The sequence below is a fragment of the Achromobacter sp. GW823-FHT04E03 genome, assembly GCF_058796095.1.
This window is the reverse complement of sequence record NZ_JBXAIJ010000002.1, coordinates 1525898-1637701: the sequence shown is the minus strand read 5'-3', so window position 1 is coordinate 1637701 and position 111804 is coordinate 1525898. Positions and strand designations below refer to the sequence as shown.

The following is a 111804-nucleotide window of genomic DNA, read 5'->3' as shown; positions in this document are numbered from 1 at the left end:
GTCCAGGTCCACCTTCACGCCCACTTCCTTCTGCCGGGCCGTGTAGGGCTTGAACACCTGGCCGGCGTTGGAGGCGGTGGCCGGCGCCACGTCGCCCTTGCTCAGGCCTTCGATGTAGTTGGCATACAGCGAGACATTGCTCCAGGGCTTGATGACGATGCCCGCCAGCGGCGTGGTCGCGCTTTCGTCATAGCTGACGGTGCGCGCGCCGGTCGTGGCATTGAAATTGCGGGATTGGATGCGCTGCTGGCGCACGCCCAGCGTAAGCTGCGCGCGCTCGTCCAGGATGCTGAGCGTATCGGCCAGCGCCAGGCCGGAAAGATCGGACGAGGAAATCTTGGGCACGTTGGCCGGCGCCGGGATATCTTGCTGCGGCCGCGTGATCGGATGGTAGATGTTCGACGTGAGCGGCGTACCCGTCACGCTGGCCTGCGAATTCCGGTCGCTGTACAGGCTGCCCATGAAGCTGATGGCATGGCGCACCGGGCCTGTGTCCAGCTTGGCGCGCAGGCCTGCGTTGTAGGTGCTGCGGTTGACTTCGAACCTGAAGTTGTTCGGCGTGACCACCGTGTCGCCGGCCTCGTTGACAATGGTGGGCGTCTGGTCCGACAGACGCGACACATTGGTGTCCGAGCCGCCCGCGTCGGCGAACACCGTCAGGCGGTCGCTGATGTCGTACTCGATCCGCAGCAGCGCCGATTGCCCATCGGACTTCCACCAGCCCCAGGGCTGGGTGGCGTTGCGCCGTCCATCTGCCGCATGCGGCACGTCGATGCCGGCGGCCACCAGGAACGGCCGCGTGGGCGCGTCGATCTTTTCATTCTGCGTCAGCAGGTCCAGCGAAGCGCGCAGCCGCTCGCCCTGGTAGTCCAGCGACAGGGCGCCGATGTCGGTGCGCGAATACAGATTGTCCAGCGGCGTATCGCCCTGGCGGTGCATGCCGTTGACGCGCACGCCCCATTCCCCGTCCTTGCCGAAGCGACGGCTCAGGTCCGCGCGCGCGCCCAATTGCGAGTCGCCCACATAGTCGGCGGACACGCGGCTCAGGTCCTGCGGCAGCGCCCGCTTGGGCACCATGTTGATCACGCCGCCCACGCCGCTGTTGGGCGACATGCCGTACAGCAGCGCGGCCGGCCCTTTCAGCACTTCGACCCGCTCGATGTAGTCGGTGAAGACGTGATAGTTGGGCGCCACGCCATAAACCCCGTCAAAGGCGATTTCGCCCAGGTTGCCTTCGCCGATGGGAAAGCCCCGGATGTAGAACGAGTCGGTCACGCCGCCGATCTGTCCGGTGAAACGCACCGAGGGTTCAACGTTCAGCGCGTCGGCCAGCGTGACCGCCTGACGGTTCGCCAACAGGTCCGAGGTGTAGTTGGTGACGTTGAACGGCGTATCCATCACGTCGCGGTTGCCCAGCAGGCCCAGGCGTCCGCCCCTGGCCACCTGGCCGCCCTCGTACTCCGCCGGCAGCGCGAAGGGGGCCGCAGCGGCGCCGGCGACGGTGACCGCGGGCAGCACGATGGCCGACTCGTCGGACCCCGACGGCAGCTTGCGCAGCGAATAGGCGCCGCCGCCCTGCTCCGACAAGCCATAGCCCGACCCCGACAGCAAACGGGAAAAGCCTTCCTTCACGGTGTAGTCGCCGTCCAGTCCGTTGCTGTGCAGTCCCGCCACCATGGCCGGATCGAACGACAGCGGCACGCCCGCGACGGCGGCGAACCGGGCCAGCGCATCGCCCAGCGGGCCTGCCGGGATCGCGTAGGACTTGCGCGCCGCCGCGCTGACGGCGTCGGCGGCCAGCGCTGGCGGCGTGGTCCCCGCCCCAGCCAGCAGGGCCAAGCCCATGCCGGCGGCCCGCAGCAGCGCCGCCAGCGGCGGCAGGACAGCTGTTCCACGGGCCGGGCATGGCGGACGGGAGATTCGGGAAACCATGAAGCTATCCTTCGTAAGGGTCTGGGTGGCGCGCGATACGCGGCGGTTCACCCGGTACACCGGACGAAGCGGAAAAAAGGTTCAGCCCGACTGAGATTAATTTGTAACGCCGGCGCGGGCGGCAACCGTGGTCCAGTACGGCGTGATCCGGCTCACTCTCACGGGCAGGGTCTTTTCCAGCAACCGCAAGCTGGCATCGGTGTCGTTCAAGGGAAATGCCCCCGATACCCGCAGCCCTGCCACCGCCGGATCACAGCGCAACACGCCGCGGCGATACCGGCCCAGCTCATCCACCAGGTCCGCCAGGCGCCAGTCGCGCACGGCGAGCATGCCCTGCTCCCATGAGGCGGCCGTGGCGTCCACCGCCGCCTGGGGTCGCACCTCGCGCCCATTGAAGACGGTCTGCTGCCCGGCCGGCAGCACCGTGGCGCCGGCCCCCGCCGACTTGGGCCGGATCTCCACTGCGCCCTCGAACACCGCCACGCGCACGGCGTCGCCTTCGTCGCGCACCAGGAACCGCGTGCCCAGCGCGCGTATCGCGCCTTGCGCGGTCTGGACGACAAAGGGCCGCTGCAGCTGTGGCGAGTCGCGGCCCGTGGTCAACAGGATTTCGCCCGCCCGTAGCCACAACGTGCGCTGCCTGGCGGTGTATTCGATATCGACCGCGCTGGCCGTGTTGAGCACCAGCTGCGTGCCGTCGGTCAGGTTCATGCGGCGTTGTTCGCCCGTCGCAGTGCGCGCATCCGCGCTCCATTCGCGCCAGGGCAGCTCGCGTCCGGCCAGCCAGGCCGCCGGTCCCAGCACCAGCAGGCCAGCCAGCGCCCGCAGCGCCTGCCGGCGTCGCGGGCGATCCAGCCGCCGCAAGGTATCGGCGGCGACACGCGGCGGCACCTGGCCGAATCCGCGCAGCATTTCTTCCGCACGCTGCCAGGCCGCGGCGTGCGCGGCGCTACGGCCGCGCCAGCGGTCGAAGGACTCGCAGTCCGCCGGCGACAAGGTCTCGGATTGGAAGCGCACCAGCCAGCCGGCCGCTTCCTTCAGGATGGCGGGATCGATCACGCGTCGGCCTGGCTTGCGATCAGGCATGCGGCCAGCGCCGCCTGCACATGGCGCTTGACCGTGGACAGCGACACGCCCAGGCTTTGCGCGATCGCGTCGTAGCCCATGCCGTCGAACTGCGACATCAGGAAGATCTCGCGCGTTTTGGCGGACAGCGTCCGCAACGCCGTATCGATGGCGCGCAAGGTTTCCAAAATCAGGGCGCGCGCTTCGGGCGAAGGCGCCTGCTGCTCGGGCAATTGCGCCAGCGCGGCCAGAAAGGCCTCTTCCAGCGCCCGCCGGCGCCAGTGGTCCACCACCAAGCCCTTCGCAATGTGGGTCAGCAACGCGCGCGGCTCGGCGCCCACGTCCGTCCTGCGCCGCCCGGCCATCAGCCGCACGAAGGTATCGTGGGCCAGATCCGCCGCGTCGAAAGAATTGCCCAGCTTCCTGCGCAACCAGACCGACAGCCAGCCGTGGTGGTCACGATAGAGTTGCGCGACGGGATCGGCGGGCGGCGAGTCGGACGTAGGCAAGGCGCACCTGGCTATAGAATCTAAATAGGAACTATTTATATTCTAGCGTATCCCCCCGCCCGCCATGGACGCGCCCGCGGCTACAGCGGCATGCCAGGCGCCGCACGGGTAATGCTTGGTAGCGGACAGGCCTGCCTATTCCGTCAGTAATCCATGGGAACGTGGCTTTGCGCCTCTCGCAGTTCCTGGATGTGGCGCTCGGCTTCCTGTCTTTCGACGGCTGGCGGCAAAGGGCGCCAGCTCACCATGTTGCCGGGCGTTTTCACCGGCATCCAACCCAGCACGCTGTACAGCGTGATGGCCGTGCATCCTGTGTCGTATCGCGTTTCGTAGTACCCCTGCCGGTCCGGCTTGGTATCGCCGGACGTCCAATCCAACTGAGACATCCACGTCTCCTCTTTCTGAAGCTTGTAGTCCCGCCACCGGGCGAACGACGCTTGATCGTATAGCGTCCCCGTGTGCCTGTGCTGCCACCTTGCGCCCGCTTTGCAATTCTTGATAGAGGGGAATCCCTGACATTCTGTTAGGCGTCGATTGCTAAACCTGGAAAAGCGGGGCTAGGATGTAGCAAAATATTCTTACAAACACGGGAGCGGGGTCTTCGCTTGCACGGACTATTGGGCGAACCGCCATGCCGAAACTGGCCCTGATGCGTTATCCAAAAGATCGGCTGGCTGCGCTGGCGGGCGCGAGCGCGCTGCGCGCCATACGCGAGGGCCTGCTCTGGACCCTGCCGTGCCTGCTGGTCACGGCGCTGTTCCTGGTGCTGTCCGTCGTCGCCCGGCAACTGGGCCTGCCAGCCACCGTCGTGGAACTGCTGACCGCCGTCCACGACAAGCTGACGAACCTCATGCCTATCCTGGCCGGCACATCCATCGGCTACATGCTGTCGTTCCGCCACCGGGTGCCGCATCTGCCCACCGCGTTCCTGTGCCTGTCCTACGTGATGATCGCCGACGGCCTGATGGCGCCCTACCCCCAGGCCGCCGCCACCCTGGTTCTGTTCATCGCCATCGTTTCGCCCTTGTTGACCGTGCCATTGATGGCGTGGCTGCACCGCCGCCGCTGGACCCAGCTGGCGCCCGACGGCGTTATCAGCGAAAACGTCCGCGACACGCTGAACATGGTCGTGCCGGGCCTGCTGACGGCCACCCTGGTCGTGCTGGCGTTGTCCGCCGCGCTGCAGATTCCCGCCGTGGCGAAATTCAACATCCCCTTGAGCCTGGCCTCGCTGGACAGCCCCTTCACCTCGGGCGCGCTGGTCGCCGGCCTGAATTCCCTGCTGTGGTTCTTCGGCATACACGGCTACCACGCGCTGGCTCCCCTGATGAGCGTCATGGACCAGGCGGTCATGCTGAATGCCGCCACCCAGTCCGCCGGCTACGAAGGCATGTATGCCTTGAACAGCACCCTTCTGGGCGCTTTCGTCTTCATCGGCGGATCGGGCGCGACGCTGTCGCTGGCGGTGGCCATGCTGGTGTTTGCGCGCGGCGAATCGCTGCGCCTGCTGGCGCTGGCCAGCCTGCCCGTGGCGCTGCTGAACGTGAATGAAATCCTGCTGTTCGGGCTGCCCCTGATCCTGAATCCGCGCCTGCTGGCGCCGTTCATCCTGGCGCCGGTGACCAACGCCATCCTCGCTTTGGCCGTCGTGCAGCTGGGCTGGCTGCCTTCCGCGACGACGACCCTGCCGCTGACCTCACCGGTGCTGTTCAACGCCTACATCGCGGCCGGCGGCAGCCTGGGCGGCGTGGCGCTGCAGCTGGTGCTGGTGGCGCTGGGCGCGTGTTTGTACGCGCCCTTTGTCGTCGCGCTGGAGCGACAGCGCCAGGAAAGCGCCACCGTCTACTTCAAATCGCTGGACACGACCTTCACCCGGTTGCAAGAAGAATCGCTGCTGTACGCGCACGATCCCGTGGTGCAGACCTATGCCGACCGCGCGCGCCGCAACGCCGAAAACACCCGCATCCGCGCCATCAGCCAATACGACTTCCATCTGGAGTTCCAGCCGCAGGTGTCATTGCGCAGTGGCCTGTGCACGGGCTGCGAAGCGCTGCTGCGCGCCACCGGCCCCGACGGCGCGCGGCAAACGCCGGTGGAATTCCTGCGCTGGCTGGCGCAGGCCGACCTGATGCGAGAGGTGGACCTGTGGGTGGCCAGGCAGGCCGTGCAGCAATGCCTGCAATGGCGCAAGCGCGACTTCGCCTTGCCGATGACCATCAACGTCACGGCCGGCACGCTGACGTCCGGCGACTACCTGGAGAAACTGATCAAGGTGCTGGCGCAGGCTGGCGGCCAGGTCTCGGTCGAGCTGACCGAGGACGCGCTGGTGGAGGACACGCAGGCGCTGCACACCGCCTTCGACCGCCTGCACGCGATAGGCGCCCGTATCTACATCGATGATTTCGGCACCGGCTATTCCGCCCTGAGCTATCTGCACCAGTTCGAAATCGACGCGGTCAAGATCGACCGCAGCTTCGTCGTGGCGCAAGACAGCGCCCGCGGCGCGCTGGTCCTGAACGGCCTGCTGCGCTTTTGCGAAGCGCTGAACCTGCAGATCGTGGTGGAAGGCGTGGAAACGGACCAGCAGCTGATGGCGCTGGAATCCCCCGCCGAGATCGTCGTGCAGGGGTGGTACTACAGCAAGGCATTGTCGGGCGACAGCCTCATGGACTACGCGCGGCAGCGTCAGGCTGCACCGCCGCTGCGGGCGCAGCCTGCGCCCGCGGCGCCTACTTGATGCCGATGAACGGCAGGGCCGCGTTCGGCACCTGCGTGGTCGGCAGCACGCCGTCCCACTTCTCCACCGCGTTCAAGCTCACAAGATTGGTGTTGGCGGCCAGGGCCTCGGCCTTGGCGCGGATCGCGGCCGCTTCGGCGTCGCCGCGCATGCGGATGCCGTCGGCCTCGGCCGTGAACTGCTGGCGGCGCGCGTCGGCTTCCGCCTTGGCCTTCACCACCTGGATTTCGGCGTTGATCATCGCCGTTTCCTTCTGCTGGCGGGTCGTCTCGATCTGCACCTGCGCCAGCATGCGCTGTTCGATCGAATGCTCATAGGCCTGCGAGAAGCCGACTTCCTCGATCTGCACGCCCACCACCTGCACCGGCGCGCCTTCCATCGTCTTGAGCACGGCAGTGTTCACGTCCTGGCCCAGCTTCTGGCGTTCCTGGATGGCGCGCACCGCGGTGTACTGGCCGAACACGTTCTTCACCGAATCCGGCGTCTTGCGCTCCAGCACGCGCATCTGCAGATTGCTGATGGTGCCGTACTCCGAGTACAGCTCGGCCACGTGCTCGGGCGGCACGCGATAGGTCACCGACACGCGTAGCGTGGCCGGCTGTTGGTCATAGCTGTAGGCTTCCAGCTTTTCAAACACGAACGTGTGGTCGCGCACCGACACCGTCATCACGTTGTCGATGAACGGCGTCTTGAAGTCCAGGCCCGGCTCCGACACGCGCACCAGCTTGCCGTTGCGCAGCACCACGCCGCGCTCGCCCTGATCGACCTGGAACCAGGAATCGAAAGCCAGGAACAGGATCAGCAAAAACAACACCGCCGTGATCAACGCGATCTTGAAACTACGCGGCTTTACGGCACCAATCGTCTTGACCATCTGGATATCTGTCGGCTTCACTTCGAATCCCTTTCTGATTTTGAACGTTTACGGTCCGAGAGCACGGCGGCGATGCCGCGCGCCAGCAAATAAGCGACCACGGCCGCCCCAACCAAGATCAGGAAATACCTCATCGTGCGTCCCCCCCCCGGAAAATAAGCAGGGGATTCTATCGCGAGTGGAACATCAAACGAATTGTGGCGATTGTTGCGATGGCGACGGCAACAGACAGTGGCGCGAGTCCAACGACAGCGCTACGCTAGGCACCTCTACACTGCAGGAGCCGCAACCATGCACCGCACACCCTCAATGATCATTGCCATCCTTGCCTGTGCCGCCGCGCTCGGCGCGCCAGCCCAGGCCGCGCCGCCCGAGGGCAAAGGCAAGCCGGATCACGCGGGCCAAGGCAACGGCAACGGTAACGGCAATGGCAATGGCAAGAACAAGGGCCAGCAGAGCCAGGACGGCGGCGTCAGCGTCACGCTCAGCACCGCGGGCATCACCGTTTCCACCGCGCGCGGCTATGCCGTGCAGGCCGGGGCGACGGGCTATGGCTCGCTGCCGCCGGGCATACGCAAGAACCTGGCGCGCGGCAAGCCCCTGCCTCCGGGCATCGCCAAGAAGATGGTGCCCGGCCCCATGCTGGCGCGCCTGCCCGTGCACCCGGGCTACGAATGGCGCGTCGCGGGCAGCGACCTGATCCTCGTGGCCATCGCCACCGCCGTCGTCGCGGACGTCCTCACGGGCGTGTTCAACTAGGCGCCGCGCGTCATGGACGCCGCCACGCGGCGTCCATAGTTCCTAGCATCAGGCCGCACACTGTTACGTCCCTGCCGCGGATCTATCTGCTACCGTTGAATCGCCTCGCGCCGCGGCCCTGGCCCGGCGCCCACGACGGAGACCGCGCATGCCACGTCCTTCCGAGTCCGCGCCGCTGATCGGCGTGATCCCCCCCTACATGCTCGATCGCCTGGCGCAACACGCCGACGCGCGGGTCAGCATGCCCGCGGTCAAGACGCTGATCATCGACCAGCAGCAGCGCAGCCTGCGCGAGATGGCGGTGCAGCCGCCGCGCGCCAAGCCAGCCCGCCCCAAGAAGGCGGCGCCCGCCGGCACACCCCAGCGCGCCGTGCACGACGCCGCCAACACCACCACGCTGCCTGGCAAGCTGGTGCGCGCCGAAGGCGCCCCCGCCAGCGGCGACGTGGCAGTGGACGAAGCCTATGAACATCTGGGCTCGACCTACAAACTGTTCTGGGATGTCTACAAGCGCCACTCCATCGACGGCCTGGGCCTGCCGCTGGTGGGCACCGTGCATTACGGCGAAGACTACGACAACGCCTTCTGGAACGGCGCGCAGATGGTGTTCGGCGATGGCGACGGCGAAGTGTTCAACCGCTTCACGGTGGCGGTGGACATCATCGGCCACGAGCTCACGCATGGCGTGATCGACGCCGAGGCCGCCCTGCTCTACCAGGGCCAGTCCGGCGCCCTGAACGAATCCCTGTGCGACGTCTTCGGCGCGCTGGTCAAGCAGCACACGCTGGGCCAGGACGCGCGCGACGCCGATTGGCTGGTGGGCGCCGGGCTGTTCAAGCCCAGGATCCGCGCTCGCGCGCTGCGCTCCATGGCGGAGCCCGGCAGCGCCTACGACGATCCCCTGCTGGGCAAGGATCCGCAGCCCGCGCACATGCGCGACTACGTGGACACGCCAAACGACAACGGCGGCGTGCACATCAATTCCGGCATTCCCAACCGCGCCTTCTATCTGGCGGCCACAGCGCTGCAAGGCCCCGCGTGGGCCGGCGCGGGCCGCGTCTGGTACGACGCGCTGTGCGACAAGCGCCTGCGCCACGACGCCGACTTCGTGCAGTTCGCGAAACTGACACTGGCCGTCGCGGCGGAACGCCATGAGGCCGCCGTGCGCGACGCCGTCGCCCGGGCGTGGGCCGGCGTGGGAGTCCAGACATGATCGAGCTGCCGTCCCTGGACCTTGCCATGCTGGTGCGCCTGACCCGCGAAGGCGGGCTGGCCTATGTGCCCGCATTGGCGCAGCCTCGCAGCATCGACCTCGTCACCTGCCCGCCGGACCTGCGGCAGGAGGTCTGCGACGCCCTGCAACGCGCCGCGCCGGTGGCCGTTCCGCGCTGCGCACCGGCGGGCGGCGACCAGCGCTACTTCCACGTCGAGGTCGTGTACGAAGGCGACGGCGTCGCGGACGTCAGCTTCGACGTGCCGGAGACCGACGCGCCCGAGCCGCTGGTGCGCTTGTGGAAAAGCCGGGCCGGACAGCCTTGAGCGCGGCGTCCCGGTATTGCCCGATCTGGATGGCGCGGCCCGCGTAAAGACCGGTAGCCGCCATCGCCAGGCACAAGACCGCGCACAGGGCCAGCGCCAGGCTCCAGTCTCCCTGCGTGTCATGCAGCGTGCCCGCCAGCGCAGGGCCGCTTGCCGCGAACAGATAGCCCACGCATTGCGCCATGCCCGACAGCGCCGCTGCCTGCTGCGCATGGCTGGCGCGCAGGCCCACGAATGCAAGGCCGAGGATGATGCCGCCGCCCGTGCCCAGGCCCATCAGGACGATCCACAGCGTCGCCCAGCCAGGCGCGACGATCAGGCCGGCAAACGCGACAAACGAGGCCGCGGCCGAGCAGAACGCCGCGCCGCGCTGGTCCTTCAGGCGCCGCACCACCGGAGCCAGGAACAGGGCCGGGACGGCCGACATGAGCTGCAGCAGGCCATGCAGCGCGCCGGCGCGTTCCGCCGTGTAGCCGGCATCGCGCAAAATGGCCGGCAGCCAGCTTACGCCCACATAGAACACGAAGGAATTGATGCCCAGGAACAGCGTCACCTGCCAGGCCAGCGCAGAACGCCACAAGCGGGGGCCGTGCGGCGCATGCGCCGTGGATGCCGCAGGCGCGGTGTGGTTGGCCAGTTGCGGCAGCCATAGCAAGGCGCTGAGCACGGGCACCACCAGCAGGCAGCCCGAGGAAAAGCGCCAGGTCGCGTCGGACAGGCCGGCCAGCGGGATGGCGATGGCGGACGCCAGCCCCGCGGCCAGGCTCATGGTCAGCACGTAGGCCGAGGTCAGGCCCGCGACCTGCTGCGGGAAATCGCGCTTCAAGAGGCTGGGCAACAGCACGTTGCCGATGGCGATGCCGGCGCCGATGACCACGGTGCCCAGGAACAGGCTCCAGGCCGGCCCCAGCGTGCGCACGACGATGCCCGCCGCGACCAGCAGCATGGCGGCAAACAAGCTGCGCTCCAGCCCGTGGCGGCGCGCCAGGCCCGCGGCGAACAGCGACACCACGGCAAAGGCCAGCAGGGGCAAGGTGATCAGCATGCCCGCGGCGGTGGCGCTCAGCCCCAGCTGCTCGCGGATCATGCCGGTCAGCGGCGGCACGCCGGTAATGGGCGCGCGCAGCGCCATGGACATGCAAAGAATGCCGGCGATCAGCAACACGGGATGGCCGGCGGGACGTTTGGAAGTAAGGGGATGCGAATTCATGCCATCAGCTTAAGCATCGCCGCCTTCGCCGAATTTCGACATAATGACAAATTATCCCTAAATTCGGTCAAGGTGATATTCAATGCACCGCCTGGACGATCCCGCCCCGTTCTTCAACCCCGATATCGACTCGCAATGGACCTATGCCATGCGCGTGCACGCGGACGAGAACGATCAGGAATCCCCGCCGCACCGGCACGCAATGGGACAGCTGGTGCTGTCCTTGCAGGGCGGGGTGACCTGCTCCGTGCCGCAAGGCCTGTGGATGGTGCCGCCGCAATGCGGCGTCTGGATTCCTGGCGGCGTGCCGCACAGCAACCGCGTCACGCAGAACGGCCGGGTGTGTTTCCTGTTCGTACCGCCAGACGCCGCGGGCCTGCCTGGACAGTGCTGCACGTTGGCGATCTCGCCGCTGGTGCGCGAACTGGTCGCTTATCTGGCCGACCTGGCTCCGCAGGACACCGCCACGCCTTCCAACCGGAAGCTGGCTGAAGTGCTGGTCGAGCAGTTGGCGCGCATGCCGGCCGAACAACTGCACCTGCCCATTTCGGAACACCCGCGCCTGCGTGAAATCGCCGATGCCCTGCACGCCGATCCCGCCGACCGCAGCACGGTGGCGCAATGGGGCAGGCGCGTCGCCATGAGCGAACGCACGCTGGCGCGCCTGGTGCAGCAGGAGCTCGGCATGAGCTTCGGCCGCTGGCGCCAGCAGATGCACATCATCCAGGCCTTGCAGCGTCTGTCCGCGGGCATCTCGGTGCAGCGCACGGCGGAAGACCTGGGCTACGAGTCCGTCAGCGCCTTCATCACCATGTTCCGCAAGACGCTGGGCAAGACGCCTGCCCGCTACTTCGCGGACAAGGCCGACGGTATCAATTGACGGCGGGCGGATAGTCCAGTTCGCCCGATTTCATCTGGCCGCGCAGGCGCGCCTCGCGCAGTTCCGCGACCGTCTGGTCCCGGGTCTTGTCCGATTGCGACGGCAGCGCGGGCGGATAATCCTGTTCGCCATACGTGACCAGGCCGGCCGCGCGCGCGGCGTCGAGTTCTTCGCGCACCTGCTGGCGGGTCTTGGTGCTGACATGAGGCAGATCCACCGGGTATTGCTGTTCGCCGTAAGTCACCAGGCCGGCGGCCTTGGCTTCCATCAGTTCTGCGCGCACCTGTTCACGGGTCTTGCCTTCGGCATGCGCGGCGGCGCCGACGAGCGCCATGCTCAGCGCCAGGACGGAGAGTCGAAATGTATTCATGAAATCCTCTGCGGTTAACGAGTGCTGCAATATTCGTTCGCCTGCCCGCCGGGATAAATCCCGCGCGGCGCAATCGAAGGTTGCCCGCCGCGCAAGCCTCGCCGCACACCCGCGCAGCACCCCGCGCACCCTTGCGTCGGGCGCAAGGGTGGGTTGATCCAGGAATGGTTTTTCCGCCCCCCGCATCTACCTAGACTGAATAGCTCCTGTTATCCAAGGACGCTATTCCATGTTGTCTTCCTCATCTCCGGGCAGGGGCGGCCCACGATCATGACGGCCGCCGCTCCCCCCACCCCGCCCGCCGCGGCGGCCTTCGGCTGGCGCATCCTGACCGGATTGCTCGGCGTGCTGCTGGCAGTGATCCTCGCCGGGCTCAACGAAAACGTGACCAAGATGGCGCTGCCCGACATCCGCGGCGCGCTGGGCATCAGCTACGACCAGGGCACCTGGTTCGTCGCCGTCTACGCCGCGGCGTCGGTATGCGCCATGGCGTTCGCGCCCTGGTGCTCGGTCACGTTTTCATTGCGCCGCTTCACGGTCACGGCGCTGGCCGCCTTCGCGCTGTTCGGCGCGCTCTGCCCGTTTGCGCCCAACCTGCCCGTGCTGCTGTTCCTGCGCACGCTGCAAGGCCTCGCGGGCGGCGCGCTGCCGCCCATGCTCATGACGGTGGCGCTGCGCTTCCTGCCGCCAGGCATCAAGCTCTACGGCTTGGGCGGCTACGCCCTCACGGCCACCTTCGCGCCCAGCCTGGGCATACCGCTGGCGGCCTTCTGCACCGAGGTGCTGGGTTGGCGCTGGGCCTTCTGGCTGATCGTCGCTCCCGCGGCGCTCGCCGCATGGGCCGTCTGGCGCGGACTGCCCCAGGATCCGCTCAAGCTCGAGCGCTTGCGCTTGTTCGACTGGCGCGGCCTGCTGCTGGGCGCCCCGGCGCTGTCCATGCTGGTCATCGGCCTGTTGCAGGGCGACCGGCTGGACTGGCTCAACTCGCCGCTGATCTCCGTGCTGCTGGGCGGCGGCGGCGTGCTGATGGTGCTGTTCATGGTCAACGAATGGTCGCATCCCCTGCCGTTCTTCAAGATCCAGCTCCTGCGCCACCGCAATCTCAGCCATGCCTTGCTGACGCTGGGCGGCGTGCTGATCGTGCTGCTGGGCGTGATCCTGATTCCCTCGTCGTTCCTAGCGCAATTGCGCGGCTACCGGCCGCTGGAAACGGCGCCGGTGCTGCTCACCATGGGCCTGCCGCAGCTGATCGCGCTGCCGCTGGTCGCGGCGCTGTGCAACCTGCGCCAGGTGGATTGCCGCTGGGTGCTGGCCTCGGGCCTCGGGCTGCTGGCCGTGTCCTGCCTGCTGGGGTCGCAACTGACGCCCGTCTGGTCGCGCGAGCAGTTCTATCTGCTCGAAGCCGTGCAGATCTTCGCCCAGCCCATGGCCGTGATCCCGCTGCTGATGCTGGCCACGGGCGGCCTGGCGCCGCAGGACGGCCCCTGGGCCTCATCGTGGTTCAACACCATCAAGGGTTTTGCCGCGGTGGCCGCCACCGGCCTGCTGGACGCGCTGACCACCTCGCGCCGCAATTACCACTCCAGCATGCTGGCCGACCAGCTGGGCAACTTTCCGCTGAGCACGGCCGGCGAAAACGCTGCGGCGCTGTCCCGCCGCATCCAGGAGCAGGCCGCCGTGCTGACCTCCGCCGACCTCTATCTGTGCATGGCCGGCGTGGCCGTGCTCCTCATCCTGCTCATCCCCTTCGTCGCGACCCGGATCTACCCTCCGCGCGCCGCGGCCTGAAATCGAGTCCATATCATGCCATTCCCTCTTTTGACTTCTCCCCTTCCCCGCGCCGGCGCCCTCGGCGCCCTGGTCCTCCTGGCCTATGCGGGCTGGTCATGGTCCGCCACCGGCGCCGCTGAATCCACCGACGACGCCACCATCGTCGCCGATCACACCATCGTCGCGCCGCAGGTGTCCGGCTTCATCGACGCCGTGCTGGTCGAAGACAACCAGGCCGTCAAGCAGGGCCAACTGCTTGCCCGCATCGACGACCGCGACCATCAGGCCGCGCTGGCGGCCGCAAGCGCCGAGCTCGCGGTGGCGGCGGCGCGCCTCTCGGACGCGGCCGCCACCCTGGAACGCCAGCAGGCCGTGATCGAGCAGGCCGTCGCCGTCACGCGCGCCGACCTGGCGGACATCCGCTATGCCGAAAGCGAGGCCCAACGCCACCGCAGGCTGGCCAGCGAGGGCGCGGGCACCCAGCAAGCCTATGAACAGGCGCGCAGCCGGCTGGACATGGCGCAGGCTCGGCAAGCCGAACACACAGCCACCTTGCAAGCCGCTCGCAAGCAACGCGACGTGCTGGAAGCCAACCGCGAGGCGGCACAGGCCGGGCTGCTGCGCGCGCAGGCCCTGAAGGACCGCGCGGAACTCAATCTGTCGCATACCCAGGTCGTCTCCCCTATCGATGGCATCGTCGGCCGGCGCTCGCTGCGCGTGGGCGCCTACGTCAGCCCGGGCACGCCCATCCTCGCAGTGGTGCCGCTGCAGCAAGCCTATGTGGTGGCCAACTTCCGCGAAAAGCAGTTGACCCGCATGCGTCCGGGCCAGCTCGCGACCATCACGGTCGACGCCTATCCGGATACGCCGCTGCGCGGCCGCGTCCAGAGCATCGCGCCAGCCACGGGCCTGAGCTTTTCACCGGTAGTCCCCAGCAATGCCACCGGTAACTTCACCAAGGTCGCGCAGCGCCTGCCCGTCAAGATCGTGCTGGATGCGCCGGCCGAAGGCGCGCCGCCGCTGCGCGCCGGCATGTCCGTCGAAGCCGTGGTCGATACCGGCGCCGCGGCAGAGGAGTCCACGCAATGATCCCGCGCCGCTTGCTCAATGCCATGCTGGCCTGCACACTTTCCGCCTTGGCAGGCTGCGCCGTGGGCCCCGACTTTCAGGCTCCCCAGGCGCAATTGCCCGCGCAGTGGCGAGTACCCGACGCCTCCGCCGCGGACAGCGTCCCCGTGCCGCAAGATGTGAACACGTCCTGGTGGGACAGCTTCGGCGATCCCACCCTGAGCGCCTTGATCGCCGAAGCGACCGAGGCCAACCTGGACATACGTATCGCCCACGAACGCCTGCTGCAAAGCCGCGCGGCCTTGCGCGTGACCGAAGCCGACGGCCTGCCCGCCGTCGGTGCGGGCGCAAGCTACAAGCGCGGCCAGAACAGCGAGGTCGGCCTGGCCGACCCTTCGGGCCACGGCGGCAAGTCCTCATTCAACCTGTGGCAAGCGGGCGTGGACGCCAGCTGGGAACTGGACCTGTGGGGCCGCGTGCGGCGCGAAGTCGAACAGGCCGGCGCCCAATCCCAGGCGGCGCTGGAGGCGCAGCGCGGCGTGGTCCTGGCCATCCGCGCCGAAACGGCGCGCAACTACATCCTGCTGCGCGGCACGCAGAACCAGCTGGACGTGCTGCGCCAAACGCTCGCCAATGCCGAACGCAACCTGGCGCTGACCCGCCTGCGCCAGCGCGAAGGCGTCGCCACCGAACTGGACGTTTCACAAGCCGATGCGCAGGCCGCCTCCATCGAAGCCGGCGTGCCGCCGCTCGTGCTGCGCATCGAACAGCTGATGAATGCGCTGGCGCTGCTGCTGGAGCAACCGCCCGGCGCGCTGCAACCGCGCCTGGCGGCGGTGGGCCCGATACCGGGCGGTCCCCTGCAAGTCCCCGTCGGGCTGCCGAGCGAACTGGCCGAACGCAGGCCCGACATCCGCCGCGCCCAGGCCAATCTGCATGCGGCCGTCGCAGCCATCGGCGTGGCCGAGGGCGATTTCTATCCGCGCATCACGCTATCGGGCAACCTCGGCCTGCAAGCCCTGCAGTTGCGAGACCTGGACTCCGACAATGCCGGCGTCTTCGGCGTCGGCCCCGCGTTGCAGATTCCCATTTTCCAGGGCGGCCGGCTGCGAGGCCGGCTGCGGCTGCGCGAATCGCAAGCTCAGGAAGCCGCGCTGCTGTACCAGAAGACCGTGTTGAATGCCTGGCATGAAGTCGACAACGCCATGACCGCCTACCAGGCGCAGCAACTGACCCGGGTGAGTCTGGAGCGCGCCTCCGAGAGCGCCCGCCAGGCGTTGCTCAACGCGCAACGCCAATATGCCGCGGGCGCGTCGGACTTCGTGAACGTGCTCAGCGCGCAGAACGCGGTGCTGGCCAGCGACCAGGCCCGCGTGTCGACCCAGGCCGCGGTGTCGCTGGTGCTGGTGGATCTGTACCGCTCGCTGGGCGGCGGCTGGGAACCGCCCGCTGCGGGTCTCAGCCCTGCTTCGGCCCCGCGATGATGAACAGCCGCGGGAACGGCAGCAGCACCGTGCCGTCGGCCAGCGCCGGATAGGCCTCTTCGATCAGCGACTGGTAGCGGGCCAGGAAACTGGCCTGCCCGGCAGCGTCCAACCGGTCCAGGTAGGGCCGCAACGCCGTGCCCTTGAACCACTCCACGACCGCCGCCGCGCCTGCCAGCGGGTGATGGTAGGTCGTTCGCCACACGTCCAGCAGGCCGCAATGCGGCTTGAGCAGTTCGTAGTACCAGCCCGCGCTGTGCCGCGGCGGATGCTTGAATCCGCCGATGGCGGCGGCCCAGGGCGCTTCGCCTGCCACCTGGCGCGCCAGGCGGTGGGCCGGCTCTTCCAGGTTATCCGGCGTCTGCACCGCCAGGCTGCCGCCCGGGGCCAGCTTGCCGACCAGGCGCGGATACAGCGTCGCGTGGTCCGGCACCCATTGCAGCGCGGCGTTCGCCAGGATCACGTCGTAGGTCTCGGGCGGATTCCACGTGGCGATGTCGGCCAGTTCAAATTGCAGCCCCGGCAGGCGCTTTCGCGCCGACTGCAGCATGTCCTCCGAGCTGTCCATGCCGCTGATTTCGGCGTCGGGGTAGCGGCTGGCGAGCACTTCGGTAGAGTTGCCGGGGCCGCAGCCCAGGTCCACGGCGCGCTTCACGTCCTGGTTGGGCAAGGCGGCGACCAGATCCCGCACCGGACGGGTGCGTTCGTTTTCAAAGGCGGAATACTGTTTGGCGGACCAGCTGGTCATGACGGCTCCTTGCGGCTTTTGGACTGTCCAGCACTCTACGCCCGCCGCACAGGCGCGACAAATCCCAAAAAATGCGCCCGCCATATCCGTTGGATATGGCGGGCGCTTTGCCTCTGGTCGCGGGATTATTCAGCCGCGAGTTCCTGCTTGGAGGCGTCCGAGCGGGTTTTCCACAGCGAGAACAACACGCCGCCAGCAATCAGGCCGAAGGTCACCGACAGGGACAAGGCAGCTGGCACCTTGCCGATGAAGCCGACCAGGAAGATCTTGCCACCAATGAAGACCAGGACCAGAGCCAGGGCGTACTTCAGGTAATGGAAGCGGTGGATCATCGCAGCCAGCGCAAAGTACAGCGCACGCAGGCCCAGGATGGCGAAGATGTTGCTGGTGTAGACGATGAACGGGTCAGTGGTGATGGCGAAGATCGCCGGCACGGAGTCCACCGCGAACAACAGGTCCACAAACTCGATCAACACCAGCGCCAGCAACAGCGGCGTAGCCCAACGCACCTTCTTCGACGTGGCGGGATCGGTCTCCATCACCCAGAACGCGTTGCCGCGCAGCCCTTCCGTGACGCGCATGCGGCGCTTCAGGAACTTCAGGATCGGATTGGACGCAATATCCGGCGTCTGGTCCGCAATCATCCACATCTTGATGCCGGTGAACACCAGGAAGGCGCCGAACAGATACAGCAGCCAGCCAAAGTTGCTGACCAGCGCCGCGCCCAGGCCTATCATGATGGCGCGCAGCACGATCACGCCGAGGATGCCCCAGAACAGCACGCGGTGCTGGTACTGGCGCGGAATCGCGAAGAAACTGAAGATCAGCGCGATCACGAAGACGTTGTCCATCGACAGCGACTTCTCGATCATGAAGCCCGTGTAGTAGGCCATGCCGCTGGCGGAACCCATCTGCCACCAGACCCAGGCGCCGAACAGCAGCGCCGCGGTGATGTAGCCAGCCGAAAGCAACAGGCTCTCGCGCACGCCGATCTCACGGTCTTCCTTGTGCAGCACGCCCAGGTCAAAGGCCAGCAAGGCGACCACGATACCGATGAATAGCAGCCAGCTCCAGGCCGGGGTGCCGAAGAAATCGGCGGAGAGTAAGGTGAGCAAGGTGTCCATGATGTTCCCGCTTGTGTTCGAAGGGGCTCATGATCCGGATCCGGGGCCGATGGAGAAATCAGCCTGAAAGTGAGTTAAGGTTCGAAAAAACCGAAGTGATTCCTGCCATGCTCAATTATCGACACCTGTATTACTTCTGGATGGTTGCCAAGGAAGGCGGCTTTTCCCGCGCCGCCGAAAGGCTGGACATGGCCATCCAGACCATCAGCGCGCAAGTGCGCGAACTGGAAAAAAACCTGGGCCACCAGCTGCTCAAGCCGGCCGGACGCGGCGTGGCGCTGACCGACGCGGGCGAGGCCGCCTTCGCCCGCGCCGAAGAGATCTTCCAGATCGGCCAGATGCTGCCCCAGGAAGTCCGCGCCGCCGCCACCAAGCCCGCCATACGGCTGTCGGTGGGCCTGTCGGACGGCATTTCCAAGCTGGCCGCGCAGGCCCTGCTGGGCCCGGTGCTGCACACGCCGGACCTGCGCCTGACGTGCCACGAAGGCGAGGTCGAGGAACTGCTGGGCGAACTTGCCCAGCATCACCTGGACCTGGTGCTGGCCGGCCAGGGCGCGCCCGCCAACCCCAACCTGCGCCTCACCAGCGACCGCCTGGTCTCGTCGCCAGTGGACTGGTACGGTCCCGCCAAGCTGGTGCGCAAGGCCGACACCCTGGACTTTCCACGCTGCCTGGAACGCCTGCCGGTGCTGCTGCCCACCGGCCATTCCGTGCTGCGCCAGACGCTGGACCGCTGGTTTTCCGAACAAGGCATCTATCCCAACGTGGTCGGTGAATTCGAGGACAGCGCCCTGATGTCGGTATTCGCGGCCCGCGGCCTGGGCGTGTTTCCGCTCAGCCGCCTGGGCGGCGGCGATATCGGCGTGCTGCGGGGCTTGCGTCCCCTTGCCCGCTGCGACGACGTGCACGAGGAAATCCACGCCATCCGCAACCGCCGGGGGCAGCACCATCCGCTGGTCCAGATCGTGCTCGCCAAGGCAAAAACTTCGGTTTTTTCTTAACGTTTGTCACAACCACGCTGGTTTTTCAGAAATAGAATCCGCCTTATCGTGGACCCTCTTTTGAAACATCGGAGTACCACCTCAATGAAAAAGATCATCTGGCTCGCCTTCGCCGTGCTTGCAGCACTCTGGACCGGGCTGGTTGCGCTGACGCTGCAGCTGACCAACTGGGTCCTGTCGACCATCGCCACGACCCAGGTTCCCGGCACGGCGCTGGATACCTCGCAATGGGTTCCGCCCGCCTGGGCGGCGGCCTGGGTCGACCCCGCCTGGCTGCAGACGCTGCAGGGCGGCCTGGTCTGGGCCGCACAGGGCCTGAACCAGATGCTGCCCTTCGCCGGCAGCCTCGGCACGCTGATCTCCGTACTGGCCTGGATCTTCTGGGGCTTCATCATCGTCGGCCTGCTGGTGCTGGCGCTGATCCTCCACTGGCTGGCCGGCAAGCGCGAGCAAGCCGCGGCGCCCGGCCGCCAAGTGGTGTAATAGGGCAGGCAACGCGGCAACCCGGCGCGCTGCCCCTTACAAGAGGAGCGTGCCGTGCCCACCGTTCATTCCCCTGCCCCGAAGCTGTTGCTGGCGGCCCTGCTGGCCATGGCCGCCACGGCGGCGCAGGCGCACCCCGTGCGCTCCGCCTACGGCGTCGAGGTCTGCACGGTCACGGGCACTTCCGGGGAATACAGCGTGCGCGTGCGCAACACCGGCACGGCGCCCCTGGCCCGCGCCGAAGTCAACGGCGTCAGCCTGGATTCCAGCGGCCACGCGGCCGGTCCTCTCACCGTCAATCTGACCGACATCCCTGCCGGCAAGTACAAGACTGCCGTGCTGGGACGTCCCGGCAATGGCGCCGCGCTGGTCAGCATCGCCACTTATGTCACCGCCAATGGCGCGGAAACCCACCAGCAGGATCTGTTCGCCGGCAAGGTGGCGCACGTTTCGCCGGGCTCAGCCCTGCAATACACCCTGGCTCCGCTGGCCGTACGCGGCTGGACAGTGGCCTATGGCACCAAACAGGATCCCAAGCTGGAAGCCGGGAGCGCCGTGCTGCTGATCTACCCCGTCACCCTGGGCAAGAAGCGCGACGCGACGCGCCCGGATGCCGGCCGCACGCCGGCCGACGTGGTGCCGCTGGCGCCCTGCGGCGCGGCCGCCGGAGCAAAGAAATCCTGAACGCGTTCAGGTGCCGCTGAGCAGGTCGCGCTCGTTCAAGAGCGCATAGACGATCTCGGGCCGGTTATCGAAACCGCGGCGGATGGCGGCGGGAATCGCCGTGCGCGTCTTGCGGCACAACCCCAGCTGGTCCTCCAGCTGGATCGCAATGCCGCGCGAGGTGCGCACCTCGTTCTCGCTGGGCGTGATGTGAATCACGATGCCCAATTGCGCATGGATGCGTCCCTGCATGGCGCGCAGGTCCTCCAGGCTGGAGATGTTCTCCAACCGCGCCACAAGGCGCTTTTCCTCTTCCTTGGTCAGCCGCAACACGCGGACGTCGGCAGACGGATCGGCCAGCAGCCGGTCACGGTCACACATACAGGCGCCCGGCGGACATTCTTGGCGGATGGGAAACGGAAAATTCATGGCGGGCGGAGCGCGTCGCGGCAATCTTGCGTATCTTGGAATTCTACCCAGGATCCTGCGCCGCCCGCCGGGCGGCAAGTCCTGGTTTCCCCGCAAGCCGCTGCGGCATAATGCCTCACCGAGTTCACGGCGCGGAGGGCGCCCGCATGAAAGGATTCCTGTCGCTGGCGGCACTGGCCGCGCTCTTCATGCCCGGCCAGGATGCCGCCGCGCGCGACTACTCGTACGCTGTCCGGCCCGGCCTGCCTGCCGTGGTGACCATTACCGAGCTGCCGCAACAGCGCCTGAGCGTACGCGTGGGGGACGGGTCCGCTCAGCAAATCGCGGACATCTCCGGCGACGAGGAGGTGGACCAGTTCCAGGACGTGGACGTCGACCATGACGGCTACCTCGACTTCGTCATCGGGCAGACTGGCGGCAGTACGCAAGCGATTTCGCGCATCTTCCTGTACCGCCCCCAGGACGGGCGCTACCAGGAGATCCCGTATCCCGATGCAGTGGCCAGCCCATGCCGCGGCTTCGTCAATCCCGAATTCGACGCGGCCAAGCCCATTATTTCCGTGGCGTGCCGCTACAGCGCCGACACCTATGGCTTCGAGCAGTACCGGGTGTGCCCGGACGGCTCGGCGCGGATCATTTCCTGGACCCGGCGCGTAGGCGAATCGGAGCGCAAGATTCCGCATCCCGGCGCCAAGGGCGCCACATGCGCCGCGCGGACTGGCCGCTAAGGCGCCAATCCCCCCGAAAATCCCCCCCTGCGCAATGGCGCCGCAAACGCCGCGGCCGCTATAGTTGCGCTTCCGCCCACCAGGCTCTACGTCCGAGGACACCCCCGCCGTGCTGATTTTCCACAACCCTGTCCACGAAAAACACGCTGGCCGACAGGAAATGTTCCGCGGCAAGCTGGTGCCCTGTCACGAAACCCCGGCGCGCCTGGAGTACGTGCTGCAAGCGCTGAACCAGCGCGGCATCGGCGCATTGCGCACGCCATCGGCGGCGGACCTGGGCTTGGTCAAGCGCGTGCACGCCCCGCGCTACGTGGACTTCCTGGAAACGGCCTGGCGCGACTGGGTGGCGCTGGATCCGGCCAATGCCGGCCTCGACATCCTGCCTTCGGTCTGGCCCGTGCGCGGATTCCGCCACGACATCGAACCGACCAACTTCGCCGCGCGGGTCGGCCTGTTCTCGTTCGACAGCGGCTGCCCGCTGACCGCGGGCACCTGGGAGGCCGCCACCGCAGGCGCCGCCTGCGCCATCGACGCCGCGCGCGCCGTTTCCGCGGCAGGCGGCCCTCGCGTCGCCATGGCGCTCACGCGCCCGCCCGGCCACCACGCGGGCTCCGACTTCTTTGGCGGCTACTGCTTCCTTAACAACGCGGCGCTGGCCGCGCAAGCGCTGCGGGAAGCCGGCGCCCAACGCGTTGCCATCGTGGACGTGGACTACCACCACGGCAACGGCACGCAGAGCATCTTCTATGAACGCGCCGACGTGCTGACCGTATCGGTGCACGGCGACCCGACCACCGAGTACCCCTTCTACCTGGGCTACGCCGATGAGCGCGGCGCAGGCGCTGGCCTGGACGCCAACCTGAACCTGCCGCTGCCCGCCGGCACCGGTTTCGCCGCCTGGACGCGGGCATTGGAACAAGGGCTGTCCGCCGTGCGCGCCTTCAAGGCTGACGCAGTGGTGATCGCGCTGGGCGTGGACACCTACGAAGGCGATCCCATCTCCAAGTTCCAGCTCAAGAGCGCCGACTACCTGCACGTGGGCCGCCTGCTGGCAGGTCTGGGCCTGCCGGCGGTGTTCACGATGGAAGGTGGCTACGCCGTGGCGGACGTGGGCGTCAACGTCGCCAACGTGCTGGAAGGCTACGCAGGCTGAACGGCAGACGCTTTCAGTCGCGCGTTTCGAGCACCTTGTTGATACGCAGCGCCAGCAGCGTGCAGGCAGCCCCCGACAACAGGTAGACGCTGACCGCCACCAGCCCGAAACGCGCGGACAGGCCCAACGCGACCAGCGGCGCAAATGCTGCGCCGATCAGCCATGCCATGTCGGAGGTCAGCGCAGCGCCGGTATAGCGGAAGCGCCGCGTGAAGTTCGCGGTGACAGTGCCCGAAGCCTGGCCATAGGACAGCCCCAGCAGCACGAAGCCCACCAGGATGAACGCATCCTGCGCCTTGGGCCCGCCGCCCAGCAGCCAGGGCGTGAACAGCGCGAACACGGCAATCAGCAGGGCCAGCAGGCCCAGCGTGGTGCGCCGTCCGATGCGGTCGGCCAGCCAGCCCGAGGCGATGGTGCCCAGTATGCCCAGCACCGCGCCGACGATCTGCACGATCAACACGTCCTGGATCTGCTGGGTGGCGCTGACCGCGATCCAGGACAGGGGAAACACCGTGACCAGATGGAACAAGGCATAACTGGCCAGCGCCGCGAATGCGCCGATGAACAGGTTGTAGCCTTGCTCGCGCACCATCTGCGCAACGCTGATCGGTTCGAGTTCGCCCTCTTCCAGCAGCTGCGTGTATTCCTCGGTGACGACCAGGCGCAGCCGCGCGAACAGCGCCACCACATTGATGGCGAACGCCACGAAGAAGGGATAGCGCCAGCCCCATTCCAGGAAATCGGCTTCGGTCAGCGTCACGTGCAGGAACAGGAACAGCGCGCTGGCCACCATGAAGCCCACGGGCGCGCCAAGCTGCCCCAGCATGGCATACCAGCCGCGGCGGTTGGGCGGCGCATTCAGCGCCAGCAGCGACGGCAAGCCGTCCCATGACCCGCCCAGCGCCAGCCCTTGCAGGCAGCGGAACACCGCCAGCAGCGTGATCGCATGCGCGCCGATGACGTTGTAGCCCGGCAGGAAGGCCATGCCCACCGTAGCCGTTCCCAGCAGGAACAGGGCGATGGTGAGCTTGGTCGCACGCCCCCAGCGCCGCTGCGCCGCCATCGAGAGCGCCGTGCCGATGGGCCGCATGATGAAGGCGAACGAGAAGATGACAAAGGACCAGAGCGTGCCTTCCAGCCGCGGTTCGAAGGGGAAGAAGACCTGCGGAAAAACCAGCACGCAGGCGATGCCGAAGACGAAGAAATCGAAGTATTCGGAAGCGCGCCCCACCACCACGCCCACCGCGATTTCCCCTGGCGCCACCTTGGCGTGGCTACCGCCGCCGGCCGCGGGGAGTGAGGGAGCATGACCGGGATATTGCGTGGTGGTCGCCATGTGAATGCTCGCTGAAAGGAGGTTCGGAACAGATCCTGAAACACACCCGCGCGCCTGCAGCCCATATCGCGCAGAGCCGCTCCGTCATTGGGATGCAGCCCTGGTCTGCGCGCGTCGCCCTGCACATTTTTGTTCTTTTTACCCTAGATTTTTCGCGGCTTCCAGCGTAGTGTTGCGTTTACTTCCCACGGTTACGTTTCGGGGTATGGTCATGCCGTCCTTCCCAAGGTTCCGCGGATTGGTCCTGGTTGCCGCGCTGCCATTGCTCGCCGGATGCAATGCAGTCCTGCTCTCGCCCTCGGGCGACATCGCCTTGCAGCAGCGCAACCTGATCATCATTTCCACCGGCTTGATGCTGTTGATCATCGTGCCGGTGATCCTCCTGACTTTCGTGTTCGCGTGGCGCTACCGGGCCAGCAACAAGGAAGCGCACTATGACCCTGACTGGAATCACTCCACCATGCTGGAGCTCCTGATCTGGGCCGCGCCGCTGCTGATCATCATCGCGCTGGGCGCGCTCACCTGGGTCAGCACGCACCAATTGGATCCTTACCGCCCGCTTGTGCGCCTGTCCGAGGGCCGCGAAGTGCCCGCCGGCACCAAACCGCTGGTGGTGGAGGTCGTGGCGCTGGACTGGAAGTGGCTGTTCATCTATCCCGAACAGGGCATCGCCGCGGTGAACGAAATGGCGGCCCCGGTGGACCGTCCCATCCAGTTCAAGATCACTTCGTCCACCGTGATGAATTCCTTTTTCGTGCCCGCGCTCGCGGGCCAGATCTACGCCATGCCGGGCATGCAGACCACCCTGCACGCGGTGATCAACCATCCCGGCGAATACGAAGGCCTGTCCGCCAACTACAGCGGCTCGGGCTTTTCCGGCATGCGCTTCAAGTTCCACGGCGTGGATCAGCAGGGCTTTGACAAATGGGTGGCTGACGCCCGCGCCTCCAACACCACGCTCAGCCGCGAAACCTACCTGAAGCTGGAGCAACCCAGCGAACGCAACCCGGTGCAACGCTATGCGTCCAGCGCGCCCGGCCTGTTCGAGGCGATCGTCAACCGCTGCGTGGAACCCAACCGCATGTGCATGCGCGACGCGATGGCGATCGACGCGCAAGGCGGCATGGGCATACCCGGCGCGCTCAATGTCACCACGCTGGACGCCGGAACGCGCGAGCGCCTGGGCCTGACCGGCGCGCCGCGCAAGTATGTGGGCGCGATGTGCACCGCCACCGAAGGACTGGTCCTGTAGCGGATCGCTGGCGCACGGGGCTTCGTGAAATTGCGGTCTTTTTGCTGGAATCGAGATGCCTGATCAACCAGACCTCACCAAGCTGATCTTCGGTAAGTTGACCTGGGAAGCCATTCCCTACCACGAACCGATCCTGCTCTTCACCTTCATCGCGGTCGCCATCGGCGGCATCGCGGTGGTGGGCGCCATCACCTACTTCGGCAAATGGGGCTACCTGTGGCGCGAGTGGTTCACCAGCATCGACCACAAGAAGATCGGCATCATGTACGTCATCCTGGGCATCGTGATGCTGCTGCGCGGCTTCGCCGACGCCATCATGATGCGCCTGCAACAGGCGGTGGCGTTCGGCGATTCCATGGGCTACCTGCCGCCGCACCACTACGACCAGATCTTCACCGCGCACGGCGTGATCATGATCTTCTTCGTGGCCATGCCGCTGGTCACGGGCCTGATGAACTACATCGTGCCCTTGCAGATCGGCGCGCGCGACGTGGCCTTTCCGTTCCTGAACAACTTCAGCTTCTGGATGACCACGGGCGGCGTCATCCTGGTCATGATGTCGCTGTTCGTCGGTGAATTCGCGCGTACCGGCTGGCTGGCGTATCCGCCGTTATCGGGGATCCTCCAGAGCCCCGACGTGGGCGTCGATTACTACATATGGGCCCTGCAGATAGCGGGGGTAGGCACACTGCTTTCCGGCGTCAACCTGCTGGTCACCATCGTCAAGATGCGCGCGCCGGGCATGACCATGATGCGCATGCCCATCTTCACCTGGACCGCGCTGTGCACCAATGTGCTGATCGTGGCGGCTTTCCCGGTGCTGACGGCGGTGCTGGCGCTGCTCTCCATGGACCGCTACGTGGGCACCAACTTCTTCACGGCGGACTTCGGCGGCAACGCCATGATGTACGTGAACCTGATCTGGATCTGGGGCCATCCCGAGGTCTACATCCTGATCCTGCCGGCCTTCGGCATCTTCTCCGAAGTGGTTTCCACCTTCTGCCGCAAGCGCCTCTTCGGCTATGCGTCCATGGTGTACGCCACGGTCGTGATCACGGTGCTGTCGTACCTGGTGTGGCTGCACCACTTCTTCACCATGGGATCAGGGGCAAGCGTGAACTCGTTCTTCGGGATCACCACCATGATCATCTCGATCCCCACGGGCGCCAAGATCTTCAACTGGCTGTTCACCATGTACCACGGCCGCATCCGCTTCGAGGTCCCCATGCTGTGGACCCTGGGGTTCATGGTGACCTTCGTTATCGGCGGCATGACGGGCGTGCTGCTGGCCGTGCCGCCCGCCGACTTCGTCCTGCACAACAGCCTGTTCCTGATCGCGCACTTCCACAACGTGATCATCGGCGGCGTGCTGTTCGGGCTGATGGCCGGCATCACGTACTGGTTTCCCAAGGCCTTTGGCTACAAGCTCGATCCGTTCTGGGGAAAATGCTCGTTCTGGTTCTGGCTGGTGGGCTTCTACGTCGCCTTCATGCCGCTGTATGTGCTGGGACTGATGGGCGTGACGCGGCGCGTGAATCACTTCGAGGACATGTCCCTGCAGATCTGGTTCCAGGTGGCGGCCTTCGGCGCGCTGCTGATAGCCTGCGGCATCGCCAGCTTCCTGATCCAGCTGGTGGTCAGCTATCGCCGCCGCGAGTCGCTGCGCGACGACACCGGCGACCCCTGGGACGGCCGCACGCTGGAATGGTCGACCTCGTCGCCGCCGCCCAACTACAACTTCGCCTTCACGCCGCGCGTGCATGACCAGGACGCCTGGTGGCAGATGAAGCAGCACGGCTACCTGCGGCCGCAGCAGGGCTTCATTCCCATCCACATGCCCAAGAACACCTGGGCGGGCATCGTCCTGGCGGGTATCAGCGTGGTGATGGGTTTCGCCTTGATCTGGCATATGTGGCCGCTGGCCGTGCTGTCGTTCGCGGCGCTGATCCTGGTGTCCATCATTCACACCTTCAACTACAAGCGCGACTACTACGTGCCGGCCGAAGAGGTCGTGCGCGCCGAAGACGCCCGCACAAGGTTGCTAGCGAAAAATGTCTGATACCCTGGCCCCCAACCTGCCCGGCGGCGCCGCGCCGCCCGCGGAGCCCATGTTCCACGTCCCGGGCGAACACCACCCCAAGAACGGCACCCTGCTCGGGTTCTGGGTCTACCTGATGAGCGATTGCCTCATCTTCGCCTGCCTGTTCGCCACCTATGGCGTGCTGGGACGCAACTATGCGGCTGGCCCTTCCGGCGCGGACCTGTTCGACCTGCCGCTGGTAGCGGTGAATACCGCGCTGCTGCTGCTGTCTTCCATCACCTACGGTTTCGCGATGCTGGAAATGCGGCGCAACCGCGTCGGCGCCACCCAGCTATGGCTGGCAGTGACCGGCATCCTGGGGCTGGGGTTTCTGTCGCTGGAACTGTACGAATTCGCGCACCTGATCCACCAGGGCGCCGGCCCGCAGCGCAGCGCCTTCCTGTCGTCCTTCTTCACCCTGGTCGGCACCCACGGGCTGCACGTCACCTTCGGCATCGTGTGGCTGGTGACGATGATGATCCAGGTCCAGATGCACGGCTTGATCCCCGAAAACCGCCGCCGCCTGATGTGCCTGTCCATGTTCTGGCACTTCCTGGACCTGATCTGGGTGGGCGTCTTCACCTTCGTGTACCTGATGGGAGTGCTGCCATGACCGCGCACCTGGATCATCCGGCCGATCACGGCCACGGCGGCCACGACCACCACGACGACGATGACGGCGCCGCCCATGGCACCTTCAAAAGCTACATGACCGGCTTCGTGCTGGCGGCCATCCTGACCGCCATCCCGTTCTGGCTGGTCATGAACCAGGTCTTCTCTCAGTCCCGGACCACCGCGCTGGTGATCCTGGCGTTCGCCGCGGTGCAGATCGTGGTCCACATCATCTACTTCCTGCACATGGACACCAAGTCCGAAAGCGGCTGGAACATGTTGGCGTTAATATTCACGCTGGTGCTGGTCGTAATCACGCTCAGCGGATCCATCTGGATCATGTACCACCTCGACTCCAATATGATGCCCATGTCCACACACGACATGCGGAAAATGCCCTGATGGCCGCAGTAAACGACTCCACTTCCCGCGACACCTCCTCCCGTAATCCGCGCAGCAAAGTTACCCTGGTCATCCTGGGGGTGCTTGCTGTTGCCATTTTTGCGGGCCTCTGCGCCCTGGGCACCTGGCAGGTGCACCGGCTGGCCTGGAAACGCACCCTGATCGCGCAGGTCGAACAACGCGCCCATGCGGCGCCCACGCCGGCGCCGGCCCAGGCCGAATGGCCCGCGCTGACTTCCGACAACGCCGAATACCGCCGCGTCACCGCCAAGGGCACCTACCTGTACGACCGCCAGACCCTGGTGCAGGCCGCGACCGAGCTGGGCAGCGGCTACTGGGTCATGACTCCGCTGCAGTTGCCCGAAGGCGGCACGGTGCTGGTCAACCGCGGCTTCGTGCTGCCCGAATGGCGCAAAAGCAAGTCGGCCATACAACAAACGCCCGAAGAAGCCAGCGTCACCGGCCTGCTGCGCATGGGCGAGCCGGCTCATGGTTTCCTGCGCAACAACGATCCGGCGACCAACCTCTGGTACTCGCGCGATCTGCCCGCCATCGCCGCGGCGCGCGGCCTGACCGACGTGGCCCCCTACTTCATCGACGCCGATGCGACGGGCAAGGACGGCAGCGGGCGCACCGCTCCCGTCGGCGGCCTGACGGTGCTGAACTTCCCCAACAATCACCTGAGCTACGCCATCACCTGGTACGCCCTGGCAGCCATGGTGCTGGTCGGCGTTTTCATCTTCGTGCGCGAGGAAAAGCGCGCGCGCCGCAAGGGCTGAATCCGCCGGCTGCGGCCGGTGTCCTACAATGAGGGCTGGGAACAGCGCTGAGCTACATGCTCGCGTGCTGTTCCCTTTTGTTTTTTCCACCCCTCAACCAGGAGTCCCCAAGGATGAAAAAGACGCTGCTCGCCGCCGCAATGTTCACGACTTTTGCAGGCGTTGCTCAGGCAGAATCGTCGGTAACTCTCTATGGTGTCATCGACACCGGCATCGGCTACAACAAGATCAAAGGCGATGGATACGACGGTAGCAAGATAGGCATGATCAACGGCATCCAGGCCGGCTCGCGCTGGGGCCTGCGCGGCGCCGAAGATCTGGGCGACGGCCTGCGCGCCACGTTCAAGCTGGAAAGCGGATTCGACTCGGCCAACGGCCAGCGCGGACAGTCCGGCCGCCTGTTCGGCCGCCAGGCCACCATCGGCCTGGCCAACGACGCCTGGGGCTCGCTGGAGTTCGGCCGCCAGGCCACGGTGGGCTCGAACTACCTTGCCGACATCGACCCCTTCTACACCAGCTACACCCAGTCCAACATGGGCCTGGGTTTCAGCGCCGCCAACACCATGCGCTGGGACAACATGGTGATGTACAAGACGCCTTCGGTGAACGGCTTCGAACTTGGCATCGGCTACTCGTTCAATGCGGACGACACGACCGCCGACCAGACGGGTTTTCGCACCGCCGACAATACCCGCGGCATCACCGCCGGCCTGCGCTACGTGCAAGGTCCGCTGAACGTCGCGCTGACCTACGACCAGCTCAACGGCTCCAACCGCGGCTCCATCGACCATGACGCCACGCCGCGCCAGTACGCGCTGGGCGTGTCCTACGACCTGGAGGTCGTGAAGCTCGCCGCCGCCTACGGCCGCACCACCGACGGCTGGTTCGTCGGCCAGGACCTGCCGGCAGGCACGCCCTTCAGCGATGAATTCGGCACCAACCGCTTCGTGGACGGCTTCAAGGCCAACTCCTACATGCTGGGCGCCACTCTGCCCCTGGGCAGCGCAAGCAGCCTGTTCGCGTCGTGGCAACACGTGTCGCCGAACAACGACAAGCTGACCGGCGGCGACACCAACATGAACGTCTGGAGCGTGGGCTACACCTACGACCTGTCCAAGCGCACCAACCTGTACGCCTATGGTTCGTACGGCAAGGACTATGCCTTCATCGACGGCCTGAAGAGCACGGCCGCCGGCGTCGGCGTGCGCCACACGTTCTAAGCAAGTCAGCGGAGCGGCTGCGGGGCCGCTTCCGCTGTCGGCGAATCCGTCCGATTCGAAGCCCCCTGGTATCGGGCTTCTTTAATATCGCCCGAGAGCCTGACGTCATCCGCATGTACGTCCAGGAGGCTCTCATGCACAAACCGCTCCCCCATACTTCTGCTTTCCCCGCCGCGGGTACGCTCGCGGTATACGCCGCGCTGGCGCCGGATCACCGGCAACTGGTCAAGGACACCATGACCCAGGATCTCGATGCGCTGGAGCAAGCCGCCGAGAAACCCGACGCCCTTGCCACCGCCCAGATGCTGCACCGCATACAGGGCGCGCTGCTGGCCCTGCAGATGCGCGCGCCAGCCTCGCACTTCGAGGCGCTGGAAGAAGAACTGGCAGAAGGCCTGTCCGCCGCCGCAGCCGCCAGAATCCGCCGTCAGGCCACCGTCGTGCGCGGCCTGATGGACAGGCTGCATGCGTGGCAACCCGTTCCGGTGCAATCTGCAGGAAACACGCGTCCCTCATGATCGGCTATCTTTGAAACCAGATCCTGAAACGGACCATGCCCTCTACCTCTCTTCCCGCGCGTCGCGCTTTTCCCGCCCGCCGGCAACGTTTGTTGCATGCGTTGGCCGCGGCTTTGCTGCCGCTGGCCCTCGCAGCCTGCAACGGCGGCGGCGACGACCATGACGACGAACCCGTCACCGTCGCGCCGCCTCCCGTCGAAGAAACGCCCCCCGCAGAATCCCAGCCGCCGCGCAATACGGCCTATCTGCAGGCCAAGCCGGGCGACGTCATCCAGGTCCGCATCGAGGAACTGCATCCCACCCAGGCCGCCATCGGCTACGACCAGATCTACTACAAGCTCGGCCGCTGGCAAGGGGACTTCGAACGCCCGACCTGGGCGGACAAGCCGGCACTGCAGCTGGACTACCTGAACCGCACGGTCGGCAAGAAGTTCGACGACTACTGCGAAGACATGGGCGGCGCCGAGCGCGCGCAGGAATTCCAGAGCATCGCCGAGGCGCGCGCCGCCCGCCTGGACCAGCCGGCCACCTATGCCTGCAAGAACGCCCCGGGCACCAACGCGGCCAACCTCAAGACGGTGGTGGTCGGCTGGGACGGCAACCTGTATCTGACCGACGGCCACCATACCTTCTCGTCGCTGCGCGAAATCGCCGATGGCGGCCCCAAGCTGCCGGTCTGGGTCAAGGTCGACGCCAACTACAGCACCCTGCCCAATGCGGCGGCGTTCTGGCAGCGCATGGTCGACGAACGCCGCGCCTGGCTGCGCGACGGCCAGAACCAACCCATCACCGTGGACCAGTTGCCCGCCCGCCTGGGGCTGGCCAGCGCCCAGGAAGCCGGCGGCATGCAAGAGGACCGCTACCGCTCGCTGGTGTACTTCACCCGCGACATCGCCTACAGCAATGGCAACCTGCCGGAGTTCGCGGAGTTCCTGTGGGGCGACTGGCTGCGCCGCCAGGCCGCGGGCGGCCAGCTGCCGGGCCTGGACCAGTACAAGATGATGGCGCCCGCCGCGCCGGCGCAGATCCTCGCTGTCAGCACGCTCGACAAGAGCCTGGCGCCTGCCGGCTCCAATGACAGCTATGCCGCCGCGGTGCGCGACGCCTCCCTGAAGATGAGCGCATTGAAGGACGCCGACATCGTCTTCGATGACCGCGACGCTGCCGGCCTGGGACGTATCGCGCTGTCGCCCGACGCCGCCAGCGGCTCGCCCACCAAGAAGGCGCGCGACACCCTGGAAGAACTGCCGCGCAACGACGCCAAGAACGATGGCAGTCCGCGGGGCGCAGGCAAGCTGTGGTTCGCCGTGAACTACCGCAACTGCGGCAAGCCCGCGACGGGCACCTGCTGGGGCTGGTAAGCCGCGGCGCCCGCCCACGCGCGCTAAGCGTCGATCTGCATGGCGGGCCGGGCCTGGACCCGGTCCATCCATGCCCGCACATGCGGATGCGACGCCACTCTGGCGCCCAGATAGGCGCTGTAGCCGACCACCGAACCGACCACCAGGTCGGCCAATGAGTAGGCCGCGCCCAACATCCAGGGCTGCCGCGACAGATGGCCGTCCAGCACGGCCAGCAACGCGTCCACGTCATCCAATACGCGTTCCGCCTCGACGCCGCCGGGCGCGTCAGCGCCCTGCGTGGCGAGATACAGGCGCATCACCGCCGCGCCGTAGCTGACATAGGACCAGGCGCACCACGACATCGCCAGCAGGCGTTCGGGCGTGCCGGCGGCGGGCCACAGGCCGCGCTCCACGCCGTAGCGCTCTCCCAGCCATAGCTGTATCGCCAAGGTTTCGAACAAGGGAGCGCCGTCCACTGTCAGCGTGGGGACCTTCCCGTTGGGATTGAGCGCCAGGAATTCGGGGCGATGCTGTTCCCCCGTCCTGATGTCCACCTTGATGCGTTCATGCGGCACTTGCAGTTCAGCGAGCGCGCTGGCAACCGGGGTTGCGCTGGACATGGGGTGCCAATAGAAGACGATAGACATGGGCAAATCTCCAATTCGATCAAGGGATGTGCGTCGCGGCCCCTGCCGCTGACTACGGGGGCCACTGTAGAATCCATTGAGGACAGATTCCGCCCTCGATACGCGCTATCGTGCCGCCATGCTTACTTCCAGCAACCGCCTCCTGCGCCTGCTGTCGCTGCTGCAGACCCGCCGCCATTGGGCCGGGACCGAACTGGCCGCGACGCTGGCGATCCACCCCCGCACCCTGCGGCGCGACATCGACAAGCTGCGCGAACTGGGCTACCCCGTCCATGCCAGCAGCGGCGTGGCCGGCGGCTACGCCTTTCGCGCGGGAAAGGCGCTGCCACCCCTGTTGTTGGACGACGATGAAGCGCTGGCCGTGGCGCTCACGCTGCGCACGGCGGCCACGGGCACGGTGGGCGGCATCGAGGAAACCGCGCTGCGGGCGCTGGTGAAGCTGGAGCAGGTCATGCCGCAGCGCCTGCGCCACCGGGTCGACGCGCTGCGATCGGCCATCGTGCCGATCCCGCGCGACGGCGCGGCGGTCGACGCCACCCTGCTGGCCACGCTGGCAGCCGCCTGCCGCGACCAGTTGCGGGTCGGCTTCGACTATGCGGACGGCAAGGGCCGGGCAAGCACCCGGCTGGTGGAGCCGCAAGGCTTGGCGCATACCGGATACCGCTGGTACCTGGTGGCCTGGGATCCCGCGCGCGAGGACTGGCGCACCTTCCGTATCGACCGCATCGCGGGCGCCCCGGAAGTCGGCGCGCATTTCGCGCCGCGCCCTCCGCCCGAAGGCGGCGATCTGCGCGCCTATGTCTCGCGGTCGGTCAACATGGCGCCGCATCCGGAGCCCGCGCGCGTGATCCTGCACGCGCCGCGCGCCGTCATGGCCACGCGCATCCCGCCGGGCGCCGGCCAGGTCGAAGCGCTGGACGAAGCACGTTGCGTACTGCAATGCGCCGTGCCCAGCCTGGACGCGCTGGTGTACTGGCTGATGGCGCTGGACGTCGAATTCGAGGTGCTGGCGCCTGCGGCGCTGCAGGACCGCCTGCGTCTGGCCAGCGAACGGCTGGGGCGCAGCCTGGAAAAAATGGCAGTTCCCAAAGCGCGCGGATAGCGGTCGGATTTGGCTGTTTTTCGGCCTATCCCATTCTGTGTATTTCGCCCGCGATTCGAGTATCTTGGCTGCTTTCCAAACATTTCCAGAAATCACGCCATGAGCAACGTTCCCGACGCCGACGCCTTCCTGCAATTCCTCGTCAACCTGGTGAACAACGGCAGCCAGATCGAGAGCATCGGCGTCACCCTGCAGATGGGCGGCATGCTGGTGTCGGGTTCCATCGTGTCCGGGGCAGAGTACTTCGACAGCTTCGCCGCCAGCTTCACGGGATCCCTGGACAAGGTGGACGACGCCACTCGCAAGGCCGTGCATGCCTCGCTGACGGAACTGGGCGACGTCTTCCGCGTGCCCCAACCCGCTGACCCGCTGCCGAACTACATCCATCTCGCCGACGCCCTGTTCTTCACTGCCGACGGCACCCCCATCGCCGGACAGCCCACGCTGTGGCGCGGCCGCACCAGCGCGGTCGACGGCTTCGTGCTGGGCCGCCTGCAGGAAGAAGCGGCCGGCTGAGGCCGCCGATATCCCTATTGCGCATAGGTCCCCGCCCCGGTTCTCGGGCGCGGGGCGCGCCGCTACGCAAAAACCACTACGCTATGGGTTTGCCTCCGCCCCCAACCCTGAGTCCGCCCGCCTTCTCTCCACTTGAAGCAAGGGCTCGCTTGAAGTCACTCCCCCGCATGGAAAGACTCCGCATCGTCCTGGTCGACGACCATCCCCTGGTCTTGATGGGGATGCGCGACCTGCTGGAAAAGGACCTCAACTTCGAGGTCACGGCCACCCTGCCCGGGCCGACCGCGCTGATCCAGCACCTGCAACGCGATATGCCGCACGTGGTCATCACCGACTACTCCATGCCCGGCGACGACACCTATGGCGACGGCATCCGCCTGGTCAAATACCTGACGCGGCATTATCCGGACGTCCAGATCGTGGTGCTGACCATGGTGTCGAATTCCATGATCATCTCGGCGCTCTACGACGCCGGGGTGGCCGCCGTGGTGCTCAAGCGCGACAACCTCACCGAAATCATGACCGCGCTGGAAACGCTGCATGCCGGCCGCAAGTACTATCCGCCCGGCTTCCAGCGCGACGGCGCGGCCGATGAGCGCAGCAAGTTCATCGGCGAACGCATCAACAGCCTGTCGCCCAAGGAATTCGAAGTGCTGCGCCACTTCATCCGCGGCGAATCCATGATGCAGGTGGCCGAGGCCTTGAAGCGCAGCGTCAAGACGGTCAGCGGCCAGAAGATCTCGGCCATGCGCAAGCTCAACGTCCGCACCGACCAGGAACTGATCGCCTTCTGCGTCGAAAGCGAAATCTTCCAGTAGGCTGTCCGTTTTCCGGGAATTCAGGCAGGAACGCGCAGCATGACGCAAAAAGCAATCGAGACGGTGGCGGGCCAGGAAGTGGACCGCAAGCTGATGCAGGGCTTGATCGAACAGTCGGCCGGCCGTCCGCTGTCGTTCCATGACTGCGACTTCCAGGACGCGGATTTTTCGCGCCTGGATCTGCGCGGCGCGCAATTGACCGCGTGCGCGATCGCTGGCGCTTCCTTTCAGGGCGCCACGCTGGCGGACTCCGTCTGGCTGCGCTGCCGCGGCGGCCAGGTGGATTTCGCCTCATGCGACGCCAGCGATGCCGTCTTTGAAAACTGCGACCTCAACAATGCCAACTGGCGCCGCGCCCGGCTGGCCGCCGCCCGTTTCCAGGGCTGCAAGCTCACCGGCAGCGACTTCGACGGCATCGCCTGCCTGGGTTGGTCGCTGGAGGAATGCCTGCTGGTCGGCGCGCTGCTGCGCGGCGTGTCGTTTCGCAAGACCGACGTGCGGCACCTGGACTTCTCCGATGCCGACCTGACCGGCAGCGATTTCCGCGACACCGTGTTCCATGGCGGCAGCCTGCGCAACGCCATCCTGAAGAATGTCCGCTTCGAAGGCGCCGACCTGCGCGAAGCCGACCTGGGCGGCCTGGACCTGAATTCGGCCGCGCGCCTGGCAGGCGCCACCATATCCAAGACTCAGGCGGCAGCCCTACTGGCCGAATTGCGCATCAGCGTGATCTGAAGCGCGCCGGCTGCGGCGGACAAAGCGCTGCTCGACCACCACGCTGCCCCACTGCCGGCCTTCGGACTCCTCGGCCAGCGTGAAGCCGGCAGCCTCGTAGAGATGCCTGGCTGCATCCAGCCCCTTGAAGGTCCACAAGTACGTCTCGTCGTAGTGGGCGTCGACAAACGCCATGGCCCGCTCCAGCAGGACGCGGCCCACGCCCATGCCGCGCAGCGACTCGTCGACGATGAACCAGCGCAGGTGCGCTTCACGGGCGGCAAGATCGCCATCGATGACGATGGAAGCCAGCGTCCTGCCGTTGTCCACGTACAGCCAGATGTTCTTGCCGGTGGCGGGCAGGCCTTCTGCGAACTCGGCCAGCTCGCTCGCGACCTTGCGTTCGAAGTACACGCCGAATCCCGAGGCCTGCGCGTAATAGCGCGCATGCAGGCTGGCCACGTCGCCGATGCAGCCGGGCAGGTAGCCCGCGTGGATCTGCTCTGCGATGCCGCCCGTGACGGCGGGCGCGGTGTTGGGGTTCTCGTGCGACAGGGCGTCGGCGTAAAGGGAAAGAAAGCGGATCAGCGACTGCTGGTCCTCTGGCGCCAGTTGGCGCAATGCCCGCGAAACCTGGTCGGTGGCGAACTGGTCTATCTGCGTACGCAGCCGGGTGCCGGCTTCGCTCAGGTACAGCCGCGACGAGCGCGCATCGTCACTGTCGGCCTCGCGCGTCAGCAGCCCGGCTGACTCCAGCTTGGCGACCTGACGGCTGGTATTGGACTTGTCCAACCTGAGGATGGCCGCCAGATCGCGCGCCTGGATGCCCGGCTGCAGGCCGATCTCGATGATGGCGTGGACGGCGGACGGGGCCAGCTCGCTGCCGGCCAGCGAGCTGCGCATGAAGCCTAGCTCGCGCACCAGTTTGCGTGAGAACTCCCGCAAATCCCGGATCGTCTGATCGCGGGACTGGATGGGGGTATCGATCAGATCCATGGCGCGCCCTTAAAGTTGCGATTCGCAACCAATATACTTGCGGATCGCAACCAATTCAACATTTTTCGCGCCAGCCGCTGCCGCGGCCTATTTCGGCCGCTTGAACCCCGCGCGCGCGGCCTCGACCGTCTGGCGGCAGACGCAGCCGCTCATGTGATCGTTGACCATGCCCACGGCCTGCATGAAGGCGTACATGGTTGTCGGGCCCACGAAGGTCCAGCCGCGCTTCTTCAGGTCACGCGACAGCGCCGCCGACGCCGGCGAGGTCGGATTGCCATTCCAGTAGTCCAGGTCCACGGTCGCGGGACGGTCCTGGGCCGGCGGCTCATGGCTCCAGAGCCAGGCCGACAATGAACCCGTCTCGTCGGCCAGGGCGCGTGCACGCCTGGCATTGTTGATGGCGGACACGATCTTGCTACGGTTGCGCACGATGCCCGCGTCGCCCATCAGGCGCTCGACGTCGCGCTCCGTGTAGCGCGCCACCCGCTCGAAGTCGAAGTCATCGAAGGCCGCGCGGAACGCCTCGCGCTTGCGCAGGATCGTGATCCAGGCCATGCCGGCCTGAAAACCCTCCAGGCAGATCTTCTCGTACAGGCGGCGGTCATCCGCCACCGGCCTGCCCCACTCATGGTCGTGATAGTCGGGCATGGACGGCTGCCAGAAGCAGCGCGCCACGCCCTGCTCGTCCGTGATCAGGCCCGGATCGTTCTTGTTCATCTCATCGGTCTTCATGCGGCGACTTACTGCTTGCCCGGCACCGGGCAGCTCAGGTCGCCTTCCTCGCACTTCAGGTAGCCCTGCAGTTCCTTGGTGCGCGCCTGCGTCAGTTTGTCCAGGCACAGGCTCAGCGTCATGGGATAGGCGCTGCCGCCGGACGTGCTGCTGGACGCGAAGGCGCACTCCGCATCGCGAAAGAACAGCCAGGCCTTCTGGGCGGCATGCAGCTGGGTCGTCGCGTCCCGGTCGTTCTTCAGGCGCGCGGTCACTTCCTTGTAGGCGGCGTTCAAGGCGGCGTCGGACTTGCGGTACGCCTGGTCGGCGCACAGGCTCATGTCCGTCTGCGTGGCCGCGTTGCCGCAATCCAGCGGCTGCGCCTGCGCGCTTGCGGCCAGCGCAAGCGCGGCAGCGGCGGTCATGATGGCGATACGCATGGAATTCCTCCTGTGTGGCTGGTGAACCAGGAAAGTGTCGCACGGAACAATGGCCTCCCGCAGCGGCGGCTGCGCCCCCAGTGGCCTAAGATGGCGGCTATGAAGATCCAATTGCTCTCCGACCTGCATCTTGAAACCGACCCGGATTTCCTGGCCCGGCCCGCGCCCGGCGCCGATCTGCTCGTGCTGGCCGGGGACATAGGCTCATACCGCCGCGGTTCGCTCATGACCGGCGACGACTTCGGCCTGGGCAACTATGCGCCGAACAAGGGCTGGCCCACGCCCGTGGTGTATGTCCCCGGCAACCACGAATACGACAACGTCGATTTCGACGAGACCCACGCACGGCTGCGCCAGCTTTGCGGCGAACTCGGCATCCACTGGCTGGAACGCGAGACGCTGGTCATCGATGGCGTGCGCTTTGTCGGCACCACGCTGTGGACGGATTTCGACGCGCTGGCCGCGCCCGGCGACACCGTCGGCGCGGCCCTGAAAAAGCGCGAAAAAGCGTTTCGCGCGGCGGACTTCTATCTGGAAAAGGCCGAAATGCGCCGCAACGGCGCGCCCTTCATGGCCGAGCAGATGCGCGAGCAGGGGCTGCTATGCCAGCAATGGCTGCAAGACGCCCTGCGCGCGCCCCACGACGGGCCGACCGTGGCCATCACCCACTTCGCCCCCACCTTGGCGAGCGCGGATCCGCGTTACGGCGTCACCCCCGGCACAGCAGGGTTCTGCAATGCGCTGGACGCCCTGCTGCCCCTGGCCGACGTCTGGATGCACGGCCATCTGCACTGTCCGCAGGACTATGTGAAGAATGGCTGCCGCATCGTGGCCAATCCGCTGGGCTACGCCAAGAAGGGCGAACAGCAGGACTTTGCGCCTGACCGCCTGTGGGACGTGACGGCGTCTAGAACTTGAGGCTGGCGCTCAAGGCGTAGGTGCGCGGGTCGCCCGCCTTCACGTAGTCCGGCGACTGGTATAGCCAGTAACGCTTGTCGGCCAGATTGTTGATGCCCGCGCGGAACGTGGTTTCGTAGCCGTAGATGCGCGTGTCGTAGGTGGCGCCGATATTGACGATGGCGTAGTCGGACACCTGGACCGCATTCGAAGCGCCCAGCATGGTGCTGCCGGTGTACTTCACGTCGGCCCTGAGCTTCAGGCCCGGCAGTTGCGGAACCGAATACGCGACCTGGGCCGCGGCGACGAACTTGGGCGCGCCCGCCACCCGGTTCCCGGTGAAGCTGGAACCCTTCTTGTATTCCGAATCCAGGAACATCAGGCTGCCGCCCACGTTCCAGTTCGTCGCAATGCGCGTGGAGGCTCCCAGCTCCAGCCCTTGGTAGATCGACTTGCCGTCCTGCACCAGCTCATTGGCGGCGTTGGTGTATTCCGCCTTCTTCTCGATGCGGAACAGCGCCGCCGTGGCAGCCCAGCCGTCCTGGTTGGTCTTGATGCCCAGTTCGTACTGCTTGCTCTTGAGCGGGTCCAGCAGCGCGCCGAAGTTGGCGTAGGTATTGCCCACCGACGACCCCGGCTCCAGCGACTCGATGTAGCTGGCATAGGCCATGGTCTGCGGCGTGATGTTGTACATCAGCGCCACCGTCGGCGTCAGCACGCCGTTCTTGTCGTAGCGCGAATTGCGCACGCCCGCCGCGTCGAAACCGACCTGTTCGTAGTCGGTATAGCGCAGGCCGCCCAGCACGGACCAGCCGCCGGTCAGGTCGATGGTGTCGCTTGCGAACAGCGCCTTCTGCGTGATCTCCGCGGCGCGGTACAGGTCCAGGCTGCCCTCGCTGTAATAGGTGTTGGTGTTCTGCGTGCGCAGATTGCCCGTGCCTTGCAGCTGGTACACGCCGTTGGCGCTGTAGTCGTTCTTCTGCTTTTGCCAGGACGCGCCCGCCACCACCTGGTGTTTCAGCGGGCCGGTGCTGAACCTGCCTTCGAGCATGCCCTGCCATTGGTTGTAGGCATAGGCCTCACCGTAATCCGAGCGATAGTCCTGGTAGTCGCCCGCCTGGTTCTGCAGGAACAGCACCGATTCATTGCGACGGGTGCGAGTGGAGCTGTAGCTGTAGTCGGCGCGCACTGACCAATCGGACGACAGCTGGTACTTCAGCCCGGTCGAATAGAAGCGGAATTTATTGTCGGCATACGGGCCCTGGCCCACCAGCCTGCCGTTGTCGTTGCGCACCGGCGACGGCAGCTCCGAGCCCGCCATCTGGCCAGCGTAGATGGTCGGCTCCTGCCCGATCGCCTTGCGGTTCTGGTAGATGGACTGGAAGTCCCAGGTCAGCTTGTCGGTCAGGCGCGCGTCCAGCGCCAGCGACACCGAATCCCGATACAGCGAGCCGCCGTTATAGGTATTGCCCTCTTCATGCGTGGCGTTCAGGCGATAGCCGAAGCGGCCGTCGCCGCCCACGCGCCCGCCCAGATCGACGTGTTCACGCAGGAGGCCCTTGGACACATAGCCCAGCTCGATGCTGCGCACCGGCTCGTCGGTCGGCTTCTTGGTGACATAGTTGATCAGTCCGCCCGGCGAACCGAAGCCGTACATGAAACCGGATGCGCCCTTGAGCAGGTCGATCTGTTCGAAGTGCTCGTAAGGCAAGGTGGTGACGTAGCTAAGGAAGGGCTTGCCGTCGATGCGGTAGGAATTCTGCCAATCCAGCGGCAGGCCGCGCACGCTCAGATAACTGGCCCAGGCGCCGTAGGAGGCGCTGTTGTCGGTGACGGATGCGTCCAGGGCGAACACGTCGCCCAGCTTGCGGACCTGCCGCTCCTCGATATCCGCGGCGGTGACCACGGCCGTGGAAAACGGCGTCTCCAGCTGGCTGCGGTTGCCCAGCGCCCCGCTGTTCACCGGCGCGGACAGATGCTCCAGCGTGTCGTCCAGCGAGGTCGCGTTGACGGTCACTGCCGGCAACTGGGCCACGCCTTGCGCATCCCCCCCGACCGTCGGCGGCGGCGTGCCGGCGGCCTGGGCCTGGACGCCCCCGGAATGAACGATGCCCAGGGTCAGGGCTAGGGCATAGGGTGCAACGGCATGCCGCGCGTGCTTGCGCGCGCGGCACTTCCTGGCGGAAGCGGGACGGACCACGTTGAATTCTCCAGAGCGGGAGGGGAAGAAATGTCGACTTCTTATAAATAAGACTGATTCGCAATTATATTAATAACTGCGAACTTCCCCATGCCGCTCTGGCCCTGCGGTCACTGCTTGGACGCTTTCTCCAACTGATCGCGCAGCCGCTCCTCCTGGGCGCGCAGCTCCGCCGTGAACTCCTCGCCGAAGTCGTCGGCCTCGTACAGCGGGCGGATCTCGATGTCTGACGGGCCGGGCATCGGATTCGGACAGCGCTTGACCCATTCGATCGCCTCCTGCAGCGAGGCGCACTCCCAGAGCCAGTAGCCGGCGATCAGCTCCTTGGTTTCCGCAAAGGGGCCGTCTATCACCTGCCGGCTGCTGCCGGAAAAGTGCACCCGTGCGCCCTTGGAGCTGGGTTTCAGGCCGTCGCCCGCCAGCATCACGCCCGCCTTGACCAGTTCCTCGTTGAACCGCCCCATGTCGGCCAGCAGTTGCTGGGTGGGCATCACCCCTGCTTCGCTATCGGCGGTGGCCCTGACTTGAACCATGAATCGCATCTCGGTCTCCTTGTGTGGATGGTGGAACTTGCATGCTCCATCCACACGACGAACCGCGCCAGTCGAAATCGACAGCCGCCAGGAAAAAAAGTGTATCCGTGGCCGGGTCGGCGTCCTCCATGAAAAAACCCATGACGCCCGGAAAGCGTCATGGGTTCTTGCCGCCATGGCTGACGGGGCGATCAGCGCATCACGGCGCCGGATTCGGCTGGCGGGCGTGGATCTTGTCGATCGCCTCCAGCACCTCGGCCGACAGGGTCACGTCCACGCTGTCGATGTTCTCCTTCAGCTGTTCCAGCGTGGTCGCGCCGATCAGGTTGCTGGTGACGAAGGGGCGCTGGTTGACCCAGGCCAGGGCCAGGTGGGTGGGCGAAATGCCGTGCGTGCGCGCCAGTTCGACGTAGGCGCGGGTGGCGGCCTCGGCCTGCTCATTGCTGTAGCGGGTGAAGCGCGTGTAGAGCGTCAGGCGGGCGCCGGCCGGGCGCGCGCCGTCCAGGTACTTGCCGCAAAGCATGCCCATCGCCAGCGGCGAATAGGCCAACAGGCCCACGCCTTCGTGGTGCGAGTACTCAGACAGGCCGATCTCGTAGACGCGGTTCAGCAGGCTGTAGGCGTTCTGGATGGTTGCGATGCGCGGCAAGCCCTTGTTCTCGGCATGCCGCAGGAACTGGCCGACACCCCAGGGCGTTTCATTGGACACGCCGATGTGGCGCACCTTGCCGGCGCGCACGAAGCCCTGCAGCACCTCCAGCGTTTCCTCGATCGGCACGGTGTACTCGTCCTGGACCCAGGGATAGGACAGCTTGCCGAAGGTGGCCGTCGTGCGGTCGGGCCAATGCAGCTGATACAGGTCCAGGTAGTCCGTTTGCAGGCGCTTCAGGCTGGCATCCAGGGCCGCAGTCAGATTCTTGCGGTCCAGGTGGGTCTTGCCATCGCGGATGTGGCCCGGACGCTTCGCGTCGCGCACGGGACCCGCCGCCTTGCTGGCCAGCACGATATCCTGGCGGTGCTTGCTGCGCGCCAGCCAGGTGCCGATATAGGTCTCGGTGAGGCCCTGGGTTTCGGGCTTGGGCGGCACCGGATACATTTCGGCGACGTCAACCAGATTGATGCCACGTTCCAGGGCGTAGTCCAGCTGCTGGTGCGCCTCGGCTTCGGTGTTCTGCTCGCCCCAGGTCATGGTGCCCAGTCCGATCAGGCTGACATCCAGGTCGGTACGGCCGAGTTTGCGGTATTTCAATTTCTGCTCCGTGCGGTGTCGCTTACTAGGGAAGCGACACCTTACTCCAAGAAGCTTTTCAAATACCTGGCAACGATCCGCGGCTGCGGGTTATTCGCCCCTTGCCCGCCGCGCCGCACTCGGCATACGCTCTATCCCCAAATAACCACCGGAAATCAACGTGCTGCGCGAAATTGATGAAACCTACGTGTTTTTCATCTGCGTAATCGCTTGCCTGGCCATCATCGAGCTGGGCTTCCGGTTGGGGCGCAGGCACCGCCGCGCTTCCGACGACGCCGCCAAGACCCATATCGGCGCGCTCCAGACCGCCTTGCTGGGCCTGCTGGCGCTGCTGCTGGGCTTTACCTTCGCGATGTCGGTGACGCGTTTCGAAACGCGCAAGAACCTGGTGCTGGAAGAGGCCAACGCCATCGGCAACGCCTATTGGCGCTCGCAGCTGCTGCCTCCCGCGGCCCGCGATCCCATCGCGAAGCTCTTGCTGGAATACACGACGACGGCGCTGGAGTTCAGCGACGCCGACAACGACAAGGAGCGCCTGGCCGCGGCCAGCGTGACGTCGCGGCGCATCGAGCGCCAGATCCGGAGCACGGCTGCGAGCGTCCTGGAGAACCCGCCGTCGATATCCACGGTCATGTTCATCCAGGCCATCAACGAAATGGCCCAGGTCAATGAAAAGCGCCGCGTCGCGCTGGAAAACCACGTACCCGAGCCCGTCTTCTATCTGCTCTTCATCGTCACCGGCGGCGCAATGGGCTTCATCGCCTACGGCACCGGGCTGCACAAGCGCAGGCGGCTGATCTCGACCGGCCTGTTCGCCACGCTTATTTCCCTGGTGCTGACCTTCATCCTGGACATCGACCAGCCAGCCAGCGGCGTCATCATGGTCAGCCAGGAGAGCATGGTGCGGATGAAGGCGACGCTGGAGCAGGAGCGCTAGGCGCGCGGCGCCTGCGCCCCCCGTCCTGGCACGCGTCAGTACTGGTAGCGCATCGTCAGCATGGCGCTGCGTCCCGCCCCCCACGCGCCCTGGCTGTAGAACCCGATCTGGCTGTAGTACTTGCGATCGAACAGGTTGTTCACATTGAGCTGGGCGCTCAGGTTGCGATTGAAGCGGTAGCGAGCCATCAGATTGGTGATCGCATAGCTGCCCTGACCGACTCGCTCTTCTCCGTTCGGGCCGCTTGCCATCGTGTACACATGGCTTTGCCAGTTGACGCCGCCGCCCACCGTCAGACGGTTCCAATCGCCAGGCAGCGTATAAGTCGTGAACACGCGCACCAGGCTGCGCGGCTGGTCGGTCTGTATGGCATTGCCATCGCCGTCGCGCGCAGTCCAGTGCGACCAGCCCGCGGCAAGGTTCCATCCCGGCATCACTTCACCCGAAACCTCCAGGTCAAAACCGCGGCTGCGCGTGCCCTGCGCAGCGGTGTAGGCCTGGTTGATGGTGCCCGGCACCATGTAGCCCGGATCGACCTGGGCCACATTGTCCTGCTCGATCTGGAACACCGCGGCGCTGGCGTTCAGCTTGCCGTCCAGGAACTCGCCCTTGATCCCCGCTTCGTAAGACTTGCCCTCGAGCGGATCGAGCCAGTTGCCGCTGCGGTCCTGATAGCTCTGCGGATTGAAGATGCCGGTGTAGCTGACGTAGGCCGTGTAGGTCTCGTTGATGTCGTAGAGCAGGCCGGCATAGGGCGTGAATTCGTTCTTCTTGAAAGACTGGCGGCTGCCGCCGCCAAAGCCGACCGAATCCGTTTCCCACGTGCTGTAGCGGCCGCCCACGATGAGCTTGAGCGGATCGGCAAGATTGAAGCGCAAGGCGCCGTACCAGCCCGTTTGCTTGGTGGTGTACCGATTGGCGGTGACCGAATCGCTGCTCCATTCCGGCTCCGTATACGAGCCGTCCCAGTCGAGGAAATTGCCCACGGCCGCGCTCGACAGGGCCGAGCGGTAGTCGAAGTCGCCGTGCTGGCGGTTGAAGCTGGCGCCCACGACAGCCTCGTGGCGGCGGCCGAACAGTGTGAACGGACCGGATGCCTTGACGTCCAGGCTGTTCTGCTTGCGGTCTCCCACGTACCACGCCGGCGATGCGTTCACACCCAGGCCGGTGTCGCGGTCGGGCCAGCCATAGAGATAGAGAAGCTTGGCATCCATCTCGTTCTTTGAATGCGAGCCCACCGCGTTGACAGTCCAGCCATTGTCGAAGCGGTGTTCCAGGCTGGCGAAAGCGCCCTGGGTCGTGCTACCCCACGAACTCCAGTCCGCCCCGGTGTTCAGCGAACGGCTCCAGTCCGTGCGGCCGCCGTCGGCGTACCAGAGCGGGAAGCCGCCCCAGCTGCTGCGTTTCGGGTCGTTGTCCTGGTAATTGAAACCCACGCTCAGCGTCGTGCGGGAGGTGATGTCCGCGTCCACCACGCCATAGAACACCTTCTTGCGGTTCTGGTAGCCATCCAGGTAGGAGTGATTGTCCTGATAGGCCGAGACGATGCGTCCGCGCACACTGCCGGCGGAGTTGAGCGGCGTGGAAAGATCCACCGTGCCGCGATAGGTGTCCCAGTTGCCAGCGCTGACGCTCATGTCCGCCTTGAACTCACGGCTGGTGGCGTGCTTGCGTACCAGGTTGATCGACGCGGACGGATTCCCCGCGCCGGTCAGCAGGCCGGTGGCGCCCCGCACCACCTCGACCCGGTCATAGATGATGGGATCGAGCGATGACTCGCCCGCGGCATAGCCGGTGTCGAAGCTCGTCGGAATTCCGTCATACATGTAGTTGCTGACGCTGAAGCCCCGGGAATTGAACGAATACCGCTCGCTGTCATAGTTCTGCACCGAAATACCCGGCGTGCTCGCCATCACGTCAACCAGCGAAAGCATGTTCTCGTCGTCCATGCGTTGCCGCGTGACCACCGTGACCGACTGCGGCGTTTCACGCAATGTCAGCGGCAGCCCCGTACTGGCGGCGGTGGCGCGCGGCGTATACGAACCGGTGCCCTCGGTGGTGGTGCTGTCGGCGTTGCCGATCACCTGTACGGACTGCAAGGTGGCCACGCCCTCGTCCTGAGCCGTGGCAGTGCCGCAGGCCAGTGCCATCAGCACCAGGCAAGGCGTGCGCCGCAGGACGAGGCGTGGACGAACGGAACGAGTGCGGCCGGCGGGCCCGGGGTGTTGCATGTTGGCTTCCTTTCCCATGTTGAAACTTCTAATGGGAAGAAAGTGTAATGCAAACAATTCTCAGGTGCGTTATTGAATAACCAAGCATCACCTGCTGGACGTCCGTATCGTTTTGGGGACGCAACCTGGTTGCAGGCAGACCGCCCGGCCGGCCGGGTAGCTTGTCGAATGGCGCGTCAAAATGAAAACTGGCGCGGCCATCGTCGCGGCCGCGCCAGAAATTCCGGCTACCCGGTAGCGGCCAAGGCCGCTCGTGGCTGTGCCTCAGCCCGCCTTGCCCGCCGACGCCAACGCCTGCGCCGCAGGCTCGCCCGCGTCCGCACAGGCCGCCGGGCTGCGCTCGGCAAGCGCTTCCAGCAACTCGGACGACGGCACGAAGAACAGGCCGCCCGTGACCGCGTGGCTGAAGTCGAGCAGGCGGTCGTAATTGCCGGGCGGACGTCCGACGAACATGTTCTCCAGCATCAGCTCGATGGGACGCGGCGAACGCGCGTAGCCGATGAAGTACGTGCCGAATTCCCCGGATCCCGGCCGGCCGAACGGCATGTTGTCGCGCAGGATCTTCAGTTCCTGGCCGTTTTCCTCGATGGTCGTCAGGGCGCTGTGCGAGGACGAGGGCTTGATGTCGTCGTCGAGTTCCACGTTGGACCACTTGTGGCGGCCGATGACCCCTTCCTGGCCTTCGACCGTCAGCGCATTCCAGGCCTTCATGTCGTGCAGGTACTTCTGCACCAGCACGTAGCTGCCGCCGGCGAACTCGGCGTCCTCGTCGCCGATGACGGTGAAGTCGAATGCTTCCTGCCCTTCCGGATTCTCGGTCCCGTCGACGAAGCCGATGATGGCGCGGCGGTCGAAGTAGCGAAAGCCATGGACCTCATCCACGACCGTCACGGCATCGCCCAATCCGCCCAGCAACAAGGTGGCCAGTTCGAAGCAGAAATCCATCGAGTCCGCGCGGATGTGCAGCAGCAGGTCGCCCGGCGTCGCCATGGCCAGGCGCTCGCCGGAACCGAACTCGCGGAAAGGGTGCAGCGCGGCGGGACGCGGCGCGCCGAAAAGCGTGTCCCAGGCCGTGGAGCCGAAGGCGGTGACACAGGAAAGATTCTGCTCGGGCGCGCGCGTGCCCACCGTGCGGACAACGGCGGCGACATCGGCGCACCAGCCACGCACGGTTTCGGCGGCGGCGGCGCCTTCGTTGAGGGTGGCCACGATGAAAATCGCGTGGCGGGTCGTCGTATTGTGGACGGCTTGGGATAGGGGCTGACGGTCAGACATCGGATCGGGGACCTCAAGAAAGCGAGCGCGGCGGCGCGAAAGGGCTAGTCCGATTCTAAGCGCGGACTGTGTACGTGCGCACCCGATTGGTTACGGCACCGCCCTCAACCACTCGCTCACCACATCCAGCACGATGCGGCTTTGTTCGCGGTGCGGCACATGCCCGCAGTTCTCCAGCAGCACAGGGCGGCCGCCGGCCAGCGCCGCGATCTTTTCCTGGTGTTTGGGGGAACCGTATTCGTCGATTTCGCCATGCAGGGCAAGCACGGGGCAACGCACCTGGCGCAATTGCTCGTCCAGGTTCCAGGCGGCAAACTCGGGCGACAGCCAGGTGTTGATCCACGCGCCCAGCACCCATTCGGCTTTCTCGCCGTGATACTTCTTCAGCCGGTCCAGCTGGCCGGGTTCTGCGAAATTCTGCTTGGCGGCCCGTATGCCTTCCAGTGTGCGGTCTTCGGCAAACATCTGTGCGGACTCGGTGATCAGCGTCCGGCAATCGTCGGCATACACGCCGGCGCAGCAGACAGCCATGCCACCGCCCACGCTATGGCCGAACCCCACGTAGGGGCCGATGCCCAGCGCTGCGCGCAGGCTGCGGAATCCGCCCTGCGCTTCTTCTTCCACAAAGCCGGGTTCGAACACGGCGGTATTGGGATCGGAGCGGCCAAAGCCCAGGCGGTCATAGGCGATGACGCTGCGCCCGGTGGCCTGCGCCAGTTGTTCAGGGAAATCGCGCCACAGCTCCACGCAACCCAGCGAATCATGGAACAGCACGATGGGCGCTGCGGCAGCGGTCTCACCGGCGGGATCCCAGCGCCGCGCGAAAAGGCGGCCCTGGCTGGTGTTCACGTAGACATCCTGGCTGGTAACGGCAAGCATGAAAAGTCCTGGGGAGAGTATGCGACGATGCGCCATCGCACCGCGCTCCGATTATAGGAAAGCCGGCGGCCTCACCGCAGTCCGGACACCACGCCTGCGGCGATGATGAGCAGGACCAGCGCGGAAATCGCCGTGTAGGCGTAGTCGCGCTCGCGCAGGAAAATGGCCAGCATCAGCGCCACCCGCGCCACTGGCAGCAGGATGAACAGGGCCACCCCGACCTTGACGAGTCCAAGGTCCCGCAGGCCGCCATGCGCGGGCAACAGGAAATCCACAGCCATGCCGGCGGCGATGAGGGCCGAGGCGAGCCAGGTTCCGTACCACAGCAAGCCGGCGATGGCGCGGTCGCGCCGCGCCTGTTTGTCCACCGTCTGCGTCATGCCGGGCCTCCCGGGATATGCACGCCCAACGCGCTCAGCAGCATCTGCACAGCCAGCAGGGACAGCACGATCACGAAGAACAGCCGCAGCTTGTCCGCCGGCAGGCCCATCAGCAGGCGGGCGCCGAGCAAAGCGCCCGCGACCGAACCCAGCGCGACCGGTCCGGCGATGCCTATGTCGATGTCGCCGCGCACGAAATAGGCGCCCGCGCTGGCGGCGGCGGTCACGCCGATCATGAAATTGGACGTCGCCGACGAGACCTTGATGGGCAGCTTCAGCGCGGCATCCATGGCCGGAATCTTGAGCACCCCCGAGCCTATTCCGAGCAAGGCCGAAATCAGCCCCGCGCCATACATCAGCGACAACCCCAGCGGCACGCGGTCCACCTGATAGTGCACCTCCCGGCCCAGCGCGCGGTCGGGGAAGCTTGCGTGCAGGCGCAACGCGGTGGCCCAGCTGGCGGCGCCGGGCGCAATCGCCACGGCCTCGCGCCGGCGCGCCAGCATCTGCTGCGCGGACAGCGCCAGGATCACTGCGAACAGGCCGTAGAGAAATCCGGTCGAGACGATGCCGATGAGGAACACGCCGGTCAGCGCCCCCAACGTGGTGGCCGTCTCCAGGACGATGGCAAGCCTGACGTTGGTCAGCCGCCCTTTCAGGAAAGGCGCGGCGCTGCCGCAGGAACAGGCGATCACCGAGATGATGCTGGCCCCGATGGCGACATGGATGTCCACGCCGAACAGCAGCGTCAGGATGGGCACGATGAAGATGCCGCTGGCCATCCCCAGCACCCCGCCCAGCGCGCTGGCGCCGAAGGCGGCGGCGAACAGCCAGAAGATCGTCGAGGTCTCCATGGCCGCCGCTTCAGGTCGGCTTGCGTGGCTGGCGCGCCAGGCGGGTACTGAAGCGGATCAGGTCGCCGCGGTAGTACAGCTTTTCGTAGTCGACGGGCCGCTGCCGCTCGGTGTAGGACGTGCGCTCGATGAGGAAGATCGGGCTTCCCGTAGCGACGCCCAGCGCCTGCGCGACGCGTTCGTCCGCCGTCACCGCTTCCAGCTGGTACTCGGCCTCGATCAGCGGCAGGTCGTAGCGCAGCTCCAGCAGATCGAAGATGGGCTCGGCCTCCAGGTCGTTGCTGGCGACTTTTTCGCCCACGTCCAGCGGCAGATAGGTTTCATCAAACGACATGGCCGCGCCGTCCGCCAGCCGCACTCGCTCGATCCGATAGACCAGCGCGCCGCGCGCCACGCCCAGTTGGCGGGCGACGTCTTCCGTGGCCGGCACCGGGCGCTTGTCCAGCAGGCGCGCGGTCGCCCGGCGGCCGAGCGCGGTCATATCCTCGACGAAACCGCTCAGGGCCGTCAGCGGCTGCATCAGCTTGGGCTCCGTGACGAACGTGCCTTTGCCGCGCCGGATTTCCACCAGCCCGCGCGCAACCAGGTTTTCCACCGCCTTGCGCACCGTGCTGCGGCTGACGGCGAAGCGCTCGATCAGTTGATCTTCCGTCGGCAACCGGTCGCCAGGCGACAGGCTGCCGGACGAGATTTCCGCAGCCAGGGCCATTTCCACCCGGGCATAAAGAGGAGCATATTCGGCATCGTTTTGCATGAAGACATCATAACATCATGATGTCATGATGATGCAAGGGCGAACATGCATTACGGATGTCGACGCCGGCAACTGGTAGTCTTCGCAGGCCTGCCCGGCGCCTTCCGCGCCGGCGCCACTCTCAAGCGAGACACGATATGAGCAATTTCATGCACAGCGCCTCAGTTCCCGTCCTGACTCAAATGCTGTCGGCCCTGTCCGACGTGCTGAAGAAAGCGGAAGCCCACGCCACGGAAAAGAACATCGATCCGGACGCCTACCTGGGCGCCCGCCTGTTCCCCGATATGTTCCCGCTGTCGCGCCAGGTGCAGATCGCCGCGGATTTTGCCAAGGGCATCGCCTCGCGCCTGGCTGGCGCGGAAGTGCCTTCGTGGCCGGATAGCGAAGCCACCTTCGCGGGCCTGCAAGCCTTGATCGCCAAGACGCTGGAGCACCTGGCTTCGTTCGGCCCCGAACAGTTCGCGCAGAGCGAAGCGCGCGAAATCGTGCTGCGCCCCGGCACGCCCAAGGAAAAGAAACTGAGCGGCAGCGCCTATCTGCTGCACTATGGGCTGCCGCAGTTCTTCTTCCATGTGACCACGGCCTACGACCTCCTGCGCCACAACGGCGTGGAAATCGGCAAGCGCGATTACATGGGCAAGTACTGATCCGTTTCAGCGGGCCCCAAGCCATTGGGGCCCGCGCCCGGCGGCTACTCCGCGTAGCCCGGGTTGCGGCGGTCCAGGCGGCGCAGCAGTCCCGGCCAGGCCAGCATGGCCTTGTGCGCGCGGTCGGCCTGCGATTCCACCGTGGCGTTCTTCAGGATGTCAGGCGGGATGTAGGTCAGTTCGCCACCGGCCTGGGCCCGCACCTGCACCATGCAGGCGGCCTCCAGCCGGTGCATGGCCTGGAACGCTTCGGCCATGCTCTGCCCCACGGTCAACAGGCCATGGTTGCGCAGGATGAGATAGCTGTTGCTGCCCAGGTCCCGCACCAGGCGAGGCTGTTCCTCGGGATTGAGCGCCAGGCCTTCGTAGTCGTGGTAGCTGAGCGAACGCAGCACGATGAACGCGAACTGCGACAGCGGCAGCAGGCCGGCCTTCTGCGCCGACACCGCCACGCCGTTGATGGAGTGCGTATGCAGCACGCACATCGCGTCCTTGCGAGCCGCGTGGATACAGCTATGGATGGTGAAGCCGGCTGGATTGATGTCGTACTCCGACTCCATCACCTTGCGCCCGTCCAGATCGATCTTGACCAGGCTCGATGCCGTGATTTCGTCGAACATCATGCCGTAGGGGTTGATCAGGAAATGTTCGGTCCCCGGCACCTTGGCCGTGATGTGGGTGAAGATCAAATCGTCCCAGCCGAACAGCGCCACCAAACGGTATAGCGCCGCCAGATCCTTGCGGACCTCCCATTCCGTTGCGCTGACCTGTTCGCGCACGCTGGCGCCCTTGCCTGCCGTATCCATGTTGTCTCCGTGTCTTGATGATTGCCCGCCGCGATCGGGCGGACGCTGTCTGGCACTTTATTCGTTTTGGCGGCGGCCGGCACGGGGCGCGGCCAAGGAGCGGTCACCCCGTCTCATGGAAAAAGGGCGCCCGTCGGACGCCCTGTTCGTTTCCCGCCGTTTATTGCGGTTCGATCACTGCGGTTCGATCTTCGCGTCGATCGCGCGCTGGGTCCAGACCTGGCGCTGCGACTGCGCGAAGGCCTGGTGTTCAGCCACGCTGTTGGGCGAGACCTGCATGCCCAGGGATTCGAAGCGCTGCAGCACGTCCGGCTCGCGCAGGATGGCGGCGACTTCCTGGTTCAGTTTCTGCACGATGGCGTCGGGCGTCTTGGCCGGCACGGCCACGCCGACCCACACGACCAGGTCGAACTTCTGGTAGCCCAGCTCGGCCAGCGTCGGCACGCTGGGGAACTCCTTGGCGCGTTCATGGCCCGTGTAGGCCAGGCCGCGCAGCTTGCCGGCCTGCATGAACGAGGTCACGACAGAGAGGTCGGCGAACAGGTAGTCGACGTGGCCGCCCAGCAGGTCGGTCACGGCCGGCGGCTGGCTCTTGTACGGCACGCCGTTGGCCGCGGCGCCCGCCACCGTGTTGAAGGTGGCGCCGGCGATCTGGCTGGTGGGCGAGCCATACGCGTAGTTCAGGGGCTTGGCCTGCGTGGCCTTGACCAGTTCCTGCAGCGACTTGTAGGGCGCGTCCTCGCGCACCACCAGCATCATCGGGATGGTGGCGATGCGCACGACGTGCGTGAAATCCCCGGTGGGATCGAACGGCAACTTACGGAACAACGCCGGCGTGGCCGAGTGCGTCGAACTGCTGGTGAGGATCAGCGTGTAGCCGTCGGGCTGCGCGCGCGCGACGAACGAGGCGCCGATGGTGCCAGACGCGCCGGGCTTGTTCTCGATGACGACAGGCACGTTCAGGCGCGGGCCGAGCTTCTCGGCAATGATGCGCGCGCTGGTGTCGGTGGCGCTGCCCGGAGAGAACGGCACGACGATGGTGATGGGCTTGTCAGGATAGGCGCCCTGCGCCAATGCCACGGACGGCAGTGCGCCAGCCAGCGCGGTCAGGACGGTGAGGCTGCCAGCGGCCAGCAGGCGGCGGCGGACGCCGAACGGTCGGATCATGCTTGTCTCCTGTGAGGGGCCGCGGGTCGGCCTCTTGAACTCTGACCGTATGATGCTTGCGACCCGTTTATCCCAACAAGGGACTAATTTTCATAGACTTATTCCAAACCGGGATTAATTCTCCGAAGCCTGGCGCTGCCGCAGATATTCCTCGGTCGCCTGCAGGAAGGCTGAAGCCGCCAGCGACAGCCGCGCGTTGCGGCGCTGGATGAGCCAGAGTTCGTGCCCGTGCTTGCGAGCGCCGTCTATGGCGAGGATGCGCAGGCCCAACTGCCGCGCCAGATCGCAGGCATAACCGGGCACGACCGTTATCCCCAGGCCCGCGCCGACCAGCTTCAACGCCGAGGTCAGCATGCCGGCCTCGATGCGGTAGCGGAATTCCAGGTTCAGGTCGGCCGCCACGCGGTCCAGGCTGCGCCGCACGCTATACACGTTGCGTAGCATGATGTGATCATGGGCGGCCACGTCGGCCCATGACACCGAACGCTTGCGCGTCAACGCATGGCGCGGCGCGCACACCGCGTACATGGTGTCGCGATAGATGACCCGGGTGGCCAGTTCTTCCGAAGGGATCTCGACCGAGACGATGCCGAAGTCGGCGCGGCCGTTGCGCACGTGCTCGATGGTGTCGTCGGTGGAAAGTTCGAACAAATCCAGCTTCACGCTGGGATGGGCGCGGTGATAGTCGGCCACCACCTCGCCCAGCAGGCCGACCATCATCAGCGGCGAAGTGGCCACGCCCACCGTGCCGCGCTCCAGCGTGCGCAGGCCCGACATGCTGCGCTCGGCGGCGCGCACGGTGCCCAGGATTTCCTGGGCATAGGCGTAGAAATCCGCCGCGCCGTCGCAGGGCGTGACGCTGCGGGTGGAGCGCTCGAACAGCGGCTGGCCGACCTCGGCCTCAAGTTCGGCGCAGAGCTTGCTGACGGCCGATTGCGTCACGAAGGCCGCGCGCGCGGCCGCCGTGAAACTGCGCAGTTCGTATAGCGCGCAAAACACGCGCAATTGCTTGAGAGTGATGTTCATGGTCGAAGTCGCCGCCAGGCGCCGCCGGCCATGCCGGCCTCAGCGCGCAGGCTCGAGCATATCGCGATCGGCATCCTGGCGCGGCGCCTGGCGCCTGATCTCGCCCGGCGTGCGCGAGAAGCGCACCGGGATGCCGGCGGCCACCAGCGGCCCTTCGGTCGGATGTTCCACGCGCTGGAAGAAGCCCGTCGCCTTCAGGTGCGGATCCTCGAACAGGGCTTCCGGCGTGTTCACCCGCGAGTGCGGAATGTCCGCGTCCGCCAGCAGCGCCAGCCATTCCTCGGTACCGCGCAAGGCGACGATGTCCGCCAGGTCCTGATAGAGCTCGTCGAAGTGCCGCGCGCGCGCGCTTGCGTCGACATAGCGCGCGTCCGCCGCCAGGTCCGCACGTTCGGCCAGGGCGAAGAAGCGCCGCCACTGCGCGTCGGTGTAGGGCAGCAGCGCCAGGTAGCCGTCGCGCGTACGGTAGGGACGCCGCTGCGGCGACAGCACGCGGCTGTAGCCCATGGGTCCCCGCGGCGGCACGAAGCTGTGGCCGCTCATGTGTTCGATCAACGTGAAGGAGACCAGGGTCTCGAACATGGGGACCTCAACCGCCTGCCCCTGACCCGAACGCTCGCGCTCGTACAGCGCCATGGGTATGGCGTAGGCCAGCGTCAGGCCCGCCACCTTGTCGGCAAGGATGGTGTTCACATAGGCCGGCGCGCCGCTGTTGCGCCCCTGCAAATCGGCCAGTCCGCTCATGGCCTGGATGATGTCATCGAAGGCCGGCCGCGCCGCATAGGGGCCGTCCTGGCCGAAGCCCACGGCCGAGCAATGGATCAGGCGCGGGTTGCGCGCGCGCAGCGTGTCCGCGTCCAGGCCCAGGCGCGCCAGGGCCGCCGGACGCACGTTGGACACGAACACGTCCGCGCCATCGATCAGGCGCAGCAGGCTTTCGCGATCGGCCGGCGTCTTGGCATCCAGCGTCACGCTGTACTTGTTGCGGTTGAGGTTCAGGTAAGCCGGCCCCATGCCCGGACTCGCGGCCGGAGCCGAGGTGCGGAACACGTCGCCTTCGGGCGCCTCGACCTTGATGACCTCCGCGCCCATGTCGGCGAGGATCTGCGTGCCGTACGGCCCCATGGCCACCGACGTCAGGTCGATGACGCGCACGCCCGCGAGCGGACCGGCCATTACTTGGCCTCCTGCTGCTTCTTGCGATTGACGAAGGGCGCCATGTAGCGGCGCGGCTCGTCGGTGGTGAAGGCCTCGCCGAACGCCGCCACGCTGCGATCCAGGCCGGCCTCGACAGTCGACTCGCTCCAGTAGCGCAGCAGGGCCTTCTGCGAACGCACGGCGATCGGACCGCTTTCGGCGATGGGCGCCACGGTGCGCTCGACCAGGGCGTCCAGCGCGCCGGTCTCGCTGACGAATTCCAGGAAGCCCCACTGCCGGGCCTGGGTCGCGTCCACGGTCTCGCCGGTCAGCAGCAGCCAGTTGGTGGGGCCGGGACCGATGATGGCCGGCAGCAGCACGGCGTGGATCACGGACGGAATGCCCACGCGCACCTCGGGCATGCCGAAAACCGCGTCCGCCGAGCCGAGGCGGATGTCGCAGGCCGCGGCCAGCTCCATGCCGGCGCCGAGGCAGAAGCCGGGAATGCGGGCAATGGTGGGCACGGGAATCGCGGCCACGGCGTCGCACAGGTCGCGCAGCCGGGTAATGAACTCGCGCGCGCCCTGCGGGTCGAGTTCGGCCATTTCATAGATGTTGGCGCCGCCCACGAAGGCACGCTCGCCCGAGCCGCGGATGACGACCGCGCGGGCATCGTCCTGCGCGCCAATCCAGCGGGCGGCCTCGGTCAGGCTCAACGTGACCGCCGAGGCCAGGATGTTCAGGCTCTTGGCATCGTGGATCTGCAAGGTGTAGACGCCGCGCTCGTCGCGGGTCACGAGGGCATGGGAAAAGGCGGGAACAGGCGCGGTCATGGAAACTCCAGCTAGGGTTATGGCAACGATGCTAAGGGCGAGGTTTCATCACAACAAACGAGTAATTTTCATGAAATAAGTCTGGAATGGAATAAATACCGAAGCACGGACGGCTTGGGTACGATAGCCGCCCAACCGCAACCCGCGCGGATGCTCGAAGCCCGATGAACCACGCCCCCCCCTCGCATCATTACACGCCCGGCCACCTGACATCCTTCTACTGGAGCGGCGACGCCATGCGCAGCCGCAGCGTCAGCGGCACGGTGCTGACCGCCACGCTGGACGTACCCGTGCCGCCCGCGCGCGTGCTGTCGGATTGGGAGCGCGAGATGGCCACGCGCCTGTATCTGGAACCCGGGGACGTGGAGCAGATGCCGCTGGCGCGCACGCAGGCGCGCTGGCCCGAATACGGACTATGCCTGCGAGCCATGCGCGACTGGGCGCACGACCGGGGGCTGTCCGACGTGCTGGCGAGCGCCGACATCGCCCTCATGGCCTGCCGCGGCGCCCGCTACCACCATGACGGCTGCCAATATGGCGGCGCCGCCTTCTGCAATCTGTTCCTGAGCGAAGACCGGGGCCTGGACGTGCACTTCCCGGCCGCCGGCCTGCGCATTCCGCTCGTGCGCGGCACCGCCATGATCTTCGATACCTGCCAGCCGCATGCCGTCATCCCGCGCGACGGCAAGGGTTTTCGCGAGGCCGACTTCGCGGCCGGCCTGGACCTGGCGCAATTGTTCCTGACGTGGGAACTGCCTATTGAAGACGCCCGCATCGCAAGCGCGCTCGGCATCGCCTTCGATGTCGATCCGGCTACCGCCGCGCGGCTGGATGAGGAACAAGTGCGGATGGATGGAGCCCGGGCGGCGATCGATCCGAAATCCGGGCGGTGGCTCGCTGAGGACTGAAGCGGCAACGCAGCACGCCGGCGATCAAGACCCCGGCAGCGCCGCCCCCATGGCGGCAAACAAACCGCCGCACACCTTGTTGAAACGCCGGCCGGCGCGCTCCAGCCAGGGGCGCACGCGATGCGCAAGGCGCGCCAACACGTACTCGACCAGGAACTCCACCACCACGAAGGTGCCGGCCATGATCGCGAACTGCGTGTACAGGCTGCGCGCAGGATCAATGAACTGCGGCAGGAAGGCGCCGTAGAACAGCAGGGCCTTGGGATTGGAAATGGCCGACAGCAGGCCCTGGCTGAACATGCGCATGCCGCGTATGCGCGGCATGTCAGGGGCCGGCTGCAACTGCACGCCCGGGGCGCGCCAGAGCTGGATGCCGAGCCAGATCAGATAGGCCCCGCCCGCCCACTTCAATACCGTCAGCGCTGGGCCCCAGGCCTTGAGCAAGGCGCTGATACCCAGCATCGACAAGGCGATGAGCGCGACAAAGCCCACTGCGCCGCCCGCGATGGTGCACAGGGCCTTGCGGTGCCCATGCAGTGCCCCATGGGTCAGCGCGAGCAGCGTGTTCGGTCCGGGGGTTACCGACAGGCCGATGACCGCGACCAGATAGATGAGCCAGCTATGCAGCGCCATGGCGGAGTGCGTGAAAGAAGGGAAAGCGGCCAGTCTAGACCGCGGCGCCAGAGCTGCGCAAATGCGGCCGGAATGGAAGCGGACCGGCAGGCGCCGCTCCCCCCTTCCGCGCCGCCTGCTCTGGCGGCCTGCCGCTCAGCGGCGGAACCCTCCACCATGGAATCCGCCGAAGCCGCCGCCCCAGCCTCCCCGGCCGCCCATGCCGCGCCCCTGCCAGCCGCCGCCTTCCGCGCCCCCCATGCCGCGGTCGCGCCAGCCGCCGCCCTGCATTCCGCGGTCCTGCCAACCGCCGCCCTCCATGCCGCCCATGCGGTCGTCGGAATAGTCGCGCGCCTGGCGCTGGCCGTTCAGGTAATTGCCGCCGGACTGCGCGCTGGGCTGCACGGGCTGCCAGCCCGAACTGGTGTGCTGCTGCCAGCCGTTGTCGTTGTGCTCGTAGACGTTGCCGTTGTGGTCCGCGTACACGTTGCCGTTGTTCCACGCCATGCCGCTGTTCGTGTTGCGGTCGTACGTGGCGCCGCGCCGGTCCACGCTGCTGACGCCGTCGCCCGCCGTGCCGGTCGCCGTGGCCGACGAGATGGTGCTGCGGCCGGTGTTGGCATTGGTGCGCACGTCCTGGCGGCCGGCAGCCCATTGGCCGTCGTCGTTGGCGACCACGCCCGCCCGGCCAGCGCCCGAGGCGCCGGTCGCCGGGTTGGTATAGGCGTCGCGCCGCCCTGCAGCCGCATTGCCGGTGTACTCGTTATAGGCCGCGCCGCGCGTGCCTTCGAAGGCTGCGCCGGTCTGGGGGTTGTAGCCCTCGGCGTGGGTGCCCTGCCATTCGGTGCCGGTCCAGCCGTTCCAGCCGGCCGCGTGCGTGACCACGCCGGAGCCGCCCCAGGCGCCATAGACGTCGACCTGGTTCACGTTGACGCCGCCCCAATAAGGCGCGCCCCAGTATGGCCCCCAATAGGGCGCCGCGCCGCCCCAGGTCTCGCCGGCGACGAAGCCGAAGGCGAAACCGGTCGCGGTGGCGAAGGCCGCGTCGTAGCCATAGCTGGGCGGATAGCCCACCCAGGTGTCCTGCACGATGACCGGCGGATACGCGTAACCCGTGCCATACACCACGGTGCCGTCGGGACTGGCCACCACGCCCATGTAGCCCGGCGTGTAGCCGAACACCACGCTCTGCGGGGTGGATCCGTACACCTGCACGTAGGTGACGTAGTGCAGCGGCGAGCTGACGGGTATGGCGTAGATGATCGCCGGCACATGGTCAGCCACGCGCCACGGCCCCATGGGCGAATCCGATACGAACCAGACAGCGCGCGACAACGCGTAGTAGCGGCCTTCGGCCTGTATCACCGGCACCTGCGAATTGGCGGCGTAATACAGCGCCGTACCCTCGATGGGCCGCAGCGTCGGGGAGCCGCCGGCATATTCCACCTGCAATTTCGCCGCGCTGCGCGACACCGTGGCGGTCTGCGGAATGGTGGAGGCAATCAGCGCCTCCTTGGCCTGCGGCGTGCCCGGCACCGAAGCCAGCACGCCCGACTGCGGATCCTTTGACGGAATCTTGGCGAAATCGCGCGGCAGCTGCTTGCCCGGCACGTAGGACCAGGGGCCGTCCAGGCTGGCGCCCCGGAACCAGCGGCCGGACACCAGCACGTAGTAGCGGTTGTCGCCCGGATTCATGAACAGGGCATGATCGGCATTGGTCACCGACAGCAGCGAAGTCCCTGGCACCGGCCGCATTTCAGGCTGGCCGACGGTCACCAGCAACTCGGCCGGCGCGGTGGACACCGCGATGGCGGGCGCGCGGTGCGGCGCCTTGCCGCCATGCGGCAGCATCGGGTCCGGCTCGGCCTTGCGGCGCGCCGCAACAGCGGCGGCCAGCAGGGCCTCGGGCGGCTGCGGCAGGTCCGTCCACGGCCCGGTGGCGGTGCGCGCTTCGTACCAATGGCCAGCGGCCTGCAGGAAATAGCGGCCCGCGTTGTCCGCCAGCATCAACGCGCGCGTGTTGACGACCCGGCGCCAGCCTGCGGCATCAGGCACCTCGGCCAATACAGGTCCGCCGTCGATCAGCACCAGCACGGTCGGCACCGTGCGGTAGATGATGCGCGGCGGCGCGTTGTCCACCGGGACGGTTTTCGTGGCCGGGTTGTTCTGGGACAGCGTATAGCTCAGTTGCAGTGCATCAAGCCGCGTGACCACGCCCTTGGCCGGCAGGCGCGCTTCAAGCTGGCTGCGCAGCTTGGCCGCGGCTTCCGGCGAGGTGGGCACCTGCACGCGCTCGATCCGGATGTCCGACAGATGCACCAAACCCGCCGGCTTGTTGACCTCGGCACGGGCGGAAAAGTCTGCCACGCCGTAGGTGGGATTGCCCTTGGCGGCGCCAACCGCCACCGCCATGCGGCCCGTAATGCGGTCGGCAGTCCAGGTATCGATCTGGGGTTGATAGAGCTCCACGCGCGTGCCGTCGGCGGCCTCGAAACTGCGCGGCCATTGCAGCGAACGCGCGGCCTCTTCCTGCGCATCGGATTGGGCGGGCGCCGTTTGCGCCGGGGTCTGTCCCTGGGCTTGCGCCTGCGCCGCGCCGGTTGGCGTCAGGCCCGCGCCGGCAGCCATGCCGGCCACGGCAAGGGCGAGAGCGAGGCGAGAAAGGCGCCCGGGCGGGTCCGCGGGCGCTGACGATGTTGTCGGGAAAACATGCACGCGCCACAGTCGGGTCAGGCTACACATCTCGCGCTCCTCGTTGAGGGCCGCGGCCGCCAGTCGGGCCCCCGGCCACTCTGATTTCCCGCAGCGCCGCCGCTACGGGCCAAGCCTCGACCGGCCTGCCTGCAAGGCGTCCTGCAAGGGCCGGCTTCTGAATAAGCAACAGAACGTTAACACCGCTGAAAAGCTATTGCCCGCTTTTATCAGACCTTCTATAAAACATCTCATCAGGGCTGCTGCTTATGCCCGATTGCCTTTCCGCTGCAATCCAACTAGAAGCGCGGCGCAACGCCCGCCAGACGCCCGCGCTACGGCGTGTCGCGCCCACGCCCGGCCCTCTGTCCGCGGCGCTTCGGCCGTCCCGCGAAGACTCTCCTGCTGCAGGTTCACGCCATCAAGTCGCCGTGGAAAGGAGCAGTTCATGGTCCCTGCCCTGACTCATCCCGGGGTGTATGTCCAGGAAATTCCCGCAGGCGTGCGCACCATTGCAGGCGCGCCGACCTCGGTTGCCGCGTTCCTGGGCACGGCCATGCGCGGACCGCTCAACCATCCCGTCCACATCCAGGATTTCGCCGACTACGAACGCGAGTTCGGCGGGCTGGCCGAGGGCTGCGAACTCGGCTACGCGGTGCTTCAATTCTTCCTGAACGGCGGCGCTCAAGCCTGGGTCGTGCGCGTGGCGCAGCCTGCGCAGAACGATCCGCTGGACGCGCATGCCGCTTTCATCGGCCAGCGCGCGCAGCGCCGGGGCCTCTACGCGCTGGACGATGCCCATGCCTTCAACCTGCTATGCCTGCCCGGCATCACGCACAGCATCGTGCTGGCCGATGCCGTGTCCTACTGCAAAGAGCTGCACGCCTTCATGATCATCGATGCGCCGCCGGCGGCGGCTGATGCGGCCTCCATGGCGGCCGCAGTCATGGGTGCGGCGCTGCCCAGGTCCGATCATGCCGCGCTGTATTTCCCTTGGACCCGCGCGGCCGACCCGCTGAAGAATGGCCTGCCGCGCCTGACCGCGCCTTGCGGCACGATCGCGGGCCTGTATGCGCGCACCGACGCCGACCTCGGCGTCTGGAAAGCGCCAGCCGGCATCGACGCGGGCCTCGCTGGCGTCCTGTCCCTGGCCGCGGCGGTCAGCGACGACGAGAGCCGCAACCTGAATACCCTGGGCGTCAATTGTCTGCGCACCTTTGCCGGACGCGGCGCGGTCTGCTGGGGCGCGCGGACCCTGCAAGGCACGGACCACTTCGCCTCGGAATACAAGTACGTGCCGGTGCGCCGCCTGGCGCTGCACCTGGAACAATCGCTCTTGCGCGGAACGCAGTGGGCCGCGTTCGAGCCCAACGACGAGCCGCTTTGGGCGCAGATCAGGCTGAACGTCAGCGCCTTCATGAATGCACTGTTCCGCCAGGGCGCCTTCCAGGGCGGCACGCCCCGCGATGCCTATCTGGTCAAGTGCGATGGCGAGACCACCACGCAACAGGACAGGGATCGGAGCATGGTCAACATCCTGGTGGGATTCGCTCCGCTCAGGCCGGCCGAGTTCGTGGTCATCCGGGTCCAGCAACGCGCCGGGCAAACGGAAGGAAGTCCCCCATGAACGCACCCACGGAACCGCGCATCCTCGCGTTTTGGGACACCGGCGTCCAACACGACCCGCGCGCTCGGGCGCAGGCCTTCGAGGCTGCCGAGGAACTTGCGCGCGATACGGGGCTGGCGCTGCATCGCATCGACCTGTCCAGGATCGTCAGCAAATACATCGCCGAAACCGAGGAAAACCTGAGCCGCCTGTTCGAGTCGGTCGAGCAGCGCGGCGCGGTCCTGTACTTCGACGAAGCCGACGCTCTCTTCGGCAAGCGCGCGAACGTCAAGGACAGCCATGACCGCTACGCCAATATCGAGGTCAGCTACCTGTTGCAACCCATGCAGTCCTACCGCGGCCTGGCGTCGCGGGCCGCCAGCCTGAAGTCCAACCTGGACAGCGCATTCCTGAGGCGGCTGCGCTTCGTGGTCCAGTTTCCGGCGCCCGCGCCGGATCAGCGCGCGCGCCGCTGGAGCCGCGCGCTCTTTACCGCCGACACCGGCGCCGAAGTCACCATGGCGCGCCTGCTGCAAGCCGTCCGCGCCGATGCAAGCCAACACGCCCGGCCCCTGCCTGGCCTCAAGACGAGAGAACATCCATGAAACCCGTGATCAACGAATACGTACGCGAACTCAGCCACCCCGGTTACAACGCGGCCCAACGCAATGCCTTCGTCGCCGCCATGGTGAGCAAACGGCTGATGCGGCGCACGGAGCAACAGCCCGCAGCGGACGAGGCCGCCCCCGCGCTGGCCAGCTCATTGAACGACAGCGCCGGCGCCGCTGACGCGCGCGCCGGCAACGACCCGACTTGAGCGCCGCGCCGCCGCAGAATGGCGCTGCGTGCGATGCGGGCGCGGCGCGCGCAGGAAAACCTGGCCGGCCGCCACGGTATCATCAGGCCTGTTGCGCCGGCTTGCCGCTTTCCCGCGGCAAGCCGGCCATGCCACTCCCGCCCACATTCTGCATGACGCGATGACCCCCTATATCTCGGCCGGCATACTGCTTCTAGGCGCTCTCGCCGCCATCGCTTACCGCCGCAGGCGGCAACACACAATGGGCACTGCCGGCCGGCGCCTGGGCAGCGATCTGGTCGCGGGCGGCGCGCTCTACGGCGTGGCCGCGCCGCCCATCGGCGGCGCAGGCGTCATCATCGCGCTGACGGCCGTGACCCGCGATCCCGAGAACCTGCTCATGCTGGTCTACGCCCTGCCCTGGTTTTACATTTTCGGCTTCGTGCCCGCCCTGCTGTGCGGCATCGTGGCCGGCGCGTTGCGGCCGGCGCATCCGTCCTGGCGCGCCTATGCCGCGATGGCGCTGGTCGGCGCCGTCTATGGCTTCGTTTTCCTGACGGGTTTTATCTCCCAGGGCAGGCCCTGGCTGGAAGAGCTGGGCTTCCCCCTGACCGTCGGCGCGGCGCCCGGCGCGCTCAGCGCGTTCCTGTGCGCGCGCCTGCTGTATGGCAAGCCTGGTCGCCGCGGCGAGCCGGGCGCAAAGACGCCGCAAACGGCTTGAAGCCGCAACTGCCTGGAGCGGCCGCCAGCCTCACGGCTTGCGTCCGCTGACGCGCCCTGGCGGCTCGGCGTGCAGGTCGCGCGCAGCGCCGCCGCCGAACGCCGTCAAGGCGCGAGGCGTGGGTGGCGACGTGGAGATTTGCCTGGCCGTTTCCAGCATCATCGGAACGAAGCGCGACACCGCGCGCTTGACCGTCCACTTGGCCGCCGACACGGACAGCTGCAGGCCCGCCACCACTCGCTGGTTCAGGTCGTAGACCGGCACCGCCAGCGCCAGATCCCCGCGGTAGTACTCCTCTTTGCAGCAGGCGTAACCCTGCTCGCGCGACAGGCGGATCTGCGCCATCAGTTCATCCAGGCCGGTCAGCGTGTTGGCCGTGTACTTCACGCGCTCGCTGGCCTCCAGGGCCTCGCAAGCTTGCTCGTCGCTCATGCCGGCGAGGTACACGCGCCCGGTGGAGGAGCAGTACATCGGGATGCGCCGGCCCACGGGCATGTGCACCAGTAACCGCAAGGGGCTGGGAAAGCGGCCGATGTAGATCATGTCCTGCCCGGCCGGCTCCGCCAGGTTCACGGTTTCGCCGGCATTGCGATTGAGTTCCAGCAGGAAGGGATTGGCGCGGTCCAGCAGCGGATGCGATTCCAGGTAGCGGCAACCTGCGTCCAGCGTGCGGGACGACAGCGAATAGCGCTTGCTGACAGGGTCCTTGTTGAGCAGCCCCAGCGCTTCCAGCGTGAACGCGAAGCGCTGCGCCGCGCTGCGGGTGATGCCCGCTGCGGCGGCAATGTCCGGCAGGCTCATGGAGGTGTGTTCGGCATCGAAGGCATCGAGCACGGCGATGCCCGTGGCCAGCGATTGGACGTACAGCGTGGAGGTTTCCGGATTCATGGCTGGGCTGGGCGGCGCAGGCAGCCCAGTCTATTAGTGTTCGATACGCAGAGATTGCATTCCAATTCAAATGAATGCAAGGAAAAGCCGCGGTTCTTTTGATGCATTCTACCTTTTTCGCATCAGGTAATCTCGGGAAAACCCTTAAATAAAAAGCGCTTAGCTAAAACCGGAGTTGATTGACAGGCTTTCCTTGGCCGGATTATAAAATCTACATGCGATAGAAGCTTATCGCTATTCGATACGATAATGCGCACCTGACAAGGACGAAATCGGACGTCCGGTACACCGTGCAGGCGCGCGATTCCAGCTTCCAAGGGGATTCCGATGCTGCACAAAGTGTTGAAAACGTTGTTGGCGACGGCGCTGTGCGCCGCCGCCCTGTCGGGCGCGCACGCCCAGACCGTCAAGGTAGGCGCCACGCCGACCGCGGTGCCGTTCAACTTCCTGGATCCGAAGACCAATACCCTGCAAGGCGTGATGATCGACATCGCCCACGCAGTGGGCAAGCAGGCCGGCTTCACTGCGGAAGTCATGCCCATCCCGTTCGCCTCGCTGGTGCCGGCCCTGCAGACCAACAAGATCGAAATCATCGCCTCGGCCTTCGCCAAGACGCCGCAGCGCGCCGAAGTGGTCGATTTCACGCAGTTGGTGGTGGAGTACGGCGAGGCCCTGATCGTGCCGGAGAAGGACAAGACCGATTACAAGAGCATTGCCGACCTGAAGGGCAAGACCGTCGGCGTGCAGATCGGCACGCTCTACGTCGAGCCGTTGAAGGCCGCGCCCGGCCTCAAGGAAATCAAGATGTACGAAACCATGTCCGACCTGGTGCGCGACGTGGCGCTCGGACGCCTGGACGCGGCCTTCGGCGACGGACCGGTGATTTCCTACCAGGTCCGCACCCAGGGCGTGCGCAACGTGCGCTACGTCGAAAGCTATCAGCCTGCCATGCCCACCAACATCGCGCTTGCCGTGCGCAAGGGAGACGCCGAACGCGTCAAGCAGCTCAACGCGGCCATCGATGTGCTGCGCCAGGACGGCACCCTTGCCGCCATCATGAAGAAGTGGGGCGTCGCGCCCTGATCCCGAGCGCCGCGGCCCGATCCGCCGCGGCGCGCCGCCTAACAGGTATCCAAGATGTTCCAGTCATTTTTCAGTGACGCCGCGGAGTTCTTCCCGGTGCTGATGCAGGGGGTGCTGACGACCATCGCCATTACTGCGGCGGCGCTGGTCATCGCCACGGCGCTCGGCCTGTTCTGGGCTCTGCTGCGGGTCAGCGGCGTTGCGCCGCTATCGCACGCCAGCCGCATCCTCACCAACATCATCCGCGGCGTTCCCATCATCGTCGTGCTGTTCTACATGTACTTCGTGCTGCCCGAAATCGGTATCAGCCTGACCGCCTTCCAGGCCGGCGCGCTGGGCCTGGGCATCGCGTACTCCTCGTACATGTCGGAGGTGTTCCGCTCGGGCATCGACGCGGTCGATCCCGGCCAGTTCGAAGCTGCCCAGTCACTGGGCATGTCGCGCGCCAAGCTGATGCGCCGCGTGGTGCTGCCGCAGGCCTTCAAGGTCGCGCTGCCGCCCTACGGCAACAACGTGGTCATGATGCTGAAGGATTCCTCGCAAACAGCGGTCATCACCGTGGTCGAGCTGTCCATGCAGAGCAAGCTGATTGCCTCTTCCACCTTCAAGAGCGCCACCATCTTCACGCTGGTAGCCCTCATGTACCTGGCCATGAGCCTGCCCATGATGTACTTCATCGGCAAACTTGAACGCCGACTGGGGCGCCGCCAATGATCAAGATCGAAAACCTCAGCAAGTCGTTCGGCGCCCACCGCGTGCTGGAAGGCATCGACGCCGAAATCCGGCAAGGCGAAGTGGTCTGCCTGATCGGACCGTCCGGCTCCGGCAAGTCCACGCTCCTGCGCTGCATCAATGGCCTGGAGCGCTACGACGGCGGCCGCATCACGATCGACGGCATCACCGTGGACGCGCGCCGCAAGGACATCCAGAACATCCGCCAGCGCGTGGCCATGGTGTTCCAGCGTTTCAACCTGTTCCCGCACCGCACCGCGCTGGAGAACGTCATTGAAGGCCCGGTGCACGTCAAGGGCGAAAGCGTCGAGTCCGCCACCGCCCGCGGCCGCGAGATTCTGGCGTCGGTCGGCCTGGCCGAGAAGATGAACCACTATCCGCAGCAGCTCTCCGGCGGCCAGCAGCAGCGCGTGGCCATCGCCCGTGCGCTGGCGATGGAACCCGAGGCCATCCTGTTCGACGAGCCGACCTCGGCGCTGGATCCGGAACTCGTGGGCGAGGTGCTGTCCGTGATGCGCACGCTGGCCGAGAAGGGCATGACCATGGTCATCGTCACGCACGAAATGGACTTCGCGCGCAACGTCTCTGACCGCGTTCTGTTCCTGGAAAACGGCCGTATCGCCGAACAGGGCCCCTCGCGCGAAGTGCTGACCAATCCCCGCAACGAACGCATGCGTGATTTCCTCAAACGCGTCACCCACGCCCAGTAGCTCCGGCACCATGAACAACGATCTGTTTTCGCCCGCAGCCACGCTGTGGGCCGCGACCGCGCCTGCGCGCGCCGCCTCGCCGGCGTTGGCCGGTCCGCTGCATGTCGACGCCGCCGTGGTCGGCGGCGGCTTCACCGGCCTGTCGGCCGCCTTGCATCTGGCCGAGGCCGGCTTCAAGGTGGCGCTGTTCGAATCCCATGAAGTGGCCCACCGCGCCTCCGGGCGCAACGGCGGCCAGGTGGTGCCGGGATTCAAGCCCGGCCCTGCCGCGCTGATCCGCCGCTTCGGCGCGGACACGGCCACGCGCATGATGCGCTTTGCCTACGGCAATGCCGATTACCTTTTCGAACTGGCCGAACGCCTGCGCATCGATTGCTCGCCCACCCGCAATGGCTGGATCCAGGGCGCGTTCTCGGCGGCGTCGGGCAGCTATCTCAAAAGCCGCGCGCGCGAGCTGAACGCCCATGGCGGCGACGTCGAATACCTGGACGCCGACGCGATGCGCGCGGCAACCGGATCCTCGTTCTGGCCCGCGGGCCTGCGCGAAAAGCGCGCAGGCGCGGTGCAGCCGCTGGCCTTCGCCCGCGGACTGGCGCACGCGGCGCAGGTCGCAGGCGCGGCGGTGCACGACCACTCGCCGGTGTCCGCCATCGCGCCCACGCCGGACGGCGGCGCGACGCTGAGCGTGAACGGCTTTGCGGTCCAGGCACGCCACGTCGTACTGGCGACGGACGCCTACACCGACCGGCTGTGGCCGGCCGTCGCGCAGTCGTATGTCAACGTATCCAGCGCACAGATCGCCACCGATCCCCTGCCGCAAGCGCTGCAGGAGCAATTGTTGCCGCTGCGCGCCGGCATCTCCGAAACGCGCAAGATTACCTACTACTGCCGGATCGACCCGGAAGGTCGCTTCGTCATCGGCGGCCGCGGGCACTCGTCCGAGCGCCTGGATCCGTCCACTGGCGAACAGTTGCGCCGCGCCGCAGTCGCGCGCTTCCCGCAGTTGGCGGACGCCGCGTGGCGCCACGGCTGGGCCTGCCGCGTAGGCATGACCATGGACGACCTGCCTCGCGTGCATCGGCTGGCGCCGGGCATCTGGACCGCCTACGGCTACTGCGGACGCGGCGTGGCCATGGGCACGGCGCTGGGCCGCGTGCTGACCGACGCCATCCGCGGCGTGCCGGCAGGTGAACTCGACTTCCCCGTCACGCCCATCGAGCGCATGCCCTTCTACCCGGCGCGGCAATTCGGCGCCACGCTGGCCATCAACTGGTACCGCCTGCGCGACGCGCTGGGCTACCCCGCCTGACCCCCTGCCCTGGCGCTTTCACTTTGCCATGACGACACAAACGCAATTTCCTGCCACGGTGGACGTGGCCATCATCGGCGGCGGCATCATAGGCGTGAGCACGGCGCTCGCGCTGGCGCGCGGCGGCGTGCGCTGCGCGCTGTTCGAGAAAGGCACGCTGGCCTGCGAGCAGTCCTCGCGCAACTGGGGCTGGGTACGCACCTTGGGACGCGACCTGCCCGAAGTGCCGCTGGCGCTGCGCGCCAACCAGCTCTGGCGCGAGATCCAGGCCCAGGTCGAAGTCGGCTACCGCCGCAACGGGCTGGTCTACCTGCAAGAAAACGAGACGGACGCCGCCGAGCACGAAAGCTGGCTGGCCAAGGCGCGCGCCTATGGCGTAGAGGCCGACATGCTGGGCCGCGAAGCAGCCCTGCGCCTGCTGCCCAGTTCCGCACGCGCCTGGACCGGCGCGCTCTACAGCGCCGCCGACGGCGTGGCGGAGCCGCAGATCGCCACGCAGGGCGTCGCGGCGCTGGCGCGCCAGGCCGGCGCGCTGATATACGAAAACTGCGCCGTGCGCGGCGTGGAGACCAGCGCTGGCCGCGCCGACACCGTCATCACCGAACGCGGTACGCTGCGCGCGCAGGCGGTGCTGGTGGCCGCCGGCGGCTGGTCGCGCCTGTTCTGCGGCAATCTGGGCGTGGACTTTCCGCAGTTGAAGGTGCGCGGTTCGGTGTTGCGCACCGAACCTTTCGACGCCGGCGTTTCGCTGGCAATCAACGGCAAGGACTTCACCTGCCGCAAGCGCGCCGACGGCGGCTATACCGTCTCGCAGTTCTCGGCCTCGCTGGCCGAACTGGTGCCGGACAGTTTCCGCCTGATGGGCAAGTTCCTGCGCGCCTGGATCGCCAACAACTCGCTGGTCCGGATCCGCTTCAGCAAGCGCTTCTTCGAAGAACTGGCGACGCCGCGCCGCTTTCCGGCCGACCGCGAAACGCCTTACGAGCGCTGCCGCGTGCTCGATCCCGCGCCGTACAAACGCGGGATCGACCAGGCCTGGGAGCGCCTGCTGCGCGCCTTCCCCGTGTTCCAGCAGGCCCGCATCGCGCAATCCTGGGGCGGCTACATCGACGTGACGCCGGACGCCATGCCTGTCATCGCGCCGGTCGCCGCCGTGCCGGGGCTTTACTTGGCATCCGGCTTCTCCGGACACGGATTCGGCATCGGTCCCGCGGTGGGTGAAACCTTGGCCGCCCTTATCCAGGGGAACGAAACACCCGTCGATATCAGGCCGTTCCGGCTGGAGCGGTACGCCTGAGGCATGCGCGCTGCCCGGCCTTTCAGGACGGCGCACGCGCCGTCTACCCCCGCAGCGCCGCCGCCAGCCCCCGCACCTCGCCCAGCGCGCCCGCCACGCCCTGCTCCGCCAGCACTTGCGCAAGCCGCGAGCCGACCACCACCAGATCGGCATGCCGCGCGACGAGCCGGGCTTCATCAGGCGAACGCACGCCGAAGCCCGCAGCCACCGGCAGCCTGGTATGCGAGCGCAGCCGGTCCAGGTCCTGGGCGATGCGGCGCTCGTCAGGCAAGTCCGCGCCCGTCGTGCCGGCCAGCATGATGTGATAGACAAACCCGCTGGCGTCGCGCAGCAAGCCCGCCAGCCGCGCGTCCTCGGACGTGGGCGCGGACATCCGGATCAGATGCAGGCCATGCGCGCGCGCCGCGCGGCTGATCTCGTCGGCATGTTCGAGCGGCAGGTCAATGAGGATCAGGCCGTCCGCGCCCGCCGCGGCCGCGTCCTCGATGAAGCCTTCAACCCCATGCCGCAGGATGGGATTCAGATAGCCCATCAGCACCAAGGGCGTATGCGCGTCCGCCTCGCGGAAATCGCGCACCAGGGTCAGCGTGCGCTTCAGGGTCTGGCCGCCGGCCAGCGCACGCACGTTGGCCCGCTGCAGCACGGGACCGTCCGCGACCGGATCGCTGAACGGCATGCCGAGTTCGATCACGTCCGCACCCGCCGCGCGCAAGCCGCGCAGCAGCTCCAGGCATGCGGCAGGATCGGGATCGCCCGCCGCAAAATAGGTCACCAGCCCACTGCGTCCAGATTGACGCAGCTCCGCCAAGGTTCGATCAAGCCGGGTCATGCCGCCACCTCGCCAAATTGAGTCACCGTGTCCATGTCCTTGTCGCCGCGTCCGCTCAGGCACACGACGAGAATCTCGTGGCGCGCCATCCGCGGCGCCAGCTTGCGTACGTAGGCCAGCGCATGCGCGCTTTCCAGCGCGGGCAGGATGCCTTCCTTGCGCGTCAGCCAATGGAAGGCCGACACGGCCTCGGCATCCGTGACCGACACGTAGTCCACGCGCTTGCGGTCATGCAGCAAGGCGTGTTCGGGCCCGACGCCCGGATAGTCGAGGCCGGCCGATATCGAATGCGCGTTGACGATCTGGCCGTCTTCGTCCTGCAGGTAATAGCTGCGGCAGCCGTGCAGCACGCCCTCGTGGCCCGCGCTGATGCTGGCCGCATGCGCCCCGCTGGCCAGGCCCAGCCCGCCGGCTTCGACGCCGTACAGACGCACGTCTGCCAGTTCCAGAAAGGGGTAGAAAAACCCCATCGCGTTGGAGCCTCCGCCTACGCAGGCCACCATGGCGTCGGGCACGCGGCCGGTCTTGGCCGCGATCTGCTGGCGCGTCTCCTCCCCGATCACCTTCTGGAACTCGCGCACCAGCCAGGGATAAGGATGCGGTCCGGCGCCGGTGCCCAGCAGGTAGTACGTGTCGGCGGGATGGGCGATCCAGTCGCGCAAGGCCTCGTTCATCGCGTCCTTCAGGGTGGCGGTGCCGGCGTGCACCGCGCGCACCTCGGCGCCCAGCATCCGCATGCGGCGCACGTTGACGGACTGGCGCTCCATGTCTTCGGCGCCCATGTAAACCACGCACTGCAGGCCGAACAGGGCGCAGACGGTGGCAGTCGCCACGCCATGCTGGCCCGCGCCGGTTTCGGCAATGATGCGGCGCTTGCCCATGCGGCGCGCCAGCAGGATCTGCCCCAGGCAGTTGTTGATCTTGTGCGCGCCGGTGTGGTTGAGGTCTTCGCGCTTGAGGTAGACCTGCGCGCCGCCCAGCTCCCCGGAAACGCCCCGCGCCAGGAACAGCGGGCTCGGCCGGCCCACATAGTCGGCCAGCAGGCCGCGGTAGGTCTGCCAGAAGTCCTCGTCCGCCAGCGCCGCCTTGAACTGGCGTTCAAGTTCGTCCAGGGCGGGGACCAGCGTTTCGGGCATGTAGCGGCCGCCGTAGGGGCCGAATTGGCCTCGGCTGTCGGGCGCGGCCGGATGGATGGCGAGTGGCATGGATAGGTTTTCCGTGACAGGATGAGTAGGATTTTCCTTATGCTATCGTCACAAAATACTTATTTGAATCAATGATTTATTTCCCATATATGTAAGCTCAGCTAACAGTCATGAGACGTCTGCCATCCCTCAATGCCCTGCGATTCTTCGACAGCGCGGCCCGCCAGGCGAGTTTCACGCTGGCCGCCAAGGAACTCTGCGTGACCCATAGCGCAGTCAGCCAGCAGATCCGGCAACTGGAAGAATGGCTGGGCTGCGCCTTGTTCGAGCGGCGCGCGGGGCGCGTCCACCTGACCGCGGCGGGCCTGGACCTGCAGCGCGCGGCGCATGACGCCTTCGACCTGCTGGAGCGCCGCTGCGACGAACTCAGGCGCGGCACGCAGCCGGCCGAATTGGCGGTGGGTGCGCCCGCCAGCTTTCTTTCCAACTGGTTGATCCCGCGGCTTGAACAATTCGAAGCCCTGCATCCGGACATCCGCATCAGGCTGCAGACAGCCGCAGATGCCGCCCTGTTGAACACGCAGCGCGTGGATGCGCTGATCCTGGCCGGGCGCGCCTGGCCGCAAGAATGGGGCGTCACCCCGCTCTTCGCGGAAACCATAGGCCCGGTCTGCACCCCGACCCTGGCCGCGTATATCCGCGATGCGGCCGACGTGCTGGATATGCCGCTGCTGCACACCAGTTCGCGGCCCGACGCCTGGAAGGATTGGGCGGCGCGCCAGGGCATCGCGCTGACGCCACGGCAAGCGGGGCGCGAGTTCGACCATCTGGGCCACATGCTGGAGGCCGCCGCGGCCGGGTTGGGCGTGGCCATCGCGCCGGCGGTGCTGGTGGAGGCCGAACTGCACCGAGGCAGGCTGGCCGCGCCGCTGGGCTTCATCGAAAGCGGCGCGGCCTTCAGCCTGTGCCTGCGCAAGGATGCGGTCCGCGCCGACGCCGCGCATGAACGCCTGCGCGACTGGCTGCTGGCCAGCGCCGGCGCGAACTGACGCCCTCCACGCTGCGCGCGCAAACCGGTTACCCTTGCGCGCCGAACCACACTGCCGCAACGTATCCATGAAAAAGCTCTGCGCGATGTTGGGCCTGCTGGTCCCCACGCTGGCCAGCGCCGCCTACAGTCTTTCCGCCACCGAGGCGGCCGTGCTGGAAGCCGTGCTGCGCGACGAGCTCGACACCTACCTGCAAGGCGGCAACAGCCTTATCGGCGCAAGGCTCGGCCTGCCCGCCGCGACCGCCGAAACCGTGTCCCGGGCTTATGCCAACGGCCCGACTGCGCGCTTTCCTGCGTCGCTGGATGTGACCATGCTGATCGCCGGCCCGGTCGATGCCGGCAAGCGCACGAACGGACGGATAGTGTCGTTCGCCACCTCGGGATCGCCGACTGTCCAGGCCCAGTTGCCGGCGGGCCTCCTGCCCGCTCCACGCCTGGCCTTGGCATGCAGCCGCATGGAATTGATCGACGAGTCACCCACCTTCATGGACTGCCGCGACGGCGCGCTTGCCGGCAAAGAGGAGACTGCCCGCCTCAAGCGCGACCTGGACGACTTCTACCTGGGCAAGCCGACCGCCGTCCAGGTGTCCCAGCTGGCCGTCAACATATCGGTGTACGCCAGCCTGCTGGCGCCCGGCCACGGCTGCCCGAAGGACATCGAAACATGCCGCCAGGCCATCCAGGCCGTCGACGGCGCAAGCCAAAGCAAGCAACTGCCGGCAATCGTGCGGCGCTTCCAGCAGGCGGGGCTGGATCTCAGCCCGTACCAGGGCGATAAGGCCATGGCCGCGCCGAACCGCTAGCGCGGGCGGACCGGCCGCGCCATGCCGGAATGAGGGCCACGGGGCCGTCTGTACCGCCCCCATTTACCGCCATCCCACACCGCTATACTGGTCCCACCTCAATACCCCTTACGCGCCGCGCCTTTTCTGCTGCGCCCCGTTATGCACGTCTTGTTGGCCATGCTGCGCCCCCTTGGCCGGGCGCTACTCCGTACCGTCGCCACTCTGCTCTCCGCCCAAGCGTTCGCCGGTCCGCCGACGCTGGCGCAATGCCATGGCATCAAGGACATGGCTTTCGTCGCCCACCTGGACGACGACCTGCTGTTCATGAATCCGGACATCGCCTCCAACATCCAGGCAGGCGGGTGCGTGCGGCTGGTCTACCTGACCGCAAGCGATGCTGGCGAAGGCGATACCTACATGCTGGGACGCGAGCGCGGCGTGCGCTCCGCCTATGCCTATATGGCGCATCAACCGGACGAATGGAAAGAAGACGCCGGCATCGCGGGCGGACGGCACATCGCGCGCTTTACCCTCAAGGGCAATCCGCGCGTGCAGCTTTGGCACATGCGCCTGAAGGATCCCTGGCTGGGCAAGGGCTGGGGCAGCCTGACGCCGCTGAGCCGCACTGAATCCGTACCCGGCCAGAACGTCGACACGCTCGGCCCCTATGCCGAGTCCTACACCCGCGAACAGTTGATCGACACCCTGGCCGACCTGATCCGCCAGTACGCGCCGACCACGGTACGCCATCTCGACGATACGATCGCCGTGCCTTACACGCAGCTGTGCTGGCGCTGCGCCGGCCATGGCCATCCCGACCATATCGCCAGCGCGCGGCTGGCGCGCGAAGCCATGCTGCGCGCGCCCGGCAACTACGCCGAGATGGGCTACGTCGATTACCCCAGCCAGGAGCGCGCCACCAACCTGACTCAGGCCGAAATCGCCAGCAAGTCGCTGACCTTCCAGCACTACGCCTGGAACGACTACCACTATTGCGCCGGCCCCACCGGCTGCAAGGAGCCCGCCGGCCCCGCGGCCGCCTGGGTGCAGCGCGCCTATTACGTGTCGCGCCAGGACATCGCGCCGCAGCTCTACCCGGACGGGCGCGGCGGCCTGGTGGTGTTCGCTGCCGGCGAAACCAATGGCGCCGTCAACCGCTGGGACGCGGACCAGCGGCGTTGGCAAAGCCTGGGCGGGCGCACCAACGGCCCGCTGGTGTCGTACACCCATACCGACGGCACGGCCGGCCTGATGGCGCGCGACCCGCTGGGCGGCGTGTGGGCCAACAAACAGCGCCACGACGGCACCTGGCAAGGCTGGCAGGCCTTGGGTGGCCTGCGCGTGACCCAGATCCCGGCGGTTGCGCCGCGCGGCGAAGCCGCCGCCGTGGCGCTGGGCTACGACGGCCTGCTGCACTGGATCACGCCCTCCGGCGTCGACGGCAGCTGGGGCGTCTGGCAGGACCTGCCGCCGCTGGAGGGCGTGACCGGCGCCCCCGCTGCGGCGCTGGGCGGCGACGGACGCTACATCATCTTCGCGCTCACCGGGACCGGCGAGCTCCACTACACCCGCCAACTGCCGGCCGCCAAAGGCCAGCTCCCCGAATGGCAGGACTGGCGCCGCGTGCCCGCGCCCCAGGCCGCCGGCGGCCTGGCAGCGATCCGCAATCACCAGGACCGCGTCGAACTCTATTTCCGCCAGCGCGGCAACAACCATCTGACCCGCCTGATGGAGACCGGCGACACCACCGATCTCGACATGGAATGGAGCGCGCCGACCGACATGGGCGTGCCCTATATCGGCCGCCCGGCCATTAGCGCCGACGCCGGCGGCAACGTCATGATTGCCGTGCTGGAACGCGCCGGCGGACAACTGTGGCTGGTGGAACACGGCAGGCCGTCCAAGCTCGACGCCCAGGCCGCCTCGCCGCCTGCGCTCAATCTGGTCAATGGCACGCTCTACATCGTCGCCCGCGCCACCGGCGCCCCGCAGCGCTACGAGGTGCTGTCGCGCCACGATGGCAACTGGACCCGCGGCGTGACCCTGGAGGGCGTGCCATCGGCCGGCGGCGGCCCCTTCGAAACCGTGGCCGCGCGCCCCATCGACCTGCCCAAGCTCGGCGCCAACGACGCCAACAAGGCGGCGGTGGTGCGCCCGTCTGCAGAGGATCCCGGCACGCTCAGCGTGGGCCGCATGCCGACGCAGGCCTCCCAGGCGGCGACGCCGACCACGGTGCGATGATGATTTCAGATCTTGTCATCCCTCGTTACCAGAGGGAAAATCCAGCCTAGCCGCGGGGCCCGGCCCGCGAGCGCGCCAAGCGCCATGTCGCCGCAGGGGGGAATCGCAAGTGAAGGATGCAGTCCAGTACCAGACTCACCCCGCCACCCTGCTTGAACCCGATCCCTCGTCGGACTGGCTCTACCACTGCGCGATGAGCCTGCTCAAGCTCCCCGCCGACGACGCGATCTCCGAACAGCTGGCCTACATGGGCGAGACCTCGGACGTGGACCGGTCATGGATGATCGAGTACCGCCCGGACATGCTGCGCCTGCGCAATACCCATGAATGGTGCCGCGGAAAGACCGAACCCTTCGTCGCCGAACTCCAGGACGTGCCGACCACGCTGATCGCCTGGCTGCACAAATTCATGGTCAAAGGCCAGGCGGTCGCCATCCACGACGTCAACGACCTGCCCCGCACCGCGCGCGCCATCCAGGTCGAATTCCAGCGCCAGGGCAACAAGAGCGTGCTGAGCGTGCCGGTTTTCCATGACGGGAAGCTCTACGGCATCATCGGCTTCGACACCACCGTGCGGCACCGGGCCTGGTCCGCCGCCGAAGTCCGCGCCCTCTACCAATGCGCCAACCTGATAGGCCAGGCCAAATACGGCAACAGCCGCGAGCGCGGCCGCGCGCCGCGCTACGACAGCGCCACATCGGTGATCTATCTCAGCATGCGCGGCGTGGTCCGCGGCGTGCAGCCTGAAACCATCGTAGGCGTGCGCTCGGCGGGCAACTACAGCGAAATCTGGCTGGAAGACGGGTCGATGGTGTTGGACTCGCGCGCGCTGGGCATATGGTCGACCCTGCTGCCGGAACAGACCTTCTTCCGGGTGCACCGCACCGCCATTGCGAACGCGTTGCATGTCATGGACGTGGACCGCCGCAGCGTGGACAAGTGGCTGATCCGGATGCGGGCCGTGGACGAGACCTGGCCGGTGTCGCGCTCCTACCGCAAGCCGCTGCGCGAACGCATGGGCATCTGAACCCGGCGCACCTCTGAAATATGCAGTTCGTCATGCCGGCATGTTGTTTCGTCCTGCCGCAAGTGGCCGCGCAACGAGTTTTTGGGATCATCGCAGGCGAAGGAACATCCGTTCCCAAAGTCCCGCAGAGAGAACCGCATGCTGACGTCCCGCATACTGCCGCGCATCACCTCCCTAGCCTTGAGCGCCGCCTGCGCACTGGGCGCCAGCCAGGTCCGCGCGGCCGACCTGGCGCTGCAGGATGCCGTCTCCATGGCCGGCATGCAGCTGTACCTGAACTCGGGTGCGCCAGGAATGATCATCGCGGCCGTGCGCGGCGACGAGGTCGTGATTCAGGGCTATGGCGAAACCGCGCCCGGCAGCGGCGTGGAGCCGGATGGCCGCTCCATTTTCAGGATCGCTTCAGTATCCAAGGTGTTCGCTGGCGACGTGTTGGCGGCGTTGGCAGCCAAGGACAAGCTCAAGCTGACGGATCCGCTGGCCAAATATGCGCCGGAAAACGCCAAGGTCGAAACCAACGGCCGCCCGCTGACGCTGCTGGACCTGGCCACGCATTCGGCCGGCCTGCCGCGTGAACTGCCCAATCCTGACGCCAAGCCCTCCGACAATCCGTTCGCCGCGTTCGACCGCGCCTATTACTGGAAATGGATCGGCAGCCACAAGCCGGCCTATGTGCCCGGCACCACCACGCTGTACTCCAACCTGGGCTTCGGCCTGCTGGGCGATGCGCTGGCCAAGGCCGGCGGCGCGGACTATTCGACCGTGCTGGCCAACGAGGTGCTGAAGCCAGCCGGCATGACCGACACCACCAATGCGCTTAACGAAGCGCAGAAAAAGCGCCTGATGACCGGGCTGGATCCCTTCGACAAGCCCGATCCCAATGCCCCGGTGCCGGACGTGATGTACGCCAGCGCCGGCATCTACTCCACCGCCGACGACATGGCGCGCTGGATGCGCTGGCACCTGGACGGCGCCAAACAATCGAAGCAGGCGTCGTTGCTGGCGCACACGATGTGGCTGCCCTATGACGGACTGAAGTCCGTCGTAGGCACGGAAGTCACCGACGCCGACGGCATGGGCCTGGGCTGGGTCGTGACCCTGCCGCGCAATGGCGCGCCCTTGCTGCTGGGCAAGAGCGGCGGCCTGGGCGGCTTCATGTCGTATGCCGTGCTGTCGCCCAACCGCGGGCTGGGCGTGTTCGTCGTCGCCAGCCGCGTGAATTTCGCCATGTTCAACAATATCCATTCCCAGGTGCGTGAACTGGCGGCCGAGCTGGCGCGGTGAACGGACCCTGCCGGCCGCTGCGCCAGGCCGCAGCGGCCGCGCTGCTGGCCGTGGCCGCGCAAGGCGCGTGCGCGCAGGAAGCTCGGGACATCTTCAAGACGGAGATCTTCCTCACGCCCTACAGCGAGCTGGGCGAGGGCGGCGAAACCTATCCGCAGCTGAATGGCCGCTTCCTGCTGATGACCGGCTACACCGGCTTCTTCGGCGTGCAGGACGACAACGGCCAGCTTCCCCGCTCGCACTGGAGCAGCGTGCAGCCCACGGCGGAGGCGGCCCTGGTGCTGCAGCTGACGCGGCAGTTTTCGATCCGCACCAAGGCGACCTTCAACTCGTCCACCAACGACACCAAGGACAATGCGTTTTCCGACCTGGGCGTGGACCTGGACAACCTGTTCGCCGCCTATACGGCGGACAACTACGCGCTGTACGGCGGCAAGATGGACCTGGGCTTTGGCGACGCCTGGCACGTGGTCGACGGCTTGTACACGGGTTTCAACGAGAACTCGGAGTTCCGCGGCTCGATCGGGGTGGGCGGACGCTACACCCTGGATACCGCGGGCCGCGGAACGCACTCCGTGGCCGCCATGCTGTTCAAGCGCGACAACACCGCGATGAACCGACGCTTCAGCCTGGACGGCGGCCTCATCGGGCCCGATCAGCCGCCGCTCTTCAGCGACCAGTTGAAGTCCTTCATTCTCTCCTACGACTTCCGCGATCTGCCCGGACTGGAAGGATGGTCGGGCGGGGTGGACGCGGGCCGGCTGCATCTGGATCCGGATCAAGGAAAAAGCGCCAATACGGTATCGGCCCGCTTGCGCTACGACGCGCCGCTGGCCAACTCGTGGAACCTGAGCTGGTTCAACGAAGCCACCTATTCCAGCGCCTTTCGCGGCGCCCCCGTGTCCAACGGCAACGGCGTGACCTCGGTCTCGTTGTCGCGCGACCGCTGGCAGCTGACCGCGACAGCAGCCGTGCGCAAGCTTTCCGGCAGCGGCCAGAAGCTGGCGCAGTACGGCCTGCTGGACGATACGGATTGGGGCATTTCAGGCGCGGTTACCTACGTCACGCCCATGGGCTTCATCGTGCAGGCCGGGCTCACGCATCAGCGCGACCAGGCCCTGCGCATCAACCAGGGCGTTTTCCGCATCGCTTACCAAGCAGGATTCTGAGGCCATCATGAACCGCAAACACACGCTCGTCATCGGAGTCATCCTTCTTGCGCTGGGCGGCGCCACCGCAGCCTGGTCGCAGTCCGTGCCCATCGCCAGCGCACCGAATCCGCCCGCGGACGCCGTCGCCATCCCTGCAGGCAGCAAGGAACGCGCGCTGCGGGAACTGCCGCAAATCATCGCGGACATCATGCAGCGCAGCCGGGTTCCGGGCATGGCCGTGGCCGTGGTCATCGACGGCAAGACCGTGCTGGCGCAGGGCTACGGCACGCGCGAGGCTGGCAAACAGGCGCCGGTAGATGCGCAGACCGTGTTCCAGATCGCATCGATCTCCAAGTCGCTGTCGGCGACGGTGGCGGCCATTGAAGTGTCCAAGGGCCGCGCAGCCTGGGACGATCCGGTCTCGCGCTACCTGCCGGACTTCAAGCTGAGCAATGCCTACGTGTCCGAACGCGCCACGATCGGCGATTTCTTCGCGCACCGCTCCGGCCTGCCGGGCACGGCGGGCGACGACCTCGAAGACCTGGGTTTCAGCCGCGACGACGTGATCGCCCGCCTGCGCCTGCTGCCGCTGGACGCCTTCCGCACGTCCTACCACTATGCCAACTTCAGCACCACCATCGGCGCCCAGGCTGTGGCCAAGGCCGCCGGACGCCCTTGGGAGCAGTTGGCCGACGAACAGCTTTTCAAACCATTGGGCATGAAGTCGACCAGCTACCGCTACGGCGACTTCGAGGCGCGCGGCAATCGCGCCGTGCTGCACGCCTACCAGAACGGCCGCTTCGTTCCCACGGGCCAGCGCGACGCCGACCAGCAGGCGCCCGCGGGCGGCGTGTCCTCCACCGTCGTCGACCTGGCGGAGTGGCTGAAGCTGCTGCTCGCCGACGGGCAATACCAGGGCAAGACCCTGATCGCCCCTGGCGCCCTGCTGCCGGCCCTGTCGCCCCAGGCATACAGCGCCCGTGCGCATGACCTGGACTCGCGCTCCGGCTTCTACGGCTATGGTTTCAACGTCAACACGGAACTGGGCGGACGTCCTTCGATGGGACATTCCGGCGCCTTCCTGATGGGAACGGGAACGACCTTCCGCATCGTCCCTTCCGCCGGCATCGGCATCGTGGTGCTGACCAATGGCGCGCCAGTGGGCGCGGCCGAATCCGTCGCGGCATCGTTCACAGACACTGCGTTGTACGGCAAGCCCACGCGCGACTGGTTCGCGGCGTACAACGGCGCCATGAAGGCGTTTTTCGAACCCCAGGCCGATCTGTCCGGACAGGCCGATCCCGCCAAGCCGGCGGCGTCGAAAGCGCTGTCGCAATACGCCGGCAGGTTCGACAATCCCTACTACGGCCCGGCCGAGATCCAGGAGGCCAACGGCGCGCTGACCCTGGTGCTGGGGCCCAAGGGCATGCGCTTCCCCTTGCGGCACTGGGACGGCGATACCTACGCCTTCTCGCCCGCGGGCGAAGCCGAACTGGTCGCCTCGCTGGCGTCCATCGTCTTCAAGATGGACCAGGGGCGGGCCCAGGGCTTCGACATCAAGTTCTACGACGACAACGGCCTGGGCCGCTGGGTCCGCAAGTAGCCTTCCACCCTGCCGCGCCGCTTGCTCAGAAGCGGTAGGCGGCGCGCAGGGTCAGGGACTGGTCGCGGTATTCCCCGTTGCCGCGCAAGGCGTATTCCGTCTTCAATTCCACGCCCTTGGGCGTGACGTATTCCAGGCCGGCTGACAGGTTGCCGTAGGTTCTGGGCATGCCCGACCGCAACGTGAAGGGCGTCGCGCCCGGTCCATTGAGCTGCATCGTCGTGACCACGTCGCCGCCGCTCAGAAAGCTCATCCCGCCGGCCACGTATGAGCGCAAGGTCGCGCCGTTGGCCAGGTCCTTGCGCCCGCCCAGCTCGATCATGGGCGAAGCCATGAACGAGGTCGTGTCGTTGCCGCGCACTTTCAGGTTCAAGGCGCCCGCGCCCTGTTCGCTATAGCCGTCCTGCCGGATATGATTCACGTCCAGATCCACATAGGGCCGCAAGTACCAGGACGGCTGGCTGAACTCGTAGGCGGTGCGCAGCCTGGCCGCAAGAAAGGACGACTCCGGCTTGCTCCTGGCCGTGCCGTCCAGCGTGCCGCGCGACATCCTGCTCTTCTCCACGCCGCCGTGCACGGCAAGCGAGACCTGCCACGGCGCATTGTTGTACTTCAAGGCCAGGCCGCCCGCGTAGGTATCGCTGTTGCCAGAGAAGTCGGCGGCCGACGTGGTCTTGCCATAGGCATAGCTCAACGAACCGCCCAGGAACCAATTGGTGGCGAACTCGCGTTGCGCGCCCAGCGTGAGCGTGCTCTGGCGAACGCGGTACCCCTCGTCGTCCGAGGTGGCCTTGCGCTCGGTCCAGTTCGTGTCCAGGCGGGTCCAGACGCAATCGCCCTCGCGCAGGATCGTGCTTTCGCCGACGAAGGCCGGGCAGCTCATCATCCGGTTCATCGACGCGTAGGAGGCATGCATCTGGTTGGCGGCGCGGGCGAACTGGCCGTCGTGGGCGATGCGGTTCAGGGCGTCGCGGTACTGGTCCGCGTTCTGGACTCCCGTGAACTTGTCGAAGGTGGACGCATCGCTCGCTTTCCCCTGGTCCCACAGCGTCTGCAGGGAATTCGCGATCCGCGCGCGATCCGCGGAAAGCGGCAACGCCGCGGGCGTGAAGTTGGCATCCACAGAAATGAGCGGATCGCGCAGGGCGCCCGCGCCATTGTTCTTCAGCGCGTAGCTGAACAAGGGACTGTCGCTGGCGGTCGCGGGCATGCTGGTTTGCGCGGCGGCGAAATGGCCTATTCCCAGCCATACATTCTTCACGGGATTGTGCAGCACCGGCTTGACGGTGCCTGCGAAGGTCGATGCGCCCGTCACCGAAATGAAGTCGCTGTTATGGCCGCCGAAATTCAGATCGGGCCGGTAGGTTCCCGTATGGTTCAGCGCGCCCGTGATGCGCGTGGTCGTGTACACGCCCGGTCCGCCCGGATTCAGGAGGCCGGCGCTGTCCAGGTCGCCCTGGAAGCGGGCGCCGCTGTACAAGGCGCCGCCCGCGTTGTTGTGGAAGAGGCTGCCGCCGCCCATGAGCACGTCGCCCGCCACGGTTCCGTTGTTGTTGACGACGGCTGCGCCGGCCACGTCTATGGCGGTCTGCGCCTGGATGACGCCGGCGTTGGTGATGGTGGCGCTGGCCAGCGGCGCGATCGCCAGGATGCCCGTGCCGGATGCGCTGCTGGCGCTGACCAGGGCGTTCTGACCCAGGTTGATCGAGATGGCCCGGCCTCCGCCATAGGCGCCATTGCTGATGGCGACCACGGCCGGCGAATTGGCGCCGGTGGCGACCACCTGCGCCGCGTAGCCGATGTCCACGCTTACCGGCCCGCCATAGGCCGGTTCGTTGCCGGGAGTGCTGTACTGATAGAGGCTGCCGTCCTTGAACACGCCGCCCCCGCCCACGCTCATCGCCAGGATCGCAGGCGCGTTCGCGCCCGAGGTCTGGACCGTGCCTCCCGTGCCGATGGCCACGTTGACGGCCCCGCCATTGCCCATGCCGCCAGTGAGGCCGGCGTTCTGTATGAGACCGGTCGTGTAGTGCGCGGCTGACTGGTCGCCCGCCAGCCCGCCGCCGCCGCCCACGCTCTGCGCCAGTATCCCGGCGGCGCCGCTGCCCGAGGTGACGACCCGGCCCGCGATCGACAAGCTGACGACGTTCCCGTCACCGCCTTGCGCGGGAGACGAGACGGGCTTCAAGGTCACCAGCCCGGGCCGCGTTGCCAGGCCGGCGATGCCGCCCCCGCCGCCTATGCTTTGCGCGACGATGCCGTGCGAATTTACGCCAGCGGTGACGATGCTTCCGCCCACGTCCTGCGTCACGCTGACCGTTCCCCCCGGGCCGGCCATCGGCGCGCTGGAACCGAACGTGATGTTCGCCACGCTCGAGGCGGGCCCCGAGCCGTTGTCCATCGTCACCAGGCCGCCGCCGCCGCCCACGCTCTGCGCCAGCACGCCGAAGGAAAGCGCGCCGTGGGTCGCGATGCTGCCGCCCAGGTTCGACACGGCAACCGTGCCGCCCGCGCCGTTCACGCTGCTCGAAAAAGGGCCACCCGTATCGGTCGCCGCGCTTCCCACCCGGATATCGACGCCGCTAAGCGCCGCGCTGGACGACACCGCCGCCATGCCGCCCCCGCCGCCCACGCTTTGCGCCAGAATTCCCGGCGCAAACCACCCCTGCGTGGCGATGCGGCCGATGTTGTTGGCGACGCTGACCGTACCGCCGGCAACTTGGGCCAGGCCGAATCCGCTGCTGTTGTTCGACGGATAATCGCCGCCCAAGGTGATCGACAGGGACGCGTTCTGCTGGATCGCGGCGAGGCTGGCGTTGCGCAAGGCGAGCGTGCTGACGCCGCCCCCTCCCCCCACGCTCTGCGCCATGATCCCGGCGGAGCCGCCCGCGCCAGTCGCCAGCGTCCCGCCATGGCTGACGTTGACCGCGCCGCCCATACTCGTCGTCATGCTCTGCCACGAGTCGCCCGTGGCCCCCAATGCGACGGTGGCGGCGGTCTGGCTCCACAGGAACAAGGGCTGGTCGACCATCGATATGCCGCCGCCGCCGCCCACGCTCTGGGCCAGGATGCCGGGCGCCTGATAGCCCTGCGTGCTGATCCGGCTGGCCGAGGCGCCGGCGTCGACCGTGACCGCGCCGCCCGCGCCGCTGGCCCCGGCCACGCCGCCGTTGCGCACATTGATCAGGGATCCCAGCAGCAATCCGCCCTTGGTTCCCAGGATGCCGACGATGCGGGTGATCTTGTCGATGATCTCGGGCGCCTGGCTGCCGGCGCCCGCGGCCACGACAGCCTGCAGGTCCTGTCCGCTGGCCGCGCTTCTGCCGCCGCCACCGCCGATGCTCTGGGCGACAATGCCTGCCGAGCCGCTGCCTTGCGTGGCGATCGTTCCCGTGTTGGTGACGATGGCCGGATTGGACGCGCTTCCTCCGCCCGCTCCCGCCGCGCCGCCGTTGCCGCCGGTCTGGTGGGTGATGCTGGTCTGCGGCAACGCGACCGTGAACAGGTCCTGCGCGCCGGACTCGGCGGCCTTGATCAGCGCATCGATGCTGGACAGCAGCGTGGACGCCCCAGCCGAATCTATCGCCCCGGCATTGCCGCCACCACCGCCGATGCTCTGCGCCAGGATGCCCGGCGCCTGGTCTCCCGCCGTCGCGATGGCGCCATCGTTGCGCACGTCGAATGCGCTGGCAGCGCTACCCGCGCCGCCGCTGCCGCCGGTCGTGACCCCGACGGACAGGCTGACGGCCTTGCTGAACGCCAACTGCGGCCCTTTTTCCAGCCAGTCCGCCGCCTTCTCCAACAGGCCGGCGAGACTACCCGGCGCGCCCAGGATGTCGTTGAAACTGGCAGCGTCGTGCATCTGGACGATGCCGCCATTGCCCCCACCCCCGCCTATGCTTTGCGCGACGATGCCCGCCGACCCGGCCCCCGCCGTGGCAATGGCGCCGGTGCCGGCGTTCGCTGCCTGCACCCGGCCGCCGCTGCCGCCTTGCCCACCCTGCCCGCCATGCCGCACGGACAGTTGCAGATCGATCAGCGAATTGCCGATGACCGGCGTCTTGACCGGCGCCAGGACCCCGCCGCCATTGCCCCCGCCCCCGCCTATGCTCTGGGCCACCACGCCATTGCTTTGCGCGGCCGAGGTACGGATGCCTCCTTCATTCGTGACCAGCGCCGTGCCGCCGTCGCCGCCCCCTTGTCCCACGCCGCCGTTGGACACTGCCAGCGTGACCGCGCCGCTCGGGTTGTCGCCCAGCTGCGGCGCGATCGTGACGACGCGGGAATTCGCCAGTCCGCCGCTGCCGCCCCCGCCGCCTATGCTTTGCGCCAGCACGCCATTGCTGTGCGCGCCCATGGTCGTGATCGTGCCCTGGCGGGCTTGCGTGAATGACACGGTGCTGCCGGAGCCGCCGCTGCCGCCCTTGCCGCCCGTCGCCACCGTCACGTTCAGCCCCACGCCCACGCCGACCGCATTGGCCGAACCGCCGCTGCCGCCTCCGCCGCCTATGCTCTGGAGGATCACGCCCGAAGCATTGCCCGCGCGGGTCAGAATCCTGCCTTGCGAGGAAAACTGGATCAGGCCGCCGTTGCCCGCCGCGCCGCCCGTGCCGCCGATGGCGACCGACGCGATTACGCCGGTGCTGTTGGCGTCGCCGCCCACGCCGCCACCGCCGCCTATGCTCTGCAGCAGCACCGCGGCGCTGTTGTCGCCCGAGGTGTCGATGCCGCCGCTGTTGGCCATGGCGATGCCGCCTCCCGCGCCGCCCGTGCCGCCATGCCCGCCGCCCACGGCGATGATGCCGTTGCTGGACGAAGCCAGCCCGCCGCCGCCGCCCGCACTGTTGGCAATGACGGCGGCCGCATCGTTGCCGAAGGTGCTGATGACGCCCGCATTGGTGATGGAGATCGCCTGGCCCGCAACCGCGCCCGCGCCGCCGTCCCCGCCCCGTCCAAAAGCGCCGCTGGCGCCCCCGGGGCCGCCTTCTCCGCCCAGCACGCTGGCCACGATGCCTTTCGCGCCGACGCTGCCGTTGCTGCCAGCCGTGATCTTCCCCGTATTGACGATCGAGATGGCGCCAGGCGATCCGCCCGCGCCGCCGTCGTGTCCGCCGGACCACGAACCGTTGCCGCCGTTGCCGCCATTGCCCCCCTGGGTCAGCGCATAGACGCCGATCCCCCGGTTGCCGTCGGTCCTGATGGCGCCGCCGTTGGTCACGCTGACCTGGCCGGCATTGCCGCCCGCCGCGGCCTTGGTGTCAACGCCATTGGACGTCGACGCATTGCCGCCGATGGAACGGGCGATCACGCCGTACACGCCGTCGCCGTGGCCGCTGACTGACGTTCCGGCCGAGGACGTGAACATGACCCTCGAGGCATCGCCGCCCCGGCCCGCATCGCTATGCCCGCCGAAATCGCCCGTGTGCTCGGCCGCGCCCGCGGGCCCGCCCGACGAGATCAGACCCACCGCGGCACTGACATCACCCGGCCCCGGTCCGCGCGCCGTCACCGAACTCGTCCCTTGCAGTATCACGGACGCGAGTCCGGCGCTGCCGCCGTGGCCGGACGTGTAAGCGCCGCTGAAGCCGTCGGCGATGGCGCTGTCAGTCCCCGCGCCGCCCCAGGATTGGACCGCGACGCCGAACCCCGTGCCCATTACCGTAGCGTTGTCGAGCGTGATGCGCGCCTGATGCCCGTCGCCGCCGATGCCGTAACCGCCATTGGGTCCGTCCGCATTGCCCCACAGGCCGCCATTGCCGCCCGCGGAATACAAGTCTATTCCGCGGCCAGCAGCGTTGACCGTGCTGGCCGACAAGTTGTAGTCGATGATCCGCCCGCCGCCGCCATTGCCCCCCCAGTGATTTTGGTTGGCATCCCTGCCGTTGCCGCCATGGCCGCCGCCGACGTCGATCAGGATGCCGGTCTGGCCGGCCCCATTGGCGCTGATGCGCTGGTTGCGGTCCGTCTGCACGAAGTCGCGCTGGCCCCATTGGCCGTCATGGCCATTGTTGGGATGATTGCCGCTGGAACAACAGGCGCCGTCGGCGCCGCGCAGTTGATAGGACAGCGGCGCGGTCTGGGAGAACGCCGGCCGCCCGAAGACGTAGAGGGCGGAGATTCCCGCATGCAAAAGCAATGCCAGCCTGGAAAGCCGCAGGCCGTTGCGGCCGGGCTTTGGAATATCTTGCGGGGAGATCATGGCTGCAGCGGCGGAATTGGGCAAATTGAGAAATTCGCCGTTCACCGCGCGCCGTACAAGTCCAAGATGACGAATCAACCATCCCGGCTGACGAGTCGCCGCTTCCGGCCCCCCTATTTCGAATCGCGCACCGCCGCGACCACCTTGATCTCCACCGCCAGACCGGGTCGCGCCAGCGCGGCGACGCCGAGTATGGTCCAGGCCGGGAACTCGGACCGTATGTACTTTTCCTTCACCGCGCGGAACCCGGCAAGGTCCGCGCCGATGTCGACGTGATACGAGACCATTTCGACCACGTCTGTAAAATCGAGGCCCAGATGGCCGAGCACCGCGGCGATGCGCCGGAACGCCACGTCGGCTTGCTCCGCAGCCGATTCGGGCACGGAACCGTCAGCGCGCAATCCGATCTGCCCGGCGATGAAAACCAGCCCGTTGGCCGTGACCGCAGGCGAGTACTGGAACAGGTCGAAGATCCGGTTGCCGCCAAAGGCGGGATCGTCATCGGGAAGGCGCAGGCGCTCGATCTTGCTCATGGAAGTCCTTGTGCAACGCGGGCGTTGCTCGCTTATCGGGATTTGCAACTCTACTAGGGAACGCCGCGATGTCCACCTCCCCCGCCGACAACGTGATCACGCTGTATCGCGAACATGCCGACGCCTTCGAGAAACTGCGCGGCACGCAGCTGGCCGAACGCGCCTGGCTGGACGCGTTCCTGGATCTGCTGCCCGGCCCCGCTCCCCAGGTGCTGGACATAGGCTGCGGCAACGGCGTCCCCATCGCCCGCCATCTGATCGAACGCGGCTGCAGGCTGACCGGCGTGGATGCCTCGGACGCGATGCTGGCGAGGGCAAGAGCCTCGTTCCCAGGACACAGCTGGATTGAAGCGGACATGCGCAGCCTGCCGCCCTTGCGGCCCTTCCAGGGGCTGATCGCCTGGCACAGCTTCTTTCACCTGCGGCCTGAAGACCAGCGGCCCATGTTCCAGACCTTCGCACGCCTTGCCGCGCCGGGCGCCGCGCTGATGTACACCAGCGGGACACATCTAGGGGAAGCCATCGGCCGGTTCGAAGGCCAACCGCTCTATCACGGCAGCCTGGACAGCGCGGAGTACCGCGAACTGCTGCGCCAGGCCGGCTTCGAAGTGGTGCGCCACGTGGAAGGCGATACGACCTGCGGCGGCGCCAACATCTGGCTGGCGCGGCGGCATACATAAAACCTTTGAGTTACATCAAGGTTTGACCGGCCGACAACGCCGGCAAACGCCGCCCCTGCGCCATAATCAGAATGCCGCGGCCCCATTGGGGCTGCGCGGGGCCCACCCGGCCTCTTCGGTTTCCCTTACCTCGATCAGGCGGACCCGGCATTCATGCAAAGACTGATCCTCCCGCTCCCCGGCAACGAAGGATTCGCCAAGCGCCTTGCCGCCCTGTGCCAAGGTGAACTCGGCGCCGTCGAGACCCGCCGTTTTCCTGACGGCGAAAGCTACGTACGGCTGCATGGCGACCCGCGCGGACGCGCCGTCGACATCGTCTGCACGCTGGCCCGGCCGGATCCCAGCTTTCTCGGCCTGATCTTCGCGGCCGACACCGCGCGCGACCTGGGCGCCACAGAGGTCAACCTGATCGCGCCCTATCTGGCCTATATGCGCCAGGACAAACGCTTCCAGGACGGAGAAAGCGTGAGTTCGCTGTCGTTCGCGCGCCTGTTGTCGTCGACCTTCGACCGCCTGCTGACGGTCGATCCGCATCTGCACCGGCATCCGTCGCTGGCGGCGCTGTACACCATCCCGACCACCACGCTGCATGCCGCGCCGCGGCTGGCCAGCTGGATCGCCGGCAATGTGCAAGCGCCGCTGATCGTCGGCCCCGACGAGGAAAGCGAGCAATGGGCCGGCTCCATCGCCGCGCGCATTGGCGCGCCACACGTGGTGCTGCGCAAGACCCGTCACGGCGACCGCCAGGTCGACATCGAAGCGCCCGACCTCTCCGCCTGGCGCGACTGCACGCCGGTGCTGGTGGACGACATCGCCTCGTCCGGCCGCACCCTGGTGACGGCCGCCGGCAAGCTGGCGGGCATGCGGCCGCCGCAATGCGTGGTGGTGCATGCGCTCTTCGCCGAGGACGCCTGGTCCCAGGTATCCGCCTGTTTTGAACGCGTCGTTTCCACCGACGCGGTGCCCCATCCCAGCAACCGCATCGAACTCGCGCCCTTGCTGGCCAATGCACTCCTGCGCGACCTGCGCGATTGATCACCCGATTTGAAAGGAACCCGCGATGACGCTACGCGAGCATTGGCTATCTGGCCACGGCCCCATCCAGCACCGCGCTGAAACCGTCGAGCGCATCGATGCGCTGGTGCAACGCCTGGCGGCGAGCGGCCGCATCGCCAGCGCGGACGATGCCTACGCCATGCTGGCCGCGGCCGACCGCCTCAGCTGCGCCGCCATGAACGTGGTGGCGCACATGACCTACGCACGCCGCATCGACCTGAACGGCGCACCGCTGGCCGCCGATGACTTCAAGCCCAACCCCGAAGGCCATACGGGCGGTTCGCTGAACATGGCGCCCGCCTTCGTCGCCTACCTGCTGGCCAACGCGTTGAGCGGCAAGACCCGCGGCTGGCTGATGGGCCAGGGCCATTGCGTGGCCGCCATCGAAGCCGTCAACGCCCTGACCGGCGACGTGTCGCCTGCGCAGCGCGGCCGCTATGACCGCAGCGAAGCCGGGCTGGGACGCCTGATCACGGACTTCTATTCCTACGCCATCGACGCCCGCGGATTGCCAGCCGTGCCGCTGGGCAGCCACGCCGGCCCCAACACGGCGGGCGCCGTGTCGGAAGGCGGCTACCTGGGATTCGCCGGCCTGCAATACGTGCACATGCCGCTGCCGGGCGAAAGCCTGGTGGCCTTTCTGAGCGACGGCGCGTTCGAAGAACAGCGCGGCTCCGACTGGGCCACGCGCTGGTGGCGCGCCGAGGATTGCGGCCAGGCCGTGCCGGTCATGATCCTCAATGGCCGCCGCATCGAGCAGCGCACGCAGATCGTGCAGGAAGGCGGCGCGCATTGGCTGGCCGAGGACCTGCGCCACAACGGCTTCGATCCGCTCATCGTCGACGGCCGTGATCCGGCGGCCATCGCCTGGGCCATCCTGGCGGCGGAAGACGCGCTGGCCGCAAGCCTCGCGGCGCCAGGCTTCCAGTACCCCGCCCGGCTACCCTACGTCATCGCCGAAACCGAAAAGGGATTCGGCTTTCCCGGCGCCGGCACCAACGCCGCGCACAACCTGCCGCTGGGCGGCAACCCTCATACTGACAGCGCGGCCCGCGACGCTTTCAACGCCAGCGCGGCCCGGTTGTTCGTCCCGGGGCCGGAACTGGACGCGGCGCTGGCGGCGCTGGCCAATCACGGAGCGCAGCAACGCCCGCTGGAAAGCGGACACCCCATGGCGCACCGGCATCCCGATGCGCCTGCCCTGCCCGAACCCGCCTGGGAAACCGCAGGCGCCCAAGGCAGCGCCATGGCGGCGCTGGACCGCTGGTTCGTCGAACTGGTGCGGGCCAATCCGCGCCTGCGCGTGCGCATCGGCAATCCGGATGAACTGGCCAGCAACAAGATGGGCGGCACGCTGGCCTTGCTGAAGCACCGCGTCGACCATCCGGAGGCCGGCGTGGCCGAAGACCAGCACGGCGCCGTCATCACCGCCCTGAACGAGGAAGCGGTGGCCGCCGCCGCGCTGGCGAACAAGGGCGGCCTGAACCTCATCGTCAGCTACGAGGCCTTCGCGGTGAAGATGCTGGGCCTGCTGCGCCAGGAAATCATCTTCGCGCGCCGCCAGAAGGAACTGGGACAATCCCCGGGCTGGCTGTCAGTGCCGCTGGTGGTCACCTCCCATACGTGGGAGAACGCCAAGAACGAGCAATCGCACCAGGATCCCACCATAGGCGAAGCCCTGCTGGGTGAAATGTCCGACACCTCCCGCGTGCTCTTCCCGGTGGACGGCAACAGCGCCGCGGCGGCGCTGCGCGCGGTCTACGCGCAGCGCGCGCACGTGGCCTGCATGGTCGTGTCCAAGCGCGAGGGCACGCAGCGCTTCGACGCCCAGGCCGCGCAGACGCTGATCGAACAGGGCGCCGCGCACGTCGCCGGCGACCCGAAGACCAGCGTGCTGCAGTTCGTCGCCATCGGCGCGTACCAGCTCGAAGAGGCGTTGAAAGCCCGCGCCCATCTGGCGCGGCAGGGACGCGAGTGCTGCGTATCCGTGGTGCTGGAACCTGGCCGACTGCGCACGCCGCGCGACGAGCTCGAATCCGCTTTTGTCCTGTCCGACGAAGCCGTCCACGCGCTTTTCCCGCCCGGCCTGCCGCGCGTGCTGCTGTGCCATACGCGCCCCGAACCCATGCTGGGCGTGCTGCGCCGGCTGGACGGCGGCCCGGCCCGCACCCGGGCGCTGGGCTACATCAGCCGCGGCGGCACGCTGGACGTGGGCGGCATGCTGTACGCCAACCGCTGCACCTGGGCGCATGCAGTAGATGCGGCCGCTGCCGTCGCGGGCTGGCGCCGCGTAGACGTGCTGGACGCGCCGCGCCTGCAAGCCCTGGACGGCAAGGGCAATCCCGCCGACCTCGCCTGATCATTCTGATGCTGCACAAGGAAACCATGCTCACACTGACCTGCCTGGGTGGAGCCGGCACCGTTACCGGCTCCAAGCACCTCCTGAGCCACGCCGACACGCACCTGCTGATCGACTGCGGCCTGTTCCAGGGCCTGAAGAACCTGCGCGAACTCAATTGGCAGCGACTGCCGCTGTCGCCCGCCGACATCGATGCGGTGGTGCTTACGCACGCGCATCTGGATCATTGCGGCTATCTGCCGCGGCTGGTGGCCGAAGGCTTCAAAGGCAAGATCCACGCCACGCCCGCAACCCGCGACGTCGCCGAGCTGATCCTGCTGGACAGCGCCAATCTGCAGGAAAAGGACGCGGACTTCGCCAACCGCAAGGGCTTTTCCAAGCACAAACCCGCGCTGCCGCTCTATCGCGTGGTCGACGCCGAACGCGCGCTGACGCATTTTTCCGATGTAGCGCTGCACCAGGAAACCGCCTTGCCCGGCGGCGCGAAGCTGACCTTGCGCCGCGCCGGCCACATCCTGGGCGCAACGACCGCGCAGATCGATATCGGCGGCATGCGCGTGGTGTTCTCGGGCGACCTGGGCCGCTACAACGATCCGGTGATGCACGATCCCGAGCCCGTGCCACGGGCCGACTACATCGTCATCGAGTCCACCTACGGCAATCGGCGTCACGACCCGGCCGATCCCGTCGAAGCCCTGGGCGCCGTGATCGAACGCACCGTGCAGCGCGGCGGCACGGTCGTCATTCCAGCCTTCGCCGTCGGGCGGGCGCAGACCCTGATCCATGCGCTGTGGAAGCTGCGCCAGGCCGGCCGGCTGCAGAACATCCCGGTCTACCTGGACAGCCCCATGGCCACCAGCGCCACCGAACTGCTGGACCGCCATGCCGGCGAGCACAAGCTCTCCCCGCGCGAATACGAGGCCGCCTGCTCGGCCGTGACCTATGTGCGCGACGTCGAAGAATCCAAGGCGCTGTCGGCCAACCGCTATCCCAAGGTCATCATCTCGGCCAGCGGCATGGCCACCGGCGGCCGGGTGCTGCACCATATCGCCGCCTTCGGCAGCGACCATCGCAATACCCTGCTTTTCTCCGGCTTCCAGGCCGCCGGCACGCGCGGCCGCAAGCTGCTCAATGGCGCGACTGAAACCAAGATCTACGGCCAGTGGACGCCCATCAATGCCGAGATCGCCGAACTGCCCATGCTGTCGGCGCATGCCGACAGCGACGAACTGATGCGCTGGCTGTCCGGCTTCCAGGAAGCGCCGCGCCGGGTCTTCATCGTCCATGGCGAACCCGAGGCCTCCGAAGCGCTGCGCGAACGCATCGAGCGCGAACTCAGCTGGCATGTCACCGTCCCGCTGCAGGACCAGAGGTACGAGCTGTGAGCAGCGTGCCGGAACTGAAGCCGCCCGCGCTGCGCGCCACGCGCATGCGCCTGCACGCGCAGCATCAGCCGATAGCGCTGATGCGCGCGGACTGCCACGTCTGCCGTTCCGAAGGTTTGGCGTCGCGTTCGCAAGTGCTGATCACCTCGAACGGCCACGAAGTACAGGCCCAGCTCTACCAGATCGACAGCGACCTGCTCGCGCTCGACGAGGTGGCGCTGTCCGAGGAAGCCTGGGACGCGCTGGACATACGCGACGGCGACAGCGTGCAGGTCCGCCACCCGCCGGTGCTGGAGTCCCTGGCCGGCGTGCGCCAGCGCATCTATGGCCGCCGCCTGGGCGAAGAGGATCTTGCCGCCATTGTCCGCGACGTGGTGCGCGGCCGTTACACCGACGTGCACCTGTCGGCCTTTCTCACCGCCACGGCCACGCTGCCGCTGAGCGTCGACGAGACCATCTTCCTGACCAAAGCCATGGTCGAAGTCGGCGACCGCCTGAGCTGGCAGGCGCCGATCGTGGTGGACAAGCATTGCGTGGGAGGCCTGCCCGGCAACCGCACCACCCCGCTGGTGGTCGCCATCGCCGCGGCCAACGGCTTGGTCATGCCCAAGACCTCGTCGCGCGCGATCACTTCGCCGGCGGGCACGGCCGACACCATGGAAATGCTGGCGCCGGTGGACCTGGGCATCGAGCAGCTGCAACGGGTGGTCCAGGCCGAGGGCGGCTGCATCGCCTGGGGCGGCGCCATGCACCTGAGCCCGGCCGACGACATCTTCGTGCGGGTGGAACGCGAACTGGACATCGACACCGAGGGCCAGCTGATCGCCTCGGTGCTATCCAAGAAGATCGCCGCCGGGGCGACGCATGTGGTGATCGACATCCCCGTCGGGCCCACCGCCAAAGTCCGCAGCCGCGAGGCTGCGGAACGCCTTGCCGGCCACCTGATAGAAACCGCCGCGCATTTCGGCCTGACCCTGCGCTGCCTGTATACCGACGGCAGCCAGCCCGTCGGCCGCGGCATCGGCCCCGCGCTAGAAGCCCGCGACGTGCTGGCCGTGCTGCGCAACGACGCCGATCAGCCGCAGGACCTGCGCGAACGCGCCGCTCTGGTCGCGGGCGCCGTGCTCGAAATCGGCGGCGCGGCGCCGCCCGGGCAAGGCATTGCGCTGGCACTACGGACCCTGGACAGCGGCCAGGCCTGGGAGAAGTTCGCCCGCATCTGCGCCGCCCAGGGCGGCCTGCGCGAACCGCCGCAGGCCGCGCACGTCGAACCTCTGGTCGCGTTGCAAGCCGGCCGCGTGACCCATATCGACAACCGCAAGCTGTCGCGCCTGGCCAAGCTGGCCGGCGCGCCGGAACGGCCTGCAGCCGGCGTGTCGCTGCACGCGCGGTTGGGCGATGAAGTCGCGCGCGGGCAGCCCTGGCTCTATCTCCATGCGCAGACCCGCAGCGAAATGGCCTATGCGCTGGAGTATGCGCGGCACGCCGGGGATATCGTGACCATCGAAGCCTGAAGCGGGCGGCAGCGCCGCCCGCCATTCAGCCGCCCGCCTAGAACTCCATCGAGGCAGACAGCATGAAGGTGCGCGGCGCGCCCAGCGCCAGGCTCGACAACTGCGGCATGCCCCAATAGGCCTTGTTCGTCAGATTGTTGATGGCGGCTCGCAGCACGATCGGGCGCTCAGCCACCGTGGTGGCGTAGCGCGCGCCTACGTCGTAGGTGGTGCGTCCCGCCACCGATAGCGAATTGTCGGCGCTGATGTACTGTTTGGACACGGCGGTTGCATTGGCCGTCAACGTCAGTCCCTGCACCGCCGGCACATCCCATTCCACGCCCAGCTTGCCCTGGAGCTTGGGAACACCGGTCGCCTGCTTGCCCTCGTTGGCGGCGATGGCGGTCTTCGTGACCTTGGGGTCGATGTACGCCACACCGCCCATCAGGCGCACACCACGCATCGGTTCGCCGAAAAAGCCCCACTCCACGCCCTGGTTGCGCTGTTCGCCGCCGAACGAGAAGACGTTGGTGACGGGGTCCGTATAGCTACTGGGCCGCTTTATCTCGAACAGGCTCACGGTATGGGTGAAATCCCCCAGATCGACCTTGACGCCGACTTCCGTCTGCTTGGTCTTGTAGGGCGGGAACACCTGTCCCGCGTTGGCGGCGGTGACCGGCGCGGTCTGGCCCTTGCTCAAGCCTTCGATGTAGTTGGCGTACACCGAAACGTTGTCGGTCGCCCTGATCAGCAGCGCGGCGGCGGGCGTCGTGGCGCTGGCGTCATAGCGGCTGGTCCGCGCCCCGGTCGTGACGCTGTAGCTGTCGGTGCGCACTTCCTGCCGCCGCGCGCCCAGCGTCAGCTGCACCCGGTCCTCTGCGAAGGACAAGGTATCCGCCAGGCCGTAGCTCACCAGGCGCGTCTTGCTGTGCAGGATCGGCGGCCAACTGGTATCGGGGGCCGGCCCCCACACAGGGTGGTAGATGTTGGTGACCCAGTCCGCCCCCGGCACCGTTCTGCGGCCGTAGTCCCGCTGGTTGTCCGAGTAGTACGTGGCATTCAACACCCACTGGTGCTTGATGCCGCCGGTCTGCAATTTGCCGCGCAAACCGGCTTCTCCGGACGTCTTTTTCACGTTCATGTTCAATTGGCCCATCGAGGTGCGATAGTCCCCCGCCTCATTGAACACCTGCGCCACCATGGCGCCGTTGTAGGTGTACTCGGACCGGCTGGTGCCGATGGCGGCGTAGGCCATCAGGTTATCGCTGACATCGAATTCGCCGCGGATCATGGCTGCCTTGTCCTGGTTCTTCACATAGGCCCAGTCCGGATTCAACAGGGTTTCAGGCTTGGGCGGCTTGGGCACGCCTATGCCAGGCGCCAGATTGATCCCTCGGGTCACGCCGTCCACACGCTCATCGCTGTCATACATGTCGATGGAAACGCGCGCGCGTTCGCCGCGCCAATCCAGGCCCAGCGCGGCCAGCTGCGCCTTTTTCTTCTGGTTGTCGACCGGGCCGTCGCCGTCCCTATACACACCATTGAAGCGCAGGCCGAACTGCTGGTTCTCGCCGAAGCGCCGTCCCAGGTCTATGTGCCCGCCGAACTGCGAGTCCGACATGTAGGTCGCCGTCAGGCGCGTCAGGGGATCGGCGCCCGCGCGCTTGGGCACCAGGTTGACGGTACCGCCGACGGAACCGCCTGGCGGCATGCCGTTGAGCAAGGCGGACGGACCTTTCAGGACTTCGATGCGCTCGAACATTTCCGGCGTGGTCCGGTAGTACGGCGCCATGCCGAACAGTCCGCCAAACGAAATATCGGTAGTGCTGGAGCTGAAGCCGCGGATCGAGTAGTTTTCGCTCCAGGCGCCGGTCACGCCGTTGCTGAACACCGAAGGATCGGTCCGGGCGATTACGTCGGTGATGTCCTGCGCCTGCAAGTCCTCGATGTACTTTTCCGTGTAGCTGATGACGGAAAATGGCGTCTCCATCGAATCCTTGTCGCCTAGAAAGCCCACGCGGCCGCCGTAGGTCACCTGTCCGCCGGCATAGGGTGCGGCGGGCGCTTCGGCCTGGCCCGTGACAGTCACTGCCGGCAGTGTTTTCACTCCTGCCTCGGCCGCCTGCTGGGCCCACGCCGGCGATGCCGCGCCGACGCTCAGTCCGAGCAGCGCCGCGGCGAGATAGTTGAGGGAAAAGCCAGAATGCGCGTGCCGCACCCGCGATGGCAGGCGTGCGGCGCGGCCGTTATGGCGACGTTTGCTCATGAAGTGCTCCGTTCGGTTGAGCTTGGGGCCGCCTGCGAAATAAGGCGACTGGGAATCATTTACATATGGACCGGCAATTTCCCCCGATCCCCGGACTGCATCAGTTCTGATAGGCCTTGAGAACGTCGTCGATCATGAGCGCCAGCGACTGTGCGCTGGCAGCCATGACGTACCAGGCTTGCGCATCGGCGAAGACCACGCGGCCGTTCTGCCAGGCGGCGGTCTGGCGCAAGAGCGGATTGCTCAAGCTCTCGGCGTTCAGCGTTGGCCGGCGCTCCATCACGGCAGTGCGATCCACCACGTAGATGATGTCGGGGTTGGCCTGCTGGATGAATTCGCTGGATATCGGCTGGCCATGCAGGCCGGCCTCCGCGTCGGGACTCGCAGGCTTCACGCCCAGGGCCCTGAAGATGAAGCCGTAGCGCGACTGGACGCCGAAGGAACTGAAGGCGCCGTTGTTGTGCAGCACGATGAGCGCTCTTTCGGGGCGGTCCTGGATGAGGCGCTTCGCCTCCTGAACCTTGGCGTCCAGCGCGGCGGCCTTGTCGCGTGCCAGGCTTTCCTTCTCGAAGATCCGTCCCAGCGTGATGAGGTGATCCTTGATGATCTCGATGTGATTGGCTTCGCTGTCGCGGTAGTCCACGTCGAAGTGGATCGTCGGCGCGATCTCGCTCAGCTCCTTGTAGTGGTTCGCCTGCAGCGAGGTGATCAGGATCAGGTCAGGCTTGGCCGCGTGCACCCGTTCCAGATTGGGCTGGACGATCGCGCCCGTGTCCTGCACATCCGCGGCGTTCTTGTACTTCTCCAGAAAGTGAGGCACGAAGTCCTTCGGCATGCCGGCGACCGGAACGCCCAGCTGATCCAGGAAATCCACCTCGTTCATGTCCAGCGCGACCACGCGCTGCGGCAGCTTGCCGATCACCGTGGTTCCCAGCTTGTGCTGCACAGAGACGGGTTGGTATGCCCCTTGCGCCGCGGGGCTGGTGGCGGCCGGCCGCGCCGCCTTGGACGATTCCGCCGCCTCCTGCCCGCAGCCCTGCATCACGGCCGTCGTGGCGGCCAGCAGGGCAAGCGCCCATGCCCTGCGCCCGTGCTTGAGGATCATTTCAGTTCTCCTGATGGATTGAAGTAGTTGCACAGGCGTCCGCGTGCGCCTTGCGTGATCTCGAAGTCCAGCCCATAAAGTTCCCGCAACCGGTCCTCGGTCACGACTTCGGGCACGCTGCCGGCGCAATGCACCGCCCCGGCCTTCATTGCAACGATGTGGTCGGAATAGCTGGCCGCAAAGTTGATGTCGTGCACCACCAGGATCACGGTGCGGCCGTGCTCGTCGCACAGGCGGCGCAACGCGCGCATGATCTGGACCGCATGCTTGATGTCGAGGTTGTTGAGCGGTTCATCCAGCAGCAGGCAGTCCGTCTGCTGGGCGATCGTCATGGCCAGGAACGCCATCTGGCGCTGCCCGCCGCTGAGTTCGTCGAGATAGGCCGCGCGTAGCGGTTCCAGCGAGAGGAACGCAATCGCCTCGTCGATCACGCGGCGGTCTTCCTGCGTCAACGCGCCGCGGCTATATGGGAACCGCCCGAAGGCGACGAGATCCTCCACCGTCAGGCGCAGATTGAAATCGGGCGATTGACGCAACGTGGCCACGCGCTTGGCGTAATCGCCGATACGGATACCCGATGCCCTGGCGCCCTCGATCAGGATCTCGCCCTCGCTCGGCTCCAGCAGCCGCCCTGCCATCATCAGCAAGGTGGTCTTGCCCGCGCCGTTGGGGCCGATGAGCGAGGTCATCCGCCCGGCGGGGAACTGCAAGCAGACATCGCGCAGCACCGTCTTCGGGCCATAGCTCTTCGAGAGATTCTTGATCGTGATCATGCGGTGCCTCGCGAGCGCGCCATCAGCGCCAGGAACCAGGCGCCGCAAACCAGGTTGACCAGGATGCCGACGATGGTCCGGTAGTTGAAGAGATGTTCGACCGCAAGCTGCGCCAGGATGAAAATGCCAACCGCGATAGCGCAACCGGCCGACAGCGTGGCGCGGTGCCGGCGCGTGCGCGTCAGGGCATAGGCGGTGTTGGCGACGAAGATGCCCATGAAGGCGGTGGGTCCCAGCAGACTGGTCGACACCGCGACCAGCACCGCAATCAGCGCCAGATGCAGCCGCAAGACGCGCTGATAATCCACGCCCAGGGAGATGGCCTGATCGCGTCCCAGCGAGATCACGTCCAGCGCCGGCAACGTCTTGACTCCAGCCAGGCACACGCCCGCGACGACGATCGCGGAAACCAACAACTGGCCCGGCTCCGCCTTGTTGAAGGAAGCCTGGGTGAAGCCGAGCAGAATGGAGAATTCGCCAGGACTGGTCTTCAATTGCACGAATTGCGTGAAGGTGCCGATCACCATCGTCAGCACCAGCCCCACCAGCAGCAGGAAGTACACGTTCTGCCTGCCATCGCGGAACAGCCAGCGGTGGATGATCCACGAATAGCCCAGCATCAGCAGCACGGACAGGAAGAAGTTGCCGTTTGCGCCCAGCAGGACCAGGCTCTGCGCCCCCATGGCCAGGACCATCAGGGATTGCAGCAACAGGTAGACGGCTTCGTAGCCCATGATGGCCGGCGTCAGGATCCGGTTGCCGGTGATGGTCTGGAACACGATGGAAGACCACGCGATGCAGATCCCGCCGATGAGCATGGCCGCAAGCCGGGCAAGCCGCTTGGGAATGATGTAGTCGAAGTCCAGGTTGGAACGGAACAGCAGGAAAGCCAGGGCCAATGCGATGACCGTCACCCATGCCGCCTGCCGGGGAACCGCGCGCGTCACCGGTGCCTCCAGAAGATCAGCATAAGGAACAGGATGCCGCCCACGCCGCCCGCGGTCAGTCCGATAGGCACTTCGAACGGATAGATCAGAAGGCGGCCCAGGATGTCGCAGGCCAGCAGCAGCGTCGCGCCTCCCAGCGCGACGACGGGCAAGGTGCGACCCAGGTTGTCGCCGTAGCGCAGCGCGACCAGATTGGGGATGACCAGCCCCACAAAGGGAATAGCCCCAACGGTAATGACCGTGGCGGACACGGTGACGGCCACCAGGATCAGCCCCAGCGCCACGGTGGCCCGATAGTTCAGGCCCAGGCTCGCCGCCATGCCTTCGCCCATGCCCAGGACGGTGAAGCGGTGCGCGTACAGATAGGTCAACACGACGATCGGCAGGATCAGGTAGATGATCTCGTAGTTGCCCTGCACGATCTTGGAAAAGTCGCCCAACATCCAGCCCTGCATGCTCTGCATGATGTTGTTGCGATACGCGTAGAACTCCGCCAGGGCGCTCAGCACGCCGCCATACATCAGGCCGATCACGGGCACGAGCACCGTATTCTTGAACTTGATGCGGCGGACGACTGCGACGAAGAGCAGGCTGGCCGCGAAGCAGAAGCCCAGCGCGAACAGCATCCGCGCCGCCGGCCCGGCGGCAGGCATCGACAGCATCGACACCAGGATGCCCAGCTTGGCGGCATCCAGTCCGCCCGACGTGGCGGGTTCGACGAACTTGTTGCGCACGATGTGCTGCAGGATCACGCCGCAGACGGCCAGCCCGATGCCCGTCAGCACCAGCGCCGCCAGGCGCGGCAGCCGGCTTGCGGTCAAGGTGAGCCAGGCATCACCCGACAGCGAGTACAGCTGCGGCCAGGCGATCTGGCGCGCGCCCACCAGCAGCGACGCGCCGCAAAGCACGATGAACAGGCCGACCAGGCTGGCACGCATCAGGCGTGCGCCCCTGCAATGCGCCAGCCGCGGGCAGCCTTGCGCTGATCCAGGAACTGCGCGTACCGCCCCTGGCTCTCACGCAAAGCTGCGGGCGTGCCTTGCTCGGCGATACGTCCGTCCTCGATCACCACGATCTGGTCGGCCATCGCCACGGTGGAAAGCTGGTGCGCGATCACCACCAGCGTGCGCTTCCCGCGCAGCCGCGCCAGCGTCCCGGTGATGATGGCCTGGTTCTCCGCGTCCAGCGCCGCGGTCGCCTCGTCCACCAGCATGATGGGCGCAGGGTTGAGCAGCGCGCGGGCGACGGCGATGCGTTGGCGTTCGCCGCCGGACAGCCGCGCGCCGCCCTCGCCTACCGGTGTGTCCAGCCCTTGCGGCAGGCGCGCGGCGATGCCGTCCACGCCGGCCTGTTTGGCGACATCCATCAACTCGGCATCGCTGCAGCCCGGCCTGCCGGCGCGGATGTTTTCGGCGATGGATCCCGTGAACAGATAGTTGTCCTGGAAGACCTGGCTGATCTGGCCAGCCAGCCTCAAGCTGGAAATCTGCCGCACGTCCACGCCGCCGACCAGCACGCCGCCCTGGTTCACGTCGAAGAAACGCGCAATCAGCCGCGCCAGCGTGGTCTTGCCGGAGCCGGACGCGCCAACCAGGGCAACCATGCTGCCCGGTTCGATACGCAGATTCACACCTTGCAGCACCTCGGGCGCGTGATCCGCGTAGCGGAAATGCACATTGCGCAATTCGATCGAAGCATCGCGCGGTTCCTGCGGCGCATCGGACTCCGGCAGCGGCGGGACGGCATACAGCGCTTCGATGGCGTCGAGTTGCCCGCGCGCGCCGCGCAGCACCTCCCCATAGCCGACCACCTCCAGCAACGCATCGATATAGCGGACCGCAAGCATCAGCGCGACGATCGCGGCCACGATCTGTCCGGTTGCCAGCGGGTTGCCCAGGATGCCGTCGAGCCACCAGGCTGAGGCGGCCAGCAGGACGGCAAAGACGGCCTGCACGGCCCAGACGTTGAGAACGGCCGCCCCGGCCGACAGCCAGATCACCCGCGCCCCGGACGCGCGCTGTTGTTCCACTGCCTGTTCGAGCAGTCGCGTGCCTCCGCCAGCTCCGTTGAACGCGCGCAGCACCGACTGGGCCTGCGCGAATTCGACCATGCGCTGGCTGGCATCGGCAAAGCGCTGCTGGAAAGCCTCATCCGCGCGCCGCGCCAGTCTTGCCGTGAGCGCCAGCAAGCCTGCCAGCAACGGCAGCGCCGCCAATGCGATCAGGCCCAACAGCCAGTGCTGCGCAAACAGTGCGACGACGAGCACCGCTGGCGTCACCACGCCGGCGATGACGGGCGTGAAGACATGCGCGGGGAGCTGGGCCACAGACATCATGCCTTGCGTGACGACGTGCCCGAGACGGGCCGTATTCTGCGGCGTGAACCAACCCACGGGCAGGCTGGCCACATGGTCGCCGAGGCGATGGCGGGCGTCTTGCAGGATGGCGACGCCCACGCGCACGCCGGCCCGCTCCACATGGCGCCGCAGGCCCCAGCAGACCGCTACCCCGGCCAGCAGCGCGGCCAGCCACGGGGCGGCAGCCTTCACGTCCGCTTCAAGCAGATGCGTGAGCAGCGGCGCCAGCGCGGTAATAGTCAGCCCGCAAAGCACTCCGTAGGCCACGGCCATCCAGCCGTACCGGCGCAGGACAGGCGCGTCCTGGCCCAGCAACAGCATGAAGGTCTTCAGCATGCGGCCACCTCTTTGTCATCGGAGTTTTCGTAGCCGCCCTGCGCCCACAGCCGGGCATAACTGCCGCCTTGCGCCAGCAACTGCTCATGCCGGCCTTGTTCGACGACGGCGCCGTCCTCGACGACCAGAATGCGGTCGGCGTGCATCACCGTATCCAGCCGGTGCGCGATCACCATCACCGTGCGCCCCCGGGCGAAGCGCGACAACGCGCCCTGGACCGCCGCCTCGTTGCCGGCGTCGGCCGCCGCCGTGGCCTCGTCCAGCACCAGCACGGGAGGATCCAGCAGCACGGCGCGCGCAATGCTGGCGCGCTGGAGTTCGCCGCCGGAAAGCTGCGCGTCCTCGCCGATCACCGAATCGTAGCCGCGCGGCAGCGCCAGGATGCGCTCATGGATATTGGCGGTGCGGGCGGCGTCCTCGATCTCTTGCAGGGTCGCGGAGGGCCGGCCCAGCGCGATGTTGTCGCGCACGCTGGCATGGATTAGGCGCACTTCCTGCAATACGAAGCCCACGCGCCGGTAGAGCTGCGCGCTCGCGATCCGCCTGAGATCGGCGCCGCCCAGCGTGATGCGCCCTTCGTCGGGGTCGAAGAATCGCAGCAGCAGCCGCGCCAGCGTGGACTTGCCCGCGCCCGAGGGCCCGACGATGGCGGTGACCGTGCCGGGTTCCAGCGTGAAGCTGATGCCCGACAGCGTCCGGCGCTCCCCGCCATAGGAATAACCCACGCTCTCGAACCGGACTTCATGGCCCTCGGGGATTTGTTCCTGGCCGGGCGCCAGCGGTTCCAGCACCGGCGTCTCCAGCAGCGCCTGCACGCGCTGCGCGGCGCCCGCGGCGCTGCCCAGATCGTGCAGCAGCGTATGCAGCAACAGCACCGGCGCGCATATTCCCGGCGCCACCAGCGCGAACGGCAGCACATCCACCGGCGCCATCCAGTCCAGCCCGACGAACAAGGCGCCAAAACCCAGCACCACGCCCAGCACCGTGACCGGCGCGACCATTGCATGGGCATGCGCCATCGCCGCCACCAGCGGACGGGTAAAACTGGCAAACGCCTCGGCGAAGGCGTCGACGGCCTCGCGATAGCCGCGATGCGCCTTGCCTGCATCGCCGAATGCCTTGACCACGGGGATGCCGCCGACGAACTCGACCGTTGCGCCATTGAGGCGCCCAAGCCGCTCGACGAATTCCTGCATGTTCGCCCCGCCGGCCTTCATGGCCCGGCGCAGGAACAGGAAGAAGCCGGGGAACGGCAGCAACGCCGCCAACGCCATGCGCCAGTCCTGCGCGAACAGGTAGATGACCGAAATCGCAATAGCGCCCGCGGCGCGTCCCACCGCCGTGTAGAAATGCGCGGCCAGGCTGTGCAGCGTGCCGATGTCGTCCTGCATCGCCTGCTTGACCTCGCCCGACGCCCTGCTGGTGAACCAGCCCAGCGGCACCTGCGACAGCCGCTGCGCGGCGGCCAGGCGCAGTCGATGCGTAAGGCGGTTATCGGCCAGATGAGCCGTCAATTCGCCGGCCGAGATCAGCGCCATGCCGGCGAACATGCACGCCAGGCTGGCGACGACAGTCCACCAGATTCCTGGCCAGGCTTGAGCGGTCGCGGAAGGCTCGGCGCCAGCGAGGACGATACGGGCAATTTGCGCGATCCCCGCCAGCGGCACCAGGGTAAGCATGGTGCCCACCGCGGCCAGCGCTGCGGCGGCCATCAATTGCCCGCGTACGGGGGCCAGCACCAAGCCTAGCGGACCGGGTTTCCCAGGCTTGGCCGCGGCTGCTCCTGAACTGCTCATGAAATCGACTTACCCAGATGTTGGTGATAATTATTTGCATCACTATAAACTAAATTCTCGAATTAGTTTCATGTCAATAAACTAAATAAATCGGGCCGGGTTAAAGTGAGGGCTGAATGACGCCAAGGAACCAGGAACAGCCATGACACCGCCAGAGCGCCGACCAGCGCGGGGACGCCCTCCCACCATCACCCGGGAGCGGATTGCCGACGCCGGCATAGCGATGGGCCTGCCGAACATCACCTTCGTCGGGCTCGCGGCGGCACTGGGCGTCAGCCATATGGCGCTGTACAAGCACGTGCCCAGCCTGGAGGAACTCAAGCGCCTGGTCGCCGAGGAGATCTTCAAGCGCTGGCAGATACCGCAAGCCTGTAGCAACGACCGCGGCGAACTGAAGGAATACCTGACCACTTTCGCCGCGTCCGTGCGCGAGTTCGTCAAGGCGCACCCAGGCGTCACGCCCTACGTGATCCGCAGGCTGGCTGCAACGCCTTCCATGCTCGCCAAGATCGACGAACAGCAGCGGCACATCGCCAAGGCCTACGGAATTTCCAGGGAACAGTCCCGCATCCTGCTGGCGACGGTGGCCTTCCACGGTATGGCGGTGGCCGACACGGTGTATTCGGTCGCCGGCCTGGAGCCGGTCGTGGAGGCGGAACGCGCGGCGGAAGAATCCGAGATGGAAGTGGAACTGGACCAAGGCATGCAGGCGCTGATCATCGGCCTGCTCGCCATGCTGGATAACGGCCCCCCGCGGTCCGACGCCGCCGCGCCCAAGAAGCGCGTCCCCGGACAGGAAAGAAAGCCGTCCAAGGGCTGAGGGCCGGCCGCGCGGCCCATTGCCGGAATGGCAATCCCGCTACGCAATCGGCCATTTCGGCAGCCTGGCCTTGCGGTACGGCAAGCTGCTCCAGTCCGGGCTGGCGGAACCGGGCGCGGCCACGTACAACACCGCCTTGGCCAAGGGCGCGTACCTGGCGTGGAAGTGGTGCGCGGACTTCACCACGATCAGGCGTTGCGCCGTCAGGTCGCAGCCCAGCTGGGTAAAGAGGTCCGTGTGATAGGCCTGTGTACGCAGCGAGACCAGGACGACCAGGATGCCGTCCACGTCGACCAGCGCGCAGTCGCCCAAGGCGATGCGGGTGTTGGAGTTACCCGTCATGTACATGTCCGCATGCGTCGCCACGACCCGGCAGCGCGCGTCCACGGGGCTGCCGGACAACGGACCGACCTTGCCGCCGATACGCAGGTCCAGCTCCGCGCCGAGGCCAGCGTCGAACGCAATGCGCGCCGCAACCGGATCCCACAAGGGACCGATGGCGGCATTGCGTATGCCGCGCTCGCGCATCCTGGCCAGCAGATAAGTGGAGTCTCCGGCTGCGCCGCTGCCGGGATTGTCCGAACGGTCGGCCAATACGATCGGCCCGTCGCCATGGGCCAGCGCTTCATCCAGCGCCTGGTCCACGCAGCGGTAGGGCACCATGAGCTGCTCGCGCATGCCGATGAGTTCATCGGCCAGGCGGCGCGCCAGCGCTTGCGCGGCGCTAGCGTCGCCATCGGCGTAGACCAGCACCTTGGTGCCCATTTCCGGCACGTCGCCGGTGGCGAAGCCTTGCGCCGCCGAGATCGACAGGATGCCGTCGCGACCTTCCAGCGCCTTGATGTGGCTGACGAAGCCCTGCGCCGGTTCGCGCGTGGTGTGCATGGGCACGATCATGTCGCAGTCGATCAACGCCGCGACGGGTCGCGTGCGCCCGGCCTGCGCGTCCAGGCACAAGGCCAGCAGGTCCTCGGCGCGCTCCAGTACATCGGTGTGGGGATATTCCTTGAACAAGACCAGCACCGTGGCCTGCTCCACCATCAGCGGCGTGAGATGCGCGTGCGGATCCAGCTCCGCGCCCACCACCACGTCGGGGCCGACGATCTCGCGCACGCGGCGCAGGATGTCGCCCTCGCAGTCGTCGTAGCCGTCGGCCACCATGGCGCCGTGCAGGCCCAGCAACACCATGTCCACCGGCATCGCCGCGCGCAGGTCGGCCAGCAACTCGTCTCGCAAGGTTTCGTAGGCCGCGCGCGTGGTGGTGCCGCCCGGCTGGGCCGAAGCCACCAGCCCTTCGACCAGCGTCCAGCCTCCTGCGCTTGCGCCTTGGCGCGCAACCCATAGCGGTCCGGCGTAGAACGTCATATGGTCGGGATGCGTGCCGCCGGGAAGATACTCGCGCGACTTGAACGCTGCGAGGCCGGTAGGCAAAGGCGAGAACGTATTGGTTTCGGTGGCGAGGGCGCCGGTGAATATGCGCATGGGGCGACTCCAGGGCGCGGCGCGCCGCTAGCGGTTGAAAGGCGACGGCCTTGCGGCTTGCCCGCCGGCCAGGAACAGCTCCAGATTCTGAGCGCCGCCAGACCCGCCCACAAATTCCAAATCATGAACTGTCCATAACCTTTCATATGCGCGCGGAAAGGCTTTCGGCCGGCCTATCGTTTTCCCTTAAAAGCAGCCGATCTGCGCGCTTTTCGCCGCGATTTTCCCCGAAAAAGCGCACACCATAACCTTGGGTTATCCATGGGAACACGTTAGCTATTTGTGCCTCGCTGGTGTGCCGCCGATCATCCGCGATACGGAACGCAGTGCCTCTCTCATGTGGCGGCAATGACGGACATCCGATCCATACAAGGGGAAAACTATGTCGTCGACCTGGACCGCCGCGCGCGCCGCGGCGCATGCAGCAGCCTGTCCGGAGGCCCGGCCATGAAGATCTTCAGCGCCGGCCTGGGCACGGAAACCAACACCTTCGCGCCCATGCCCACCAGCCTCGCCTCCTTCCAGGACCGCGACTACTATCCGGCGGGCACGCATCCGGACTCGGTGACCTTTGCAGGCGCGCCGCTGTACGTGGCACGGCAGCGCGGCCGCGAGGCCGGCTGGACGCTGGCCGAAGGCCTGGTCACGTCCGCGCAGCCGGGCGGCACGACCACCCGCGCCGCCTACGAGACGCTGCGCGACCAGATCCTGGCCGACCTGCGCGCGGCGATGCCGGTGGACATGGTGTTGCTGGGCCTGCACGGCGCCATGGTGGCCGACGGCTACGACGACTGCGAGGGCGACATCCTGCGCCACGTGCGCGAGATCGTCGGCCCCGATGTGGTGGTGGGCGCCGAACTGGATCCCCATGCGCACCTGAGTCCGTTGATGGTGGAACAGGCCACGGTGCTGGTCCTGTTCAAGGAATATCCCCACACCGACATCCGTGAACGCGCGGAAGACCTGCTGGCCTTGTGCCTGGACGCGCAGGCCGGCCGCACGCGACCCGTCGCGGCGTTGGTCGACTGCGACATGATCGTGCCCATGCACACCACGCGCGAACCGGCGCAGGGCTTCGTCAGCCGCATCAAGGCGCTGGAAGGCCGCGACGGCATCCTGTCGATCTCGGCGGCGCAAGGCTTCGCCACCGGCGACGTGCCGGAAATGGGCACCAAGGTGCTGGTCTACGCCGATGGCGACGCTAGCGCCGCGCAAGCGCTGGCGCGCCGCCTGGCCGATGAACTCATCGGCATGCGCGAGCAGCTCATGGTGCCCTACCGCAGCGTGGACCAGGCGCTGGACGAAGCGCTGGCCTTCGGCGACGGTCCGGTGGTGCTGGCCGACCGGCCCGACAATCCCGGCAGCGGCGCGCCCGGCGACGCCACGTTTGTCCTGAGCCGCATGCTGGAACGCGGCGTGACGAACGCGGCGCTGGGTCCCATGTGGGATCCGGTTTCGGCGCGCATTGCGTTCGACGCCGGTCCCGGCGCGGTGCTGGACCTGCGCATTGGCGGCAAGGTCGGTCCCTTGTCCGGCGACCCTCTGGACCTGCGCTGCACGGTCAAGGCCATCCAGGCCGACATGATCATGACGGGCCTGTCCGGCGCGCCGGCAGCGATGGGGGACTGCGCGCTGGTCGAGACCCAGGGCATCGAGATCGTGCTGACCTCACTGCGCAACCAGGCCATCAACATGGACCTGTTCACGCAGCTGGGCTGCGATCTTTCTTCCAGGAGGATCGTGGTGGTCAAGTCCGCGCAGCACTTCCATGCCTCGTTCTCGAAAGTCGCGCGCCACATCATCTATGTCGGCGGCAAGGGCGTCGCCACGCCCGACTGGAAAACGCTCACGTACCGCAATATCCGGCTGCCCAAGTGGCCGCTCTAAGAACCTGCCGGCGCGCGGACGCCGGCGCCTCCACCAACAAGATGGGAGCCTAGCGCGATGAAAAAACGCCTGCTTTGCCTGTTCTCGACGGCCACCCTCGGCCTGGCCTTCACCCTTGGCGCCGCGCCGGCGCACGCGCAGCAGGCCAAGACCCTGCGCATCGTGCCGCACGCCGACCTGAAGGTGCTGGATCCGACCTTCACCACCGCCTACATCACGCGCAACTTCGGCTACATGGTGTACGACACGCTGTTCGCGATGGACTCGCACAGCAAGCCGCAGCCGCAGATGGTGGAAAAGTATTCGGCCAGCGACGACAAGAAGACCTGGACCTTCACGCTGCTGCCTGGCCTGAAGTTCAGCGACGGCCAGGCGCTGACCACCGCCGACGTGATCGCGTCGCTGCAGCGCTGGTCCGCGCGCGACAACATCGGCCAGGCCATCACGCGCGCCGGCGGCAAGTGGGAAGCCGTGGACGCCAACACCTTCAAGCTGACGCTGGACCAGCCGTTTGACCTGGTGCTCGAAGGCCTCGCGAAGGTGTCCAGCTATCCCGCGTTCATCCTGCCCCAGCGCCTGGCCTCGCAGCCGGCCGACCGCCCGCTGACCGAGGTCGTAGGTTCCGGCCCTTACCTCTTCAAGCGCGCCGAATGGGTGCCCGGCAGCAAGATCGTGTTCGAGCAGAATCCGAACTACGTCGGCCCCAAGGCCCAGGCCGACGGCCTGGCCGGCAACAAGACCCCGCACATCCCGCGCGTGGAATGGCGCGTGCTGCCCGATTCCAACAGCGCCACGGCCGCGCTGACCAACGGCGAAGTCGACATGATCGAACAGGCGCCGGCGGACTACATCGACGCCTTGCGCGGCAACAAGAACGTCAAGATCGGCGTGATGGAGCGCGCCCAGGGCTACATCATCCTGAACCAGTCCATGCCGCCGTTCAACAACGAGAAGGCGCGCCAGGCCGTGGCCCACCTGGTGGACCAGGACAAGTTCACCGCCGCCATGGGCTACCCGGACGACCTGCGCATGAAGTACTGCGCCACGGTCTTCATCTGCGGCGGCCCCAACGACACCACCGCCGGCGCGGCGCCCTACGCCAAGCCCGATCCCGCCCTGGCCAAGAAGCTGCTGGCCGAAGCCGGATACAAGGGCGAGAAGGTCGCGATCCTGCTGCCCACCGACCTGGCCTACCTGAACTCCGCCACGCTGGTCGCCATCCAGGCGCTGCAGGACATCGGCGTCAACCTCGACATCCAGTCCATGGACTGGGCCACGCTGACCGCGCGCCGCGCCCGCAAGGAACCCATCGACAAGGGCGGCTGGAACATCTTCCTGTCGGCCGCTTCGGAATTCAACGTCGACTCGCCCATCAGCAACACCTACCTGGGCGCGGTGTGCGGCAACAGCCTGCCGGGCTGGCCCTGCGACAAGAAGCTGGACGAACTGCGCGCCCAGTGGATTGCGGCCACCAGCTCGGACGAGCGCAAGCGCGTGCTCGACCTGTTCCAGGAGCGCGCCTATGAAGCCTTCCCCGCGATCTCGGTGGGCCAGTATTCGCGGGCATTCGCGTCGCATAACAGCCTGAAGAACGCGGAAAAGATCTGGAGCCTGCCGAACCTGTGGGTGCTGGACAAGTAATCCGCAGCCAGCCTAATCGATACGCGAGACAACCATGGGTTACATCATCCGGCGAGTGCTTGCCATCGTGCCTGTCATGGCAGTGGTGGCGGTGATCGTCTTCCTGCTGATCCACCTGTCGCCGGGAGACCCGGCGGCGCTCATCGCCGGGGATTTCGCCTCCGCCGACGACATCGCCAAGCTGCGCGTGGCGCTGGGCCTGGACGAGCCGCTGTGGCGGCAGTTCGGGCTGTGGGCGGGCAAGCTGCTGCAAGGCGACCTGGGCACGTCCATCTTCACCCACGTGCCCGTGACGCAGCTGCTGGCGCAGCGGGTGGAACCCACGTTGTCCATTGCCGCGCTCACGATGCTGGTCTCCATCATCGTGGCCGTGCCGCTGGGCGTGCTGGCCGCCTACCGCGCCGGCACCTGGATCGACCGCCTGGTGATGCTGTTCGCCGTGCTGGCGTTCTCGGTGCCGGTGTTCCTGGTCGGCTACCTGCTGATCTACGGCTTCGCCATCAAGCTGCAATGGCTGCCGGTGCAGGGCTATGTCAGCCTGTCCGAGGGCGTGGGCCCGTGGCTGCGCAACCTGACCCTGCCCTGTATCAACCTGGCGCTGGTGTACATCGCGCTGATCACCCGCATGACCCGCGCGACCGTGGTGGAAGTGCTGCACGAGGATTACATCCGCACGGCGCGCGCCAAGGGCCTGGCGGTGCTGCCCGTGCTGGAGCACGCGCTGCGCAATGCCGCCATCCCGATTGCCACCACGGTGGGCGTGGGCATCGCGCTGCTGATCGGCGGCGTGGTCGTAACCGAGACTGTGTTCGCCATTCCCGGCATCGGCCGGCTGGTCATCGACGCGGTCCAGCACCATGACTATCCGGTGATCCAGAGCGTGCTGCTGCTATCGGCCGGCACCTACGTGCTGATCAATCTGCTGATCGACCTCAGCTACCGGCTGTTCGATCCTCGCATCCGTTACTGAGCCGCCGCAGGAAAGAATCATGTCAGAAAGCTCGATTTCCACCAGCCCGCCCGTGGTGCTGCACGAGGCGCTCAGCGCCAGCGGCCGCCGCTGGCGCTGGATACGCAAGCACCCCACCCTGATCCTGGGCCTGGCGCTGCTGTTGATCGTGGCGGGCCTGGCCATCGCCGCGCCCTGGATCGCCACGCACAACCCTATCAGCATCAATCCGCTGCAACGCATGAAGCCGCCGTCGGCCGAACATTACTTCGGCACCGACGCGCTGGGCCGCGACGTATTCAGCCGCGTGGTGTGGGGCGGCCGCGTGTCGCTCGTGGTGGCCATCGTGGTGGCGCTGATCGCGACCGCGGTCGGCGTGGTGCTGGGCCTGATGGCGGGCTTCGTGCGCTGGGCCGACGCGATCATCATGCGCATCATGGACGGCATGATGGCCATTCCCGACATCCTGCTGGCCATCGCCCTGATGGCGGTGATCCGCGCCAGCCTGACCACGGTGATCATCGCGATCGCCATTCCGCAGGTACCGCGCGTGGTGCGCCTGGTGCGTTCGCTGGCGCTGACGCTGCGCGAACAGCTTTACGTCGAAGCCGCCCACGCCGTGGGCACGCGCCTGCCGGTGATCCTGCGGCGCCACGTGCTGCCCAACATGGTCACGCCGCTGGTGGTGCAGGCCACGTTCATTGCCGCCACCGCGGTGCTGACCGAAGCGGTGCTGTCGTTCCTGGGCGTAGGCGTGCCGGCCCAGGTGCCCAGCTGGGGCAACATGATGGCCGACGCCCGCAACTACGTGGCGGTGGCGTTCTACACCATCCTGTATCCGGGCATCCTGCTGGCCGTCACCGTGCTGGCGATCAACCTGATGGGCGACGGCCTGCGCGACGCGCTCGACCCCCGCCTGACCAACCAACGCTAGGAGCACGCCATGGCAATCTCTCCCGCCGCCGTCGCCCCTGGCGATGTGCTGCTCGAAGTCGACAACCTGCGCACCTACTTCGATACCGTGTCCGGCACCGTGCGCTCGGTGGACGGCGTGTCCTACCAGGTGCGGGCAGGCCGCACGCTGGGCGTGGTCGGCGAGTCCGGCTGCGGCAAGAGCGTCACCGCGCTGTCCATCCTGCGGCTGATCCCGACGCCGCCCGGGCGCTATGCCGGCGGCCAGATCCGCTACCGCGGCACCGACCTGCTGGGCCTGACCGAAAAGCAGATGCGCCAGATCCGCGGCAACCGGATCTCGATGATCTTCCAGGAACCGATGACCTCGCTGAACCCCGTGCTGACAGTGGGCCGGCAGATCGCGGAAACGGTGATGCTGCATCAAAAGCTCGGCCGCCGCGAGGCCTACCGCCGCGCTGAGGAAATGCTGCGCCTGGTGCAGATCGCGGAACCCGAGCGGCGCGTGCACGAGTACCCCTACCAGCTTTCCGGCGGCATGCG

General features: G+C 66.9%; 100 protein-coding genes (2 of these 100 only partly in view). 56 read left to right on the top strand and 44 right to left on the bottom strand.

Translation table 11 applies throughout. The annotated features are described in order from the left end of the window. The 4 genes from AC1RHV_RS18780 to AC1RHV_RS18765 all read right to left on the bottom strand — a co-directional run. Positions 1–1932, bottom strand: the 5' portion of a protein-coding gene (locus AC1RHV_RS18780) for a TonB-dependent siderophore receptor (protein WP_492301652.1). Its footprint begins 534 nt before the window's first position; the window shows 1932 of its 2466 coding nt (coding positions 1–1932); it begins with the start codon at positions 1930–1932; its stop codon lies off the left edge, out of view. A gap of 96 nt (positions 1933–2028) precedes the next feature. After that, the gene (locus tag AC1RHV_RS18775; RefSeq protein WP_175180710.1) at positions 2029–3018 is read right to left on the bottom strand and encodes a FecR domain-containing protein; all 990 of its coding nucleotides are present in this window, start codon (positions 3016–3018) and stop codon (positions 2029–2031) included. Continuing rightward, positions 2988–3506, bottom strand: coding sequence for a sigma-70 family RNA polymerase sigma factor (locus AC1RHV_RS18770; protein WP_492301651.1), 519 nt, complete (start codon positions 3504–3506; stop codon positions 2988–2990). The genes AC1RHV_RS18775 and AC1RHV_RS18770 overlap by 31 nt, the downstream gene beginning before the upstream one ends. Positions 3507–3649: 143 nt before the next feature. Further along, positions 3650–3892: a hypothetical protein gene (locus AC1RHV_RS18765; RefSeq protein WP_054451693.1), complete on the bottom strand. Its 243-nt coding sequence runs from the start codon at positions 3890–3892 to the stop codon at positions 3650–3652. A gap of 245 nt (positions 3893–4137) precedes the next feature. Here AC1RHV_RS18765 and AC1RHV_RS18760 point away from each other — a divergent pair, with 245 nt between their 5' ends. Beyond that, positions 4138–6243 (top strand): PTS sugar transporter subunit IIC/EAL domain-containing protein, encoded by a 2106-nt coding sequence (locus AC1RHV_RS18760; RefSeq protein ID WP_492301649.1) that lies wholly within the window; start codon positions 4138–4140, stop codon positions 6241–6243. Here AC1RHV_RS18760 and AC1RHV_RS18755 read toward each other — a convergent pair. Beyond that, positions 6236–7117, bottom strand: coding sequence for a prohibitin family protein (locus AC1RHV_RS18755; protein ID WP_119449450.1), 882 nt, complete (start codon positions 7115–7117; stop codon positions 6236–6238). The two genes, AC1RHV_RS18760 and AC1RHV_RS18755, sit on opposite strands and share 8 nt — an antisense overlap. A gap of 291 nt (positions 7118–7408) precedes the next feature. Here AC1RHV_RS18755 and AC1RHV_RS18750 point away from each other — a divergent pair, with 291 nt between their 5' ends. The 3 genes from AC1RHV_RS18750 (at position 7409) to AC1RHV_RS18740 (ending at position 9415) form a co-directional block, all read left to right on the top strand. Then, complete coding sequence (locus tag AC1RHV_RS18750) at positions 7409–7876, top strand: anti-virulence regulator CigR family protein (RefSeq protein WP_175160193.1); 468 nt, start codon at positions 7409–7411, stop codon at positions 7874–7876. A 148-nt stretch (positions 7877–8024) separates the two neighbouring features. Continuing rightward, positions 8025–9089 carry a M4 family metallopeptidase gene (locus AC1RHV_RS18745; RefSeq protein ID WP_492301648.1) on the top strand — a complete coding sequence of 355 codons (1065 nt, stop codon included), beginning with the start codon at positions 8025–8027 and terminating at the stop codon, positions 9087–9089. Beyond that, positions 9086–9415, top strand: a complete 330-nt coding sequence (locus tag AC1RHV_RS18740) for a protealysin inhibitor emfourin (RefSeq protein WP_175180708.1) — start codon at positions 9086–9088, stop codon at positions 9413–9415. The genes AC1RHV_RS18745 and AC1RHV_RS18740 overlap by 4 nt, the downstream gene beginning before the upstream one ends. Here the strand turns inward: AC1RHV_RS18740 and AC1RHV_RS18735 are convergent. Continuing rightward, positions 9339–10625 carry an MFS transporter gene (locus AC1RHV_RS18735; RefSeq protein WP_125473155.1) on the bottom strand — a complete coding sequence of 429 codons (1287 nt, stop codon included), beginning with the start codon at positions 10623–10625 and terminating at the stop codon, positions 9339–9341. The two genes, AC1RHV_RS18740 and AC1RHV_RS18735, sit on opposite strands and share 77 nt — an antisense overlap. 82 nt (positions 10626–10707) lie before the next feature. Here AC1RHV_RS18735 and AC1RHV_RS18730 point away from each other — a divergent pair, with 82 nt between their 5' ends. Beyond that, positions 10708–11505 carry an AraC family transcriptional regulator gene (locus AC1RHV_RS18730; RefSeq protein ID WP_054451700.1) on the top strand — a complete coding sequence of 266 codons (798 nt, stop codon included), beginning with the start codon at positions 10708–10710 and terminating at the stop codon, positions 11503–11505. Here AC1RHV_RS18730 and AC1RHV_RS18725 read toward each other — a convergent pair. Then, positions 11498–11875 (bottom strand): DUF4148 domain-containing protein, encoded by a 378-nt coding sequence (locus AC1RHV_RS18725; RefSeq protein WP_054451701.1) that lies wholly within the window; start codon positions 11873–11875, stop codon positions 11498–11500. The two genes, AC1RHV_RS18730 and AC1RHV_RS18725, sit on opposite strands and share 8 nt — an antisense overlap. A gap of 270 nt (positions 11876–12145) precedes the next feature. Here AC1RHV_RS18725 and AC1RHV_RS18720 point away from each other — a divergent pair, with 270 nt between their 5' ends. Genes AC1RHV_RS18720 through AC1RHV_RS18710 form a run of 3 tightly spaced genes read left to right on the top strand, consistent with a single transcriptional unit; the run spans position 12146 to position 16197 of the window. Beyond that, positions 12146–13663, top strand: coding sequence for an MFS transporter (locus tag AC1RHV_RS18720; RefSeq protein ID WP_054451702.1), 1518 nt, complete (start codon positions 12146–12148; stop codon positions 13661–13663). Positions 13664–13678: 15 nt separating this feature from the next. Next, the gene (locus AC1RHV_RS18715) at positions 13679–14734 is read left to right on the top strand and encodes an HlyD family secretion protein (RefSeq protein ID WP_492301644.1); all 1056 of its coding nucleotides are present in this window, start codon (positions 13679–13681) and stop codon (positions 14732–14734) included. Then, positions 14731–16197 carry an efflux transporter outer membrane subunit gene (locus AC1RHV_RS18710; protein WP_054451704.1) on the top strand — a complete coding sequence of 489 codons (1467 nt, stop codon included), beginning with the start codon at positions 14731–14733 and terminating at the stop codon, positions 16195–16197. Before AC1RHV_RS18715 ends, AC1RHV_RS18710 begins: the two co-directional genes overlap by 4 nt. Here the strand turns inward: AC1RHV_RS18710 and tam are convergent. Together tam and AC1RHV_RS18700 are read right to left on the bottom strand one after the other, a co-directional pair. Further along, positions 16172–16945 carry a trans-aconitate 2-methyltransferase gene (tam, locus tag AC1RHV_RS18705; protein ID WP_192329218.1) on the bottom strand — a complete coding sequence of 258 codons (774 nt, stop codon included), beginning with the start codon at positions 16943–16945 and terminating at the stop codon, positions 16172–16174. The genes AC1RHV_RS18710 and tam overlap by 26 nt on opposite strands. A 125-nt stretch (positions 16946–17070) precedes the next feature. Next, positions 17071–18069, bottom strand: coding sequence for a TerC family protein (locus tag AC1RHV_RS18700; protein ID WP_119449458.1), 999 nt, complete (start codon positions 18067–18069; stop codon positions 17071–17073). 107 nt (positions 18070–18176) lie between these two features. On the opposite strand from AC1RHV_RS18700, the gene AC1RHV_RS18695 reads away from it, so the two are divergent. From AC1RHV_RS18695 to AC1RHV_RS18685, 3 genes are all read left to right on the top strand, one after another. Next, positions 18177–19070, top strand: a complete 894-nt coding sequence (locus AC1RHV_RS18695) for a LysR family transcriptional regulator (protein ID WP_125473160.1) — start codon at positions 18177–18179, stop codon at positions 19068–19070. 84 nt (positions 19071–19154) lie between these two features. Beyond that, complete coding sequence (locus AC1RHV_RS18690) at positions 19155–19553, top strand: hypothetical protein (protein WP_054451706.1); 399 nt, start codon at positions 19155–19157, stop codon at positions 19551–19553. A 54-nt stretch (positions 19554–19607) separates the two neighbouring features. After that, positions 19608–20237, top strand: coding sequence for a hypothetical protein (locus tag AC1RHV_RS18685; protein WP_119449459.1), 630 nt, complete (start codon positions 19608–19610; stop codon positions 20235–20237). Positions 20238–20243: 6 nt separating this feature from the next. Here the strand turns inward: AC1RHV_RS18685 and AC1RHV_RS18680 are convergent, their stop codons facing one another. Then, complete coding sequence (locus tag AC1RHV_RS18680; RefSeq protein WP_054451707.1) at positions 20244–20645, bottom strand: hypothetical protein; 402 nt, start codon at positions 20643–20645, stop codon at positions 20244–20246. A 146-nt stretch (positions 20646–20791) separates the two neighbouring features. On the opposite strand from AC1RHV_RS18680, the gene AC1RHV_RS18675 reads away from it, so the two are divergent. Further along, positions 20792–21373 (top strand): XAC2610-related protein, encoded by a 582-nt coding sequence (locus AC1RHV_RS18675; RefSeq protein ID WP_119449460.1) that lies wholly within the window; start codon positions 20792–20794, stop codon positions 21371–21373. 109 nt (positions 21374–21482) lie between these two features. Beyond that, positions 21483–22526, top strand: a complete 1044-nt coding sequence (locus tag AC1RHV_RS18670; protein ID WP_306652515.1) for a histone deacetylase family protein — start codon at positions 21483–21485, stop codon at positions 22524–22526. Positions 22527–22539: 13 nt separating this feature from the next. Here AC1RHV_RS18670 and AC1RHV_RS18665 read toward each other — a convergent pair whose 3' ends face one another. Continuing rightward, complete coding sequence (locus AC1RHV_RS18665) at positions 22540–23862, bottom strand: MFS transporter (protein ID WP_054451710.1); 1323 nt, start codon at positions 23860–23862, stop codon at positions 22540–22542. Between the two features lie 211 nt (positions 23863–24073). Between AC1RHV_RS18665 and cyoA the strand changes: the two genes are divergently transcribed. The 8 genes from cyoA to AC1RHV_RS18625 all read left to right on the top strand — a co-directional run bounded on the left by cyoA (position 24074) and on the right by AC1RHV_RS18625 (position 32086). Next, positions 24074–25114: a ubiquinol oxidase subunit II gene (gene cyoA / locus AC1RHV_RS18660; protein WP_492301640.1), complete on the top strand. Its 1041-nt coding sequence runs from the start codon at positions 24074–24076 to the stop codon at positions 25112–25114. A gap of 55 nt (positions 25115–25169) precedes the next feature. Continuing rightward, positions 25170–27173, top strand: a complete 2004-nt coding sequence (cyoB, locus tag AC1RHV_RS18655) for a cytochrome o ubiquinol oxidase subunit I (protein WP_054451711.1) — start codon at positions 25170–25172, stop codon at positions 27171–27173. Beyond that, positions 27166–27807, top strand: coding sequence for a cytochrome o ubiquinol oxidase subunit III (gene cyoC, locus AC1RHV_RS18650; RefSeq protein ID WP_054451712.1), 642 nt, complete (start codon positions 27166–27168; stop codon positions 27805–27807). Before cyoB ends, cyoC begins: the two co-directional genes overlap by 8 nt. Then, positions 27804–28208: a cytochrome o ubiquinol oxidase subunit IV gene (cyoD, locus tag AC1RHV_RS18645; protein WP_054451713.1), complete on the top strand. Its 405-nt coding sequence runs from the start codon at positions 27804–27806 to the stop codon at positions 28206–28208. Before cyoC ends, cyoD begins: the two co-directional genes overlap by 4 nt. Then, positions 28208–28987 (top strand): SURF1 family protein, encoded by a 780-nt coding sequence (locus AC1RHV_RS18640; protein ID WP_125473163.1) that lies wholly within the window; start codon positions 28208–28210, stop codon positions 28985–28987. Before cyoD ends, AC1RHV_RS18640 begins: the two co-directional genes overlap by 1 nt. Positions 28988–29100: 113 nt before the next feature. Further along, positions 29101–30207, top strand: a complete 1107-nt coding sequence (locus AC1RHV_RS18635; RefSeq protein WP_119449463.1) for a porin — start codon at positions 29101–29103, stop codon at positions 30205–30207. A 134-nt stretch (positions 30208–30341) separates the two neighbouring features. After that, complete coding sequence (locus AC1RHV_RS18630) at positions 30342–30725, top strand: hypothetical protein (RefSeq protein ID WP_054451716.1); 384 nt, start codon at positions 30342–30344, stop codon at positions 30723–30725. 35 nt (positions 30726–30760) lie between these two features. Further along, positions 30761–32086, top strand: coding sequence for a ParB/Srx family N-terminal domain-containing protein (locus AC1RHV_RS18625; protein ID WP_492301637.1), 1326 nt, complete (start codon positions 30761–30763; stop codon positions 32084–32086). 23 nt (positions 32087–32109) lie between these two features. Here the strand turns inward: AC1RHV_RS18625 and AC1RHV_RS18620 are convergent, their stop codons facing one another. Then, positions 32110–32715: a glutathione S-transferase family protein gene (locus AC1RHV_RS18620; RefSeq protein ID WP_054451718.1), complete on the bottom strand. Its 606-nt coding sequence runs from the start codon at positions 32713–32715 to the stop codon at positions 32110–32112. Positions 32716–32833: 118 nt separating this feature from the next. Here AC1RHV_RS18620 and AC1RHV_RS18615 point away from each other — a divergent pair, with 118 nt between their 5' ends. The 4 genes from AC1RHV_RS18615 (at position 32834) to AC1RHV_RS18600 (ending at position 35886) form a co-directional block, all read left to right on the top strand. Further along, complete coding sequence (locus AC1RHV_RS18615; protein ID WP_492301634.1) at positions 32834–33817, top strand: helix-turn-helix transcriptional regulator; 984 nt, start codon at positions 32834–32836, stop codon at positions 33815–33817. A gap of 99 nt (positions 33818–33916) precedes the next feature. Next, positions 33917–34333 carry a gas vesicle accessory protein GvpU gene (gene gvpU, locus AC1RHV_RS18610; RefSeq protein WP_175160217.1) on the top strand — a complete coding sequence of 139 codons (417 nt, stop codon included), beginning with the start codon at positions 33917–33919 and terminating at the stop codon, positions 34331–34333. A gap of 167 nt (positions 34334–34500) precedes the next feature. Continuing rightward, positions 34501–35151: a response regulator gene (locus AC1RHV_RS18605; RefSeq protein WP_054451720.1), complete on the top strand. Its 651-nt coding sequence runs from the start codon at positions 34501–34503 to the stop codon at positions 35149–35151. A gap of 39 nt (positions 35152–35190) precedes the next feature. Beyond that, the gene (locus tag AC1RHV_RS18600) at positions 35191–35886 is read left to right on the top strand and encodes a pentapeptide repeat-containing protein (protein ID WP_119449467.1); all 696 of its coding nucleotides are present in this window, start codon (positions 35191–35193) and stop codon (positions 35884–35886) included. Here the strand turns inward: AC1RHV_RS18600 and AC1RHV_RS18595 are convergent. From AC1RHV_RS18595 to AC1RHV_RS18585, 3 genes are all read right to left on the bottom strand, one after another. Further along, positions 35854–36861 (bottom strand): bifunctional helix-turn-helix transcriptional regulator/GNAT family N-acetyltransferase, encoded by a 1008-nt coding sequence (locus AC1RHV_RS18595; protein WP_054451724.1) that lies wholly within the window; start codon positions 36859–36861, stop codon positions 35854–35856. The two genes, AC1RHV_RS18600 and AC1RHV_RS18595, sit on opposite strands and share 33 nt — an antisense overlap. An 87-nt stretch (positions 36862–36948) precedes the next feature. Beyond that, positions 36949–37593 (bottom strand): DNA-3-methyladenine glycosylase I, encoded by a 645-nt coding sequence (locus AC1RHV_RS18590; RefSeq protein WP_054451725.1) that lies wholly within the window; start codon positions 37591–37593, stop codon positions 36949–36951. A gap of 8 nt (positions 37594–37601) precedes the next feature. After that, positions 37602–38012 carry a lysozyme inhibitor LprI family protein gene (locus AC1RHV_RS18585; protein WP_492301630.1) on the bottom strand — a complete coding sequence of 137 codons (411 nt, stop codon included), beginning with the start codon at positions 38010–38012 and terminating at the stop codon, positions 37602–37604. A gap of 99 nt (positions 38013–38111) precedes the next feature. On the opposite strand from AC1RHV_RS18585, the gene AC1RHV_RS18580 reads away from it, so the two are divergent. Further along, on the top strand, positions 38112–38930 hold the full coding sequence (locus tag AC1RHV_RS18580; RefSeq protein ID WP_192492420.1) for a metallophosphoesterase: 819 nt from the start codon (positions 38112–38114) through the stop codon (positions 38928–38930). Here AC1RHV_RS18580 and AC1RHV_RS18575 read toward each other — a convergent pair. The 3 genes from AC1RHV_RS18575 to AC1RHV_RS18565 all read right to left on the bottom strand — a co-directional run bounded on the left by AC1RHV_RS18575 (position 38920) and on the right by AC1RHV_RS18565 (position 42891). Further along, a complete protein-coding gene (locus AC1RHV_RS18575) occupies positions 38920–41109 on the bottom strand; it encodes a TonB-dependent siderophore receptor (RefSeq protein ID WP_460360805.1) in 2190 nt (729 codons plus the stop codon). The genes AC1RHV_RS18580 and AC1RHV_RS18575 overlap by 11 nt on opposite strands. Positions 41110–41219: 110 nt before the next feature. Continuing rightward, the gene (locus AC1RHV_RS18570; RefSeq protein ID WP_054451730.1) at positions 41220–41651 is read right to left on the bottom strand and encodes a YciI family protein; all 432 of its coding nucleotides are present in this window, start codon (positions 41649–41651) and stop codon (positions 41220–41222) included. A gap of 190 nt (positions 41652–41841) precedes the next feature. Beyond that, positions 41842–42891, bottom strand: a complete 1050-nt coding sequence (locus tag AC1RHV_RS18565; protein ID WP_492301627.1) for an NADP(H)-dependent aldo-keto reductase — start codon at positions 42889–42891, stop codon at positions 41842–41844. Between the two features lie 160 nt (positions 42892–43051). Here AC1RHV_RS18565 and AC1RHV_RS18560 point away from each other — a divergent pair, with 160 nt between their 5' ends. Continuing rightward, positions 43052–43828, top strand: a complete 777-nt coding sequence (locus AC1RHV_RS18560; RefSeq protein ID WP_054451734.1) for a bestrophin-like domain — start codon at positions 43052–43054, stop codon at positions 43826–43828. 35 nt (positions 43829–43863) lie between these two features. Here AC1RHV_RS18560 and fhuE read toward each other — a convergent pair whose 3' ends face one another. From fhuE to AC1RHV_RS18530, 6 genes are all read right to left on the bottom strand, one after another. Beyond that, positions 43864–46059, bottom strand: coding sequence for a ferric-rhodotorulic acid/ferric-coprogen receptor FhuE (gene fhuE / locus AC1RHV_RS18555; RefSeq protein ID WP_492301625.1), 2196 nt, complete (start codon positions 46057–46059; stop codon positions 43864–43866). A 264-nt stretch (positions 46060–46323) separates the two neighbouring features. Next, positions 46324–47334: a Dyp-type peroxidase gene (locus tag AC1RHV_RS18550; protein ID WP_054451736.1), complete on the bottom strand. Its 1011-nt coding sequence runs from the start codon at positions 47332–47334 to the stop codon at positions 46324–46326. A 90-nt stretch (positions 47335–47424) separates the two neighbouring features. Continuing rightward, on the bottom strand, positions 47425–48213 hold the full coding sequence (locus AC1RHV_RS18545; protein ID WP_492301623.1) for an alpha/beta fold hydrolase: 789 nt from the start codon (positions 48211–48213) through the stop codon (positions 47425–47427). 71 nt (positions 48214–48284) lie between these two features. Continuing rightward, complete coding sequence (locus AC1RHV_RS18540; RefSeq protein WP_054451740.1) at positions 48285–48593, bottom strand: DUF1634 domain-containing protein; 309 nt, start codon at positions 48591–48593, stop codon at positions 48285–48287. Next, positions 48590–49447, bottom strand: a complete 858-nt coding sequence (locus AC1RHV_RS18535) for a sulfite exporter TauE/SafE family protein (RefSeq protein ID WP_054451742.1) — start codon at positions 49445–49447, stop codon at positions 48590–48592. The genes AC1RHV_RS18540 and AC1RHV_RS18535 overlap by 4 nt, the downstream gene beginning before the upstream one ends. A gap of 10 nt (positions 49448–49457) precedes the next feature. Beyond that, positions 49458–50201: a GntR family transcriptional regulator gene (locus AC1RHV_RS18530; RefSeq protein ID WP_492301621.1), complete on the bottom strand. Its 744-nt coding sequence runs from the start codon at positions 50199–50201 to the stop codon at positions 49458–49460. Positions 50202–50338: 137 nt separating this feature from the next. Between AC1RHV_RS18530 and AC1RHV_RS18525 the strand changes: the two genes are divergently transcribed. Beyond that, positions 50339–50848 carry a DUF1993 domain-containing protein gene (locus AC1RHV_RS18525; protein ID WP_054451745.1) on the top strand — a complete coding sequence of 170 codons (510 nt, stop codon included), beginning with the start codon at positions 50339–50341 and terminating at the stop codon, positions 50846–50848. Positions 50849–50892: 44 nt separating this feature from the next. On the opposite strand, the gene AC1RHV_RS18520 is transcribed toward AC1RHV_RS18525, so the two are convergent. The 5 genes from AC1RHV_RS18520 to AC1RHV_RS18500 form a co-directional block, all read right to left on the bottom strand. Next, positions 50893–51654 (bottom strand): class II aldolase/adducin family protein, encoded by a 762-nt coding sequence (locus AC1RHV_RS18520; RefSeq protein WP_054451747.1) that lies wholly within the window; start codon positions 51652–51654, stop codon positions 50893–50895. Positions 51655–51828: 174 nt separating this feature from the next. Continuing rightward, complete coding sequence (locus AC1RHV_RS18515; protein WP_054451748.1) at positions 51829–52821, bottom strand: Bug family tripartite tricarboxylate transporter substrate binding protein; 993 nt, start codon at positions 52819–52821, stop codon at positions 51829–51831. A 114-nt stretch (positions 52822–52935) separates the two neighbouring features. Next, entirely contained in the window at positions 52936–53847 is a 912-nt protein-coding gene (locus tag AC1RHV_RS18510; RefSeq protein WP_054451750.1) for a LysR family transcriptional regulator, read from the bottom strand. Positions 53848–53886: 39 nt separating this feature from the next. Further along, positions 53887–55023 carry a CaiB/BaiF CoA transferase family protein gene (locus AC1RHV_RS18505; RefSeq protein ID WP_175160225.1) on the bottom strand — a complete coding sequence of 379 codons (1137 nt, stop codon included), beginning with the start codon at positions 55021–55023 and terminating at the stop codon, positions 53887–53889. Continuing rightward, a complete protein-coding gene (locus tag AC1RHV_RS18500) occupies positions 55023–55817 on the bottom strand; it encodes an enoyl-CoA hydratase (protein WP_125471225.1) in 795 nt (264 codons plus the stop codon). Before AC1RHV_RS18500 ends, AC1RHV_RS18505 begins: the two co-directional genes overlap by 1 nt. Before the next feature lie 164 nt (positions 55818–55981). Here AC1RHV_RS18500 and AC1RHV_RS18495 point away from each other — a divergent pair, with 164 nt between their 5' ends. After that, complete coding sequence (locus tag AC1RHV_RS18495) at positions 55982–56725, top strand: hypothetical protein (RefSeq protein WP_492301617.1); 744 nt, start codon at positions 55982–55984, stop codon at positions 56723–56725. Positions 56726–56749: 24 nt separating this feature from the next. Here the strand turns inward: AC1RHV_RS18495 and AC1RHV_RS18490 are convergent, their stop codons facing one another. Beyond that, positions 56750–57358 carry a LysE family translocator gene (locus tag AC1RHV_RS18490; RefSeq protein WP_119449475.1) on the bottom strand — a complete coding sequence of 203 codons (609 nt, stop codon included), beginning with the start codon at positions 57356–57358 and terminating at the stop codon, positions 56750–56752. A gap of 135 nt (positions 57359–57493) precedes the next feature. Next, a complete protein-coding gene (locus AC1RHV_RS18485; protein WP_492301615.1) occupies positions 57494–59965 on the bottom strand; it encodes a carbohydrate-binding family V/XII in 2472 nt (823 codons plus the stop codon). 511 nt (positions 59966–60476) lie between these two features. Between AC1RHV_RS18485 and AC1RHV_RS18480 the strand changes: the two genes are divergently transcribed. The 4 genes from AC1RHV_RS18480 to AC1RHV_RS18465 all read left to right on the top strand — a co-directional run bounded on the left by AC1RHV_RS18480 (position 60477) and on the right by AC1RHV_RS18465 (position 63151). After that, positions 60477–61655, top strand: a complete 1179-nt coding sequence (locus AC1RHV_RS18480; protein WP_492301613.1) for a phage tail sheath family protein — start codon at positions 60477–60479, stop codon at positions 61653–61655. Beyond that, a complete protein-coding gene (locus AC1RHV_RS18475; RefSeq protein WP_054451764.1) occupies positions 61652–62239 on the top strand; it encodes an AAA family ATPase in 588 nt (195 codons plus the stop codon). Before AC1RHV_RS18480 ends, AC1RHV_RS18475 begins: the two co-directional genes overlap by 4 nt. Next, entirely contained in the window at positions 62236–62451 is a 216-nt protein-coding gene (locus tag AC1RHV_RS18470; RefSeq protein WP_147400236.1) for a hypothetical protein, read from the top strand. The genes AC1RHV_RS18475 and AC1RHV_RS18470 overlap by 4 nt, the downstream gene beginning before the upstream one ends. Positions 62452–62692: 241 nt before the next feature. After that, positions 62693–63151 carry a hypothetical protein gene (locus tag AC1RHV_RS18465; protein WP_225588898.1) on the top strand — a complete coding sequence of 153 codons (459 nt, stop codon included), beginning with the start codon at positions 62693–62695 and terminating at the stop codon, positions 63149–63151. Between the two features lie 30 nt (positions 63152–63181). Here the strand turns inward: AC1RHV_RS18465 and AC1RHV_RS18460 are convergent, their stop codons facing one another. Then, positions 63182–64039: an IclR family transcriptional regulator gene (locus tag AC1RHV_RS18460; protein WP_054451768.1), complete on the bottom strand. Its 858-nt coding sequence runs from the start codon at positions 64037–64039 to the stop codon at positions 63182–63184. A gap of 327 nt (positions 64040–64366) precedes the next feature. Between AC1RHV_RS18460 and AC1RHV_RS18455 the strand changes: the two genes are divergently transcribed. From AC1RHV_RS18455 to AC1RHV_RS18435, 5 genes are read left to right on the top strand one after another with little or no spacing between them, the layout of a single operon-like run. Further along, positions 64367–65122: a substrate-binding periplasmic protein gene (locus tag AC1RHV_RS18455; RefSeq protein ID WP_492301610.1), complete on the top strand. Its 756-nt coding sequence runs from the start codon at positions 64367–64369 to the stop codon at positions 65120–65122. 54 nt (positions 65123–65176) lie between these two features. After that, on the top strand, positions 65177–65836 hold the full coding sequence (locus tag AC1RHV_RS18450; protein ID WP_054451769.1) for an amino acid ABC transporter permease: 660 nt from the start codon (positions 65177–65179) through the stop codon (positions 65834–65836). Continuing rightward, positions 65833–66564, top strand: coding sequence for an amino acid ABC transporter ATP-binding protein (locus AC1RHV_RS18445; RefSeq protein ID WP_175160240.1), 732 nt, complete (start codon positions 65833–65835; stop codon positions 66562–66564). Before AC1RHV_RS18450 ends, AC1RHV_RS18445 begins: the two co-directional genes overlap by 4 nt. A gap of 10 nt (positions 66565–66574) precedes the next feature. Beyond that, positions 66575–67873, top strand: a complete 1299-nt coding sequence (locus AC1RHV_RS18440; RefSeq protein ID WP_310534768.1) for an NAD(P)/FAD-dependent oxidoreductase — start codon at positions 66575–66577, stop codon at positions 67871–67873. Between the two features lie 28 nt (positions 67874–67901). Further along, positions 67902–69170: an NAD(P)/FAD-dependent oxidoreductase gene (locus tag AC1RHV_RS18435; RefSeq protein WP_175180689.1), complete on the top strand. Its 1269-nt coding sequence runs from the start codon at positions 67902–67904 to the stop codon at positions 69168–69170. A gap of 43 nt (positions 69171–69213) precedes the next feature. On the opposite strand, the gene trpA is transcribed toward AC1RHV_RS18435, so the two are convergent. Both trpA and trpB read right to left on the bottom strand, forming a co-directional pair. Then, a complete protein-coding gene (gene trpA / locus AC1RHV_RS18430) occupies positions 69214–69999 on the bottom strand; it encodes a tryptophan synthase subunit alpha (RefSeq protein ID WP_175160247.1) in 786 nt (261 codons plus the stop codon). Next, the gene (gene trpB / locus AC1RHV_RS18425; RefSeq protein WP_313389613.1) at positions 69996–71204 is read right to left on the bottom strand and encodes a tryptophan synthase subunit beta; all 1209 of its coding nucleotides are present in this window, start codon (positions 71202–71204) and stop codon (positions 69996–69998) included. Before trpB ends, trpA begins: the two co-directional genes overlap by 4 nt. Positions 71205–71314: 110 nt before the next feature. Between trpB and AC1RHV_RS18420 the strand changes: the two genes are divergently transcribed. The 7 genes from AC1RHV_RS18420 to AC1RHV_RS18390 all read left to right on the top strand — a co-directional run bounded on the left by AC1RHV_RS18420 (position 71315) and on the right by AC1RHV_RS18390 (position 80286). Continuing rightward, a complete protein-coding gene (locus tag AC1RHV_RS18420) occupies positions 71315–72193 on the top strand; it encodes a LysR substrate-binding domain-containing protein (RefSeq protein WP_492301607.1) in 879 nt (292 codons plus the stop codon). A 67-nt stretch (positions 72194–72260) separates the two neighbouring features. Further along, complete coding sequence (locus AC1RHV_RS18415) at positions 72261–72998, top strand: hypothetical protein (RefSeq protein ID WP_125471237.1); 738 nt, start codon at positions 72261–72263, stop codon at positions 72996–72998. Between the two features lie 141 nt (positions 72999–73139). After that, positions 73140–75221: a DUF8189 domain-containing protein gene (locus AC1RHV_RS18410; RefSeq protein WP_492301605.1), complete on the top strand. Its 2082-nt coding sequence runs from the start codon at positions 73140–73142 to the stop codon at positions 75219–75221. A gap of 109 nt (positions 75222–75330) precedes the next feature. Next, positions 75331–76248 (top strand): GAF domain-containing DNA-binding protein, encoded by a 918-nt coding sequence (locus AC1RHV_RS18405; protein ID WP_233564540.1) that lies wholly within the window; start codon positions 75331–75333, stop codon positions 76246–76248. A gap of 138 nt (positions 76249–76386) precedes the next feature. Continuing rightward, the gene (gene ampH, locus AC1RHV_RS18400) at positions 76387–77532 is read left to right on the top strand and encodes a D-alanyl-D-alanine-carboxypeptidase/endopeptidase AmpH (RefSeq protein ID WP_119450120.1); all 1146 of its coding nucleotides are present in this window, start codon (positions 76387–76389) and stop codon (positions 77530–77532) included. Then, complete coding sequence (locus AC1RHV_RS18395) at positions 77529–78701, top strand: hypothetical protein (protein WP_233564541.1); 1173 nt, start codon at positions 77529–77531, stop codon at positions 78699–78701. Before ampH ends, AC1RHV_RS18395 begins: the two co-directional genes overlap by 4 nt. A 7-nt stretch (positions 78702–78708) precedes the next feature. Continuing rightward, entirely contained in the window at positions 78709–80286 is a 1578-nt protein-coding gene (locus tag AC1RHV_RS18390; protein ID WP_313387999.1) for a serine hydrolase, read from the top strand. Positions 80287–80311: 25 nt separating this feature from the next. Here AC1RHV_RS18390 and AC1RHV_RS18385 read toward each other — a convergent pair whose 3' ends face one another. Together AC1RHV_RS18385 and AC1RHV_RS18380 are read right to left on the bottom strand one after the other, a co-directional pair. Then, the gene (locus tag AC1RHV_RS18385) at positions 80312–86485 is read right to left on the bottom strand and encodes an autotransporter outer membrane beta-barrel domain-containing protein (protein WP_492301604.1); all 6174 of its coding nucleotides are present in this window, start codon (positions 86483–86485) and stop codon (positions 80312–80314) included. A 113-nt stretch (positions 86486–86598) separates the two neighbouring features. Beyond that, positions 86599–87018 (bottom strand): RidA family protein, encoded by a 420-nt coding sequence (locus AC1RHV_RS18380; RefSeq protein WP_125471240.1) that lies wholly within the window; start codon positions 87016–87018, stop codon positions 86599–86601. 68 nt (positions 87019–87086) lie between these two features. Between AC1RHV_RS18380 and AC1RHV_RS18375 the strand changes: the two genes are divergently transcribed. The 5 genes from AC1RHV_RS18375 (at position 87087) to AC1RHV_RS18355 (ending at position 94012) form a co-directional block, all read left to right on the top strand. Next, positions 87087–87698, top strand: a complete 612-nt coding sequence (locus AC1RHV_RS18375) for a class I SAM-dependent DNA methyltransferase (RefSeq protein WP_119451909.1) — start codon at positions 87087–87089, stop codon at positions 87696–87698. A gap of 153 nt (positions 87699–87851) precedes the next feature. Further along, a complete protein-coding gene (locus AC1RHV_RS18370) occupies positions 87852–88733 on the top strand; it encodes a ribose-phosphate pyrophosphokinase (protein WP_192492400.1) in 882 nt (293 codons plus the stop codon). Between the two features lie 25 nt (positions 88734–88758). After that, entirely contained in the window at positions 88759–91113 is a 2355-nt protein-coding gene (locus AC1RHV_RS18365; RefSeq protein WP_492301603.1) for a phosphoketolase family protein, read from the top strand. A 26-nt stretch (positions 91114–91139) separates the two neighbouring features. After that, on the top strand, positions 91140–92498 hold the full coding sequence (locus tag AC1RHV_RS18360; protein WP_054452288.1) for an MBL fold metallo-hydrolase RNA specificity domain-containing protein: 1359 nt from the start codon (positions 91140–91142) through the stop codon (positions 92496–92498). After that, the gene (locus tag AC1RHV_RS18355; RefSeq protein ID WP_054451799.1) at positions 92495–94012 is read left to right on the top strand and encodes a thymidine phosphorylase family protein; all 1518 of its coding nucleotides are present in this window, start codon (positions 92495–92497) and stop codon (positions 94010–94012) included. Before AC1RHV_RS18360 ends, AC1RHV_RS18355 begins: the two co-directional genes overlap by 4 nt. Positions 94013–94049: 37 nt before the next feature. On the opposite strand, the gene AC1RHV_RS18350 is transcribed toward AC1RHV_RS18355, so the two are convergent. The 7 genes from AC1RHV_RS18350 to AC1RHV_RS18320 form a co-directional block, all read right to left on the bottom strand. Further along, the gene (locus tag AC1RHV_RS18350; RefSeq protein ID WP_492301602.1) at positions 94050–96257 is read right to left on the bottom strand and encodes a TonB-dependent receptor; all 2208 of its coding nucleotides are present in this window, start codon (positions 96255–96257) and stop codon (positions 94050–94052) included. 100 nt (positions 96258–96357) lie between these two features. After that, positions 96358–97362 carry a siderophore ABC transporter substrate-binding protein gene (locus AC1RHV_RS18345; RefSeq protein ID WP_306652452.1) on the bottom strand — a complete coding sequence of 335 codons (1005 nt, stop codon included), beginning with the start codon at positions 97360–97362 and terminating at the stop codon, positions 96358–96360. Beyond that, entirely contained in the window at positions 97359–98135 is a 777-nt protein-coding gene (locus AC1RHV_RS18340; protein ID WP_054451805.1) for an iron ABC transporter ATP-binding protein, read from the bottom strand. Before AC1RHV_RS18340 ends, AC1RHV_RS18345 begins: the two co-directional genes overlap by 4 nt. Beyond that, positions 98132–99082: an iron chelate uptake ABC transporter family permease subunit gene (locus tag AC1RHV_RS18335; protein WP_492301601.1), complete on the bottom strand. Its 951-nt coding sequence runs from the start codon at positions 99080–99082 to the stop codon at positions 98132–98134. The genes AC1RHV_RS18340 and AC1RHV_RS18335 overlap by 4 nt, the downstream gene beginning before the upstream one ends. Further along, complete coding sequence (locus tag AC1RHV_RS18330) at positions 99079–100020, bottom strand: ABC transporter permease (RefSeq protein ID WP_054451809.1); 942 nt, start codon at positions 100018–100020, stop codon at positions 99079–99081. Before AC1RHV_RS18330 ends, AC1RHV_RS18335 begins: the two co-directional genes overlap by 4 nt. Continuing rightward, positions 100020–101774 (bottom strand): ABC transporter ATP-binding protein, encoded by a 1755-nt coding sequence (locus tag AC1RHV_RS18325; RefSeq protein ID WP_119451903.1) that lies wholly within the window; start codon positions 101772–101774, stop codon positions 100020–100022. Before AC1RHV_RS18325 ends, AC1RHV_RS18330 begins: the two co-directional genes overlap by 1 nt. Then, positions 101768–103570: an ABC transporter ATP-binding protein gene (locus AC1RHV_RS18320; RefSeq protein ID WP_492301599.1), complete on the bottom strand. Its 1803-nt coding sequence runs from the start codon at positions 103568–103570 to the stop codon at positions 101768–101770. The genes AC1RHV_RS18325 and AC1RHV_RS18320 overlap by 7 nt, the downstream gene beginning before the upstream one ends. Before the next feature lie 142 nt (positions 103571–103712). Here AC1RHV_RS18320 and AC1RHV_RS18315 point away from each other — a divergent pair, with 142 nt between their 5' ends. Continuing rightward, entirely contained in the window at positions 103713–104390 is a 678-nt protein-coding gene (locus AC1RHV_RS18315) for a TetR/AcrR family transcriptional regulator (protein ID WP_119451901.1), read from the top strand. A 39-nt stretch (positions 104391–104429) separates the two neighbouring features. On the opposite strand, the gene AC1RHV_RS18310 is transcribed toward AC1RHV_RS18315, so the two are convergent. Further along, positions 104430–105872: a M81 family metallopeptidase gene (locus AC1RHV_RS18310; RefSeq protein WP_492301598.1), complete on the bottom strand. Its 1443-nt coding sequence runs from the start codon at positions 105870–105872 to the stop codon at positions 104430–104432. A 447-nt stretch (positions 105873–106319) separates the two neighbouring features. On the opposite strand from AC1RHV_RS18310, the gene AC1RHV_RS18305 reads away from it, so the two are divergent. The 5 genes in view from AC1RHV_RS18305 to AC1RHV_RS18285 are tightly spaced (at most 57 nt apart) and all read left to right on the top strand, a layout consistent with a single transcriptional unit that may run on beyond the window. Further along, positions 106320–107759 (top strand): M81 family metallopeptidase, encoded by a 1440-nt coding sequence (locus AC1RHV_RS18305; protein WP_492301779.1) that lies wholly within the window; start codon positions 106320–106322, stop codon positions 107757–107759. A gap of 57 nt (positions 107760–107816) precedes the next feature. Beyond that, complete coding sequence (locus AC1RHV_RS18300; RefSeq protein ID WP_119451899.1) at positions 107817–109400, top strand: ABC transporter substrate-binding protein; 1584 nt, start codon at positions 107817–107819, stop codon at positions 109398–109400. A gap of 34 nt (positions 109401–109434) precedes the next feature. Then, complete coding sequence (locus AC1RHV_RS18295; RefSeq protein WP_054451821.1) at positions 109435–110370, top strand: ABC transporter permease; 936 nt, start codon at positions 109435–109437, stop codon at positions 110368–110370. A gap of 19 nt (positions 110371–110389) precedes the next feature. After that, entirely contained in the window at positions 110390–111283 is an 894-nt protein-coding gene (locus tag AC1RHV_RS18290; RefSeq protein WP_054451823.1) for an ABC transporter permease, read from the top strand. A gap of 9 nt (positions 111284–111292) precedes the next feature. Then, on the top strand, positions 111293–111804 hold the start of the coding sequence (locus AC1RHV_RS18285; protein WP_054451825.1) for an ABC transporter ATP-binding protein. The gene runs 559 nt beyond the window's last position; 512 of the gene's 1071 nt are visible here — the first part of the coding sequence; it begins with the start codon at positions 111293–111295; its stop codon lies beyond the right edge, outside the window.

What these genes read in the sequence shown, in the direction of transcription:
- AC1RHV_RS18775 (WP_175180710.1), bottom strand. Translation starts at nt 3,018, where the DNA reads ATGCCTGATCGCAAGCCAGGCCGACGCGTGATCGATCCCGCCATCCTG.
- AC1RHV_RS18765 (WP_054451693.1), bottom strand. Translation starts at nt 3,892, where the DNA reads ATGTCTCAGTTGGATTGGACGTCCGGCGATACCAAGCCGGACCGGCAG.
- AC1RHV_RS18760 (WP_492301649.1), top strand. Translation starts at nt 4,138, where the DNA reads ATGCCGAAACTGGCCCTGATGCGTTATCCAAAAGATCGGCTGGCTGCG.
- AC1RHV_RS18755 (WP_119449450.1), bottom strand. Translation starts at nt 7,117, where the DNA reads ATGGTCAAGACGATTGGTGCCGTAAAGCCGCGTAGTTTCAAGATCGCG.
- AC1RHV_RS18750 (WP_175160193.1), top strand. Translation starts at nt 7,409, where the DNA reads ATGCACCGCACACCCTCAATGATCATTGCCATCCTTGCCTGTGCCGCC.
- AC1RHV_RS18745 (WP_492301648.1), top strand. Translation starts at nt 8,025, where the DNA reads ATGCCACGTCCTTCCGAGTCCGCGCCGCTGATCGGCGTGATCCCCCCC.
- AC1RHV_RS18740 (WP_175180708.1), top strand. Translation starts at nt 9,086, where the DNA reads ATGATCGAGCTGCCGTCCCTGGACCTTGCCATGCTGGTGCGCCTGACC.
- AC1RHV_RS18735 (WP_125473155.1), bottom strand. Translation starts at nt 10,625, where the DNA reads ATGAATTCGCATCCCCTTACTTCCAAACGTCCCGCCGGCCATCCCGTG.
- AC1RHV_RS18730 (WP_054451700.1), top strand. Translation starts at nt 10,708, where the DNA reads ATGCACCGCCTGGACGATCCCGCCCCGTTCTTCAACCCCGATATCGAC.
- AC1RHV_RS18725 (WP_054451701.1), bottom strand. Translation starts at nt 11,875, where the DNA reads ATGAATACATTTCGACTCTCCGTCCTGGCGCTGAGCATGGCGCTCGTC.
- AC1RHV_RS18720 (WP_054451702.1), top strand. Translation starts at nt 12,146, where the DNA reads ATGACGGCCGCCGCTCCCCCCACCCCGCCCGCCGCGGCGGCCTTCGGC.
- AC1RHV_RS18715 (WP_492301644.1), top strand. Translation starts at nt 13,679, where the DNA reads ATGCCATTCCCTCTTTTGACTTCTCCCCTTCCCCGCGCCGGCGCCCTC.
- AC1RHV_RS18710 (WP_054451704.1), top strand. Translation starts at nt 14,731, where the DNA reads ATGATCCCGCGCCGCTTGCTCAATGCCATGCTGGCCTGCACACTTTCC.
- tam (WP_192329218.1), bottom strand. Translation starts at nt 16,945, where the DNA reads ATGACCAGCTGGTCCGCCAAACAGTATTCCGCCTTTGAAAACGAACGC.
- AC1RHV_RS18700 (WP_119449458.1), bottom strand. Translation starts at nt 18,069, where the DNA reads ATGGACACCTTGCTCACCTTACTCTCCGCCGATTTCTTCGGCACCCCG.
- AC1RHV_RS18695 (WP_125473160.1), top strand. Translation starts at nt 18,177, where the DNA reads ATGCTCAATTATCGACACCTGTATTACTTCTGGATGGTTGCCAAGGAA.
- AC1RHV_RS18690 (WP_054451706.1), top strand. Translation starts at nt 19,155, where the DNA reads ATGAAAAAGATCATCTGGCTCGCCTTCGCCGTGCTTGCAGCACTCTGG.
- AC1RHV_RS18680 (WP_054451707.1), bottom strand. Translation starts at nt 20,645, where the DNA reads ATGAATTTTCCGTTTCCCATCCGCCAAGAATGTCCGCCGGGCGCCTGT.
- AC1RHV_RS18675 (WP_119449460.1), top strand. Translation starts at nt 20,792, where the DNA reads ATGAAAGGATTCCTGTCGCTGGCGGCACTGGCCGCGCTCTTCATGCCC.
- AC1RHV_RS18665 (WP_054451710.1), bottom strand. Translation starts at nt 23,862, where the DNA reads ATGGCGACCACCACGCAATATCCCGGTCATGCTCCCTCACTCCCCGCG.
- cyoA (WP_492301640.1), top strand. Translation starts at nt 24,074, where the DNA reads ATGCCGTCCTTCCCAAGGTTCCGCGGATTGGTCCTGGTTGCCGCGCTG.
- cyoB (WP_054451711.1), top strand. Translation starts at nt 25,170, where the DNA reads ATGCCTGATCAACCAGACCTCACCAAGCTGATCTTCGGTAAGTTGACC.
- cyoC (WP_054451712.1), top strand. Translation starts at nt 27,166, where the DNA reads ATGTCTGATACCCTGGCCCCCAACCTGCCCGGCGGCGCCGCGCCGCCC.
- cyoD (WP_054451713.1), top strand. Translation starts at nt 27,804, where the DNA reads ATGACCGCGCACCTGGATCATCCGGCCGATCACGGCCACGGCGGCCAC.
- AC1RHV_RS18640 (WP_125473163.1), top strand. Translation starts at nt 28,208, where the DNA reads ATGGCCGCAGTAAACGACTCCACTTCCCGCGACACCTCCTCCCGTAAT.
- AC1RHV_RS18635 (WP_119449463.1), top strand. Translation starts at nt 29,101, where the DNA reads ATGAAAAAGACGCTGCTCGCCGCCGCAATGTTCACGACTTTTGCAGGC.
- AC1RHV_RS18630 (WP_054451716.1), top strand. Translation starts at nt 30,342, where the DNA reads ATGCACAAACCGCTCCCCCATACTTCTGCTTTCCCCGCCGCGGGTACG.
- AC1RHV_RS18625 (WP_492301637.1), top strand. Translation starts at nt 30,761, where the DNA reads ATGCCCTCTACCTCTCTTCCCGCGCGTCGCGCTTTTCCCGCCCGCCGG.
- AC1RHV_RS18620 (WP_054451718.1), bottom strand. Translation starts at nt 32,715, where the DNA reads ATGTCTATCGTCTTCTATTGGCACCCCATGTCCAGCGCAACCCCGGTT.
- AC1RHV_RS18615 (WP_492301634.1), top strand. Translation starts at nt 32,834, where the DNA reads ATGCTTACTTCCAGCAACCGCCTCCTGCGCCTGCTGTCGCTGCTGCAG.
- gvpU (WP_175160217.1), top strand. Translation starts at nt 33,917, where the DNA reads ATGAGCAACGTTCCCGACGCCGACGCCTTCCTGCAATTCCTCGTCAAC.
- AC1RHV_RS18605 (WP_054451720.1), top strand. Translation starts at nt 34,501, where the DNA reads ATGGAAAGACTCCGCATCGTCCTGGTCGACGACCATCCCCTGGTCTTG.
- AC1RHV_RS18600 (WP_119449467.1), top strand. Translation starts at nt 35,191, where the DNA reads ATGACGCAAAAAGCAATCGAGACGGTGGCGGGCCAGGAAGTGGACCGC.
- AC1RHV_RS18595 (WP_054451724.1), bottom strand. Translation starts at nt 36,861, where the DNA reads ATGGATCTGATCGATACCCCCATCCAGTCCCGCGATCAGACGATCCGG.
- AC1RHV_RS18590 (WP_054451725.1), bottom strand. Translation starts at nt 37,593, where the DNA reads ATGAAGACCGATGAGATGAACAAGAACGATCCGGGCCTGATCACGGAC.
- AC1RHV_RS18585 (WP_492301630.1), bottom strand. Translation starts at nt 38,012, where the DNA reads ATGCGTATCGCCATCATGACCGCCGCTGCCGCGCTTGCGCTGGCCGCA.
- AC1RHV_RS18580 (WP_192492420.1), top strand. Translation starts at nt 38,112, where the DNA reads ATGAAGATCCAATTGCTCTCCGACCTGCATCTTGAAACCGACCCGGAT.
- AC1RHV_RS18570 (WP_054451730.1), bottom strand. Translation starts at nt 41,651, where the DNA reads ATGCGATTCATGGTTCAAGTCAGGGCCACCGCCGATAGCGAAGCAGGG.
- fhuE (WP_492301625.1), bottom strand. Translation starts at nt 46,059, where the DNA reads ATGCAACACCCCGGGCCCGCCGGCCGCACTCGTTCCGTTCGTCCACGC.
- AC1RHV_RS18550 (WP_054451736.1), bottom strand. Translation starts at nt 47,334, where the DNA reads ATGTCTGACCGTCAGCCCCTATCCCAAGCCGTCCACAATACGACGACC.
- AC1RHV_RS18545 (WP_492301623.1), bottom strand. Translation starts at nt 48,213, where the DNA reads ATGCTTGCCGTTACCAGCCAGGATGTCTACGTGAACACCAGCCAGGGC.
- AC1RHV_RS18540 (WP_054451740.1), bottom strand. Translation starts at nt 48,593, where the DNA reads ATGACGCAGACGGTGGACAAACAGGCGCGGCGCGACCGCGCCATCGCC.
- AC1RHV_RS18535 (WP_054451742.1), bottom strand. Translation starts at nt 49,447, where the DNA reads ATGGAGACCTCGACGATCTTCTGGCTGTTCGCCGCCGCCTTCGGCGCC.
- AC1RHV_RS18530 (WP_492301621.1), bottom strand. Translation starts at nt 50,201, where the DNA reads ATGCAAAACGATGCCGAATATGCTCCTCTTTATGCCCGGGTGGAAATG.
- AC1RHV_RS18525 (WP_054451745.1), top strand. Translation starts at nt 50,339, where the DNA reads ATGAGCAATTTCATGCACAGCGCCTCAGTTCCCGTCCTGACTCAAATG.
- AC1RHV_RS18520 (WP_054451747.1), bottom strand. Translation starts at nt 51,654, where the DNA reads ATGGATACGGCAGGCAAGGGCGCCAGCGTGCGCGAACAGGTCAGCGCA.
- AC1RHV_RS18515 (WP_054451748.1), bottom strand. Translation starts at nt 52,821, where the DNA reads ATGATCCGACCGTTCGGCGTCCGCCGCCGCCTGCTGGCCGCTGGCAGC.
- AC1RHV_RS18510 (WP_054451750.1), bottom strand. Translation starts at nt 53,847, where the DNA reads ATGAACATCACTCTCAAGCAATTGCGCGTGTTTTGCGCGCTATACGAA.
- AC1RHV_RS18505 (WP_175160225.1), bottom strand. Translation starts at nt 55,023, where the DNA reads ATGGCCGGTCCGCTCGCGGGCGTGCGCGTCATCGACCTGACGTCGGTG.
- AC1RHV_RS18500 (WP_125471225.1), bottom strand. Translation starts at nt 55,817, where the DNA reads ATGACCGCGCCTGTTCCCGCCTTTTCCCATGCCCTCGTGACCCGCGAC.
- AC1RHV_RS18495 (WP_492301617.1), top strand. Translation starts at nt 55,982, where the DNA reads ATGAACCACGCCCCCCCCTCGCATCATTACACGCCCGGCCACCTGACA.
- AC1RHV_RS18490 (WP_119449475.1), bottom strand. Translation starts at nt 57,358, where the DNA reads ATGGCGCTGCATAGCTGGCTCATCTATCTGGTCGCGGTCATCGGCCTG.
- AC1RHV_RS18485 (WP_492301615.1), bottom strand. Translation starts at nt 59,965, where the DNA reads ATGGCTGCCGGCGCGGGCCTGACGCCAACCGGCGCGGCGCAGGCGCAA.
- AC1RHV_RS18480 (WP_492301613.1), top strand. Translation starts at nt 60,477, where the DNA reads ATGGTCCCTGCCCTGACTCATCCCGGGGTGTATGTCCAGGAAATTCCC.
- AC1RHV_RS18475 (WP_054451764.1), top strand. Translation starts at nt 61,652, where the DNA reads ATGAACGCACCCACGGAACCGCGCATCCTCGCGTTTTGGGACACCGGC.
- AC1RHV_RS18470 (WP_147400236.1), top strand. Translation starts at nt 62,236, where the DNA reads ATGAAACCCGTGATCAACGAATACGTACGCGAACTCAGCCACCCCGGT.
- AC1RHV_RS18465 (WP_225588898.1), top strand. Translation starts at nt 62,693, where the DNA reads ATGGGCACTGCCGGCCGGCGCCTGGGCAGCGATCTGGTCGCGGGCGGC.
- AC1RHV_RS18460 (WP_054451768.1), bottom strand. Translation starts at nt 64,039, where the DNA reads ATGAATCCGGAAACCTCCACGCTGTACGTCCAATCGCTGGCCACGGGC.
- AC1RHV_RS18455 (WP_492301610.1), top strand. Translation starts at nt 64,367, where the DNA reads ATGCTGCACAAAGTGTTGAAAACGTTGTTGGCGACGGCGCTGTGCGCC.
- AC1RHV_RS18450 (WP_054451769.1), top strand. Translation starts at nt 65,177, where the DNA reads ATGTTCCAGTCATTTTTCAGTGACGCCGCGGAGTTCTTCCCGGTGCTG.
- AC1RHV_RS18445 (WP_175160240.1), top strand. Translation starts at nt 65,833, where the DNA reads ATGATCAAGATCGAAAACCTCAGCAAGTCGTTCGGCGCCCACCGCGTG.
- AC1RHV_RS18440 (WP_310534768.1), top strand. Translation starts at nt 66,575, where the DNA reads ATGAACAACGATCTGTTTTCGCCCGCAGCCACGCTGTGGGCCGCGACC.
- AC1RHV_RS18435 (WP_175180689.1), top strand. Translation starts at nt 67,902, where the DNA reads ATGACGACACAAACGCAATTTCCTGCCACGGTGGACGTGGCCATCATC.
- trpA (WP_175160247.1), bottom strand. Translation starts at nt 69,999, where the DNA reads ATGACCCGGCTTGATCGAACCTTGGCGGAGCTGCGTCAATCTGGACGC.
- trpB (WP_313389613.1), bottom strand. Translation starts at nt 71,204, where the DNA reads ATGCCACTCGCCATCCATCCGGCCGCGCCCGACAGCCGAGGCCAATTC.
- AC1RHV_RS18420 (WP_492301607.1), top strand. Translation starts at nt 71,315, where the DNA reads ATGAGACGTCTGCCATCCCTCAATGCCCTGCGATTCTTCGACAGCGCG.
- AC1RHV_RS18415 (WP_125471237.1), top strand. Translation starts at nt 72,261, where the DNA reads ATGAAAAAGCTCTGCGCGATGTTGGGCCTGCTGGTCCCCACGCTGGCC.
- AC1RHV_RS18410 (WP_492301605.1), top strand. Translation starts at nt 73,140, where the DNA reads ATGCACGTCTTGTTGGCCATGCTGCGCCCCCTTGGCCGGGCGCTACTC.
- ampH (WP_119450120.1), top strand. Translation starts at nt 76,387, where the DNA reads ATGCTGACGTCCCGCATACTGCCGCGCATCACCTCCCTAGCCTTGAGC.
- AC1RHV_RS18390 (WP_313387999.1), top strand. Translation starts at nt 78,709, where the DNA reads ATGAACCGCAAACACACGCTCGTCATCGGAGTCATCCTTCTTGCGCTG.
- AC1RHV_RS18385 (WP_492301604.1), bottom strand. Translation starts at nt 86,485, where the DNA reads ATGATCTCCCCGCAAGATATTCCAAAGCCCGGCCGCAACGGCCTGCGG.
- AC1RHV_RS18380 (WP_125471240.1), bottom strand. Translation starts at nt 87,018, where the DNA reads ATGAGCAAGATCGAGCGCCTGCGCCTTCCCGATGACGATCCCGCCTTT.
- AC1RHV_RS18375 (WP_119451909.1), top strand. Translation starts at nt 87,087, where the DNA reads ATGTCCACCTCCCCCGCCGACAACGTGATCACGCTGTATCGCGAACAT.
- AC1RHV_RS18370 (WP_192492400.1), top strand. Translation starts at nt 87,852, where the DNA reads ATGCAAAGACTGATCCTCCCGCTCCCCGGCAACGAAGGATTCGCCAAG.
- AC1RHV_RS18365 (WP_492301603.1), top strand. Translation starts at nt 88,759, where the DNA reads ATGACGCTACGCGAGCATTGGCTATCTGGCCACGGCCCCATCCAGCAC.
- AC1RHV_RS18360 (WP_054452288.1), top strand. Translation starts at nt 91,140, where the DNA reads ATGCTCACACTGACCTGCCTGGGTGGAGCCGGCACCGTTACCGGCTCC.
- AC1RHV_RS18350 (WP_492301602.1), bottom strand. Translation starts at nt 96,257, where the DNA reads ATGAGCAAACGTCGCCATAACGGCCGCGCCGCACGCCTGCCATCGCGG.
- AC1RHV_RS18345 (WP_306652452.1), bottom strand. Translation starts at nt 97,362, where the DNA reads ATGATCCTCAAGCACGGGCGCAGGGCATGGGCGCTTGCCCTGCTGGCC.
- AC1RHV_RS18340 (WP_054451805.1), bottom strand. Translation starts at nt 98,135, where the DNA reads ATGATCACGATCAAGAATCTCTCGAAGAGCTATGGCCCGAAGACGGTG.
- AC1RHV_RS18330 (WP_054451809.1), bottom strand. Translation starts at nt 100,020, where the DNA reads ATGCGTGCCAGCCTGGTCGGCCTGTTCATCGTGCTTTGCGGCGCGTCG.
- AC1RHV_RS18325 (WP_119451903.1), bottom strand. Translation starts at nt 101,774, where the DNA reads ATGCTGAAGACCTTCATGCTGTTGCTGGGCCAGGACGCGCCTGTCCTG.
- AC1RHV_RS18320 (WP_492301599.1), bottom strand. Translation starts at nt 103,570, where the DNA reads ATGAGCAGTTCAGGAGCAGCCGCGGCCAAGCCTGGGAAACCCGGTCCG.
- AC1RHV_RS18315 (WP_119451901.1), top strand. Translation starts at nt 103,713, where the DNA reads ATGACACCGCCAGAGCGCCGACCAGCGCGGGGACGCCCTCCCACCATC.
- AC1RHV_RS18310 (WP_492301598.1), bottom strand. Translation starts at nt 105,872, where the DNA reads ATGCGCATATTCACCGGCGCCCTCGCCACCGAAACCAATACGTTCTCG.
- AC1RHV_RS18305 (WP_492301779.1), top strand. Translation starts at nt 106,320, where the DNA reads ATGAAGATCTTCAGCGCCGGCCTGGGCACGGAAACCAACACCTTCGCG.
- AC1RHV_RS18300 (WP_119451899.1), top strand. Translation starts at nt 107,817, where the DNA reads ATGAAAAAACGCCTGCTTTGCCTGTTCTCGACGGCCACCCTCGGCCTG.
- AC1RHV_RS18295 (WP_054451821.1), top strand. Translation starts at nt 109,435, where the DNA reads ATGGGTTACATCATCCGGCGAGTGCTTGCCATCGTGCCTGTCATGGCA.
- AC1RHV_RS18290 (WP_054451823.1), top strand. Translation starts at nt 110,390, where the DNA reads ATGTCAGAAAGCTCGATTTCCACCAGCCCGCCCGTGGTGCTGCACGAG.